This window comes from Streptomyces sp. SCPE 10, assembly GCF_051980735.1.
Taxonomy (GTDB): Bacteria; Actinomycetota; Actinomycetes; order Streptomycetales; family Streptomycetaceae; genus Streptomyces; species Streptomyces misionensis.
In genome coordinates this window covers 5,397,120-5,509,031 of sequence record NZ_CP197069.1, presented here as the reverse complement: position 1 = coordinate 5,509,031, position 111,912 = coordinate 5,397,120, and the positions used below count along the sequence as shown (strand labels likewise).

Genomic DNA, 111,912 nt, shown 5'->3' with positions numbered 1-111,912 from the left:
GCTGGCTCAACTACCGCTTCTCCCTGGTGGACCGGGACCTGGTCGCCCGCGTCCACCGGGACGGGCAGCTCGTCTCCGTCTGGACCCCGGACACCCGGCGCGCCCTCTCCCGGCTGCTGGACCAGGGCGTGGACTCGATCACCACCAACCGCATCGACGTCCTGCACGGCCTGCGTTCCGCCCCCCGCGAACTCCCGCGGCAGACCCGGCGGTAGATCCCCCGGGAGCCCCGGCGGCGGCTCCCCGGTGCGTGGGTCCGGCGGTCGGGCGACGCACCAGGACGTCTTCGCGGCCCTCACCCGGCCGTACCGGCGCGCGGCGGACCCGTCCCCGCCGGGGCGGCCACCCGCCGTGCCGGAGGCGGGCGGGGACGCCCCCATCACCGGTAGCTGTATCCGCCGAACGCGGGCAGACGGAAGGGGTACGGCCGGTCGCCGAAGGAGGAGACAGTGGAAGACGGGTCCTCGTTGAAGGCTGTGGGATGGGCACGCACCCTGCCCGTGAGCAGCGGGGTGAAAGCGGCCAGGGACTGGACACGGGCGCATCTGGAGACGCTCGGCTGGACGCGGACGGCGCCGGAGCTGGTGGATTCGGTACTGCTGACCGTCTCCGAACTCGTCACCAACGCCCATGTGCACGCGCGCAGCACGGCGCAGCTGATCCTCACCTGGGACGATGGCTGCCTCCATGTGACCGTGCACGACGCCGACTCCAGGCTGCCCGAGCAACGGCGTCCCGACTCCGGCGCCCCGGGAGGACGCGGGCTGCTGCTGGTCGACGCCCTCGCCCACGAGTGGGAGGTCCACCGCTGCCCCCGCGGCAAGGACATCGTCGCCTGCTTCCGGCCGCCCGCGGCCGCCCTCGACGCGTGACGGGCCACCGAGCCCCAGCGACCCCGGCCAGGAGGAATCCCGCGTGACCATCCCCATACGCCCAGGGCGGCGCGGCCGCGACGACCGGCGCTTCGACCTGCGCGCGACCGCCCTGTTCTTCCTGCTGCTGGCGGTCGCCCTGTGCGTGCTCGGCTTCGTCGTGCGCACCGCGGCGGCGGCCGCGCGGCACCGTCCGTCGTGGGTGGTCGCGTTGGTGATGCTGGGGGTCGCGGTCGCGCTGCTGTCCCGGTCCAGGTGGCGCCGCTGGTCCGCCGCGCGAGGCGCGCGCCGGGCCGCGCGGGCGCTGGAGGAGGCGGCGGAGGAGGCCGCCGACAGCCTGGGCGGCGGGCCGGCGGTCTTCGAGGGCGGCCGGCCCGCGGGGCCGTCCGCGGGCAACGTCCACCCGGAGGTGGCGGCGACCGTGCCCGTCGCCGCCGCTCCCCCGGACGAGGAGATCACCGAACCCCTCGTCGTTCCCGGCCCGTTGGCCGACTACGCCGAGCTGGACCCCGACGGTTTCGAGCAAGCGGTGGCCGAGCTGTGCGTCCGCGACGACTGCCGGTCCGTGGAAGTGGTCGGCGGCGCGGGCGACTTGGGGGCGGACGTCATCGCGCACACGGCGGACGGTCTGCGCGTGGTCATCCAGTGCAAGCTGTACGGCGAGGCCCACAAGGTCGGTTCGCAGGACATGCAGCGGTTCGGCGGGACCTGCTTCACCATCCACGAGGCCGATGTCGCGGCGCTCGTCACCACGAGCGACTTCACCGCGCCCGCCCTCGAGTACGCGGCCGAGTGCGGCATCGTCTGCGTGGACGGCCGGGACCTGGAGGCGTGGCGTCAGGGCACGGGACCGAGTCCGTGGCAGCTCGCGCGGGCGGAGCCCTGAGCGCGGTCCCGCGGCGCCGGGTCAGGTGCGAGCGGGCGCGAGGGCGGCGGCCTCGGTGCCGGTCAGCGCCGCCAGCCGCTTGATCTTCCGGCGTACGACGTACAGCGGGACGACCCCGAGGACGCCGAACGACATGTCGATCAGGGACCACCAGAACGGGATGCCCCGGACCGGACCGCAGACGAGGGCGAGCGGGATGATGCCGGCGCAGGCGATCATCCCGAACTCGATCACCCAGATGTTGCGCACCGGGTCGCGGTACGGGCCGTAGAAGGCGACTGCGATGACGAGATGGGCGAACGCCAGCCAGTCGGTGCCGTAGAGCACGAACGGGTACTTCTCGTCCACCGCGTCGAGCCCGCCGCGCACCCGTCCGATCCACTCCATCAGCCCCGGCAGCCGGTCCGGCACCGCCAGCGCCCGCAACCCGCTTTCGGTCCAGCGCAGTTCGTGCACCAGCGGAAAGGCCGTGGCCCCGCTCAGCACCAGGCACACCACGAAGAAGACCAGCCAGCCACGAATGCCCCTCAGCAGGGCGGCTCTGTCGCTCATGCACAGAGCGTACGCGAAATTGAACGCGTTCAAAAGCCTCGTCAATAGCGAGTCCCCGACGTACATCCCTGTACATTTCGGACCACCGTTTCGAGAGGTGACCGGCAGACGGGGCGAGGGATGAGCGCGGACGGGCGTGGCGCGGTACGGACCGGGAGCGCACGGCTGTGCGCGTCGCCCGGCCTCGCCGGGGGCGGACGGCTGGGTCTGGTGACCAATCAGACGGGGGTCCTGCCGGATCTGCGGCCCCTCGCGCCCGCACTGCTGGAGGCCGGCGCACGGCTGGTGGCGCTGTTCGGACCGGAGCACGGGCTGGACGGAAGCGGGCAGGCCGGCGAGGGCGGAACCGCCCGGACGGACGCCGTCACCGGACTGCCGGTGCACGACACCTACCGGTGCGAGGGCGAGCGCCTCGACAAGCTGCTGGCCGGCAGCGTTGTGGACGCGCTGGTGTACGACCTCCAGGACGTCGGGGCCCGGTTCTACACCTACGTCTGGACCATGTTCGACCTGATGGTCTCGGCGGCCCGCACCGGCGTGCGGTTCGTGGTCGCCGACCGGCCCAACCCGCTCGGCGGGCTCGTCGGCGAGGGACCGCTGCTCGATGCCCGCTGGGCGAGCTTCGTGGGACGCGCGCCCGTCCCCGTCCGGCACGGGCTCACCAGCGGTGAACTCGCCCGGTGGTTCAACGCCCGGGCCGTGCCCGAACTCGCCGGCCGACCCGCCGCGTTGACCGTGATCGAGGCGGTCGGCTGGACGCGCGACCAGGACGCCGGGGGCACCGGGCTGCCCTGGGTCGCGCCCTCGCCGAACATGCCGACGCCCGCGACCGCCGCCGTCTACCCCGGCACCTGTCTGTTCGAGGGCACGAACCTCTCCGAGGGCCGGGGCACCACCCAGCCCTTCGAGATCGTCGGGGCGCCCTACCTCGACGGCCGGTTCGCGCCCGCGCTCGCCGAACTCGCCCTGCCCGGGGTCCGCTTCCGGGAGCTGCGCTTCGTCCCGGCCTTCCACAAACACGCCGGGCAGCCGCTGCGCGGGGTCCAGCTGCACATCACCGACCGCGCGGCGTTCCGGCCCGTGCGCACCGCCGTCGCGATGCTCGGCACCCTGCGGCGGCTGTACCCGGCCGACTTCGCCTGGCACACCACGGAAGACCCCGCCGGGCACCGGTACTTCATCGACCTGCTGTGGGGCTCCGACCGGTTGCGGCACACCCTCGACGCGGGCGAGGACCCGCTGCCGCTGTGCGATCCGCCCGCGCACCCGCGCGCGTGGGCGGGCGACGACGTACTGCTGTACCGCTGAGAGCCGGGGAGGACGACCCGCCGATGACGACAACTCCGTTCGGTGACACGGTGGTTCGAGGGTTCCGGGTCGGTGACGGACCACCGCTGGCCGAGGCCTGGAACCGGAGTGCGCCGGCCGACCCGATCAGCCCGGAACGCCTGCGTTCGCTCGTGCTGCTGGACGCCAACTTCGACCCTGAGGGCCTGCGGGTCGCGGTGGCCGGGGACGGGAGCGTCGCCGGCGCGGCCTACGCGGTGCGCCGGCTGACCCCGCTGTACGGCACCGACGTGGAGCCACGGCAGGGCTGGGTCCCGTTCTTCTTCGTCGATCCGGCCGCGCGCGGGCGGGGCCTCGGCCGCCTGCTGCTGACCGAGGCCCTCGACTGGCTGCGCGCGCACGGCCGCACCAGGGTGGACTTCTCCTCCTACACCCCGAACTACCTCCTGCCCGGCCTGGACGCCGAGACCTACCCGGAGGCGGCGAAGCTCCTGGACTCGCTGGGCTTCCGAACGCTGTACGAGGCGGCGGCGATGGACCGCTCCCTGGTCGGCTACCGGCTGCCCGCGGCCGTCGCCCGGCGCCACGACGAACTGGTCGCGCGGGGTTACCGGTTCGGGACGCCGGCCGACGACGACCTGGTGGAGCTGATCGCGCTGGCGCGCGACCACTTCACCCCCGACTGGGCGCGCGCGATCCGGGAGTGCCTGGTCTCGGGCACGCCGCCGGAGCGGATCGTCGTCGCCCGGGAGCCCGCGGGGCGTCTCGTCGGCTGGGCGATGCACGGCGCGTACGCGTCGGCGCCGGAGCGGTTCGGGCCGTTCGGGGTGCTGGCGCCGGCGCGCGGCACCGGGCTGGGCAAGGTGCTGCTGCACATGGTCCTCGGCCGTATGCGGGCGCACGGGGCGCACGGCGCGTGGTTCCTGTGGACCGGCGAACGGTCCCCGGCGGGCCATCTGTACCGTGCGGCCGGCTTCACCACGACCCGGGTGTTCCGGGTGCTGCGCCGGGAGACGGACCGGTGACGGGGTCCCGGCGCGGTCCGAGCCGGCGGCACTTCGCGCTCGCGCTGCCCTCCGCCCTGCTCGCCGCGGGCTGCGCCGGCCGGCACCAGGGCACCGGCCGCCCCGGGGACCCGATCGTCCTCACCCTGCTCTCCCACTACTCCAGCGGGGTGCTCCGCAAGGCCCTCCAGGAGCCGGTCGACGAGTGGAACGCCACCCACGACCGGGTCAAGGTGCGCACGGAGGCGGTGGAGTTCACCGATCTGCTGACCACCTTCATGGTCCGGCAGGCGGCCGGTCAGGGCGCCGACATCGTCCAGCCGTACTGCCTGTGGACCGGCCAGCTGGTGCGGGCCGGTGTCCTGCGGCCCGCCCCGCCCGAGCACGCCGAGGAGATCAGACGCGACTACAGCGCGGCGGCGGTCGGCGGCGCCTCGGTGGCGGGCGGCGTCTACGGCTACCCCACCGAGGTGCAGACGTACGCCCTCTACTACAACGCCCGGCTGCTGCGCGCCGCCGGCCTCGGGCAACCCCCGCGCAGCTGGCCCGAGTTGGAGGAGGCGGCGGCCCGCACCATGCGACGGGACCGGTACGGCAACACCCTGGTCCAGGGGTTCGGGTTGTCGGTGTACGACGACTCCACCACCGTCGGCCAGACCCTCGCCCTGCTGAACGCGGCCGGGGGCGGCTTCGTCACGCCGGACGGCGGCCGCACCGCCCTCGACTCGCCGGCCGGACGCGCGGTGTTCGAGCTGGAGCACCGGCTGGTCACCAGGGGTGCGAGCGCCCCCGGCGTCAACGTCTACCAGGCGTTCCCGTCCGGGCAGGTGGCCATGGTGATCAGCGCGGGCTGGTGGACGGGCAGCCTTAAGCTGCTGATGGGCGCGGACTACCGCGACGTCGGTGTCGCGCCCGTGCCGGTCCCCGCGGCGGGCGACCGGCACGCCACCCTCTCCACCGGCTTCCTCCTCGGGGTCAACACCGCCTGCCGGCACCCGGACGCGGCCTGGGAGTTCCTGCGCTGGCTCAACGCCGGCAGGACCCGGGTGCGGGGCGGTGCGTCGGTGACCCGGATGAGCGCCCTGCAGGCGGCGGTCGGCTCGCTCACCGGCCGCGCCGACGACATGCGGGCCCTGCTGGGCAGCGGCGGCGACCCGAACATGCGCCCGTTCCTGGACGCGCTGGCCTACGCGGTGCCGGAGCCGAACGGGCCGGGCGCGCAGCAGGCCAAGACGCTGCTGCGCACGAACATCGAGGCGCTGTGGACCGGCCAGCAGTCGGTCGACCGGGCACTGCGCACCATCCGCCGCCAGGTCGACCGGGAGGTGGCGCGCTCATGGTGAACACCCTGGCGCCGCAAACGGCCGGACCGGCCACGCACCGGCCGCCGCTCACCGGGGCCGGCCGGGACCGGGCGCGGCGCCGCCAGACCGCCGTCGCCTACCTCTTCCTGGCCCCGGTGCTGCTGTTCTTCGCGGTCTTCCTGGTGCTGCCGCTCGGCTTCGCGCTGCTGCTGTCGACGTCCCGCTGGGCCGGGTTCGACCTGTCGGACATCCGTCCGGCCGGACCGGCCAACTTCACCGGTCTGTTCGCGGACGGCTCGACGTTCCTCGTGCCGGTCCTCACCAACACCCTGCTGTTCGCCCTGGGCACGGTGGCGCTCGCGCTCGCCGGGTCGGTGCTCGTCGCCACCTGCGTCGACAGGCTGCGGCTCCAGGGGCTGTGGCGCACCCTGTACTTCCTGCCGATGGTCACCACCGTCGTCGCCGTCGGCAATGTGTGGAAGTACATGTACGAGCCGGGCGGCCTGGTCAACGGCGTCCTCAACGCGCTCGGCCTGGGCTCGGTCGCGTTCCTCCAGGACCCGCGCACCGCGCTGCCCTCGGTGGTGGTCGTCCAGGCGTGGGCGTCGGCCGGTTCGGCGGTCCTCGTGCTGACGGCGGGGCTGAAGTCCATCCCGGTGACGTACTACGAGGCGGCCGCGCTGGACGGCGCCGGAGCCGTCACCGTCTTCTGGCGGATCACCCTGCCGCTGCTGCGGCCGTCGCTGCTGTTCGTCTGCGTCACCCAGTTCCTCACCGGGCTCCAGTCGTTCGCGCTGATCACGGTGATGACCAAGGGCGGCCCCGGGGACGCGACCGCGGTGGCCGCGCTGGAGATGTACCGGCAGGCGTTCTCGTACGGCGACTGGGGCACGGCGAGTGCGGCGGCGTTCGTGCTGTTCGTCGTGGTCCTGCTGATCACCCTGGTGCAGCTGTGGCTGTTCCGGCGCAGGGGGGAGGACGCGTGAGCCGGCGCCGCCGCTTCCCGCTGCTGTCGTATCTGCTGGTGGTGTCCGGTGCCGCGCTGATGGTGGTGCCGTTCCTCGACATGGTGATGACGTCGTTCAAGGGGCCGGGCGAGTCCGGCAGGCTGCCGTACCGTTTCCTGCCCGAGGCGTTCGGCCTCGCCAACTACCGGGCGGCGCTGACCCAGTTGAACCTGCCACTGCTGTTCCGCAACAGCGTCGTCGTGACGGCGCTGATCACCGCCTCGGTGCTGCTCACGTCCTCGCTGGCCGGCTACGCGCTCGCCAAGCTGCGCTTCCCGGGCCGGGACCTGGTCTTCCGGCTGGTCCTCACGACGATGATGTTCCCGCCGTTCCTCTTCTTCATCCCGCACTTCCTGATCCTGGCGCACTGGCCGCTGGCGGGCGGCAACGACCTGTTCGGGCGCGGCGGCGCGGGGCTGACCGTCAGCGTCGTGGCGCTCGCGATGCCGTTCCTCGTCAACGGCTTCGGGATCTTCCTGACCCGCCAGTTCGTGAGCGCGATCCCGGACGAGGTCCTGGAGGCCGCGCGGCTCGACGGGGCGGGCGAGTTCACCCTGTGGTGGCGGATCGTCCTCCCCCAGACCAAGCCGGTCCTGGTCACGCTCGCCCTGCTGACCTTCGTGGACGCCTGGAACGAGTACATCTGGGCCCTGCTGATCTCCACCGCCGACCCGGACGTGATGACCCTGCCGGTGGGCATCCAGCTCCTCCAGGACCACGTCGACCCCACCCGCACCATGCCGGTCGTCATGGCCGGACTGGTCCTCAGCATCCTCCCGGTCCTCGTCCTCTTCCTGCTGCTCCAGAAGCACTACGTCCGGGGCGTGATGCTCAGCGGCCTCAAGTGAGGGCGGGGGCGCACCAGACCGCTTCCAGGTCGTCGCAGCGGACGGTGATCGACGCGTCGGTGAGCGCGATCTCGTGCGTGCAACCGCCATCCCCGTCCGGGAGGATCTCGTCGAGCAGTACGGTGTCGACCCGCATCCAGTCGATGGCGCGGTGGTGGTCGACGGAGAAGTGCCGCACACCCGAGTAGCTGATGCGCAGGCCCTCGTCGTGCTTCCACCGGTTGGGCGCGAACTCCAGCACCAGCACGCCGCTCTTGTCAGTGGTCGGCCGGATCCCGGCCAGCTCCAGGTCCTTCACGCAGCGGGTGGCGGCCGGGATGTCGTAATGGCCGGGCGCGCAGGCGAAAGCGCGGGCGCCCGGCGGCAACCGGGCGCTGAAGCGCGGGAGTTCGTCCAGGTAGGCGCGCGGATCCAGGAAGAAGCCGTGGTCCTGCCAGACGGCCGTGACGTACTTCATCGGCAACCTTCCGGGGGTGCGAGGCGGTCGTTCCCGATTGTCCCCGGTGACGCCCTCGGCGATCCGCCGCCCCCGGACGCTCAGTCCGTCGTGCGGTCGGCGAGGAAGACGGCGGCGATCAGGGCCGCGGTGAGGACCAGGGCCGTGTTGGCGGCGACGGCGGTACGGATGCCGGGGAGGACGCCGGAGGCCCCCGTGGCGATCGCGCTCATGATCGGGGTGCCCATGGTGATGCCGATCTGCTGGCTCATGGTGGCCAGTCCGGTGGCCATGCCCTGTTCCCGGTCGGGCAGACCGCTCGTGGCGGTGACCATGAAGCCGACGATGAGCGCCATGTTGCCGACGCCGCCGACGAACGTCGCGGGCAGCAGCAGGGCGAGGCTCTGCGTGCCGGTGCCGAGGGCGAGCAGGGCGGCGGTCGCGGCGGCCTGCACGAGGGCGCCGGTGATCAGGGTCGTACGTGTGCCGGCGCGGGCGATGACACGGGGCGCGACGGTGCCGCCCAGGACGGTGCCCAGCCCCAGCACACCGAAGGACAGGCCCGCGGCCAGCGGCGGGAAACCGAGGACCCGCTGGAGGTAGAGGGTGAGCAGGAAGACCAGGGAGGTCTCGGTGACGAAGGCGAGGACACCGGCGATGTTGCCCCAGGCGACGGTGGGCCGGCGCAGCACCCGGACCGGGACGAGGGGCGCGGTCGCCCTCCGTTCGACGAGGTGGAAGGCGATCAGCAGCGCGATGCCGACGGCCAGGACGAGCAGCGCCGCAGGGTCGCTCCAGCCGTGTTCGCCGGCCCGGGTGAAGCCGAGCACGACGGCGAGCAGGCCGAGGGTGACCGTCAGCGCGCCGGGCAGGTCCAGCCGGGGCCGGACCTCGGGCCGGGACTCGGCCAGGACCATGGGGGCGATCACCAGGACGGCAGCGGCGACGGGCACGTTGATGAAGAACGACCACCGCCAGGACAGCAGATCGGTCAGCACCCCGCCGAGGACGGCGCCGGTGGTGAAACCGGCCGACATCAGCGCCCCGTTCAGCCCGAGCGCCTTCTGCCGCAGCGGCCCCTCGGGAAAGGACGTGGTCAGCAGGGACAGCCCGGCCGGGGTGACGGCCGCGGTGGCCAGGCCCTGGAACACCCGGGCCACGACGAGGACTTCGGGACCGGTCGCCAGTCCGCCGGCCAGCGAGGCCAGCCCCAGCACGGCCAGGCCGCCCAGGAACAGCCGGCGCCGCCCGAACAGGTCCGCGACCCGCCCGAAGAACAGGGTGAACCCGGCCGCGGGCAGCGCGAACGCGGTCGCGACCCACTGGAGGCCGGCCAGCGAGAAGCCCAGCCCCCGCCCGATCACCGGAAGGGCCACGTTCAGGATCGAGAAGTCCACCGCCAGCATGAACTGCGCGACCAGCAGCACCACCAGCGTCAGCCGCATCCTCGACGTGAGCCGCCCCGGCCCCGCTTCTTGCGGACCGTCCGGCAGCACCGACCGCTCCACCACACCATCGACGACAGACATGGGATTCCTTCCGACAGGCCACGACGGCTTCGACGGAAGGAATCCTGCGACCGTGCGCGCCCCCCTACCCAGACCCCGAAGACGGCTCGTCACGCGCTGGGTGGTCACGACATGACCACCCGGCGCGGGAAGCACCCGGCCACCGCTGCCGTTGCACGCAGGGCACGCCACCCGTCACCGGACTCACTGGAAGGCACCGCATGCCTGACTTCTCCGAGTTGAGCGACTTCCTGCGCAGCCGCCGCGCCGCCCTGACCCCCGAGGAGATCGGACTGCCGCGGCTGGCGGAGCGCCGCCGGGTCCCCGGGCTGCGCCGCGAGGAGGTGGCGCTGGCGGCCGGCCTGAGCGTCACCCACTACACCCGGCTCGAACAGGGCCGCGCCCAGCAGGTCTCCGACTCCGTCCTCGACGCGATCGCCCGCACCCTGCGTCTGACCCCGGACGAGTACGGCCACCTGATGGACCTCGCCCGCCCGGAACCGGCCGCCTCCCGCCGCCCGCCGGCGCCCCGGGCCGCCCGCGCCGACGAGGGCGTCCGCCTGCTCATCGACAGCTTCACGGACACCCCCGCCCTCGTCCTGGACCGGCGCAACGACGTCCTCGCCTGGAACGCCATGGGCCGTCTCCTGCTGGCGTCGCACCTGGACCCCGACGCCCCGGACCACCCCGCGCGGCGCCCCAACCTCACCCGGATGCTGTTCCTGGACGACCGCACCCGGGCGCTGTACCCGCGCTGGCAGGAGGAGGCCCAACTCGCCGTGGCCTCACTGCGGCTGGTCGCCGGCCGCCACCCCCAGGACAAGCGGCTCGCCGAGCTGGTCGGTGAACTGACCGTCCGCAGCGAGGAGTTCGCCCGGCGCTGGGCCAAGCACCCGGTGCGCACCTGCGTCGCCGGCACCAAGGAACTCGACCATCCCCTCGTGGGCTTTCTGGAGTTGTCCTTCCAGAGCCTGCTGGTGCCCGGCCCGTCCGACCAGCGCGTGATCGCCTACACGGCCCGCGTGGGCTCCGGTTCGGAGGCGGGCCTGCGGCTCCTCGCCGCCGCCCGGCTCACAGACCCACGATCTTGTTCCACCGGCGAGCGAAGTCCACGCGTTCCGCAGAGGTGATGTCGCGGGCGATGGCGAGGCGGGAGCGCATGGTCTCGTCGGGGAAGATCAGGGGGTTGTCGGCGAGGGCGGCGGTGTCCTTGTCCGGGTCGGCGGCGAGGACCTCCCTGGCGGCCGGCACCGGGCAGACGTAGTTGACCCAGGCGGCCAGCTCCGCGGCGACCTCGGGCCGGTAGTAGTAGTCGATCAGCCGCTCGGCGTTGGCCTTGTGCCGGGCCCGGTTGGGGATCATCAGGGAGTCCGACCACAGCTCGGCGCCCTCCTCGGGGACGACGAAGCGGATGTCGGGGTTGTCCGCCTGGAGCTGGATGACATCGCCCGAGTACGCCTGGCAGGCCAGGACGTCGCCGCTGACCAGGTCCTTGGTGTAGTCGTTGCCGGTGAAGCGGCGTATCTGGCCGCGGCCGACCTGCCGTTGCACCTCGTCGCAGACATCGTGGAAGTCGTCCGCGGTCCACCGGGTGATGTCCACGCCGTTGCCCTGCATCAGCAGCGCGAAGGACTCGTCCAGGCCGGAGAGGAGGGTGACCCGGCCCTTGAGGTCGCTCGCCCAGAGGTCCTTGACGGCGCGGATCTCACGGCCGAGCTTCCTGTGGTTGTAGGCGATGCCGGTGATGCCCGACTGCCACGGCACGGTGAACCTGCGGCCCTCGTCGAAGGCGGGCGAGCGCAGCAGCGGGTCGAGGTGCTTCGCCACGTTGGGCTGGTGGGCCCGGTCCATCTCCTGCACCCAGCCCAGCCGGACGAACCGCGCGCACATCCAGTCGCTGATGACGATCAGATCGCGGCCGGTCGGCTGGTGGTTCATCAGCGCGGGGCTGATCTTGCCGAAGAACTCGTCGTTGTCGTTGATCTCCTCGACGTACTCCACCCGGATCCCGGCGCGCTTCTCGAAGGCCTCCAGGGTGGGCCTGCGGTTCGGGTTCTTGTCGTCGGTGTCGATGTACAGCGGCCAGTTCGCCCAGGTCAGCCGGTGGTCGGTGGCCGACGCGTCGGTCACCGCGCGGTCGCCGGGGCGGACGTAGGCGGCGGGCACCCCGCAGCCCGCCAGGGCGCCGAGCGCGGCGGTGCCGCCGAGCGCGCGCAGCAGGGAACGGCGGGAGGGGGAGGTACGGGAGGAAGTCTGGGGCACCCCGGAAGGATGCCGTCCCCGTTCCCGAGCGCACAATCGACGCTGCGTCGAGCCGGACCGGCCCTGCCCGACACGTTGTCGATCACCCGGGAAGCGGCGCGGCCCCCGCGGACAGGCTCATCGCCTGCCCGCGGGGGCCGCATCGTTCAACGCCCTGAGGAACCGGGGGACTTGGCGCGCGGCCGACCGCCGCGCACCCGAGGACCCGCCGGGCCCCGGCGGGACGTCACGCGTCCAGCGACGTCATCACGTGCTTGATCCGGGTGTAGTCCTCGAAGCCGTACGCCGACAGGTCCTTGCCGTAGCCGGACTTCTTGAACCCGCCGTGCGGCATCTCCGCGACCAGCGGGATGTGCGTGTTGATCCACACGCAGCCGAAGTCCAGCTTCTTCGACATGCGCATCGCGCGCCCGTGGTCCTTGGTCCACACCGAGGACGCCAGGGCGTACTCGACGCCGTTGGCGTACTCGACGGCCTGGTCCTCGTCGGTGAAGGACTGGACGGTGATGACCGGTCCGAAGACCTCCTTCTGGATGATCTCGTCGTCCTGCTTGAGGCCGGAGACCACGGTCGGCGCGAAGAAGTAGCCCTTGTCGCCGACCCGCTTGCCGCCGGCCTGGACGCGGGCGTGGGCGGGCAGCCGCTCGATGAAGCCCTCGACCTGCTTGAGCTGGTTGGCGTTGTTCAGCGGGCCGTAGAGCACGTCCTCGTCGTCGGGCTGGCCGGTCTTGGTGTCCTCGGCCGCCTTGGCGAGCGCGGTCACGAACTCGTCGTGGATCGACTCGTGGACGAGGACGCGGCAGGCCGCCGTACAGTCCTGGCCGGCGTTGAAGAAGCCCGCCACCGAGATGTCCTCGACGGCCTTGGCGATGTCGGTGTCCTCGAAGACGACGACCGGAGCCTTGCCGCCCAGCTCCAGGTGGACCCGCTTGAGGTCCTTGGAGGCGGACTCGGCGACGGACATGCCGGCGCGCACGGAACCGGTGATGGAGGCCATCGCCGGGGTGTCGTGCTCGACCATCATGCGGCCGGTGTCGCGGTCGCCGCAGATGACGTTGAAGACGCCCTTGGGCAGCACCGAGCCGATGATCTCGGCGATCAGCACCGTGGAGGCGGGGGTGGTGTCCGAGGGCTTGAGGACGACCGTGTTGCCCGCGGCGAGCGCCGGGGCGAACTTCCACACGGCCATCATCATCGGGTAGTTCCACGGCGCGACCTGGGCGCAGACGCCGATCGGCTCGCGGCGGATGATCGAGGTCATCCCGTCCATGTACTCGCCGGCCGAACGGCCCTCCAGCATCCGCGCCGCACCGGCGAAGAAGCGGATCTGGTCGACCATCGGCGGGATCTCCTCGGAGCGGGTGAGCCCGATGGGCTTGCCCGTGTTCTCCACCTCGGCCGCGATGAGCTCCTCGGCGCGCTCCTCGAAGGCGTCCGCGATCTTCAGCAGGGCCTTCTGACGCTCGGAGGGCGTGAGGTCGCGCCAGGCCGGGAAGGCGCGGGCGGCGGCCGCCATGGCCGCGTCCACGTCCGCCTGTCCGGACAGCGGCGCGGTCGCGTACGCCTCGCCCGTCGCGGGGTTGACCACCTCGGTGGTCCGTCCGTCGGCGGCGTCCCGGAACTCACCGTCGATGTAGTTGCGCAGACGACGCAGCTCGGTGCTCACTGCCGGCCTCCTGATCTGGTTCGAGGGTTCGAGCTGACCAGCCCGGACAACCGCGAGGCTGTCCAAACGCTGAGACACCCCACCCTAGTCGGCGCCCCCACGTTTTCAACACCCCCAACGCATCCACTTCTGCGAAATCCGCAAGCTTCCATCTCTCAAACAACGGATTTCATCGATCGGGGCTTGCGAAACTGACGAGACCTCGTGCAGAGTGACCACGTGGCCAGTCGAAGCGCAGACCAGAGGGACTCGTCCCGCGAGTCCAGGAACGGCACCCCCCAGCTGGACGCCGTCTCCCTCGCCATCATTCAGCAGCTCCAGGAGGACGGCCGCCGGCCGTACGCCGCGATCGGCAAGGCCGTCGGTCTGTCGGAGGCGGCCGTGCGCCAGCGCGTCCAGAAGCTGCTGGACCAGGGCGTGATGCAGATCGTCGCCGTCACGGACCCGCTCACCGTGGGCTTCCGCCGGCAGGCCATGGTCGGCATCCACGTCGAGGGCGATGTCGAGTCGATCGCCGACACGCTGACTGACATGTCGGAAGTCGAGTACGTGGTGATGACCGCGGGCTCGTTCGACATCCTCGCGGAGATCGTCTGCGAGGACGACGACCACCTGCTGGACGTCATCAACAAACGCATCCGGGCGCTGCCCGGCGTGCGCTCCACCGAAAGCTTCGTGTACATGAAGCTGAAGAAGCAGACCTACATGTGGGGAACCCGATAACCGTGACCCAGAAGGACCTCAGCCGCACCGCGTACGACCACCTGTGGATGCACTTCACCCGCATGTCCTCGTACGAGAACTCGCCCGTCCCGACCATCGTCCGGGGCGAGGGCACCTACGTCTACGACGACAAGGGCAAGCGCTACCTCGACGGTCTCGCGGGCCTGTTCGTGGTCCAGGCCGGGCACGGCCGCACGGAACTCGCCGAGACCGCGTTCAAGCAGGCCCAGGAGCTGGCCTTCTTCCCGGTGTGGTCGTACGCCCACCCGAAGGCCGTCGAGCTCGCCGAGCGCCTGGCGGACTACGCCCCGGGCGACCTGAACAAGGTCTTCTTCACCACCGGCGGCGGCGAGGCGGTCGAGACCGCCTGGAAGCTGGCCAAGCAGTACTTCAAGCTGACCGGCAAGCCCACCAAGCACAAGGTCATCTCCCGCGCGGTCGCCTACCACGGCACCCCGCAGGGCGCCCTGTCCATCACCGGCCTGCCGGCCCTGAAGGCCCCCTTCGAGCCGCTGGTGCCGGGCGCGCACAAGGTGCCGAACACCAACATCTACCGCGCGCCGATCTTCGGTGACGACCCGGAGGCCTTCGGCCGCTGGGCCGCCGACCAGATCGAGCAGCAGATCCTCTTCGAGGGCCCGGACACCGTCGCCGCGGTCTTCCTGGAGCCCGTGCAGAACGCCGGCGGCTGCTTCCCGCCGCCGCCCGGCTACTTCCAGCGCGTGCGCGAGATCTGCGACCAGTACGACGTGCTGCTCGTCTCGGACGAGGTCATCTGCGCCTTCGGCCGCCTGGGCACGATGTTCGCGTGCGACAAGTTCGGCTACGTCCCGGACATGATCACCTGCGCCAAGGGCATGACCTCGGGCTACTCCCCGATCGGCGCCTGCATCGTCTCCGACCGCCTGGCCGAGCCGTTCTACAAGGGCGACAACACCTTCCTGCACGGCTACACCTTCGGCGGCCACCCGGTCTCCGCGGCCGTCGGCCTCGCCAACCTCGACCTGTTCGAGCGCGAGGGCCTCAACCAGCACGTGCTGGACAACGAGGGCAACTTCCTCCAGACGCTGCAGAAGCTGCACGACCTGCCGATCGTCGGCGACGTCCGCGGCAACGGCTTCTTCTACGGCATCGAGCTGGTGAAGGACAAGGCCACCAAGGAGTCCTTCAACGACGAGGAGACCGAGCGCGTCCTGTACGGCTTCCTCTCCAAGGCGCTGTTCGACAACGGCCTGTACTGCCGTGCCGACGACCGTGGCGACCCGGTCATCCAGCTCGCCCCGCCGCTGATCTCCAACCAGGAGACCTTCGACGAGATCGAGCAGATCCTGCGCGCGACCCTCACCGAGGCGTGGACCAAGCTGTAATCAGCTGACGGTGTGACCGCGACCGGCCCCGGAGCCGTCCGTTCGAGTGAGAACGGCGGCCCGGGGCCGTGTGCTGTCCGGCCACCGTGCGGCGGCTGCCTAGCGTTCCAGTGACCGATCGGCCCTGCCTTCGTTCCCCCGTACGGGGGAACAGGCACGGGAAAACGGATCAGAACCGAGGTGTACGCCCATGGAGGCTCCGCCGGACAACGACGTGCTGTGGGCACGCTCCCTGCACTTCACGCACCCCGACGGCTCCCCCGGACTCGCCGGGGTCTCGCTCGCCGTACGGGAGGGCGAGATCCTCGCCGTCAACGGCCCCCGCGGCAGCGGCAAGACGACCCTGCTGCGCTGTCTGTCCGGGCTGGTGCCGGTCCGCGAGGGCGAGGTGTGGTTCAACAGCGCCCCCCTGCACACCCTCGGCCCCGCGGCCCGCGAGCGGCTGCGCCGGGACCGCTTCTGCTGGATCGGCCCCGAACCGGGCCTGGTGCCCGAGCTGAACGCCTGGGAGAACGCCGCGCTGCCGCTGATGCTGCGCGGCACCAGCCGCCGCCGGGCCAAGGCCACCGCGCTGGAGTGGCTGGAGCGGCTGGACGTCGGCGAGATCGCCCGCAAGCGCCCGCACCGGCTGCGGCAGGCCGAACGCCAGCGGGTGTCGATCGCCCGCGCGCTGGCCCCCGCGCCCACGGTGCTGTTCGCCGACGAGCCGACCGCCCCGCTGCACCGCGCCGACCGGGGCCATGTGCTGCGCACCCTGACCAGCGCCGCCCGCTCGCACGGCATCACCGTGGTCCTCGCCACCCACGACCCCGAGACGGCCGCGCTCGCCGACCGCACGGTGAACCTGCTGGACGGGCGGCCGGTGCGGACCGTACATCTGCCGGAGGTCCCGGACGCGGAAGGCCGGGCCGCGTGCTCGATCTCCGTCTGACCCGAGCGGCCCGGCCCGCCGTCCAGCTGCGCCGCCTGCTGGTGGCGGCGGCCTCGGCGGGCACCGGGTTCCTGCTGCTGTCCTGCCTCGGCTACGCCCTGCACCACCCCGGCACGGCGGGCGCGGGGGCGCAGCGGCTGGCCTGGTGCGCGGTGCCGGTCGCCGCCACGGTGTACCTCGCGCTGGCGGTCGCCCGCACCGACCCCGGCACCCGGCCGCGCCCCGGCCTGTCCGCCCTCGGTCTCGGCCCGGCCCGGCTGATGGCGATCTCCTGTCTGGCCACGGCCCTCGCCACCGCCCTCGGCTCCGCGGCGGCCCTCCTGCTCTTCCTCCGTCTGCGCGGCGATCTGCCGGGCACGCGGCCGGCCGGTGCGGGGGCCGCGTTCGTGGCGGCCGGCGAGCCCCTGCCGCTGCCCGCCGTGCTGACCCTGCTGGCGGTCGTACCGGTGGTGGCCACGGCGGCGGTCGCGGTGGTCCTGCGGCCCAGGGACCCGCAGCCGGTGCGCCGGCCGCAGCGCAGGTACCTGCCGTTCGGCCGGTCCGCGCCGCCGGCAGGCACCGGCGGCGCCACCGTGCCGGCGCCGGGCCCCGCGGAGGGCGCCTCCCCGGCACCGGCCGACCCGGCCGGCCCCGAAGCCCCCGCGCCTGCCCCCACCCTGGCCGACAAGGCCGTGCTGCCCGGCCTGCCCTGGGCCGTCGCCCTGCTCGCCGCCGGCCTCACCGCCCAGGCGTACGCCGGCCGCACCGCCCCCGCGCACGCCCCCACCCTCGCCACGCTCCCCGGCGAGGCCGTAACGGTCCTGCTCGGCTGGGTCCTCACCGCCGTGGGCCTCGTCCTCGCCGCCCCCGGCCTCACCCACCTGTGCGGCCGCCTCCTCCAGTGCGCCCGCCCCGGCGCCCTCCGGCTGCTCGCGGGACGCGTCCTGATGGCGGAGGCCACCAGGATCGGCCGTCCGCTCGGCGTGGTGTGCGCGGTGGCCGCCGCCGGTTACGCGACGACCACCCTGTACGACGCCCCCGCCCGGGCCTTCGGCCCGCTGAGCGCCCTCGGCGCGCTGGTCGTCGCCGGCTGCGCCGTCGCCACCCTGCTGACCTCGGCGGTGGAGGCGCGCCAGGGCCGCGCCGAGACGACGGACGCCCTGCTGCGCCTCGGCGCGCCCACCACGGTGCTGCGCGGCGCCGCCGCCCTGCGCGCGTTCGCCCTGCTGGTCCTGTTCACCCCGCTCACCCTGGCGATCGCCGTGCTGGCGGCCTTCCCGCTGACCCACTGAGAAACCGCGGCAGAAAATCTCCCGAGCACCGATGAGTTCCGTCGCGGCCGGGTGTCTACCCCTGCGAATCGAACAACGTGCGACCCGGGAGACTCCATGTCCCAGCAGATGATCTTCGTGAACCTGCCCGTGAACGACCTCGACGCCTCGAAGAAGTTCTTCACCGAGCTGGGCTACACGATCAACGCGCAGTTCAGCAACGAGAACGCCGCCTCGGTCGTGATCAGCGACACCATCGTCGCGATGCTGCTCACCCGGCCGTTCTACGCCACCTTCACCAAGAAGGAGATCGCCGACGCCACGACCACCAGCGAGGTGCTGATCTGTCTGAGCGCGGACAGCCGCGAGAAGGTCGACGAGCTGGTCGGCAAGGCGCTCGCGGCGGGCGGCACGGAGAGCGGCCCCACCCAGGACCAGGGCTTCATGTACGGCCGCGCCTTCGACGACCTCGACGGCCACACCTGGGAGATCATGTGGATGGACCCGGCCGCGATCGAAGGCTGACCCGCTCCCTAGCATGGGCGGGTGCACCCGACACCCGCCCCGCCGCCCCGCGCCGCCCGCGGCCGTGAGATCGCCTCGCTCGCCGCGTTCGACCGGGTGGCCGCCGAGCGCGGCTCGCTCGCCGGATACCGCGTCCAGGCCGTGGACCTGACGGACCGTACGAGCGCGCTGCTGCGCCTCGACACCGCGGACGCCGTCTTCCTGGGCTGCCCGATGGCGCCGGAGGCCGCCGCCCGGGTCCGGGCGGCCGGCGCCCTGGTGTTCCCGCCCGTACCCGGCCTGCCCTTCGACCCGTACCGGGGCCGCCCGTACACGCCGGAGGAGCTGTTCGCGTCGCTGGAAGAGGGGTACGAGGCGACACCGGACGCGCGGGCCCACGCCTGGTTCCGGCGGACGACGGGGGACGGTGACGTCTTCGCCTCGATGCTCCGCGCGATCCACGACGACGCGGTCTCCGACGCGCTGGACGAGATCCTCGACGGCTGCCGGGTGGTCGGCGTGATGGGCGGCCACGCGACGGAGCGCGGCTCGGTCGAGTACGCCGGTGCCGCCCGCCTGGGCCGGTCGCTGGCCCGCGCCGGGTTCACGGTCGCCACCGGCGGCGGCCCCGGCGCGATGGAGGCGGCGAACCTGGGCGCCTACGCGGCCCCGTTCGCGGACTCCATGCTGGAGGAGGCGCTGGTGCTGCTCGCCAAGGCGCCCTCGTTCCGGCCGTCGGTGACCGAGTGGGCGCGGGCGGGCTTCGAGGTCCGCTCCCGCCGGCCCGGCGGCGGCATCTCGGTGGGCATTCCGACCTGGTTCTACGGCCACGAGCCGCCGAACCCGTTCGCCGCGCACATCGCCAAGTACTTCGCCAACGCCACCCGGGAGGACGGCCTGCTGGCCCGCTCCACCGCCGGTGTGGTCTTCCTGCCGGGCGCCGCCGGGACGGTGCAGGAGATCTTCGACAACGCGACGCCGAACTACTACGAGTCGCGCGGCGAGCCGAGGCCGATGGTGCTGGTGGACCGGGACCACTGGACGCGGGAGCTGCCGGCCTGGCCGCTGCTGCGCTCCCTCGCCGCGGGGCGGGCGCTGGAGTCCCGGATCGCCCTCGTGGACAGCATCGACGAGGCGCCCGACGCGCTCCTGCGACTGGGGGGATGACGGCCGGTCCCGCCTTGGGAGGACCGGAGGCGGGCCCGCCGTCGTACGCCGGCTCAGCCGAAGCTGGCGTGCTCCAGCCAGAGGTCCAGCACCTCGCGCTCGCCCACGACCTCCAAGCCGGGCGTGTCCAGCGGCAGCCTGCGGTAGAAGGCGAGCAGCACGGACGTCAGCGGGCCGCGCAGGGCGACCGTCGCCTTCTCGTGGCCGCGCCGCCAGGACACGCCCTCGTCGCCGACCTCGACCAGCCACTCGGCGTGCAGCGCCGGGTCGGCGTCGGTGGCGTGCAGATGGATGCTGCGGGCCGGCCCGCGCAGCTCCGCGGCCCACTCGCGCGCCCCGGTGCGCCGTACCCACTCCACCAGTTCCAGCCACTCGTCCAGCGCGTCGGCGGCGATGTCGGGCGCCACCTCGTAGGGCGCCTCGACGGTGAGCGCGGCGTCCGCGCGGTGGACGGTGATCTCATGGGCCATCCGGCGGGCCCAGAATCCGCTGGTGTGCACGCCGGTCCAGGTCCACACCTTGGTCTCGGGGCCCGCCTCGCGCAGCGCGCCGACGACCAGCTCCCCGGTCTCGGCCAGCCAGGCGTCCAGCGCCGCCGGGTCGCCCTGCGCCTCGGGACCGCCGCCGAGCGGGACCTGGTCGGTCGGGATCATCTCCTGGGCCTGCGCCCGCACCATCGTGCCCGCCCAGCGCAGGGCGCCGCCCATGTGCCGCACCAGCTGTTCCAGCGACCAGTCCGGACAGGTCGGCACGCGGGCCGCGAGATCGGCGCCGGAGGTGGCCAGCTCCCTCAACTGGCTTACCTGGTGGGCGATTTCGGCACAGTAACGTTCGTGAGCGAGATACGTCATGGGCTCACCCTAGGGGGCGGACCCGCACCCCAGCACGACGATTTCGGCCGCGTCGAACTCCGCGCCCACCACGTCACCGGCCGCCGGCGCGTCCCGCAGCGCGCAGGCCGCCTCCAGGCGCGGGCCGCCGCCTTCGGGCTGGAGGCGCACGGCCACATGGGTGCCCTTGAAGGTGCGGGCGGTCACCGTGCAGGGCAGTCCGGCGTCGGCCGCGGTCAGCCGTACCCCGGCGGGCCGCACCAGCAGCGACCGGCTGCCCTGCGGCGCGCCCTCGGGCACCGGCAGCTTGCCCCAGGGACTGTCGGCGACGGTTCCGGCGACGGTCGCCTCCGTCACGTTCTCGAAGCCGAGGAAGCGGGCCACGAACGCGTCGGCGGGCCGCTGCCAGACCTCCAGGGGCGTACCGGACTGCGCGACGCGCCCGTCGCGCATCACCACCACCCGGTCGGCCAGCGCGAACGCCTCGCCCTGGTCGTGGGTGACGGCCAGCACGGTCGTACCCAACCGGCCGAAGAGTTCCCGCAGTTCGACGACCAGCCGTTCCCGCAGCGAGCGGTCGAGCTGGCCGAGGGGTTCGTCCAGCATCAGCAGCCGGGGCCGGGGGGCGAGCGCGCGGGCGAGGGCGACGCGCTGCTGTTCGCCGCCGGACAGCCCGGCCACCGCCCGCCGGGCCGCCCCGGGCAGCCCGACCAGTTCCAGCAACTCCCCGACCCGGCTGTCCCGTTCGCCCTTCGCCGCGCCCTGCATGCGCAGCCCGAAGGCCACGTTGGCGCCGACGTCCCGCTGCGGGAAGAGCTGATGGTCCTGGAACATCAGGCCCACGCCCCGCCGGTGTGCCGGCACCCCGCCCTGGTCGTGGCCGGCGAGCGACACCCGCCCGGCGTCCAGGGGCTGGAGCCCGGCCACCACCCGCAGCAGGGTGGACTTGCCGCTGCCGCTCGGCCCGAGCACGCACACCACCTCGTGCTCGGCGACCTCCAGGTCCACCGCGTCCAGCACGGCCCGGCCGCCGAAGCGCACCGTCGCGCCCTGGAGACTCAGCATCAGAACTCCCCCGTCCGGTCGGTGCGCAGCCGCTCCAGGACGAGCAGGGCGGCGGCGCACACCACCATCAGAATGGTCGAAAGGGCCATCGCCTGGCCGTAGTTGAGGTCGCCCGGGCGGCTGAGCAGCCGGGCCACGGCGACCGGCAGGGTCGGGTTGTCGGGCCGGGCGATGAACACGGTCGCCCCGAACTCACCGAGCGAGACGGCGAACGCGAACCCGGCCGCGACCAGCAACGCCCGCCGCACCAGCGGCAGATCGACCTCCCGCCACACCTGCCAGGGCGAGGCGCCGAGCACGGCCGCGGCCTCCCGCAGGCGCACGTCCACCGCGCGCAGCACCGGCAGCATGGTGCGCACGACGAAGGGGGCGCCGACCAGGGCCTGGGCGAGCGGCACCAGGATCCAGGACTGGCGCAGGTCCAGCGGCGGCTTGTCGAGGGCGATCAGGAAGCCGAAGCCGACGGTCACGGCGGAGACGCCGAGCGGCAGCATCAGCAGCGCGTCGAAGCCCCGCACCAGCCGGCCGGCGTCCCGGCGGGCCAGCGCCGCGGCGGCGAGGGCGCCGACGACCACGGCGATGGCCGTGGCGGCGACGGCGTACTGGAGCGAGGTCCACACCGCGTGCACCGGCGCCACCAGGAACGTACCGCCGTCGGTGCGGGTCAGCGCCCGGTAGTAGCCGAAGCCGGGGGCGTCCAGGGAGCGCCGGACCAGCACGGCGAGCGGCAGCACCAGGAGCAGCGCGATGGTGAGGAGGACACCGGCGAGCAGCGCCCGTTGTCCGGCGCCGCGCGGCCGACGGGCGGTCACCTTCGGGTCGACCAGGCGCAGGGCGGTCTCGCGGCGCCGCACCGTCCAGGCGTGCACGGCGAGGATCGCGCCGACCGCGGCGAACTGGACGAGGGTGAGGACGGCGGCCGTGGACAGGTCGAACACCTCGGAGGTCTGCCGGTAGATCTCCACTTCGAGGGTGGAGAAGGCGGGACCGCCGAGGATCTGGACCACGCCGAAGGAGGTGAAGGTGAACAGGAAGACCATCAGCGCGGCGGCGGCCACCGCGGGCGCGAGGGCGGGCAGCGTCACCTGGCGCCACGCCCGCAGGGGTGAGGCGCCGAGCATCCGAGCGGCCTCCTCCTGCCGGAGGTCGAGCTGCGCCCAGAGCCCGCCCACGGTCCGTACGACCACCGCGTAGTTGAAGAAGACGTGCGCGAGCAGGATCGCCCACACCGTGGTGTCCAGCCGTACGCCCCACAGCTGGTCGAGCAGCCCGCCGTGGCCGACCAGCGCCAGGAAGGCGCTGCCGGCGACCACGGTGGGCAGCACGAACGGGACGGTGACGACGGCCCGCAGCACCTGCTTGCCGGGGAAGTCGAGGCGGGCGAAGACGAACGCGGCGGGCAGCGCGAGCAGCAGGGTGAGCGCGGTGGAGGCGAGCGCCTGCCAGCAGGTGAACCAGAGCACGTGCCGGATGTCCGGCTGGGCGACCACGTCCGCGATCCGCCCGAACCGCCAGCCGCCGTCGGTCCTCAGCCCGCGCGCGACGATCGCGGCGACGGGCCAGGCGAAGAACACGGCGAAGAACGCGACGGGCAGGGCCAGCAGCCCCAGCCGCGCCGCGCTCCCGCGCGAGCCCCGCCCGCGGGTGGTCACTTCAGTACGAGCGACGTCCACGCCTTGACCCACTGATCACGGTTGGCGGCGATCTTGTCGGGCGCCATGGTCTCGGGGTGCCGGGCGGCCGGACCGTACTCGGTGAAGTCGGCGGGCACCTTGGCGCCGGCCACGACCGGGTAGACGAACATGTTCAGCGGCATGTCCTCCTGGAACTCCCTGGAGACCAGGAAGTCGAGGAACGCCTTGGCACCCTTGGGGTTCTTGGCGTTGGCGAGCAGCCCGGCGAACTCGATCTGCCGGAAGCAGGTGCCGCTCACCACGCCGGTCGGTGCGGTGGCGGGCCGCTTCTTGGCGTAGATCACCTCGGCGGGCGGCGAGGAGGCGTACGACACGACGAGCGGCCGGTCGCCGCCGGCCTTCCTGCCCTCGGCGGACCCGGAGAACTCCTGGTAGTAGGCCTGCTCCCAGCCGTCCACCACCTTCACGCCGTTGGCCTTGAGCTTCTTCCAGTAGCCCGGCCACCCCTGGTCCCCGAACTGCGCGGCGCTGCCGAGCAGGAAGCCGAGGCCGGGCGAGGAGGTGGCCGCGTTCTCGGTGACGAGGAGGTTCTTGTACCGGGGCTCGGCGAGGTCGGCGAAGGACCGCGGCGGCGTCAGGTGGTGCCGGTCGAAGTAGGCCTTGTCGTAGTTGACGCAGATGTCGCCGTAGTCGACGGGGGTGACCCGGTGCCTGCCCTGGTCGAGCTGGAACTGTGCCCCCACCTTGTCCAGGCCCTTGGCGGTGTACGGCTGGAACAGGCCGTTGTCGAGGGCGCGGGACAGCAGAGTGTTGTCGACGCCGAAGAGGACGTCGCCCTGGGGGTTGTCCTTCGTCAGGATGGCCTTGTTGACGGCCTGTCCGGCGTCGCCGTCCTTGAGGACGCGGACCTTGTACCCGGACCGCTTCTCGAAGTCCTTGAGCACGCTCTTGGACACGGCCCACGAGTCGTGGCTGACGAGCGTGACGGTCTTGGAGTCCGCGGCGCTCTGCCCGGTCGAGCCGCACGCGGACAGCGTGACCAGGCCGAGCCCGACCGCCGCGGCCACGAAGGTCTTCTTGTGCACTTGATGGTCCTCCTGGGGTTGGCCAGGAAGAACGCGGCCCTGTCCGGAATGTCCGGACAGGGCGCAACAGCTTGAGTAGTGACCGAACTTCCTACCCAGAATGACCTGGGCGAGGTTCAGAGGGTCTGCGGCCTGGTGCCGCACTCTCAGCGCTGTGGCGCTCCCCTGTCGGAATATGAAGATGTGATGGAACGGGCCCAGATTACCGCTCGGTGGCCGCGAGCTGACCACACGCCCCGTCGATCTCCTGTCCGCGGGTGTCCCGGATGGTGACGGGCACACCGTGCGCGGCGATCGCCTCGACGAAGGCCTTCTCGTCCTCCGGCCGGGAGGCGGTCCACTTCGAGCCCGGAGTGGGGTTCAGCGGAATGAGGTTCACATGCACGGGCCGGCCCCTGAGCAGCCTGCCGAGCCGGTCGCCGCGCCAGGCCTGGTCGTTGATGTCGCGGATGAGCGCGTACTCGATCGACAGCCGGCGCCCGCTCTTCTCGGCGTACTCGAACCCGGCGTCCAGCACCTCGCGCACCTTCCACCGCGTGTTCACGGGGACCAGGGTGTCGCGCAGCTCGTCGTCGGGGGCGTGCAGCGAGATGGCCAGCCGGCACTTGAAGCCCTCGTCGGCGAACCGGTGGATGGCCGGCACCAGCCCGACGGTGGAGACGGTGATCCCGCGCTGCGACAGCCCGAGCCCGTCCGGCGCCGGATCGGTGAGCGCGCGGATGGCTCCGACGACCCGCTTGTAGTTGGCGAGCGGCTCCCCCATCCCCATGAAGACGATGTTGGACAGCCGCGCGGGCCCGCCGGGCACCTCCCCGTCGCGCAGCGCGCGCATCCCGTCCACGATCTGGTGGACGATCTCCGCGGTGGACAGGTTCCGGTCCAGCCCCGCCTGCCCGGTCGCGCAGAACGGGCAGTTCATCCCGCACCCCGCCTGCGAGCTGATGCACATGGTCACCCGGTCCGGGTACCGCATCAGCACGGACTCCACGAGGGTGCCGTCGAACAGCTTCCACAGCGTCTTGCGGGTGGTGCCCTCGTCGGTCGACAGATGCCGGACGACGGTCATCAGCTCCGGGAACAGCGCCTCGCGCAGCTTCTCCCGCGAGCCGGCCGGAATGTCCGTCCACTGCTCCGGGTCGTGCGCGTACCGCGCGAAGTAGTGCTGCGACAGCTGCTTGGCACGGAACGGCTTCTCACCGGTCTGGGCCACCGCTTCCTTGCGCTCGGCAGGCGTGAGATCGGCAAGGTGCCGCGGCGGCTTCTTGGCTCCGCGCGGCGCGACAAAGGTGAGTTCTCCGGGCTTGGGCATGGTGGTACCAGTGTCGCAGATCCATCGGGGTGGCCCGGGGCCGCCGGTCGCCGGGGCCGCCGCGGGCGGGGTGCCGCGGCTTTTTGACTTCGAGTACTTGAAGTTCCTACGGTCGATGAAGTGAGTGCACCAACCGCCCAGCGCACATACACGATCAAGGAAGTGGCCGTCCTGACCGGGCTTCCGGCCAGCACGCTGCGCTACTACGAGTCGATCGGGGTGATCGCCCCGATCAGTCGCGGTGCGAGCAGCAAGCACCGGATCTACGACGAGGACGACCTGGACCAGCTGATGTGGGTCGCCTGCCTGGCCGCCACCGGCATGTCGGTGAGCGACATGCGGCAGTACGTGGCGAACGGGCGGCTGGGGCCCGCCGCCGCGGGCGAGCAGATCGAGCTGCTCGCGCAGCAGGAGCGGCGGCTGGCCCGCGAGGCCGAGTACATCGCCCTGCGTCAGCGGTACGTCCGCCTGAAGATCGACTACTGGGGAGCCGTCCGGTCGGGCGACGACGCCCGCGCCCGGACGCTGTCGGAGCAGGCGCGCACGCTCGCCGACGAACTCAAGCGGGCCAGGAAGCAGTAGCCCTGTCGCGCGCCGCCCACCGGCCGCCCGGATCCGCCCCGGCTGCTCGCCCGACGCGGGTCGCCGCCGCGTGAGCACTCACACACCCCCACGACACCGAAGACGAAGGAACCCTTCTTCATGCGCGTCAACGCCTACGCCGCACCCGCCGCCGGCCGGCCCCTGGCCCTCACCACCATCGAGCGCCGCGACGTCGGACCCAACGACGTACTGATCGAGATCGAGTACGCCGGCATCTGCCACTCCGACATCCACACCGTCAACGGCGACTGGGGGCCGCAGCCCTTCCCGGTCGTGCCCGGCCACGAGATCGTCGGCATCGTCACCGAGGCCGGATCCGCCGTCACCAGGCACCGCGTGGGCGACCGCGTCGGCGTCGGCTGCATGGTCAACTCCTGCGGCGAGTGCGCCAACTGCCTGGCCGGCGACGAGCAGTACTGCGTCAAGGGCATGGTCTCCACGTACGCCGGCACCGACCGCGACGGCACCACCACCCAGGGCGGCTACTCCACCCACGTCGTCGTCGACGCCGACTACGTCCTGTCGGTCCCCGAGAGCCTCGACGCGGCCGCCGCCGCGCCGCTGCTCTGCGCCGGCATCACCACCTACGCCCCGCTGCGCCGCTGGGGCGCCGGCCCCGGCAAGAAGGTCGCCGTCGTCGGGCTCGGCGGGCTCGGCCACATGGCCGTCAAGATCGCCCACGCCCTCGGCGCCGAGGTGACCGTGCTGTCGCAGTCGCTGAAGAAGCGGGAGGACGGGCTCCGCCTCGGTGCCGACCACTACCACGCCACCTCGGACCCCGACACCTTCGAGCAGCTCGCCGGCCGCTTCGACCTCATCGTCAACACCGTCAGCGCCGCCATCGACCTCAACGCCTACCTCGGCCTCCTCGCCGTCGACGGCACGCTGGTCAACGTCGGTGCGCCGGCCGAGCCGCTCAGCGTGCACGTCATGTCGCTGATCGGCGGCCGCCGCTCCTTCGCCGGATCGCTGATAGGCGGCATCGCCCTGACCCAGGAGATGCTCGACTTCTGCGCCGAGCACAACATCGGCGCCGAGGTCGAGGTGATCCCCGCCGACAAGATCAACGAGGCGTACGAGCGGGTGCTGGCCTCCGACGTGCGCTACCGCTTCGTCATCGACGTCAAGACCCTCGCCTGACCGGCCGGCGCGCAGCGCCCTGCGGCCCCGCTCGAGCCGCGGGGCCGCAGGCGCGTCACCGCGGGGCCGGCCTGATCATGGCGAAGGGGGCGCCGTGCGGGTCGGCGACCACGGTCATCCGGCCGGCCGTCATGTCGAACGGCGGGGCGAGGACCGTGCCGCCGCGCTTGACGAGCGCGTCCACCGTGGAGTCCACGTCGTCGACCGCGAAGTACGTCAGCCAGTGGGGCGGGGTGCCCGGCGGGTCCTCGGCCAGCCGGGTGGCGCCGCCGACCGTGCGGCCGCCGACCCGCAGCTCCCAGTAGGAGTCCGTGCCCTCCATCGGCATGATCTCGATGCCGAACGCCTCGCCGTAGAAGCCGGTGGCGGCGGGCACGTCGCTGGTGTGCAGCTCGTTCCAGATCAGCGCGCCGGGCTCGTTGACCACCCCGGCGCCGAAGAACTCGCCGGGCTGCCAGACGCCGAAGACCGCGCCCTGCGGATCGGCGGCGATCAGCATCCGGCCGAGCCCGCCGACGTCCGTCACCGGGACGAGCAGCGTGCCGCCCGCGGAGACGATCGCGTCCTGGGTGGCCTGAGCGTCCGTCGTGGCCAGGTAGCACGTCCACACGGTGGGCGGCTGCGGCGCCCCCTCGGGCGCGTGCTGCGGGGCGATGCCGGCGACGGGCCTGCCGTGCAGCTCGCACACCGCGTAACCGCCGTACTCGGCCGGGCCCACCTGGCCCTGCCAGCCCAGCAGGTCGCGGTAGAAGTCCAGCGCGGCCTGCTGGTCGGGCGTCATCAGATCGACCCAGCACGGGGTGCCGGTCGGGTACGGCTCGGTGACTTCGGGCATCTCTCGCACTCCCTCGCTGGGGCCGCCGGGCCAGGGGCCACTCTGCTCACCATCGTGTCGCCGAACCCGGTCCCCCGCCTCTCGTGGGCGGGAGGACGACGACGGGCCCCCGTCCGATTCGAGGACGGGGGCCCGTTCGGGTGTGGCGTGGCGGTCAGGAGCCGACGAAGAGGACCAGCAGCAGCCAGACCACCGGGGCCGTGGGCAGCAGGGAGTCCAGCCGGTCCATGATGCCGCCGTGACCGGGCAGCAGCGTGCCCATGTCCTTGATGCCCAGATCGCGCTTGATCATGGACTCGCCGAGGTCGCCCAGGGTGGCGCTGGCCGCGACCGCGAGACCCAGCAGCAGACCCTGCCACCAGCTGCCGCCGTCGATCAGGAACTGCATGCACAGCGCGCCCGCGACCATCGAGAACAGCACCGCGCCGAACAGACCCTCCCGGGTCTTGCCGGGGCTGATCCGCGGGGCGAGCTTGTGTTTGCCGAAGCGCCAGCCGACGGCATACGCGCCGGTGTCGCTGACCACGGTGAGGATCAGGAAGGTCAGGACCCGCCAGGGGCCGTCGTCGGCGGTCAGCAGCAGCGCGACGAACGTGGCCAGGAACGGCACGTAGAACGCCGCGAAGACACCGGCCGTGACGTCCTTGAGGTAGCCCTCGGGTGGCTCCGTCATCCGCCAGACCAGGACCGCGAGCGCGGTGAGCGCCATGGCGACCCAGGCGCCCTCGGCGCCGCGCACATAGCCGGCGACCACCATCGCCGCGCCGCCGACCGCGAGCGGCACGAGCGGCGCCTTGATCTCCTTGCGCTCCTGGAGCCTGCTGGTCAGCTCCCACAGGCCGACGACGACCGCGACCGCGATCACGCCGACGAAGACGGCCTTGACGATGAACAGCGACGCGATGATCACCACGCCGAGCCCGACGCCGACCCCTATGGCCGCGCTCAGGTCCCGGCCCGCGCTCTTCTTCTGCGGCGCCGGCGGCTGCTGCTGCGGGGCGTCGGGCATGGGCTCCGGATTCTGGATCGGGCTCGGGGCCGGGGGCGGCTGGGGCGTCCCGTACGGGGGCTGACGCGTGCCGTAGGGGGCCCCGGGGTCGCCGTGCGGCTGCTGCCGCGGCTCGTACGCCGGCTGCGCTCCCGGCGGGGACTGCGTCCCGTGGGGGTCGTACGGCTGCGGCGGTGCCGACGGGTGCGGGGTGCCGTACCCGGGCTGCTGCTCGTACGGCGGCTGCGTCCCGTAGGGGGGCTCCGCGCCGTACTGCGGTGGTGTTCCGTACTGCGGCTGCGGTTCGTCCCGGAACAAGGGACCGCTCAGCCGAGCGGCCCCCCGGTCGTCGTCCTGGTCTCCGCCATACGCGGGTACGTCGGGCACGATGGGCATGGGGCGCGTCTGCTGCGCCTCGGGCGCATCGTACGCGGGACCCGCCGGGGCGGCCCCGCCCTGGACGGGCCCACCGTCGGTGGGCCCCCAGTAGTCGGCCTGCCCCGCCGTCGGCGGCGCCCCCCAGGAAGAGTCGCTCATCAGACTTCGAGCAGCTCCGCTTCCTTGTGCTTGAGGAGCTCGTCCACCTGGGCGACGTACTTCGCCGTCAGGTCGTCGAGCTCCTTCTCCGCACGGCGGACCTCGTCCTCGCCGGTCTCCTTGTCCTTGACCATCTTGTCGAGAGCGTCCTTGGCCTTGCGGCGCACGGAGCGGATCGAGACCTTCGCGTCCTCGCCCTTGGTCTTGGCGACCTTGATGTACTCGCGGCGGCGCTCCTCGGTCAGCTCGGGGAACACCACTCGGATGATGTTGCCGTCGTTGCTGGGGTTGACGCCCAGGTCGGAGTCGCGGATCGCCTGCTCGATGTTGCGCAGCGCGCTCTTGTCGAACGGCGTGACGACCGCCATCCGCGGCTCCGGCACGGAGAACGAGGCCAGCTGGTTGATCGGCGTCAGGGCACCGTAGTAGTCGGCCACGATCTTGTTGAACATCGCCGGGTGCGCACGGCCGGTGCGGATCGCGGCGAAGTCCTCCTTGGCGACCACGACGGCCTTCTCCATCTTCTCCTCGGCCTCGAGGAGGGTCTCTTCGATCACCACTTGCTCCTGCGTGTCTTGAGTAAGGCCCGGCTGCGGTTCCTCGGTGGTTCGGCGGCCGGCTGCGTCGCGTCTTCTTCCTGCACGGTTCCCGACCGGCAGGACATTGTCCATCCCCCGGCCAAGGTGCGTCCCGTCCGTCCCTCGGACAGGTGCCGTACCCGGGCGACGGGGGGCGTGCCGGTCAGTCCCGGCTGCCCTGGTCACCCACCAGCGTGCCGATCTTCTCACCCTTGACGGCACGGGCGATATTGCCCTCCGCGAGAAGCTCGAAGACGAGGATCGGGAGCCTGTTGTCGCGGCACAGCGTGATGGCGGTGGCGTCGGCGACCTTCAGGTCCCGGGTGATGACCTCGCCGTAGCCGAGGGCGTCGAACTTGACGGCGTCGGGGTTGGTCTTGGGGTCGGAGTCGTAGACCCCGTCCACACCGTTCTTGCCCATGAGCAGCGCCTCGGCGTCGATCTCCAGGGCGCGCTGGGCGGCGGTGGTGTCGGTGGAGAAGTAGGGCATGCCCATACCGGCGCCGAAGATGACCACGCGGCCCTTCTCCAGGTGGCGCACGGCGCGCAGCGGGATGTACGGCTCGGCGACCTGGCCCATGGTGATGGCGGTCTGGACCCGGGACTGGATGCCCTCCTTCTCCAGGAAGTCCTGGAGGGCGAGGCAGTTCATCACGGTGCCGAGCATGCCCATGTAGTCGGAGCGGGCGCGGTCCATGCCGCGCTGCTGGAGTTCGGCGCCGCGGAAGAAGTTGCCGCCGCCGATGACGACCGCGATCTGCGCGCCGTCCCGCACCACGGCCGCGATCTCGCGGGCGATCTTGTGCACCACGTCCGGGTCGACGCCCAGGCCGCCACCGCCGGAGAAGGCCTCTCCGGACAGCTTCAGCAGAAACCGGCCGCGTACTTTGCCGTCGTCGCTCTTCTGGGCCTTGTCGGTCATGGGAGATCCCGCCTCTTTCACGTGTTGCACATACGAAGAAGGCCATTGCCGGTGGGGTCGCTTTTCGCTCCCATACGCGGCAATGGCCTCCTCGTCAGATCTGCTGCCGTCCGCCTCGCACCCGGGTGTGGCGGTGTGCGCGGGCGGCTGCTGTCGACCCTATCGGGATTTCTCCGCGGGTCGCGCGCCGATCGCGGTACGGACTCAGATGCCGACCTTGATGCGCGTGAAGCGCTTCAGGGTGACACCGGCCTCTTCCAGCACCTTCTGGACCGACTTCTTGTTGTCCAGCGCGTACGGCTGGCCGAGCAGCGTGGCGTCCTTGAAGAAGCCGTTGAGGCGACCCTCGACGATCTTCGGCAGGGCGGCCTCGGGCTTGCCCTCGGCGCGGGTCGTCTCCTCGGCGATGCGACGCTCGGACTCGACGACCTCGGCCGGGACGTCCTCCTTGGAGAGGTACTTCGGGGCGAACGCGGCGATGTGCTGCGCGACACCCTTGGCGATCTCGGCGTTCGGCTTGTCCAGCTCGACCAGGACACCGATCTGCGGGGGCAGGTCGGGCATGGTGCGGTGCATGTAGGCGGTGACGTAGCCGTCGGAGAACTGCGCGAAGCGGTCCAGGACGATCTTCTCGCCGAGGTTGGCGTTGGCCTCGTCCACGAACGCCTGGACGGTCTTGCCGGCCTCGATCTCGGAGGCGAGCAGGGCCTCCAGGTCGGCCGGGGAGGTCTTGGCGACGTGCTCGGCGATGGCCTTGGCCACGGCCTGGAACTTCTCGCCCTTGGCGACGAAGTCCGTCTCGCACTTCAGCTCGACCAGGACACCGGAGGAGTTGTCGTCGGCGATGATGGAGACCACGGCGCCGTTCTCGGCGGAGCGGCCCTCGCGCTTGGCGACGCCCTTCTGGCCCTTGATGCGAAGCGCCTCGACGGCCTTGTCGACGTTGCCCTCGGCCTCGTCCAGCGCCTTCTTGCAGTCCATCATGCCGGCGCCGGTGAGCTCACGGAGCTTCTTGACGTCGGCGGCGGTGTAGTTCGCCATGAGTCTGTGAGTCTTTCTCGAAGTCTGGGAGATCTTCAGGTCGGTACGGTGTGCGTTCCGCATGTGGACGCGGACCGCGTACGTCCTGCCGACCTACGGGTGAACAGCGGGGGCGGACTTGATGGCACCGCCCCCACTGTCGAACGCTGACGCGGCAGGTCAGGCCTGCTCGGCCTCGGCGGCCTTCTCGTCCTCGGCCGGGGCGGCCTCGGCGGCCGGCGCCTCGGCGGCGGGGGCCTCGGCAGCGGGGGCCTCGGCGGCGGGGGCCTCGTCCTTCTTCTCACCCTCGAGCAGGTCGCGCTCCCACTCGGCGAGCGGCTCGCCCGCGGCCTTCTCGCCCTTGTCACCGGCGGCCACGCCGGAACGGGCGATGAGGCCCTCGGCGACGGCGTCGGCGATCACACGGGTGAGCAGGGTGACGGAGCGGATCGCGTCGTCGTTGCCCGGGATCTTGTAGTCGACCTCGTCGGGGTCGCAGTTGGTGTCGAGGATCGCGACGACCGGGATGTTCAGCTTCCGGGCCTCGCCGACGGCGATGTGCTCCTTCTTGGTGTCCACGATCCAGACGGCGCTCGGCACCTTCTGCATCTCGCGGATACCGCCGAGGGTCTTCTCCAGCTTCGCCTTCTCGCGGGAGAGGACCAGCAGCTCCTTCTTGGTCAGACCGGAGGCCGCGACGTCCTCGAAGTCGATCTGCTCCAGCTCCTTGAGGCGCTGCAGACGCTTGTAGACGGTCGAGAAGTTGGTGAGCATGCCGCCCAGCCAGCGCTGGTTGACGTAGGGCATGCCGACGCGGGTGGCCTGCTCGGCGATGGCCTCCTGCGCCTGCTTCTTCGTGCCGACGAACATGACCGTGCCGCCGTGGGCGACGGTCTCCTTGACGAACTCGTAGGCGCGGTCGATGTACGACAGCGACTGGAGCAGGTCGATGATGTAGATGCCGTTGCGCTCGGTGAAGATGAAGCGCTTCATCTTCGGGTTCCAACGACGGGTCTGGTGACCGAAGTGGACGCCGCTCTCCAGCAGCTCCCGCATCGTGACGACGGCCATGGCCGTATCTCCTTGAGTTTCTCGGTTGTGCCGCGTCCGCCGGACGGCGGTCGCGCCTGACGCCCGTGCGCGCCGTGCCGCGAAGGACCGAGAGGCGCTTGGTACGAACCGTTTCCGGATGCCGTACCGGGGCGTGCGAAGTCGACCCGGTGACCCGGATCGCCAGAAGAAGTGTACGGGACCGCCGGACCACCGGGTGACGCCACTGTCCACAACCCGCGAGTAGCACACAGGCGACGGGTCCGGGCGGCGGGGGTGCGCCACGGTGGGGGCATGCGACGAGTTCTGGCCCGCGTGGCGCTGTGCCCCGCCCTGCTCATGGTGTCCGTCCTGCTCGCCCCGGGTCCTTCGGCCCGGGCGCAGCCCCCGGCCGCCCCGGACCCGCCGGCGGACGTGCCTGCGATCGCGCGCCTGTGGCCGGTGGGATCGCGGCCTCCGGTCCTGCGCGGCTGGCAGCCTCCGGCGACGCCGTACGGCCCCGGCCACCGGGGCGTCGACCTCGCGGCCGGCGCCGGTTCCCCGGTGCGCGCGGTGGCACCCGGCCGGGTGTCCTTCGCGGGGCGGGTGGCCGGACGGGGCGTGGTGGCGGTGGAGCTGGCCGGCACGGACCTGCGCACGACGTACGAGCCGGTGGGGGCGTCGGTGCGCGAGGGGGACGAGGTGGCGGCGGGCGAGGTGATCGGGACGGTGGAGGCGACGGGGTCGCACTGCGGCGCGTCGGCCTGCGTCCACTGGGGACTGCTCAGGGACGGGACCTATCTGAACCCCTTGTCGCTGCTCCCGCCGTGGCTGCTGGGGCGGGGGCCGTCGAGGCTGCTGCCGGTCCTCACCGCCTGAGCCGGGGCCTTCACCGCCCGACCCAAGCCGTTCCACCGCCTGATCGCGCCGCCTTCGGCCGTCTTCAGCCGCGTACGCCCCGCAGCACCATCGCCACCGCCGCGTCCGTGACCGCCGCCGGGTCCTCGGCCGCGCCCAGCTCGATGCGCCGTACCGCCGCGTCCACGACGCCCTGCACCAGCATCGCCGCCAGCCTCGGCTGCGCGTGGCCCAGCTCCCCCAGCGCCTCGACGATCATCGCGACGAGTTCCCCGTGCGCCGCCCGGATCTTCTCCCGCGCCCCGGCGTCCAGCTCGCTCGCGGAGATCGCCACGACCGCCCGGTGCCGCCGGTCCCCGACCAGGGCCAGCTGCCGGCGGACGTACGCCTCGACCTTGGCCTCGGGCGTCCCGGCCAGCTCCATGGCCGCGGCCACCTCCGCCGCCCACAGCGGGAAGTCGACCTCGCACAGCTCCTCGACCACGGCGGCCCGGGACCGGAAGTACTCGTACACCGAGGAACGCGCGAGCCCCGTCCGCTCGGCCAGCGCGGGGAAGGTCAGCGCCTCCGTCCCGCCCTCGGACAACAGGGAACGAGCCGCGTCCAGCAGGGCGGCTCGCTGCATCGACCGGTGCTCGGCCACGGAGGCCGCTCGAATCCTTGGCACGTCAACCACTTTAGGACGCCCCGCCCGAACGGGGGCCCGGTCAGCGCCCGAAGCTCGCCAGCTTGGCCCGCAACTGGAGCACCGACTTGGTGTGGATCTGGCTGACCCGGCTCTCGGTGACCCCGAGCACATTGCCGATCTCGGCGAGGGTGAGGCCCTCGTAGTAGTAGAGCGTGACGACGGTCTTCTCCCGCTCCGGCAGCGTGTTGATGGCGCGCGCGAGGAACCGTCGCAGCTCCCGGTCCTCGGCCACCTCCACGGGATTGTCCGCGGCGGTGTCCTCCAGCGTGTCCATGAGGCTCAGCCGGTCCCCGCCCTCGGCGCCGACGTGCAGCAGCTCCTCCAGGGCGACGACGTTGGCGAGCGACAACTGGCTGAAGACGGCGTGCAGTTCGTCGATCTCCATGCCCAGTTCGGCGGCCACCTCGCTCTCGGTGGGGGTGCGCCGCAGCCGGGCCTCCAGGGTGGCGTAGGCGCGCTCCACGTTGCGCGCCTTCTGCCGCACCGAGCGCGGGATCCAGTCCAGCGCCCGCAGCTCGTCGATCATGGCGCCGCGGATCCGGGTGATCGCGTACGTCTCGAACTTGATCTCCCGGTCGATGTCGAACTTCTCGATCGCGTCGATCAGCCCGAACACCCCGGAGGAGACGAAGTCCGCCTGCTCGACGTTGGGCGGCAGGCCGACGCTCACCCGGCCCGCCACGTATTTCACGAGCGGCGAGTAGTGCAGGATCAGCTGCTCCCGCAGCCGGTCGTCCCCCGTCGCCTTGTACGACCGCCACAGCTCGTCGAGCGTCGAGGGAGCGGGCGGCCGCACGCTGCCACCGTCGCGGGCGGCTGGGGGGATCGCCGCCCGGTCGGACCCGGAGGTGTGCTGGGGCATTCGTCGCCTTGTGCCGTTCTGCCGTGAAGTGCCGAGAAGTGCCGTGACTGTGCGTGGGTGCGGGGTCGTGGCCCGGAGGGGCCGGCTGGGTGAGCTGTCGGTCTGATGTCGAGTTGATGCGGTCTGTGGAGGCGTTTTCGTGAGCGTAGCGTGACTGGGGAGTCGCGGTGTGCGAACGGCGAGGCACCACCCCTGCGCGCGGTCCCGGCGACCACCTCGCCGCCACGCTCCGCAGCTCGCTCTGTGTGATGGCCGAGGGGCATCAACTCCGGGAAACCCCAAGGGTGTCGGGCGTTCCCCCGGACGGCCGAACACGCTCGGTCAGCATGGGGGACGACCCGCGCGGGCCGAGATCATCGCCTGGCGTGTCAACTTCCAGCCGTCGCCATGTCGTTCGACGTATCCAAGTGCTCGGAGTTCGTACAGTCTGGCGATCGCCTCGTCCGGCGTGGTGCCGGCGCCCAGGGCGATCTCCCCGGCGGGGGCCGTGCGGTCCCCGGGCAGGGCGGCGAGAACGGTCCGGGCGGCCGGGGCCAGCAGGTCCCGGGGCAGCACCGGGCCGGTGCGCGGGGGGGCCAGCTCACCCATGTCGCCCACCAGCTCGGCCACCTCGGCGGCATCGGTGACCAGGGCGGCCTCGCCGCGCAGCAGTTCGTGCACCCCGGCGGAGAGTGCGCTGGTGACCGGGCCCGGGACGCCCATGGTGTGGCGGCCCAGACGCTGGGCGGCGCGCGCGGTGGCCAGGGAGCCGCTGCGGCAGGCGGCCTCCACCACGACGGTGCCCCTGGTCAGGGCGGCGATCACCCGGTTGCGCAGGATGAACCGGCTGGGTGTCGGATGGTCGCCCGGGGGCAGCTCGCCGACGACCAGGCCCTGCGCCGCGATCCGCTCGATCAGGGCGGTGTGGCCGCGGGGGTAGGGCCGGTCGACGCCGCTGGCCAGGACGGCGACGGTGGCGCCGCCTGCGGCGAGGGCGCCGCGGTGGGCGGCGGCGTCGATGCCGTAGGCACCGCCGGAGACGACGACCCAGCCGCGTTCGGCGAGGCCGGCGGCGAGGGTGGCGGCGACATGCGTGCCGTACGCGGTGCAGGCCCGTGCGCCGACCACGGCGACCGATCTCAGCGCCCATATCCGCAGGCTGGGCCGGCCGCGGACCCAGAGCCCGAGGGGCCGGGCGTCGGCGAGGTCGTCCAGCTGCCCGGGCCACTCCGGGTCTCCCGGCACCACGAAGCGCGCGCCCGCCGCCCGGGCCGCCGCGAGATCGCGCTCCAGCTCGGCCCGGCCGGCCCGCGCCACCAGCCCGGCCCACCGCACCGCGCCGACGCCCGGGAGCGCCGCGCCGCCTTCCCTGAGCCGCCGCACCACCTCTCCCACCCCCAGCTCGCGCACCCACCGCCCGCCGGCCTCGTCCCCCGGCTCGATCACCCGCGTGAGGAACATCCGCCCGAGCGTCTCCTCGTCCGGCTCCCTGCCCGGGGCCCGGTCGGCCCCGCTCATGCCGGCGCGCCGATGGCCATCGGGACCCCTCGGGGGACGCCGGTGCGCAGATGCAGGGCGAGGGCCACGTCGGACGCGTCCGGGCGGTCGTGTCCCACGAGGTCGGCCACCGTCCAGGCGACGCGCAGCACCCGGTCGATGCCGCGGGCCGTGAGCAGGCCGCGCTCCAGGCTGCGCTCCGCCTCGTCCATCGCGCCGGCGACGGCCTGGAAGCGGCCGCGCAGCTCCCTGCCGGGCACCTCGCCGTTGGTCCGCCAGGGCGTGCCGGCGAGACGGGCGGCCGCCCGCTCCCGGGCCTGCCGCACCCGGTCGGCGACGGCCGCCGTGGACTCGCCGCGGGCGCCCGGCGCGGTCAGCTGGGCCCTGGTGACCGGATCGACCTCGACGCGCAGGTCCACCCGGTCGAGCAGCGGACCGGAGAGCCGGGCCTGGTAGCGGCGGATCGCCGAGGGAGGGCACTCGCACAGGGCGTCGCGCTGGGAGAAACGGCCGCAGGGGCAGGGGTTGGCGGCCAGCACCATCAGGAAACGCGCCGGGAAGCGGACCACGCCCGCGCTGCGCGCGATCACCACGTGCCCGGACTCCAGCGGCTGCCGCAGCGCGTCCAGGGTCTGGCCGTGGAACTCGGGTGCCTCGTCCAGGAAGAGCACGCCGCGATGGGCGAGGGAGACCGCACCCGGGCGGGCGACGCCGGGGCCGCCGCCCACGAGGGACTGCATCGTGGCCGAGTGGTGCGGGGCGCAGTAGGGGGCGACGTCGATGAGCGGTTTGCCCGGTGGCAGCAGTCCGGCCACCGAGTGCACCGCCGTGACCTCCAGGGACTCCTCCCGGGTGAGCCGCGGCAGGACGGCGGGCAGCCGTTCGGCGAGCATCGTCTTGCCCGCGCCCGGCGGTCCCTCCAGGAACAGGTGGTGCCCGCCCGCGGCGGCCACCTCCACGGCCGTACGGGCGGAGGTCTGGCCGATCACGTCGGCCAGGTCGTGCTCGCCTTCGTGCTGGGCGGCGCCGAGGCTGTGCATGCCGGTGGCGGCGCCGGTGCCCGGTACCCGCAGTCCGGCCAGCAGCGGGTCGGGACGGCCCGGCTCGTCGGGCTCCTCCTCGGGGACCGGCTCCTCGGCGAGCACCGCGATGAGCCGGCGCAGGCTGCGGACGCCGAGCACCGACACCCCGGGGACCAGCGCGGCCTCCGCGGCGGCGCACTCCGGCACGACCACCTGCTCGTACCCCGCGTCGGCGGCGGCCAGCACGGCGGGCAGGATGCCGCGCACCGGGCGCACCCGGCCGTCCAGGCCCAGCTCGCCGATCATGACGATGTCGGCGAGGACCCGGGGGTCGATCCGTTCGGCGGCCCCGAGCACCGCGCAGGCCACGGCCAGGTCGAACCCGGAGCCGGCCTTCGGCACCGAGGCGGGGCTGAGGCCGACGGTGAGTTTCTTCTGCGGCCACTCGGCACCCGAGTTCACCACCGCCGCCCTGACCCGGTCGCGGCTCTCGGACAGGCTCTTGTCGGGCAGGCCGACCAGGGTGAACGCGGCCACGCCCGGTTCGAGGTCGGCCTGGACTTCCACGACCACGCCCTCGACGCCGACGAGGGCGACGGAGCAGGTGCGGGCGAACGCCATTCAGGCCACCCCCCGGGCGTGCTCGACCAGGGGCGCGCCGCGGCCGGGGACGAGGACGCCGACCAGGTCGATGCGGACGCCGCCCGGTGGGGCTCCGCCGTGGGCGTGGATCCAGCGTTCGGCCAGGTCGCGCAGTCGGGCGGCCTTCTCGGGGGTCACCGCGGCCATGGGATGTTCGTAGCGGCCGCCCGCGCGGGTCTTGACCTCGCAGACGACCAGGACCTCGCCGTCCCGTGCCACGATGTCGATCTCGCCCCTGCGGCCGGCGCGCCAGTTGCGCGCCAGGACCGTCATCCCGGCCTCGGTCAGCCGGCGGGCGGCCAGGTTCTCTCCGTACCTGCCGATCGCTTCGCGTGCGTTCATGTCGGCACCACCTCCGGCGCCAACGGTCACGCATCCCGGCCCGGCGAGTGGATCTTGGTGGACTACCGGGCGGTTGTGGAAAACCCCGTCACCCCGACGGGTGACGGGACGAGAAGCCGCAGGTCATCAGCCGCCCGGCAGCTCCAGGTCGCTCTTGTTCAGCTCCTCGATGTTCACGTCCTTGAACGTGAGCACGCGCACCTGCTTGACGAAGCGGGCCGGCCGGTACATGTCCCAGACCCAGGCGTCCGCCATCGACACCTCGAAGAACACCTCGCCCTGGACCGAGTGCACCTGCATCTCGTAGTCGTTGGTGAGGTAGAAACGCCGTTCCGTCTCGATCACGAATTTGAAGAGACCGACGACGTCTCGGTACTCCCGGTAGAGCTTCAGCTCCATCTCGGTCTCGTACTTCTCGAGGTCCTCGGCGCTCATGGCATGTTCCCCTTCAGCCGTGCGATCCCCCCATTGTGCGCCAGTTCCACCGGCCCTCAGACGATTTCGGTGTCAAGGGTCACGGGGCCGGCCGGGGGACCCTCGTCGAGCAGCGTGCGCAGCAGCTCGGCGAGTCTGGTCGGATACACCGTCTCATGTGCCCGGGTCAGTTCCTGGCACGTCCACCAACGCGCTCCGACGACGCTGCGCCGTTCCAGTTCGGTCAGGCCCGTCGCCGCGGTCGCGGTCTGGGTGGTACGGGCCAGGTAGTACCACTCGTCCTGGTCCCAGCGGCGGCCCGCGAACGGGAAGGAGCAGCGGCGCCGCCACAGCACCGGGCCGAGGTCGACCTCGGTGATGCCGGTTTCCTCGGCGAGTTCCCGCAGCGCCGCCTCGGCGCGGGTCTCGGCTCCCTCCACGCCGCCGCCGGGGGTGAACCACCAGTCGTCGGCGGGGTCGTCGGGCTCGTGGCCGTGCAGCAGGAGGATGCGGTCGTGGGGGTCGAGGAGGACCACGCGGGCGACCTTGCGCAGGCCGCCCTCGCGGGGCTGTTCGGGTGCGGTCTCAGCGGACACCGGCCGCCTCCGTGCCGGTGGCGCGGGCCCGGGAGCGGCCCGCGCGCTTGGCGATCGGGCCGTAGGCGCCGCCGCCGAGGACCAGGACGGCGCCGGCGACGATCAGCAGCCCGATGGTGCTCAGCGGGCCCGGCTGGGAGAGCGGGCCGAGCGCCTCGAAGCCGGTGGGGCGGCCCAGCATGCCCTTCCAGGGCCAGACGACGGCGTCCACCCGGGCCTTCACCGCGTCGGCGGCGACGGTGCCCTTGGCGGCGTCCGTGAGGTGGGCGGTGGAGTCCAGGGAGCCCTGGCGTTCGTCGCCGAGCAGGAAGAGGCGGCCGCGGGGGACGGTCACGGTCGGGAAGTTCTGGTTCTCGGCCAGAGTGCCCTTGGGCAGGTACGGCTCCTGGATCTGCTTGCCGTTGACGGTCAGCTTGCCGTCCGTGCAGCAGGAGACGGTGTCGCCGCCGACCGCCACCACGCGCTTGACCACGAGGGAGCCGGTGACCCAGCTGTTGTCGCGGAAGACGACCACGTCACCGCGGCGCACCTCGCCGCCGTCCACGCGCTCGGCGAGCACGCGGTCACCGGCGTCGATGGTGGGGGTCATGGAGCTGGTGGGCACGGTGTACGGCCGGTAGGCGACGGCCGCCCAGCCGAAGCCGCCGAGGAACAGCACCAGGCCCAGGGCCACGGCCACCCCGGACAGCCGCTGCCCGAGCCGGCTGCCGCCGGCCGGTGCCGTCCCGGTGCCGCCGCTGTGCGGGGCCGTACGCGTCGTGCTCTCGCCACCCATGGACCCGCACCCTACCTGCCGGTACCGAGCGAGGTCAGCCCCTCCTTCACCAGCCGGGGCAGAGCTTTCCCGGAGCTTCACACGGGGGCCGGGTCCAGGGCGGCGACGGGGTCAGCGCCGTCCGCTCGTCGCCTTGGACAGGGCGTCGGACCGCAGCCGGTCGGCACGCCGGCGCCGCCAGATCACGACCGGTGCGACGGCCGCGACGGCGATGCCCTCGGGGGCGACCGTCAGGGAGGCGGCCGAGGAGGACTGCTGGTTGTTCAGGCCGGGCTGGTCGAAGGTGTCCGGGACGGGCAGGGTGCCCCAGCGGTTGATGGGCCAGGCCTTGACGATGGCGCGGCCGACGACCTTGTTCACGGGCACGAAGCCGTGGTTCTTGTCGTTCTGGTTGTAGCGCGAGTCGCGGGAGTTCTGGCGGTGGTCGCCCATCACCCAGATGAAGCCCTTGGGGACCTTCACCTTGAACTGGCCGCCCTGGTCGTCCATGCTGCACGGCGTGTTGCCGGGGTAGACGTACGGCTCGTTCAGCGCCTTGCCGTTGACCAGCAGCGGGCCCGAGTTCTTGCACTCGATGGTGTCGCCGCCGACGCCGATCACCCGCTTGATCAGGTCCTTCTCATTGGCCGACGGCATCAGCCCGATCCAGCTGAGGACCTTCTGCACCGCGTTGGGGTTCGGCGCGGGCTCGCCCTCCAGCCAGTTGTCGGGGTCGTGGAAGACGACGACCTCGCCGCGCTCGGGCTTGGAGCCGAACCACGGCGTCAGCTTGTCGACCAGCACCCGGTCGCCCACCTGGAGGGTGTTCTCCATGGAGGCCGAGGGGATCGAGAACGCCTGCACCAGGAACGTCTTGATCAGCAGCGCAAGGACCAGCGCGATGACGATCAGGATCGGCAGCTCCTTCCAGAAGGAGCGCGGCTTGGGCGGCGGCGCGGACTCGCCCGCGCCGCCGCCCCGTTCGTCACGCGGCATGCCGTCGTCTCCCGCCGTCGCGTCGTTCCCGGTGGTCATGGCGCCGTCCGGGTCCGAGCCGTTCGCCGCCGCGGGGTCTCCGCGGTGCTCCTCGCCGTCGTGTCCCGACCGTGCGCCAACCGCCACATCCCCCACGCCAACTCCTTACTCCGTGCCGCCGCCCGCGCCACAGACGGCGCAGGCCCACCACTCCCATAACGAGCGGGAGTTCCGCAGGGGTCGGGAGCCGGGTCATTCCGTTCGGATTCTCGTGGTCAACCCTATGCGACGGGGGCCGGGCCGCAGCGGTCCCCGTCCCGGCCCGGCCAACGCTTGCAAAGGTTTTAGGTTCCTCCAGGCGCGTCCAGTGGCCGACCGGCCAGCCGATCCACATGGCCCGGCCGACCACCGAGTCCACCGAGACCGTTCCGCCGAACGGGGAGTCCCGGTGGAAGCGGGAGTCGGCGGAGTAGGCGCGGTGGTCGCCCATCACCCACAGCCGGCCCTTGGGGACGGTGACGTCGAAGGGCGTGGCGGAGGGCGCGTTGCCCGGGTAGAGGTAGTCCTTCTCGTCGAGCGGGACGCCGTTGACGGTGATGCGGCCCTTGGCGTCGCAGCACTTCACATGGTCGCCGCCGACCCCGATGACCCGTTTGATCAGGTCTTTCTCGTTGTCGGACGGGAGCAGCCCGATGAAGCTCAGGCCTTCCTTGAGCTGTTTGAGGACGACCGGGTCGGACGTGGCCTTGGTCTGTTCGCCGTCCAGCCAGCCGCCCGGGTCGCGGAAGACCACGACGTCCCCGCGGTGCGGCTCGGCGCCGAACCAGGGGGTGAGCTTGTCGACCAGGACGCGGTCGCCGATCCGGATCGTCTGCTCCATGGAGCCGGACGGGATCACGAACGCCTGGACCAGGAAGGTCTTCAGGACCAGGGCGATGAGGACCGCGACCCCCACCAGGAGGGGGATCTCCCGCACGGCCGAGCGCCTGCGCTTGCGTTTGACCTTGCGCTGGAGCTTGCGCCGTTCGGCGCGGCTGCGGCCGCCGGGCGCCGAGGTGCGGCGGGTCCCGCCGGACGCGGACGCACGGCCCTTGGCGGGCCGCCGGCGGCCCGCGGGGGCGCCGGAACCGGCACGCGGTCTGGCCCGGCTACCCATGGGCGCCACCCGCCGCGGCGGGCACGCGCGCGTAGGCGGACGGCCGGGTCAGATGGGTCCAGTGGCGGTACGGCCAGATGATCCAGTCGGCCCGGCCGATGACGTCGCCGACGGGGATCATGCCGCCGCCGGGCGAGCCGAGGTGGTCGCGGGAGTCACTGGAGTCGCTGCGGTGGTCACCGAGGACGAAGAGGGTGCCGGGCGGCACCACGATGTCGAAGGGCACGCTGGAGGCGCTGTCCCCGGGGTAGAGGAACGCAGACTCGTCGACCGCGCGGCCGTTCACCTCGATCCTCCCCTGCCTGGTGCAGCAGACCACGTGGTCCCCGCCCACCCCGACGACGCGTTTGATGTAGTCGCCGTCCCCGAAATACCCGGTTCCGTCGAACACAATCACGTCCCCGCGACCGGGCCCGGCACCGAATCGGTAGACGAGCTTGTTGACAAGGACGCGGTCGCCGATCCGCAGCCCCTGCTCCATGGATCCGCTGGGGATCTGGAAGGGCTGCACCACGAAGGTGCTCAGCAGGAGCAGGAACGCCAGGCAGGCGAAGAGGGTGAGGGTGACACGGCCGCCGGGCAGCCACTCGACGATCCGCGTCGGCAACGAGGAACGCGACCGCTCCTCCGGACCCGGGGATTCCGGGAGGGAGGGGCGGTCGCGTTCCGTCGGCTGTGCTTCGGTGTCCATCGGGGCGAGATGTTATCCGTCCCCGCTGTGACTCCGGGGAAGCGCTCAGCTCTCGCGCTTCTCCTTGATCTTCGCGGCCTTGCCGCGCAGCTCACGGAGGTAGTACAGCTTGGCGCGGCGCACGTCACCACGGGTGACCAGCTCGATCTTCTCGACGATCGGGGTGTGCACCGGGAAGGTGCGCTCGACGCCGACGGAGAACGAGACCTTGCGGACCGTGAAGGTCTCGCGGACACCGGAGCCCTGGCGACGGATCACCACGCCCTTGAACTGCTGCACACGGGAGCGGTTGCCCTCGATGACGCGGACGTGCACGTTGACGGTGTCACCCGGGCGGAAGGCCGGGATGTCGCTGCGCAGCGACGCGGCGTCGACGGTGTCGAGCAGGTGAGACATTTCGTCTGCTTTCTTCGCTGATGCCACAGGTCATCAACGGGAGGTAGATGTACAGGAGGTCGTCGTGCGGGTCGGTACGCGCGTCGTGTCCCCCTGTGGCAGGGGCGCACGCCGGACGGGCGCACAACAGCGGCCTATTCTTCCATGCCGCCGGCCCGGCGCCAAAATCGGCCGTACGGGTGGCCGTCCGGGTCCGGTTCCCAGCCCAGGATGGACAGCATCTCGCGGTCCTTCTTGTCGAACGCCTTGGGATCGCAGCGTTCGATCAGGTCGGGCCGGTTGAGGGTGGTGCGCCGCAGGGCCTCGTCGCGGCGCCAGCGGGCGATCTTCCCATGGTGGCCGCTGAGCAGCACCTCCGGGATGTCCCGGTCGCGCCAGACGGGCGGCTTGGTGTAGACGGGGCCTTCCAGCAGGTTGGCCATGGCGCCGGGGGCGAAGGAGTCGTCGCGGTGGGACTCGGCGTTGCCGAGGACACCGGGCAGCAGCCGGGCGACGGCCTCGGTGACGACGAGGACGGCCGCCTCGCCGCCGGCCAGGACGTAGTCCCCGATGGAGACCTCGTACACGGGCATCCGGGTGGCGTACTCGTCGAAGACCCGGCGGTCGATGCCCTCGTAGCGGGCCGGGGTGAAGATCAGCCAGGGCCGCTCGGAGAGTTCCACGGCCAGTTCCTGGGTGAAGGGGCGGCCGCTGGGGGTGGGCACGATCAGCGCGGGCGCGTGGGCGCCGCTCTCGTAGCCGTCGGCGAGGACGGTGTCCAGGGCCTCGCCCCAGGGCTCGGTCTTCATGACCATGCCGGGGCCGCCGCCGTACGGCGTGTCGTCGACCGTGTTGTGCCGGTCGTACGTCCATCCCCGCAGGTCGTGGACGTGCACCGCGAGCTGTCCGCGGTGCCGGGCCTTGCCGACGAGGGAGACGTTCAGGGGGTCCAGGTACTCGGGGAAGATCGTGACGACGTCGAGGCGCATCACGACTCGTCCCCCGGCGCGCCGGACTCGTCCGCCGGCTCGCGGCTCGACGCGATCTCGGCGCGGTCGTCGATCAGACCGGGCGGGGGCGTGATGACGGCCCGCTGCTCCTCCAGGTCGATCTCGGTGACGATCTCCTCCACGAAGGGGATCATGACCTCGGTGCCGTCCGGGCGCTCGACGATGAACAGGTCCTGCGAGGGCAGGTGCGAGATCTCGGTGATCCGGCCGACCTCCGTGCCGTCCTCGGTGACCACGTCGAGGTCCATGAGCTGGTGGTCGTAGTACTCGTCCTCGCCCTCGGGCAGCTCCTCGGGGTCCACCTCGGCGATCAGCAGGGTGTTGCGCAGGGCCTCGGCGCCGTTGCGGTCGGTGACGCCCTCGAAGCGCAGGAGCAGACGGCCGCTGTGCACGCGGCCCGTCTCGATGGTCAGCGGCCCCGCGGAGGCGGGATCCGTGGCGAGTACGGCGCCGGGGGCGAGTCTGAGCTCCGGCTCGTCGGTACGTACCTCGACGGTGACCTCGCCCTTGATGCCATGGGCACGGCCGACCCGTGCGACTACCAGCTGCACCTGTCCAATTCTCCTGTCGTCTCCTGCGTGTGTCCTGCTCATACGACTCGGGCCGGGGACGGCCGAGTGGCCCTCCCCGGCCCGAGCCGGTTGCTTTGAAGCGTCAGCGGACGTTGTCCACGTCGACCAGGTCGACGCGGACACCGCGACCGCCGATGGCGCCCACGACGGTACGCAGAGCGCGCGCGGTACGGCCGTTGCGGCCGATCACCTTGCCGAGGTCGTCCGGGTGGACCCGGACCTCCAGCACGCGCCCGCGGCGCAGGTTGCGCGAGGCGACCTGCACATCGTCAGGGTTGTCGACGATGCCCTTCACGAGGTGCTCAAGCGCCTCTTCGAGCATGCTGCTCAGGCCTCGGTCGACTCGGACTCAGCCGCGGCCTCGTCCTTCTTCTCAGCCTTCTTCTTCTGGGTGATGGCCTCACCCTTGGCCTCGTCGTCACCGCCGAGGGCCTCGAACGACGGACGGGCCGGCTTGGGCTCGGCGACGAGCAGCGGCGCGGGAGCCGGCTCGCCCTTGAACTTCTGCCAGTCGCCGGTCTTCTTCAGGATGGCGAGGACGGGCTCGGTCGGCTGGGCGCCGACGCCGAGCCAGTACGCCACACGCTCGGCGTCCACCTCGATGACCGACGGGTTGTAGGTCGGGTGGTACTTGCCGATCTCCTCGATGGCCCGGCCGTCACGGCGGGTACGGGAGTCGGCGACGACGATGCGGTAGTGAGGCGAACGGATCTTGCCCAGACGCTTCAGCTTGATCTTGACTGCCACGGGAGTGGGTTCTCCTGGATTTGACGTGGTAGGGCACGGCGAGCTGCCGCGTGGGGTTGCGGTACCCGAGTGCCCGATGGACGCGTCAGCCGGAGGAGAGAGGGGTCCTGTGCGGCTGTCGAGTACAGCTAGCCATTGTGCCATACCCGGCGGGTCGCTCCCGGCCGCGGGGGTGGGCCGCGGCCGGGCAGGCGCGCAGGGCCCCGCGCCCCGCCGGCCTGGGGCCGCCGACGGGACGCGGGTGGGGGTCGTGGTGTGGGGTCCGGCACCCACGAGATGCCGGGGACGACGGGGTCAGGCCGCGCCGGCGATCTCGGGGATGCGGAACGGTTTGCCGCAGCCGCCGCAGACGATGGGGGCCTGGGCGAGAACCGAGGGGACCACGCGGACGTTGCGGCCGCAGTCGCAGACGGCCTTGACGCGGACGCCTCCGCCGGAGGAGCCGTGCCGGGCGGCCGGGCCCCGGAAGGTACGGGAGGTGTCCTCCGTGGTCGCCGCCGAGTGCGCCTTCAGGGCGCGCTGGAGGCGTTCGATGGTCGGGCGGTAGCGCCGCTTCGCCTCGGGGTTGAGCGTGACCAGGGAGAAGCCGCTGCTGGGATGCGGCTCCTCCGGGTGGTCGAGGCCCAACTCCTCGGCGATCGCGAGGAACCGGCGGTTGTGGTAGCGGCCGGCCCGGGAGGTGTCGCGGACCCCGCGCGCGGCGGCGATGCCGTGGACTGCCTCATGGAGCAGCCGTTCGAAGGAGAGTTCGTGCCCGCACGCGGACGACGACTCCCCGATCAGGGACTCTGGCGCGGCAAGGTCCGGCAGCTCGGGGTGGTACCGCTGAATGTCGGCCCACGCCTGTGCCAGCTCTGCGGCGAGAACAGGTGGTGTCTGTGTCGTGCTCACGTAATGACAACGAGCGGAGGGCACGCTGTGTTCCTATTCCGGGGCATCCCAAATAATTTGCACGTACCCGTCAGTTGCCGCTGATGCGTCCTGACGAGGGCGGGTGCGCTGATCTGCGGAGAAGCCTCACAGCTCCTCCCAAGCCGGTGCGTAGACGGCACTACGATCCGACCAGTACGCCCTGTCGCGGCGATGGTCGGCGGATGCGCAAGGGGCGATTCGGCCGCTCTTGACGCCACGTCGCACCTCGGTCAGCGCTCGTGACGGTCGCGACGTTACCGTGCGCGACCGCACCCCCCGGCACCGGCCCGTCCTCCGGCGTGCACACCGTAGGGCCGCCCGGGTTGCCGGGATGTGAATTCTCGCCACACCCGTGCCGTGCGCCCAAGCGATCCCCACGCCCCCTGGACGGGGCCGCGTGCCCGCAGTTACCTGGCATGTGGAAAGTGCGCACGCACGGACACGGGGACCACACGCGATCCGGCACAGCGGCGAACCGTCGACGGATGGGAGCGCTTGTCCATGACAGCTTCGCTCGTGCGGCACCGTCCGCCGCACGCGGACACCGAGAACCGGCAGAGCGCCCGCGCGCGGGACTGGGCCGAGATCCAGGAGCGGATGCTCGTACCGCTCCACGAGGCCGTCCACGAACGGCTCGACGTCGGCCCGGCCAGCCGCCTGCTGGGCCTGCGCTGCGGCTCCGGGCTCGCCCTGCTGCCGGCCGTGGCGCGCGGCGCCGCGGTCACCGGCGTCGACTCCTGCCCCGAACTGCTCGCCCTGGCCCGCGAACGGCTGCTGCCCGCCGACCGGGACGGCGGGGGCGCACGGGCGCAGCTCTGGGCGCGTCTCCCGCGCGCGACGGAGCGCGCCCCGTTCACCCTCGTGACCCTCTTCGAGCCCCTGCGCCGGCCCGCGGACGGCTCCGAGGAGCCCGGCCGGCTGCTGGCCGGCGCGCTGCCGCTCGCCGCCCGGGGGGCCGCCGTGGTACTGGTCGGCTGGGGTCCGCCGGAACGCTGTGCCACCTCCTCGGTGCTGCGGGTGGCGGCGAAACTGGCCGATCCTTTGCGCAGGGCGGACGGCTGGCGCCCGGCCGGCCGGGACGACCTGGAGGAGACCGCCCGGCGGGCGGGGCTGCGGCCCGACGGCTCCGGTCGGGTCTCCTGCCCCTTCGGGTACGCCGACCCGGACAGCGCGGTCCGCGGACTGCTCGCCACGGGACTGTTCGACGCGGCGGCCCGGGCGACCGGCGCCGAACAGGTCGACAAGGAGCTGGCCGAGGCCCTGCACACCTACCGCCGCCCGGACGGCACCGTCCGGATGCCCAACGTCTTCCGCTATCTGATCGCCCGCGTGCCCTGAGGCCCCCGATCACCGGGGTTCTTCGGCTTCCTTGGTCAGCCGGGTGACGCCGGCGATCCGGTACGCGTCCGCCTCCTCCAGCGTCTCGTGCTCCAGCAGCGCCCCCGCCAGCGCGTCCAACTGCCCGCGGTGGTCGCGGAGTTTGCGGCGCGCCTCGTCGTAGCACTCGTCCACGATCCGCCGCATCTCGGCGTCGATGACGTCCAGGGTCTGCGGGGCGGCGGCCAGCCCGTAGGCCTGCTGGGCGTCGCTCGGCAGGGCCGACAGCCGGCCGACGCGCTCGCTCATGCCCCAGCGGGCCACCATCCCGCGCGCGATGTTGGTGACCTGCTCCAGGTCGCTCTCCGCGCCCGTGGTGACCACGCCGTAGACGACCTCCTCGGCGGCCATGCCGCCCAGCGCGCCGATGATCCGGCCGCGCAGGTACTCCTCGGAGTGCGCGTACCGCTCCACCTCCGGCGTGGACATCGTCACCCCGAGCGCCCGGCCGCGCGGCACGATGGTGATCTTGCGGACCGGGTCCGCGCCCGGTTGCAGCATGCCGAGCAGCGCGTGGCCGCTCTCGTGGTACGCCGTACGGCGCCGGTCCTCCTCCGGCATCACCAGCGTGCGCTCGGCGCCCAGCTGGACCTTCTCCAGCGCCTCGGACAGGTCGGCGGCGGTCACCCGGTCCTGCTTGCGCTTGACCGCGAGCAGCGCGGCCTCGTTGGCGAGGTTCGCCAGGTCCGCGCCGGTCATCCCGGGGGTGGCCCGCGCCAGCCGGGCCAGGTCGACGTCCGGGGCGAGCGGCACGTCCCGGGTGTGGATGCGCAGGATCGCCTCCCGGCCCGAACGGTCCGGCGGGGCCACGCTGACCACCCGGTCGAAGCGGCCCGGACGGGTCAGTGCCGGGTCCAGGATGTCCGCGCGGTTGGTCGCCGCGATGACGATCACGCCCTCGGAGCCGGAGAAGCCGTCCATCTCGGTGAGGATCTGGTTGAGCGTCTGCTCCCGCTCGTCGTGGCCGCTCATCGCCGTGCTGCCGCTGCGCGCCCGGCCGATGGTGTCGATCTCGTCGATGAAGATGATGGACGGCGCCACCTTGCGGGCCTCGGCGAACAGTTCCCGCACCCGGGACGCGCCCACGCCGACGATCATCTCGATGAACTCCGACGCCGACGCCGAGAAGAACGGCACCCCGGCCTCCCCCGCCACCGCCCGTGCGAGCAGGGTCTTCCCGGTGCCGGGCGGGCCCGCGAGCAGCACCCCGCGCGGCAGCTTGGCACCCATCCGGCGGTAGGCGTCCGGGTGTTCGAGGAAGTCGACGACGTCGTCCAGCTCGCCCTTGACCTCGTCGATGCCGGCCACGTCGGCGAAGGTGGTGCGCTCGGTGCCCGGTGCCGGGCCGACCGGCCGGGGCGGCGCCCGGCGGCCGAACAGACCGCCCGCGCCCCCGGACAGCGCCCCGCCGAGCCGCCGGGCGAAGAAGACCCACACGGCGACCAGGATCAGGATCGGGATCAAGGAGAGCAGCAGGTTGGACAGGAAACTGCGCTCCTGTACCACCGGCCGCGCGGTCACCGTGACGCCGTGACTGCTGAGGTTCTGCCACAGCCGGTCGTCCGCGAACGCCGGGCGCTGGGTCTTGAAGCGGGTGTACCGGCCGCCGCCCTCGGGGTTGTTCCGGGCGCTCTTCAGCTGCCCCTGGATCGCGTCGCCCTTGGAGTAGATCGTGGCGACGTTGCCCTCGGAGACCTGTCGGCTGAACTCGGTGTAGGAGATCGTCGGCTGGTTGCCCTGGCCGAGGTAGTTCAGGCCGACCCAGGCCAGCAGGAAGACGATCAGCGCGGTGACCAGCAGCCCCCACCACTTGCCGCCCCGGAGTCCGGGGCCGCCGGGGCGCCGGGGCCCCTCGGGGGTGCCCTCGGCGCGCCACGGCTGCTCCGGGTCCTTGCGCGGGGGCGCCGCATTGCTCATACAGGGACGTTACGGCAGATAGCCGGGCGGCACATGCCGAAGGGCGCCCCCTCGTGCGAGGGGGCGCCCTTCGGGGCCGTACGGCCGTCAGCCCATGAACTTCTTGAACTCGTCCGGCAGCTCGAACTCCTGGCCGCCCTGCTGGGGCAGCCCGAACGCGTTCCCGCCCTGCGCGGCGGCTTCGCGGCGCTGGGCCTCCTCCAGCTCCTGCTGCTTGCGCTTCATCGGGTTGCCGGAGCGCTGCTTGCCCTTGGCCTTCTTCTGCTGCTTCTTCTGCCGGCCGGGGCCGCCGCCCATGCCCGGGATGCCCGGCATGCCCGGCATGCCGCCGCCCTGGGCCATCCGGGACATCATCTTGCGGGCCTCGAAGAACCGCTCGACCAGGTTCTTCACGGCGCTGACCTCGACACCGGAGCCCTTGGCGATACGGGCGCGGCGGGAGCCGTTGATGATCGTCGGGTCCTGGCGCTCGCCCGGGGTCATCGACTTGATGATCGCCGCGGTGCGGTCGACGTCGCGCTCGTCGATGTTCTGGATCTGCTCCTTGATCTGGCCCATGCCCGGGAGCATGCCGAGCAGCTTGGAGATGGAGCCCATCTTGCGGACCTGCTCCATCTGGGCCAGGAAGTCGTCCAGGGTGAAGTCCTGGCCCTTCTTGGACGCCAGCTTCGAGGCCATCTTGGCGGCCTCTTCCTGGCTGAAGGTCTTCTCCGCCTGCTCGATCAGGGTGAGCAGGTCACCCATGTCGAGGATGCGGGAGGCCATCCGGTCCGGGTGGAACGCGTCGAAGTCGTCCAGCTTCTCGCCGTTCGACGCGAACATGATCGGCTTGCCGGTGATCTGCCGGATCGACAGGGCGGCACCGCCGCGGGCGTCGCCGTCGAGCTTGGACAGCACCACGCCGTCGAAACCGACGCCGTCGCGGAAGGCCTCGGCGGTGTTGACCGCGTCCTGACCGATCATCGCATCGACGACGAAGAGGATCTCGTCCGGGGAGACGGCGTCGCGGATGTCCGCGGCCTGCTGCATCATCTCCTGGTCGATGCCGAGACGGCCGGCGGTGTCCACGATCACGATGTCGTGGACCTTGGACTTCGCGAACTCGATGGAGTCCTTGGCGACCTTCACCGGGTCGCCGACGCCGTTGCCCGGCTCCGGGGCGTAGACGGCCACGCCCGCGCGCTCGGCGACGACGCTGAGCTGGTTGACCGCGTTGGGCCGCTGGAGGTCACAGGCGACCAGCAGCGGGGAGTGGCCCTGCTCCTTGAGCCAGCGGCCGAGCTTGCCCGCGAGGGTGGTCTTACCGGCACCCTGGAGACCCGCGAGCATGATCACGGTGGGCGGCTGCTTGGCGAAGCGCAGGCGGCGGGTCTCGCCGCCGAGGATGGTCACGAGCTCGTCGTTGACGATCTTCAGGACCTGCTGGGCGGGGTTCAGCGCCTTGGAGACCTCGGCGCCGAGCGCGCGCTCCTTGACGTTCTTGATGAACGTGCGCACGACAGGAAGGGCCACGTCCGCTTCGAGGAGCGCGATGCGGATCTCGCGTGCCGTGGCGTCGATGTCCGCCTCGGACAACCTGCCCTTGCCGCGGAGGTTTTTGAAAGTCGCGCTGAGGCGGTCGGAGAGGGTATCGAACACGGTGGCGTCGGTCCTCGGGGTCGGAGTGGTCTGGGCTGCCCTCCAGGGTATCCGGCCCGGCAGGGCATCAGTCCCCGCCCGCCGCATTCGGCGTGCGTCACCCCGGGCGCAGGGCCTCCTCCAGCCCCCGCGCGACCGTCCCCGCGTCCGCCGCCGGCAGCGGCTCGCCCGTGCCGGTCGTGACGTAGAAGGCGTCGACCGCGTTGGCGCCCAGCGTGCTCACGTGCATGCTGCGCACGCGGACGCCCGCCTTCTCCAGGGCGGTGCCGATGCGGTGCAGCAGGCCGGGCGCGTCCTGGGCGCGGACCTCGATCACGGTGGCGTGGTGGGAGGCGGCGGGCGCCACGCCGACCCGGGGCGGCGGGGCCGCGGGACCGCGGCGCCTCGGATAGGCGGCGTCCCGTTCGGCGAGGCGGCCGGCGATGTCCAGGGAGCCGTCGAGGGCGCGGACCAGGTCGGCGCGCAGGCGGGTCGCCTCGGGCAGCGAGCCGTACTCGGCGGCCACCCGCCAGTCGAGCAGCAGCACCGCGCCGTCGTCGTCGCCGTCTTTGGCCCATTCGGGCAGTCGCAGGGTGCGCAGTTCGGCGGTGCGCACGGTGAGCCGGTGCATGGCGAGCACCCCGGCGACCGCGGGCAGCACCGCGGCCTGGTCGGGTACGGCGATGAGCAGCTCGACACCGAGCGGTTCGGGCGCGCCGGGCGGTTCCTCGGCGGGGAGCGGCTCGGTGCGGGCGCGCAGGGCGAGGACCGGGCCGCCGGTGCGGAATGCCTCGACGGCCAGCCGTTCCTGTTCGGCGGTGGGGGCGGCGGGCGCGGGCTCGTCCGGTACGTCGCCGGCGAGCAGGGCGGCGACGCGGCGGACCAGGTCGGCGACCAGGGAGCCGCGCCAGGAGGACCAGGCGGCCGGTCCGGTGGCGAGGGCGTCCGCCTCGGTGAGGGCGGCCAGCAGTTCCAGGGTGGCCTGGCTGCCGACCGCCTCGGCGACCGAGCGGACGGTGGCGGGATCGTCCAGGTCACGGCGGGTGGCGGTGTCGACCAGCAGGAGATGGTGGCGGACCAGTGTGGCCAGTACGGCGGTGTCGGCGGGGTCGAAGCCGATCCGGGCGGCCACGTCCTTGGCGATGATCTCGCCGGCCACCGAGTGGTCGCCGGGCCAGCCCTTGCCCATGTCGTGCAGCAGGGCGGCGACCAGGAGCAGGTCGGGGCGGCCGACGTGCCGGGTGAGCGCGGCGGCGCGGACAGCGGTCTCGATCAGGTGCCGGTCGACGGTCCAGACGTGGACGGCGTTGCGCTGGGGGCGGCAGCGGACCCGTTCCCAGTCCGGCAGCAGCCTGCTGATCAGGCCCTCCGCCTCCAGGGCCTCCCAGACGTCGACGGTGGGGCGGCCGGAGCCGAGCAGGGTGACCAGCAGCTCGCGGGCCTCGGCGGGCCAGGGCGTGGGCAGCGGGCGGGCGGTGGCCAGGCGGCGTACGGCATGCGGGGAGAGCGGGAGGCCGGCCTGTGCGGCGGCGGCCGCGGCGCGCAGCGGGAGCACGGGGTCGCGCTCGGGGCGCGCGGCACGGGCGAGCACCACCTCGCCGTCCTGTTCGACCACGCCCTCGGCCAGCGGGGAGCGCTCGGCGGCCGGCTTCCCGCCCAGCATGGCGCGCAGGCGCGGACGGACGGAGCGTGAACGCAGCACGCGCCCCACTTCGCGCCAAGTGACGTCACCGGCGTACGAGACGACCCGCGCGGCCTCGTAGACCTGCCGCAGCAGGGTGTCCGCGTCGAGCAGGCCCAGCCCGGCGGCGACCTCGTCCTGTTCCTGGAGCGCGAGCCGGTCGGTGGCGCGGCCGGTGGCCAGGTGGAGCGCGTCGCGCACGTCGAGCAGGCTCCGGCGGGCCTCGGCCAGGCCCTCGCGCGGGGCGTCGGCGAGCCAGGAGGCGGCGACGGCGCGCAGCGCGGTGGCGTCGCGCAGCCCGCCCCTGGCCTCCTTGAGGTCGGGTTCGAGGAGGTACCTCAACTCGCCGTGCCGCTCGGCCCGTTCGTCGCACAGCTCCCGGAGTTCGGGCAGCCGCCGTGGGGCCTGGTCGCGCCAGTCGGCGAGGACGGCGGTGCGCAGCCCGGCGGTCAGGGCGTCGTCGCCGGCGAGGTGGCGGGCGTCCAGCAGGCCGAGCTGGACCTTCAGGTCCTCGCCGGCCGTCCTGCGGGCCTCGGCGAGGGTGCGCACGGAGTGGTCGAGGGCGAGGCCGAGGTCCCAGACCGGGTACCAGAGGTGGTCGGCGAGGGCCGCGACCGCGGCCGCGTCGGAGCCGTCGTGCAGCAGCAGGAGGTCGAGGTCGCTGCGCGGGGACAGCTCGCCGCGGCCGTAGCCGCCGACGGCGACGAGGCTGACGCCCCGGGCCTGGCCGGCCCCGCCGGTGAAGAGGGCGGCGAGCCAGTCGTCGGTCAGTCCGGCGAGGGCGGCGCGGCGCGCGGGCCCGGGGTGCGCCCCCTCGGTGAGGAGGCGCAGCCGTGCCGCCGCGTAACCGCCGGGTCCGGTGCCCTCGGCCCGTGTCCGCATCCCGTCACCCGTCACAGCGCCTCCCGTTTCCCGTGGCCAGCTGCCGTCTCAGAGCGCGTCCGGGCCGCGCTCGCCGGTGCGCACCCGTACGGCCGTCTCGACCGGGACCGACCAGACCTTGCCGTCGCCGATCTTGCCGGTCCGGGCCGCCTTGACGAGGGTCTCGATCAGCTGTTCGGCGTCGTCGTCCTCGGTCAGCACCTCGATGCGGATCTTGGGCACCAGGTCGACGGTGTACTCCGCCCCGCGGTAGACCTCGGTGTGGCCCCGCTGCCGCCCGTAGCCGCTGGCCTCGGTGATCGTCAGTCCGTGGACGCCGAAGGCCTGGAGGGCCTCCTTGATCTCGTCGAGCCGGTAGGGCTTGACGACGGCCGTGATGAGCTTCATGCGTCCACCTTCCTGGTCTGCTTGCCGGTCTGCTGCCCGGTCGGGTTGTCGGTCTGCTTCCCGCTGCCCGCGCCGGCCGGGACGGCGGAGCCGAGGACGCCGCCGCCGGCACCGCTGAAGTCGTAGGCGGTCTCGGCGTGCTGGGCGCGGTCGATGCCGGAGACCTCCTCGTCCTGGGTGACCCGCATGCCGAGGGTCTTGTCGAGGAGGAAGGCGAGGACGGCGGAGACGATCAGAGAGTAGGCGAGCACCCCGCCGACTCCGGCGCACTGCTTCCACAGCTGGGTGAAGGAGTGGTCGCCGTAGAAGACGCCGGTGGCGGTGGACTGGCCCTTGCCGCTGGCGAAGAAGCCGATCAGCAGGGAGCCGATGATGCCGCCGACCATGTGGACGCCGACGACGTCCAGGGAGTCGTCGTAGCCGAAGCGGAACTTCAGACCGACGGCCGAGGCGCAGGCGACACCGGCGATGGCGCCGACGGCGATCGCGCCGAGCGGGGTGACCGCGCCGCCGGAGGGGGTGATGGCGACAAGGCCCGCGACCGCGCCGGAGGCCGCGCCGAGGGAGGTGCAGGCGCCGTGCCGGATCTTCTCGTAGCCGAGCCAGGCGAGCATGGCGGCGGCGGTGGCGATCTGGGTGTTGACGAACATCAGCGGGCCGACGCCGTCGTCGTTGCCGAGCCAGGACCCGGCGTTGAAGCCGAACCAGCCGAACCACAGCAGGCCGGCGCCGAGCATGACCAGCGGCAGGCTGTGCGGGCGCATCGGGTCCTTCTTGAAGCCGACGCGCTTGCCGATGACGAGGATGACGCCGAGGGCCGCGGCACCGGCGTTGATGTGCACCGCCGTACCGCCGGCGAAGTCGATCACGCCGAGCTTGAAGGCCCAGCCGCCGGTGCCCCAGACCCAGTGGGCCACCGGGAAGTAGACGAGGGTGACCCACAGCACCAGGAAGATCGTCCAGGCGCTGAACCGCACCCGGTCGGCGAGGGCGCCGCTGATCAGGGCCGGTGTGATGATCGCGAACATCATCTGGAACACGGCGAAGACGAAGACCGGGATGGTGTAGCCCGGCCACAGGTCGGTCTTTCCTATGCCGGTCCAGCCGACGAAGTCGGAGGACCAGCCGATCAGGGAGCCGTGGTCCGTGCCGAAGCTCATCGAGAAGCCGTAGAGCACCCACAGGATGGTGACGACACCCATGCTGATGAAGCTCATCATCAGCATGTTCAGGGTGCTCTTGACGCGGACCATGCCGCCGTAGAAGAAGGCGAGGCCCGGGGTCATGAGCAGGACCAGGGCTGATGCGATGAGCATGAAGCCGGTGTTGGCGGCCGACAGCTTGGGGGCGTCCGCCGCGAGCATGATGGCTGGGGCCATCGGCGTCTCCTCGTCGTGTGGGTCGGCCCGCGCGGGTGGTGTCGCCGCGCTCCGGTCGGGCGAGGGGTGGGCCGGTTATGCGCCAGAGACTGACGCAGCGCGGTTTCGACGGGAGCGCCTCGGTGTTTCACGGGGGTGACGAAGGCGTCCTGTGTGTTACGCGTGGGTGAAGGGCGGGTCCGGGTCACCGGGCGTGGTCGCGGCGGCGCCGGGCGTCGACGGGCCGGTGGCGGGCGGGCGCGCGGCGGCCCCGGCGCTCACAGGCCGGCCGCGGCGCGGACCTCTCGATGACCTGGCGTTGGGGGAGCCGAGTCGGGCGGTTCGGGAGGTCCGGCCGCGGCCGGGGTTCGGGGGGCGCCGGGGTCAGACGGCCTCGGCGTCCGGGAGGTCGACGGCGAGCTGTTCGGTCAGGTCGACCACGGCGGCGAGGTCGCCGTGGTCGCGCACGGCCGTGTCGACCGTCTTTCGGATACGGTTGTTCACCCGTTCGGAGCGGACCTTCTTGGCCACGGTCATGGCCCGCGAGGCGTACTCCGTGCCGGCCTCGGGCTCGCCCCGGAGCAGGTGCACGGTGGCCATGCCGATCAGGTTGAGCGCGTACGACCGCTGGTGCTCGCCGTCCTTGGCGAACAGTTCCACCGCCCGCCGCATCAGCGGCTCGGCGAGGGAGGCGTAGGTGGGGCTGCGCCCGGCGACATAGGCGAGGTCGCGGAAGGAGTGCGAGTTCTCCGCGTACAGCTCGGCCTCGGAGAAGAAGCGGATCCAGTCGGGGTCCGGCTCATCCCACTCCTCGGCCTCGGCGAAGGTGTCCTCGGCCATCCGGACCGCGCGCTTGGTCCGGCCGGGCTGGCCCATGTTGGCGTAGGCGCGGGCCTCCATCGCATACAGCATCGCCTGGGTGCGCGGGCTCGCGCAGTCGCGGCTGCCGTACTGGGCGAGGTGGATCAGTTCCAGGGCGTCGTCGGGCCGGCCCAGGTGGATCATCTGGCGGCTCATGCTGGAGAGGATGTACGAGCCGAGCGGCCGGTCGCCCGCCTCCTTGGCGGCGTGCAGGGCGAGGACGAAGTACTTCTGCGCGGTGGGCTGGAGGCCGACGTCGTACGACATCCAGCCGGCCAGTTCGGCGAGTTCGGCGGCGACCTTGAAGAGCTTGCGGGTGGTGGCTCCGGGCTGGGGCTCCTGGAGCAGGTCGGTGACCTCGTGCAGCTGGCCGACGACGGCCTTGCGGCGCAGGCCGCCACCGCACTGGGCGTCCCACTGGCGGAACATCCGGGTGGTCGACTCCAGCAGCTCCAGCTCCGGCTTGGACAGGCGGCCGGGCCTGCGGGAGTCGAGCGGGGAGTCGGGCTCGGGCACGGCGGGGGTGCCGGGGGTGGGCACCAGCCAGCGCTGCATGGGCTCGATCAGGGAGGGGCCCGCGGACAGGGCCAGGGAGCTGCCGAGGAAGCCGCGCCGGGCGAGCATCAGGTCGCTGCGGGAGAACTCGCCGAGCAGGGCGACGGTCTGCGGGCCGGTCCAGGGCAGGTCGACGCTGGACGTGGAGGGCGAGGGCCGGGCGGCGCGCAGGCCCAGGTCCTCGATGGAGACCACGCACCCGAAGCGCTCGGAGAACAGCTCGGAGAGGATGCGCGGGATCGGTTCGCGCGGGTTCTCGCCGTCCAGCCAGCGGCGCACGCGGGAGGTGTCGGTGGAGATGTGGTTGGCGCCCAACTGGCGGGCCCTGCGGTTCACTTGGCGGGCCAGCTCGCCCTTGGACCAGCCACTGCGCACGAACCACGAGCCGAGCAGCTCATTGGGGCGCTTGTCAGCGTTCGCCCCACTACCGCCGTTGCCGCCCAATGGAACGCCCCCATTCCCGAGACCTCTTGCCGCTGAGTGCGCCAAGCCTTATCAGAATGCCGGTGAATACGGTCCGCCGTCTCGCGGTTCTCACCCTTCGAACGGGCCGCCGAAATGCCTCCGGCATACCCACGGACGCATGTGCCCGAGGCTTCTGCGTACTCACAGTAATCCCACGATCACCGGCTGGGCCACGGGGATCACAGAAACGCCACCATTCGCCACCCCTTCAAGTGAACTCACGGCCCGCCACACACGATTCACTTGACATAGGACGAACGGAAGTAGGCGGAGTGGCGCACGCAGGGGCGCATGCATTCCGGTGCACCACCCGACGCGCTTCAAGGCGCCACCTTGGCCCCCTGACCCGGAGGGAAGGCGGAGCCGTAGCGTTACGTTCCGCTTCCGTCTCGTTCCGTGTCGTAACCACCGGCGCGCCGGACCCGTTGGAGGGGGCATGGGCTTCACGATCGGCGGCATTCGCGAGATCCGCTCCGGCGCGCGTCGGCGTGGCCGGGCCGCGGAGTGCACCACCGTCGCCGAGTTCACCGGTCTGTGGGGCTGGGACGTGGTGCCGGGGGCGAGGGCCGCGGCGGGCGTCTGCTCCTGCGGGCACCCCGGATGTCCCGAACCGGGCGCGCACCCGCTGGAGTTCGCGCCCGAGGTGCCGGCCGGCGCCACCCTGGACGAGGTGACCAAGGCCTGGGCTGAGTTCCCGGGCGCCTCCATCCTGCTGCCGGTGGGCCGCGCCTTCGACGTCGTGGAGGTGTGCGAGCAGGCCGGGCGCCGGGCGCTGGTCCGGCTGGAGCGGATGGGCCTGCCGCTCGGTCCGGTGGCCGTCACCCCCGAGGGCCGCGCCCACTTCTTCGTGGCGGCCGGCGCCGCCGCCGAGCTGCCCCGGCTGCTCTACCGCATGGGCTGGGACGACCCGCGCGCCCTGGACCTGCGCGGCCTCGGCCCCGGTACGTTCATCACCGCCCCGCCCTCCGACCGGGGCGGCCTGGGCCCGGTGCGCTGGCTGCGCCCGCCCGCGCTGGACTGCGCGACCCGCCCCCCGGCGGCCCGGCTGCTGCTGGGCACGCTGGCGTACGTGGCACACCGTTCGCGGGCGCGGGACTGAGCGCCCCGGCGGCGCCGGAAAAGCGAAGTGCCCGTCCTCAACTGCACCTTGAGGGCGGGCACTTCTTCTCGGGGGATGGTAACGCGGCTACGGTCAGTCTCCGATCAGCGCGTCCACGAACGCCTCCGGCTCGAACGGCGCCAGATCGTCCGCGCCCTCGCCGAGCCCGATCAGCTTGACCGGGACGCCCAGCTCGCGCTGGACCGCCACCACGATGCCGCCCTTGGCGGTGCCGTCCAGCTTGGTCAGCACGATGCCGGTGATGTCCACGACCTCGGCGAACACCCGGGCCTGCACCAGACCGTTCTGGCCGGTGGTGGCGTCCAGGACCAGCAGCACCTCGTCCAGCGGCGCGTGCTTCTCGACCACGCGCTTGACCTTGCCCAGCTCGTCCATCAGGCCGGTCTTGGTGTGCAGCCGTCCGGCGGTGTCGATGAGGACGACGTCTACCCCCATCTCCTTGCCTTCCTTGACCGCGTCGAAGGCCACGGAGGCGGGGTCGCCGCCCTCCGGACCGCGCACGGTGTAGGCGCCGACCCGCTCGCCCCAGGTCTGGAGCTGGTCGGCGGCGGCGGCACGGAAGGTGTCGGCGGCGCCGAGCACCACGCTGCGGCCGTCGGCGACCAGGACACGGGCGAGCTTGCCGGTGGTGGTGGTCTTGCCGGTGCCGTTGACCCCGACGACCATCACGATGCCGGGCTTGCGGTCGGCGGGCTCGGTCCTCACGGTGCGGTCGGCATCGGTGCCGACCAGCTTGAGCAGCTCCTCGCGGAGCAGGCCGCGCAGCTCCGCGGGGGTGCGGGTGCCGAGCACCTTGACGCGCTGGCGCAGGCTCTCGACCAGTTCCTGGGTGGGCTGCACACCGACGTCGGCGGTGAGCAGGGTGTCCTCGATCTCCTCCCAGGTGTCCTCGTCCAGGTGCTCGCGCGACAGCAGCGTGAGCAGTCCCTTGCCGAGGGCGTTCTGGGAGCGGGACAGGCGGGTGCGGAGCCGGACCAGCCGGCCCGCGGTGGGCTCCGGGATCTCGATCTCGGGAGCCTCGACGGGGGCGGGAGGCTCTTCTACGACGACCGGGGGGCCGCCTGGGAGATCCACCTCCTCGATCGTCCGGCGCGGTTCGTCGCGCGGCGTCTCGGCCTCTTCGCCGACGTGCGGCTCGGCCGGGGGCGCGGTGATGTCGGGCGCCTTCGGGGGCGGCGGGGGCAGCGACTTCCGGCGTCGGGTGCCCACGATCAGCCCGCCGAGCGCGCCGAGCACGACCACGGCGATGACTACAGCAAGGATGACGGTTTCCATAACGCGTCCAGTATCGGCCATGGGGTACTCCGTCACCGGGCTTGTGACTTCCTCCGAGAGACAAACGCCACGTAAAGCGAGGAGTCGGAGCAAAGTACGATGGTCCCGGCTCCGTTGACGCGCGTAGAGTCCGACCGTCCCACTTCCCTCCACTTGTGTAGGCCCTCCCCCATGAGCAAAACCGTCGAGACCGAAGGCGCTCTCGAGACCCGTGGCATCGAGCAGGTCCCCGATCACGAGCGGACCGGCCGGACCCGTGAGCTGTTCCCCACCTGGGTCGGCGCCAACATCAGCGTGCTGCTGCTGACGATGGGCGCGAGCCTCGTCGTGGCGTACCACCTGAACATCTGGCAGGCGCTGGTCGTCGCGGTGGCGGCGCCCGTCGTGTCGTACGGCCTCGTCGGTCTGATCGGCATCGCGGGCAAGCGGGGCGGGGCGCCGGGCATGGCGCTGTCGCGCGCGGTGTTCGGGCAGCGGGGCAATCTGCTGCCGGGGTCGCTGATCTGGGTGGCGCGCTGGGGCTGGGAGACGATCAACGCGGTGACCGGCGCCTACGCCATGCTCACCATCCTGGACATCCTGTTCGGCATCAAGGCGAACAGCGTGCTGGACATGGTGACCCTGCTGGCGTTCGTCGTGGCGACGTTCGCGATCTCGGGGCTCGGCATCAACGCCGTGCAGAAGTGCAACAAGTACGCGACGTATTTCTTCGGCGTCTTCTCGGTGCTGGTGCTGGTGTACCTGGCGGTGAAGACGGACTGGGCGCGGGTCGCGCACCACAGCGCCGGTTCGACGGCCTCGGTGATCACCGGCATCGGCATGATCGCGGCCGGTGGCGTCAGCTGGATCCCGACGGCCCCGGACTTCACCCGCTACCTGCCGCGCACGGCCTCCTCGAAGGCGATCGTGGGCACGGCGGTCGGCGGCGCCGGTGTGGTCGTGCTGCCGATGGTGCTGATGGGCGCGGTGATGGCGGTGTCCACGCCGGACCTGGCCTCGGCCGCCGACCCGGTGTCCTTCCTCGGCAAGATCCTGCCGACGTGGATCGCGGTGCCGTACCTGTTCATCGCGCTGGTGGGCATGCTGCTGATCAACTCGATGTCGATGTACTCGGCGGGCTTCACCGCGCAGACCCTCGGGTTCAAGGTGCCGCGGCACTGGGCGGTGTCGGTCAACGCGGTGATCTCACTGGTGTTCGGCGGGGTGCTGATGCTGGTGGCGACGAGCTTCATGGGCTCCTTCATCGCCTTCCTGTCGCTGTTGGCGGTCGCGTTCTCGGCATGGGTCGGCGTGTTCGGCGCGGACATGCTGCGCCGTACGGAGTACGACGGCGGGGCCATGGCCGACACGACCCGCGCCAGCGCCTACTGGTACAGGGGCGGCTTCTCCCCCGCCGCCGTGGCCTCCTGGGCGATCGGCCTGGTCGCGGGCCTGCTGTTCACCACCTCGGACTGGTTCACCGGCCCGCTGGCGAAGAACAACGTCATCGGCGAGTACGGCCTGGGCTGGGTGGCCACGATCGTGATCTCGGCCGCGCTGTACCTGGCCCTGCCCAAGCCCCCGGTGGCCACGCGGTCCCACCTCCCCTCCGACCGGCCCGAACCGGCCCCGACGGCGGTCTGACGACGGTCCGGACCCGGGACGCCCACGGCACCCGGGGTCCGCGCCGCCCGAGCCGGCGCGGGTGTTCACCCGGCCGGGACACGGCTCCGTCCCGCCGTGGCGACCCGACGAGGCGTCACACTCCGTCCCCCTCCCCACGCCGTACGGAGGGGGACTTCGTCATGCCCGGCACGGGTACGCGGGCGCGCACCGCGGCGGCATCGTGCAGACCGAGGAGCACCACGGAGCGGCGGGCGACCGGCCGCTCGGGTGCCGGCCTCAGGAGTACGCCTTCGCGCGCGGGGCCGGCTCCAGGACGAACTGCCGCGGACGCTGCCGACGGCGCGGGCCGGCGAGGAGTTCGTCGGTCAGGGCCGCCGGGTACGGCTCATCCCGCACCCTTGCACCAAGCCGCACTCCCCATGTCCTGCACACCTGGCCGCACTCCCCTTTGCACGAGGCCCGCGCCCACGCCTTCCCGCCGGCGTCCGGCATCCACTCGGCGGTGCGGCACGGACGCCCTGGCCCCGGTGGGCCGTGCCGGGAAACGCCTCCGCCCCCGGACGGCGTGGCCGTACCGGGGGCGGAGGGAGATGCGAGGAGAGGGGCAGCGGGGTCTTGGGCCCTTCTCCTCGGGTCCGAGGGGGCCGTTCTCAGCCCATCTCCTCCAGGGACTTGCCCTTCGTCTCCTTGACGAACTTCAGGACGAACGGGATGGAGAGGGCCGCGAACACCGTGTAGATGACGTACGTGACGGACAGGTTCCAGTCGGCCAGCGACGGGAAGCTCGCGGTGATCGCCCAGTTGGCGATCCACTGCGCGGCGGCGGCCACGCCCAGGGCGGCGGCACGGATCTTGTTCGGGAACATCTCGCCGAGCATGACCCAGACGACCACACCCCAGGACAGGGCGAAGAAGAGGACGAAGACGTGCGCCGCGATCAGGGCGACCCAGCCCTGGGTGGCGGGCAGCTTGCCGTCGACCAGGTGGTAGGAGAACGCCCAGGCCTCCAGGGCCAGGCCGACCGCCATACCGGCGGAGCCGATGAGCGCGAGCGGCTTGCGGCCGATGCGGTCCACGAAGATCATCGCGATCACGGTGCCGACGATGTTGATGATGGACGTGGTGAAGGAGTAGAAGAACGACTGCGTCGGGTCGACGCCCACCGACTGCCACAGCGTCGAGGAGTAGTAGAACGCGACGTTGATGCCGACGAACTGCTGGAAGACCGACAGCCCGATGCCGACCCAGACGATCGGCTTGAAGAAGAAGCCGCCGCCGAGCAGGTCCTTGAAGGTGGAGCGGTGCTCGCTCTTCATCGCGTGCTCGATCTCGGCGACGCGCTTGTCCAGGTCGGTGTTCTTGCCCTCGACCTCGGCCAGGATCTCCTTGGCGCGCTCACGCTTGCCGACGGACAGCAGGAAGCGCGGGGACTCCGGGATGGCGAGCGACAGCATGCCGTAGAGGATCGCCGGGATCACCATGACGCCCAGCATGACCTGCCAGGCCTCCAGGCCCATGAGGTGGCCGCGCTGGTTGCCGCCGGCCGCGTTGAGCAGGCCCCAGTTGACCAGCTGGGAGATGGCGATGCCGACCACGATCGCGGCCTGCTGGAAGGAGCCGAGCCGGCCGCGGTAGGCGGGCGGGGCGACCTCGGCGATGTAGGCGGGGCCGATGACGGAGGCCATGCCGATGGCGAAGCCGCCGATGATGCGCCAGAAGGCGAGGTCCCACAGCGCGAAGGGCAGCGCGGAACCGACGGCGCTGATCGTGAACAGCACGGCCGCGATCTGCATGCAGCGGATACGGCCGATCCGGTCGGCTATCCGGCCCGCGGTGGCGGCGCCGATGGCACAGCCGATCAGGGCGATGGCGATGACCTGGGCGAGCGCGGCGGGGCCGATGTCGTAACGGTCACGGATGGCCTCGACGGCGCCGTTGATGACGGAGCTGTCGTAGCCGAAGAGGAAGCCGCCCATGGCGGCGGCGGCCGCGATGAAGATGACATGCCCGAGATGTTCGGGATGAGCCGTCCCGGCTCCTGACTGAGGTGCCTGCGCTGTGCTGGTCACGTGAAACTCCTCGGGCCACGGCAACGCTGCCGGGGTGGGGTGAGCCCTTCCAGGTCTCCAGTGGCGCACACGTTGGCGTCACTTACACCTGAAGGAAAAAAGCAACGTTGCAGAGACTATGTCTTCAACTTTCGAAGTCAATAGGGGAACGGCTGTGAGTTTGTAGATAGATCACCTCACTCCGTGTTCAATAAGTGAACGAGGAGTGGGGTGGCCCCAGCTCTGCTACCGAATGGATCTTGAACCGGGGTCAGCGAAGGCGCTGCGAGATGACCTTCGACACACCGTCGCCCTGCATCGAGACGCCGTACAGCGCGTCCGCCACCTCCATGGTGCGCTTCTGGTGCGTGATCACGATGAGCTGCGAGGCCTCCTGCAACTCCTGCATGATCCGGATCAGCCGCTGGAGGTTGGTGTCGTCCAGGGCCGCCTCGACCTCGTCCATGACGTAGAAGGGGCTCGGCCGGGCCTTGAAGATCGACACCAGCAGCGCGACAGCGGTCAGCGACCGCTCGCCGCCGGAGAGCAGGGACAGCCGCTTGACCTTCTTGCCCGGCGGGCGCGCCTCCACGTCGACGCCCGTGGTGAGCATGTCGTCCGGGTCCGTGAGCACGAGCCGGCCCTCGCCGCCGGGGAACAGACGGGCGAAGACCCCCTCGAACTCGCGGGCGGTGTCCCGGTAGGCCTCGGTGAAGACCTGCTCGACCCGTTCGTCGACCTCCTTCACCACCTGGAGCAGATCGGCGCGGGTCTTCTTCAGGTCCTCCAGCTGCTCGCTGAGGAACTTGTGCCGCTCCTCCAGTGCCGCGAACTCCTCCAACGCCAGCGGATTGACCTTGCCGAGCTGCTGGTACGCCCGCTCGGCCGCCTTGAGCCGCTTCTCCTGCTCGGCCCGTACGAAGGGGCGCGGCCGGTTGCGCGGGTCGTCCGGGTCCTCCGGCAGCCGCTCGCCGTCGGCGGGGGGCGAGGGCGGCACGGGCCGGCTCGGCCCGTACTCCGCCTCAAGCCCCGCCGGCTCGACACCCAGTTCCTCCAGCGCCTTGGTCTCCAGCTGCTCGATCCGCAGCCGTTTCTCGGCGCCGAGTACCTCGCCGCGGTGTACTGAATCCGTCAACTTGTCGAGTTCCGCCTTCAGTTCGCGTCCGGCGGTGCGGGCGGCGGCCAGTTCCTGCTCGCGCCGCGCCTTGGCGGCCTCGGCGGCGGTGCGCTCCCGGTCGGCGCGGGCGAGGGAGACCTCGACGTGCGCGAGCAGGGTGCGGGCGCCGTCGGCGACCGCCTGGGCGACGGCCGCCTCGTGCCGCAGCCGAGCCCTGCGCTGCTCGGCCCGTGCCCGTGCCTCGCGTTCCGTGCGGGCGGCCCGGTCGAGCGAGTCGGCCCGCCCGGCGAGCCCCTTGACCCGCTCCTCGTGGGTACGGACCTGGAGGCGGGCCTCCATCTCGGTCTGGCGGGCGTTGGCGCCGTCGATGGCGAGCCGGTCGCGCGCGGAGGTGTCGGGCTCCTCCTCGACTGGCATCTCCTCGGCGACCGCCAGCCGCTCCGCCAGTTCCTCGGCCTCCTGTACGGCCTGGTCCAGCGCCTCCTGCGCCCGCGCGGCAGCGGCGGCGGAACGCTCGGCCTCCCCGGCCGCGGCGCGTGCCTGACCGGCGAGCCGGCCGAGCTGCTGGGCGGTGGAGGACTTCTGCCGGTCGGCGGCCCGGCGGCGTTCGCTCAGCTCTTCGGCGAGGGCCGCGGCCTCGGTACGGCGCTCGGCCGCCGCGTGCTGTTCCCCGGCCAGTTCCGCGCAGCGGACCTCCAGCTCCGCCAGTTCCGCCACGGCCTCGTCCACGGACGCCTGGACCTCCAGCAGGCTGGGGGCGCCGGCCGAGCCGCCCTGCGCGAAGTGGGCGCCCAGCAGGTCGCCTTCGGTGGTGACGGCGGTGAGGTGGGGGTGGGCGCGGACCAGGTCCTCGGCGGCTTCGAGGGTGTCGACCACGACGATGCCGTTCAGGAGCCGGTGGACGGCCGGCATCAGGTCGTCGGGGGCGCGGACCAGTGTTCCGGCGGGGATCGCCCGTGCGCCGGGCGCGGATTCGTCGTCGCCGGGCCCGCCCGCGCCGCGGCGGCTGCATGCCGGGCACGGCTCCGCGTCGGTGCGGGGCGCCTGCGGCGGGCCGGCGAGGAGCAGGGCCGCCCGGCCCCCGTCCTGCTTGCGCAGGAGGCGGATGGCGTCCGCCGCGGAGGCCGGGTCGGTCACGGCGACGGCGTCGGCCGCGGCCCCGAAGGCCGCCGCCAGCGGGATCTCGTAGCCGGGGGTGACGGTCAGCAGTTCGGCGGCCGGGCCCAGGACGCCGGTGAGCCGGGCGTCCAGCAGGGTGCCGGTGCCGTCCTTGCGGCGCAGCCCGAGGGCCAGCGCCTCGTGGCGGGCCTGGGTGGCGGCACGACGGCGTTCGGCGGCGGTGGCCGACTCGCGGGCCGTGGTCAGGGCGGCCTCGGCGGCGGCCAGCTGCCGTTTGGCGGCCTCGTGCCGTTCGGCCAGTTCGGTGTCGTCGGCGTCAAGTCCGTCGACCTCGGCCTGGAGCGCCTCGTACTCCTGCTGCGCCCGCACGGCGCGCTCCCGGGCCTCGTCGCGGGCCGTGGCGAGCCGGTCGATCTCGGCCTGGGCGGAGGCGGCGCGCGAGCGGGCCGCGTTGACCTGTCCGTGCAGCCGGGCCAGACCCTCGCGGCGGTCGGCGATGGCGCGGGCCACGTCCTTGAGCCGGCGCTCCTCGACGGCCAGTTCCCGCTCCAGTTCGGCGCGGTGGGCGACCGTGTCGTCCAGGGCGTGCCGGGCCGCTTCCAGGGCGGCCTCCAGTTCGGCCTCCTGCTCGCGGACGCGGGCGGCCTCGCGTTCCAGGTCCTCGGGATCGCGGCCGCGGCGCTCCTCGGGCGGCGCGGAGGTGGCGCTCTTGACCCGGGCCTCGGCCAGCGAGATCGTGCCGCGCACCCGCTCGGCCAGCTGGGACAGCTCGTACCAGGTCTGCTGGGCGCGCTGGAGGCGCGGGGCGAGCCGCCGCACCTCGTCCTCCAGGAGGGACTCGCGGTGCAGGGCCTTCTTCAGCTCCTGCTCGGCGCTCTCCTTGCGTTCCTTGAGGGCGGCCTCGTCGGCGATCTCGGCGTTGAGCGCGGCGCGCAGTCGTACGAGGTCGTCGGCGAGCAGCCGCAGCCGGGCGTCGCGCAGCTCGGCCTGGATGACGGCGGCCCGCCGGGCCACCGCCGCCTGCCGGCCGAGCGGCTTGAGCTGGCGGCGCAGTTCGTCGGTGAGGTCCTGGACGCGGGCGAGGTTGGCCTGCATCGCGTCCAGCTTCCGCAGCGCCTTCTCCTTGCGCTTGCGGTGCTTGAGGACGCCGGCCGCCTCCTCGATGAAGGCGCGGCGGCCCATGGGGTCGGCGTGCAGCACGGAGTCGAGCTGGCCCTGGCCGACGATGACGTGCATCTCGCGGCCGATGCCGGAGTCGGAGAGGAGTTCCTGGATGTCCAGGAGGCGGCAGGTGTCGCCGTTGATCTGGTACTCGCTGCCGCCGTTGCGGAACATGATCCGCGTGATGGTGACCTCGGCGTACTCGATGGGCAGCGCCCCGTCGGAGTTGTCGATGGTCAGCGACACCTCGGCACGGCCCAGCGGGGGGCGGCCGGTGGTGCCGGCGAAGATGACGTCCTCCATCTTTCCGCCGCGCAGCGACTTGGCGCCCTGCTCGCCCATGACCCAGCTCAGTGCGTCCACCACGTTGGACTTGCCCGAGCCGTTGGGCCCGACGACGCACGTGATCCCGGGTTCGAAGCGGAGCGTGGTCGCGGAGGCGAACGACTTGAAGCCGCGCAGGGTCAGGGCCTTGAGGTGCACGCCGCTGGACTCTACCGGCCGCCGCTATCTCACTCCATGAACCCTCGCAAGCCCGCGGTTTCACCGGTGTACATGCAGGGCACACCAGTTGTTGAAGAAGGTGAAAGGATGCGCGGGGGTAAGAAAGAAGGGACGCCGAAGCGTCCCTTGCGATTCTGAGGGGACGGCCTTGGTGCCTGCCGTCCGATCGGCTGAGCGGTTGTTACGGGCACCCTGGCCGCTGCGACTGCTGTTGTGGAGCTGATGCAGCGATCAGGTGAGCGCAGGCTCCGCCTGGTGTGCGTCGATGCTCTCCATGATCCTGTCCTGAGAGGCGGCAGCCGTCAGCGCTTCGTTCTCCGCCTGGATCCTGACCAGCTCGGACTCCAGGTCCTGGACGCGCTGCTGCAGCCGTCGCATCTCGGCGAGGAGTCGAGGGTCGGAGCCGCCGACGTAACCGAGAAGCGCCTTTGCCATGATGGATGGTCCTCCACACTGAGTGACCGACCGATGCGGTGTGGGTCGTGAGGGATTTCGCACCCGCGGTGCTTGGCACATCCGTGTTGCTCTGCTGTTGCTCGATGCCAAACAGCTAAGGTGCGCGGGGCTTTCAGAGTCTCACCAAAAAGTTTGACGGTCAACACGATCACACCCCGTATTGGGGGCGAACCGGGGCGCGCGGCCGGGAAATGCGGCGGCGCTGCGAGTCACCCGGGCCCTCGGGGCTCAGCGATCAGCTGTACCCCGGGAGCCTGCCACGCCGCGCCCTTCTTGGCAACCACCAGGCCGTTTCCGCTCCCGGCGGGCACCGCCCGGGGTGGTCGCGCCGCGGCCGCGCGGCTCCGGCTCAGCGGACCGCGAAGCCGTCGTAGCCGCCGCGAGGTGTGTCCCAGATCTCGGTGACACCGTCGACGCGGCCGGGCGTGTCGTCGCCCTGGAGCCAGTCGAGCAGTCCCTCGCAGCCCTCGCGCGCGCCCTCGGCGACGACCTGGACCCGGCCGTCCGCCAGATTGAGAGCAAAACCACTCAGGCCGCCGATCTCCAGCGCCTTGGCACGCGTGAACCAGCGAAATCCCACGCCCTGCACGTGTCCTCGCACCCAGGCCACCAGTCGAACATCCTCGCTCATGGGGGCAACCTAACCGGCCGGTGTCGTCCGGCACACATCGCCTCCGGGTGGCATGGGGTACCGTCCGCTTTTGGCTCATCTCATACGAAACTCACTCGATCGAGTGGATTGGGATGCCCGTAAGGACGTACGAGGAAGAGGACCAGGACATGGGACGCCACCGACGCTCGGACGCCGGCCGCGCCGGGGAGGGCGACGCCACGCAGGGCTCCGCCGCCGGGGGCGGGTTCCCGTCCCCCTCCTCGCACCCGGTCCCGCCCGCGTCCTCTCCCTCGTCCCCGTCCTCGGACACGGTGCCGATCCCGATGGGTGCCCATCCGGACCCGGAGGCCTACGCGGAGGCGAAGGCCAAGGCCGAGGCGTATCTCTTCGCGGCGGAGGGCTCGGCGACGGCGGACGCGGGACCGGAGGCGTCCGGAACCGGTACCGACGCGCCCCGGGACGCGTCGCGCCGAAAGGGCGCCGGCCGTTCGGTGAGCGTGGCCCTGCTCGGGCTGTCCGTGGCCGTCGCCCTGGGCGCCGGTGCCGTGGCCGCGGGCGTGGTCCCGGGCTTCGACGGCTACCGGGCCGGGGACAGCGTCCACACCACCGGGGGCCGGACCGCGGTCGCGAACTCCCCCGGCAACACGGCCGCCGCACAGGGCGGTACGTCCGGCGGCGCGCGCACCGGCATCGGCGGCGCGACGTCCGGCGGGGGCGCCGTACGGCCGCAGTCCCCCGCCGCCCCCGAGCCGTCCTCGTCCCCGGCACCGGCGAAGTCCGCCCCGGCCTCCCCGTCGAGGCCCGCGCCCGCGACGAAGCCGGTCGTCCCGCCGCCCGAGTCGAAACCGGCGGCGTCGGCGTCACCGTCCGGGCAGCCCGGCACGAAGACCACCGCTCCGAAGACCACCGCTCCGAAGCCCACCGCTCCAAAGCCCCGCGCGTCGAAGAGCGACGCCCCGGAGACCACCGCCCCGGACACCACGGCGCCGAGGACCGGCCCCGCGGCCACCCCGTCGCCCTCCTCCTCGTCCGCGAAGCCCCGCCCGTCCCGTCGTACGACGAGGACCAAGGCCCCCGCGCCGGCCGCTCCCGTGATCACGGTGTCGGCACGGGCCGCCGCCGAGGCCGAGGTGCTGAAGCTGGTCAACGACGAGCGGGCGAAGGCGGGCCTGGGCGCGCTGTCCGCGAACTCCTCGCTGACGAGGCTGGCCGAGGCGTTCAGCGACGACATGGCGACGCGGGGCTTCTTCGGCCACACCGACCCCGGCGGCAGGTCGCCCTGGGACCGGGCGGCGGCGGCCGGCGTCACCGGCCTCGTCGGTGAGAACATCGCCCGCGGCCCGGCGGACCCGAAGGCCGTGGTGAAGGCGTGGATGGCCGACCCCGGCAACCGCGCCGCCATCCTGAACCGCGACGTCAAGACCCTCGGCGTCGGTGTGCACTACGGCCCGGGCGGACCGTGGTGGACCGAGGAGTTCGGCTCCTGAGCCCCCGGGGCGACCGGGGCCCGCGAACCTCGGTGACCCCCGAAGGGCGGACCCCGGCGGCCCCCCAAGGCCGGTGAGGCCCCCAGGCCGCCGAGGTCCCCGTTCACGCGGCGGCGCGACCCCGCGCGAACGTCAGCGCCGTCCGCGTCACCCGGCGCCCGAGGTGCTCGGCCGTGGCTATGTCCGCCTTGTGCACGCCCTCCGGGCCCTGGTCCGTGTTGGTCTGGGCGCCGGCGCCGGCGAAGATGCCGAGGCGGTTGAGGTCGTTCTCGGAGGCGGTGCTGGAGTTCCAGCCCGGGAGCAGGCCCAGGTTCACCCAGTGCATGCCGTGCTGGGCGGCGAGGATCTGGAAGAACTGCAGGGTGTGCAGCTTGTCGCCGCTCTTGGAGCCGGAGTTGGTGAAGCCCGCGGCCAGCTTGTCCTGCCAGTCCTGCCCGGCCCAGCGCGAGGAGGTCGCTTCGGCGAAGCCGTGGAAGGCGCCGGAGGCGGTGCCCATGTAGGTGGGCGAGCCGAAGACGATCGCGTCGGAGCGGTCCAGCGTCCCCCAGTCCTCCTCGGTGATCTCGTCCACCTTGATCAGGTGCACCTCCGCACCGGCCTCCGCGGCACCGGCGCGGACGGCCTCGGCGAGGACGGCGGTGTGGCCGTAACCGGAGTGGTAGGCGATGGAAACGACAGGGGCGGTCATGACTCTCCTCGGGAGGGCAGCTCAGTAACGGTGTGGAAATGAAAGCACTAACCGGAAGTTAGTGCAACCCAGCGGTGAGCGCTGCGGACGCGTACCCTTGGGGTATGACCGCCTGTTCCGAGGAGCACGAAGAGCTCGCCTACAACGTCTTCGCCAAGGCCTGCCCGTCCCGGGGCACGCTGGAGCACGTCACCGGCCGCTGGGGCGCGCTGACGCTCGGCGCGCTGCACGAGGGCTCACTGCGCTTCAACGAGCTGCGCCGCCGCGTCGACGGGGTGAGCGAGAAGATGCTGTCCCAGACCCTGCACGCGCTGGAGCGGGACGGACTGGTGCACCGCGAGGCCCAGCCGACCAACCCGCCCCGCGTGGACTACGAGCTGACTCCGCTGGGCCGCGAGATCGCCGGCCGGCTCCTCGCGCTCATCGAGTCCGTGGAGGGCTCCATGGACGAGGTGCTGGCGGCCCGCGGGCGTTACGACGAGGCGCGCGGCGCCCGCTGACACTTCGGGCAGAAGTAGCTGGAGCGGTTCATCCAGGGGCGGCGCCGGATGGGGGTGCCGCAGCGGTTGCAGGGCTCGCCCTCGCGGCCGTAGGCGTCCAGGGAACGGTCGAAGTAGCCCGACTCGCCGTTGACGTTCACGTACAGGCTGTCGAAGCTGGTGCCGCCGACGGCGAGGGCCGCGTTCATCACGTCCCGGACGTGGCCGAGGAGTTCGGCGGTGACCGGGCGGGTGAAGTTGGCGGTCGGGCGCTCGTAGTGGATGCGGGCGCGCCAAAGCGCCTCGTCCGCGTAGATGTTGCCGACGCCGCTGATCAACGACTGGTCCAGCAGGGCCCGTTTGACGGTGGTCCGCTTGCGGCGCAGGGCCTGGTGGAAGGCCTCGTCGTCGAACAGCGGGTCGAGGGGGTCGCGGGCGATGTGCGCGATGACGTCGGGCAGGCCCTCGGGGGTGTTGTCGTGCAACGACAGCCCGCCGAAGGTGCGTTGGTCCACGAAGCGCAGTTCGGTGCCGAGCGAGTCGGCGAACCGGACGCGGATGCGCAGATGCTTCTCGTCCGGCGCCTCGTGCGGCTGCACCAGCAGCTGCCCGCTCATGCCGAGGTGCGCGAGCACCGACTGGTTGGTCTCCTCCAACGGCAGCCACAGGTACTTGCCGCGCCGGCTGGGCTCGCCGATGTGGTGCCCCTTGAGCCGCTGCGCGAAGTCCTCGCCGCCGGCCACGTGCCGGCGCACGGCACGCGGGTGCAGCACCTCGGTCTCGGCGACGGTGCGGTGGGCGACCCACCGCGCCAGCCCACGCCGGACGACCTCGACCTCGGGCAACTCGGGCATCGCAACCCCCGTGGAAAGCGCTGGATGAACCGAGCGCCCGCCCCTCGCGAAACGGTGGGGGCGGGCGCTCGGGTGTGGTGCTCGTCAGGCGGTGGCGGACGACGTGTCGTCGTCCTTGACGGCTTCCGCGACGGCCTCCTGGGCCTGCTTCGCCGCCGTGGCCCGCTCGTCCGCCGCGGCCTTGATGGCCCGCCAGGCGGACTCGGCGGCCTGCTGCTCCGCCTCCTTCTTGCTGCGGCCGGTGCCGGTGCCGTACGAGACGCCTCCGACGCGGGCGGCAGCAGTGAAGGTCTTCTCGTGGTCGGGGCCGGTCTCCGTGACCAGGTACTCGGGCACGCCGAGTCCCTCGATCGCGGTCAGCTCCTGGAGGGACGTCTTCCAGTCCAGGCCGGCGCCCAGGTTGGAGGACTTCTCGATCAGCGGGTCGAAGAGCCGGTGCACCAGCTCGGACGCCGCGTCGAGGCCCTGGTCGAGATAGACCGCGCCGATCACCGCTTCGAGGGTGTCGGCGAGGATGGACGCCTTGTCCCGGCCGCCCGTGCCCTCTTCACCCCGGCCGAGCCGGATGAAGGCGCCGAGGTCGAGGCCGCGCCCCACCTCCGCCAGCGCACGCGAGTTGACCACCGCGGCCCGCAGCTTGGCCAGCTGGCCCTCGGGCAGGTCGGGGTGGGTGCGGTACAGCGTGTCCGTGACGACGAGGCCGAGCACGGAGTCCCCGAGGAACTCCAGCCGCTCGTTCGTCGGCAGACCGCCGTTCTCGTACGCGTAGGAACGGTGGGTCAGCGCACGCACCAGAAGGGCGGACTCGAGCTGATACCCGAGCCGCCCTTCCAGAAGCGTGTGGGACGAGGCCTGGTTGTCCGTGCCTCCACCGGCGCGGGGAGTGTTCTTCTTCGGACTGGACACAGTGCCTCTCACCAGCCCGCTCAGACTTCGAGGACCTGGCGCTTGTTGTAGGTGCCGCAAGACGGGCACGCGATGTGCTGCAGCTTGGGCTCGTGGCAGCGCTCGCACGCAACCAGGGTGGGGACCGCAGCCTTCCACTGCGACCGGCGGTGGCGCGTGTTGCTGCGCGACATCTTCCGCTTCGGAACAGCCACGGCTACTTCTCCTGCTTCTCGTCGACGCCCGCTTCGGCGCCGCTCATCTCGTCCTTCTCGCCGTCCGTCATGGTGTCGGCGAGTCCCTGCAAAGCCGCCCAACGGATGTCGACGGCGTCATGGTGGTGGTCCGGGTCGTCCGCGAGCCGCGCCCCACACTCGGAGCACAGGCCCGGGCAGTCTTCCTGGCACACCGGCTGCATCGGCAGTGCGAGCACCACCGCATCGCGCAGCAGAGGTTCGAGGTCGATCAGGCCGTCCTCGATGAAGAGCCTGTCCTCGTCGTCCTCGGCGTCGTCGCCCGGTTCCGCGATCACGCGGCCCCGGTCGTCGGCGTCAGGGTACGAGAACATCTCCTGGAAGTCCGCTTCGAGCTCCAGCTCGACCGGCTCCAGACACCTTACGCACTCCCCCTTGGCCGTTGCACGGGCGGTGCCTGTGACAAGCACCCCTTCCATGACCGACTCCAGGCGGAGGTCGAGTTCCACCGGGGTGCCTTCCGGCACTCCGACGACTCCCGGGATACCGAGATCCACGGGGGCGTCGATCTCACGGGTCAGGCGCTGCAGCGCACCAGGACGCCGACCCAGCTCGTGCGTGTCGATCACGAGGGGGTTGCGGTGGTCGAGGCGGGCGTTGGAAGCCATTCCTGCTTTCGATCTACGTACTCGAAGGGACACCGCCCGTAGGTGTTTCCGGGCAGCGGCGGTCGCGGACGACTCCGCACTCGGCATGAGGGCACGCGCGACCGAAGAGCCAGGATACTGGACCTTGGCCCCAGGACCCAATCCGGTCGGTCAGCCCAGCCCGCGGCCCTGCTCGTACGCCCGCAACTGCTCGGCGCTGATCATGCTGGTGTCGAAGAGGCTGGTCTCGTCCAGAGCGTAGTCCTGCTGCCCCTGTGCCTGCGGGGCCTGGTGTTGCTGCTGGGGGTCGTAGGGGGCCTGCTGGGGATATCCCTGGTAGGCGTAGGGGTCCGGCTGCTGGTAGCCGTACGGGTCCTGCTGCTGGGTCCCCTGGTCGTAGGGGGCCTGCTGCGGGAAGCCGGTGTAGCCGCCCTGCTGCTGGTGCTGCTGGTCGTACGCCCCGTACGCGGGCTGCGGCTCGTACGACGGCTGCTCCGGCACGGGGTCGTAGCCGTGCTGGTCCGCCGCCGGCTCGTACGCGGGCCGCTCCGGCCGGGACTGGGCCGCCGGGCGCTCGGCCGGGGTGTCGGCGAGGGCGGCCAGGTCGGCCAGGTAGTCGGCGTCGCTGGAGTGCTGGAAGGTCGTGGTGTCGTCGGCGAGGGCACCGAGGTCGTCGGTGGCGATCCGGCCGTGCAGCTTCTGCCGGCCGCGGCCGACCGCCTCCAGGGTCTTGGCGAGCACCGCCTCGAAGGCGCCCAGCTTGGCGTCCACGTACGCGTCGGCGTTGTGCCGCAGGGTCTCGGGGTCCTGGCTGCGCTCGGGGGCGTCCTCGTCCTCGTAGCCGTGCTCGTCCAGGCCGGGGCCGGTGCCGAGCAGCTTCTCCCGGCCGCGGCCGACCGAGCCGAGGGTCTTGGTCAGGACGACCTCGAAGTTGGCGAGCTTGGAGTCCACGTAGTCGTCGGCCTCGGCGCGCACCTCCTCGGCTTCCCGGCGGGCCTCGGCGAGGATCCGGTCCGCCTCCGCCTGGGAGCGGCGGGCGATCTCGGTGCCGGAGATCAGCGAGCCGCGCTCGGCGTGCGCGCTCTCGATGATCCGCTCGGCCTCCTGCCGGGCCTGCTCGACCATCTGCTCACGGTCGCCGATCAGTTCCTGCGCCTGCGCGAGGGAGCCGGGCAGCGCCTGGCGCACCTCTTCCAGCATCGCGAGCAGATCGGCGCGGTTGATCACGCAGGACGCCGACATGGGCATGGCCCGGGCGCCGGCGACCGCGGAGACGATCTCGTCGAGCTTCTTCTGCACGTCCACCTGTGCTCGCCACTCTCTACAGCCGGTTGGAGACGGACGGGACGACTGTAGCCCCCGCGCCCATCAGTCCTTGCGCAGACGCCTGTTGAGGGCGGTGACGACCTCCGGCGGCACCAGGTGGGAGACGTCGCCGCCCCAGGCCGCGACCTCCTTGACGAGCGAGGAGGACAGGAAGCTGTAGGTGGGGTTGGTCGGCACGAACAGCGTCTCGACGCCGGTGAGGCCGTTGTTCATCTGGGCCATCTGCAGCTCGTAGTCGAAGTCGCTGACGGCGCGCAGGCCCTTGACGATCGCGGGGATGTCGCGCTCTTTGCAGAAGTCCACGAGCAGCCCGTGGTGGGACTCGACGCGCACGTTGGCGTAGTCGGTGGTCACCTCGCGGATGAGCGCGATCCGCTCCTCGATGTCGAACAGGCCCTTCTTGGACTGGTTGATCATCACCGCGACGTAGACCTCGTCGTACAGCTTGGAGGCTCGGGCGATGATGTCGAGATGTCCATTGGTGATCGGGTCGAACGACCCGGGACAGACGGCGCGGCGCACTTGAGATCCCTCGCTCTCCGGTCCGGTCATCGTGCGTCTTCGCACGTAGAGGCGGCGCGACCGTACCAAAACGTTCCCTCGCCGTAACGACGGGAGCGGATCGCCTCGAAGCCGTCCGGCCAGTGGAATTCGCCGCCTCTGGTGCTGCGCTCCACGGTGACGAGGGCGTTCTTCGCGAGCCAGCCCTCCGAGTGGAGTGTGAGGAGAATCTCGCGAAGATCGTCGTCTGTGACGGCATATGGGGGGTCGAGGAAGACCAGGTCGTACGGCTGGGCGGGGGGCGCGGTCCGTACGACCTGTTCCGCTTTGCCCGCCCTGACCTCCGCGCCGGGCAGGCCCAGGTTCCGCACGTTCTCCCGGACGGTTCGCGCGGCGCGGGCGTCGGCCTCCACGAGGAGGGCGTGGCCCGCGCCCCGGGAGAGGGCTTCCAGGCCCACGGCGCCGGAGCCGGCGTAGAGGTCGAGGACGCGTTCGCCCTCCAGGGGGCCGCCGAGGAGGGACTGCCAGGTGGAGAAGAGACCTTCGCGTGCGCGGTCGGAGGTCGGCCGGGTGCCGGTCCCCGGCGGGACGGCCAGGCGGCGTCCGCCGGCTGCGCCGGCGATCACGCGGGTCATGTGTGGTCCTTCGTGGTGGGCGGCTTCGACGTTCCATTGTGGCGGGTGACGCGACCCCCCGCGCCCCTGGTCAGGATCGCTTCACCCCTTCTCCAGGTACTGCTCCCGCTCGTCGTCCAGCAGCGCGTCCAGGGCGGTGCGCAGGCCCGGCAGGTGCGCCAGCTCGGGGTCCGCCTCGACGACCTTCGTCGCCTCCTCGCGGGCCTGCGCGATGACCTCCTCGTCCTCGATGACGGCGAGGACGCGCAGGCTGGAGCGGGCGCCGGACTGGGCCCGGCCGAGGACGTCGCCCTCGCGGCGCTGTTCCAGGTCGATCCGGGAGAGTTCGAAGCCGTCGAGGGTTGAGGCGACCGCGTTCAGGCGCTGGCGGGCGGCGCTCGCCTCGGGCATCTCGGTGACCAGGAGGCACAGGCCCGCGGCCGAGCCGCGGCCGACCCGGCCGCGCAGCTGGTGGAGCTGAGAGACGCCGAAGCGGTCGGCGTCCATGATCACCATGGCGGTGGCGTTGGGCACGTTCACGCCGACCTCGATGACCGTGGTGGCGACCAGGACGTCGGTCTCGCCCGCGGCGAAGCGGCGCATCACCGCGTCCTTGTCGTCGGGGTGCATACGGCCGTGCAGGACCTCGACCCGCAGGCCCTGCAGGGGACCCTTGGCCAGGTGGTCGGCCACGTCGAGGACCGCGAGCGGGGGGCGCTTCTCGGCCTCGTCCTCGGGGGACTTCTTCCGGGCCGCCTTCTTCGGGTCGTCCTCCTCGTCGCCGATGCGGGGGCAGACGACGTAGGCCTGGTGGCCGCCGGCCACCTCCTCGCGGACCCGCTCCCAGGCGCGGGCCAGGAAGTGCGGCTTGTCGGCGGCCGGGACGACGTGGCTGGCGATCGGGGAGCGGCCGGCCGGCAGCTGGTCGAGGACGGAGGTCTCCAGGTCGCCGAAGACGGTCATGGCGACCGTGCGCGGGATCGGGGTGGCGGTCATCACGAGGAGGTGCGGGGGCTGTTTGCCCTTGCCGCGCAGGGCGTCGCGCTGCTCGACGCCGAAGCGGTGCTGTTCGTCCACGACGACCAGGCCGAGGTCGTGGAAGCGGACCTTGTCCTCGATCAGGGCGTGGGTGCCGATGACGATGCCGGCCTCGCCGGTGGCCAGGTCGAGCAGGGCGCGCCGGCGGGCCGCGGCGCCCATCGAGCCGGTGAGCAGCACCACCTTGGTGGCGTGCTCGGTACCGCCCAGCATGCCGCCCTCGGCCAGCTCGCCCATCATCTCGGTGATCGAGCGGTGGTGCTGCTGGGCCAGCACCTCGGTGGGCGCGAGCATCGCGGCCTGCCCGCCGGCGTCGACCACGGCGAGCATGGCGCGCAGGGCCACCATGGTCTTGCCCGAGCCGACCTCGCCCTGGAGCAGCCGGTGCATGGGGTGTTCGGTGGCCAGGTCGTCGAAGATCTCCTGGGAGACCTTGCGCTGGCCCTCGGTGAGGGTGAAGGGGAGGCGGGCGTCGAAGGCGGTCAGCAGACCGTCGGGGGCGGGGGTGCGGGCGACCGCGGGGAGCTGGGCGTCGGCGTGCCGGCGGCGGGCCAGGGCGACCTGGAGGACGAAGGCCTCGTCCCACTTCAGGCGGGCGCGGGCGTCCGCGATGTCGGCCTTGGTGTGCGGGCGGTGGACCTTGAGCAGGGCCTCGGGGAGGGGCAGCAGGCCGCGGCCCTCGCGCAGGGCGCCGGGCAGCGGGTCGACGGCGTCCTGGGCGGTGGGCAGGACCGTCTGGACCGCCTTGCCGATCTTCCAGGACTCCAGTTTGGCGGTGGCCGGGTACAGGGGGATGAGGGCGCCGGCCCAGTTCTCGACGGTCTCCTCGCCGTCGCCGCGCAGCAACTCGTAGGCGGGGTGGGCGAGCTGGAGGCGGTGGTTGAAGACGGAGACCTTGCCGGCGAACATCGCGCGGGTGCCCGGCAGCAGCTCCTTGTGCGGCTTGTGCACGCCGTTGCCGAAGAAGACCAGCTGGAGACGGCCGCTGCCGTCGGTGATCGTGACCTCCAGGCGCTGCCCCTTGCCGCGGGGCGCCCGGGCGGAGGCGAAGCTGTGCAGCCGGGCGTCGGCGACCTGGGCGACCACGGTGACGTGTTCGTCCATGGGCAGGTCGGCGAGGTGGGTGAGCTGGCCGCGCTCCTCGTACCGGCGCGGGTAGTGGTGCAGGAGGTCGCCTACGGTGTGCAGGCCGAGGTGCTCGGCCATCACCTTGGCGGTGGCGGGGCCGAGCACTGACTTCAGCGGCTGTTTCAGTGGTTCTTCCAGTGCGGGCACGAGACCCATTGCACACCACGGCACCGACAATCGGGCAGCACGCCCGCCCCGACGGGGGGCTACTCCACGCCGATGAGCAGCAGGCTGCCCTGGCCGCCGCCCCGGTACACCACCGTGTCCACGGCCAGGTAGGACTCCCGTACCCGGGTCTCCAGGTGTCCCGCGACGGCCTCGGGCGCCTCGTCGCCGACGACGAGGGTGACCAGCTCGCCGCCGGCCTGGAGCATGCGGTCCAGGACGGTCTCGGCGGTGGCGGTGACGTCCGCGCCGATCACCGCCACGTCCCCGTCGATCAGGCCGAGCACGTCCCCGGCCTGGCAGATGCCGGCCGTGGTCCAGGAGCGGTGCTCGGCGACGACGACCTCGGCGTACCGGGTGGCGCCCGCCGCCGAGGTCATCTGCACGACGTCCTCGTCGAAGCGGCGTCCCGGCTCGTGCACCGCGAGCGCGGCGATGCCCTGGACCGCGGAGCGGGTCGGGATCAGCGCCACCCGGACGCCCTCGGCGCGGGCCTGCTCGGCCGCCGCGGCCGCGGTGTCGCGCAGCTCGGCGTCGTTGGGCAGCAGGACGACCTCGCGCGCGTGGGCCCGGCGTACCGCCGCCACCAGTTCCCCGCTGGCCGGCGGCTCCCCGGGGCGCGCGAGGACGGCGGTCGCGCCGGCCTCGGTGTACAGCCCGGCCAGGCCCCGGCCCGGCACGACGGCGACGACGGCCCGCTGGGCCCGCTCGGGCGCCGGTCCCGGGCCGCCGGTGTGCACGTCGCCGGCCCCGAAGTGGGTGATCCGGATCCGGTACGGCCGCCCGGCCTCCACGCCCGCCTCCACGGCGGCGCCCGCGTCGTCCACGTGGACATGGACGTTCCACAGCCCGTCGCCGCCCACCACGACCAGGGAGTCCCCGAGGGCGTCGAGCCGGTCCCGGAGCCGGGCGACGGCGGCGTCGTCGGCCTCCAGGAGGTAGATCACCTCGAACGCGGGGCCGCCGGGCCCCTCGCCGCACCCCTCGGCCCCGGTGTCCGGGGCCCCGGTGCCGCACCCCTCGGCCCCGCTGTCCGGGATCCCGGTGCCCTCCAGGGCCCCGGCCGTCTCCCGCACCGCCTCCCCCGTGCACGTCTCCACCAGCGCCCCGAGGACCGCCACCAGCCCCCGGCCGCCCGCGTCGACCACCCCGGCCCGGGCTAGGACCGCCAGCTGGCCGGGGGTCGCCGCCAGGGCGGCGCGGGCGCCCTCGTAGGCGGCCAGGGCCACCGCCGCGCAGTCGCCCTCCGCCCCCTCGGCGGCGTCGGCGGCGGCCGAGGCGACGGTGAGCACGGTGCCCTCGACGGGGTGGGCCACGGCCCGGCGGGCGGAGTCGGCGGCCCGGCGCAGGGCGAGCCGCAGGCCGGGGCCGTCGCAGTGGGCCCCCGCGCCGTCCGCGGCGAGGACCTGGGCCATGCCGCGCAGCAGCTGGGCGAGGATGGTGCCGGAGTTGCCCCGGGCGCCGATCAGCGCCCCGTGGGCCATCGCGCGCACCGCGTCCGCGAGCCGGGGCCCGGCGGGGTCCGTCTCGTACCCGGCGAACACGGCCTCCACGGCCGTCGCGGCCGACTCCAGGGTGAGGTAGAGGTTGGTGCCGGTGTCGCCGTCCGCCACCGGATAGACGTTGATGGCGTCGATGTCCTCGCGCGCGCGGCCCACCGCGCGCAGCGCCAGACCGCACCAGGTGCGTACCGCGAGAGCATCGAGGAATGTCTGCGGCACCTGCGCCACCTGCGCCTCCCTGAGCTGGCTGGACGTGGTCGCAGCGTAGACCCCGGGGCGGTGCCCGCCGGAAGTGGGCCGGGGGCGGGACCCCGCTCCGTCATGGTAGTTTCGCTTCCCGGACGCAGCCTTGGTATGCTGCTCCGGTTGCCCGATCCGATCGGGCTTTTCCCCCTGGCACCGCCACTCAGATCTCAGGTCGTACGATCTCGATCCCGGCATGCCGGGATTATCCGTAAGTGCATCTGAAGTCTTTGGAGTGACCCGTGGCTGCCAACTGCGACGTCTGCGGCAAGGGGCCGGGCTTCGGCAACAACATCTCGCACTCGCACCGCCGTACGTCCCGCCGCTGGAACCCGAACATCCAGCGTGTGCGTACCGTGGTGGGCGGGACGCCGAAGCGCGTGAACGCTTGCACCTCGTGCATCAAGGCGGGCAAGGTCTCGCGCTGACGCTACAGCAGCGCGCGGCCACCGCTTGGTTCGCTGCACTGAGCCGGTCCACCTCAGGGTGGGCCGGCTTTTTGCCGTACCCGAAAGGGACCCCGGCGACCCCGTCCCGGATCAGCCCCGCAGTCGCCACCCATGGTCCACCGGCCCGATCCCGGCCCCCAGCGAGAACCCCGCCGCGATCGCCCCGGTGACGTACTCCTTGGCCGCGCCGACCGCCTCCGGCACGGCGAGGCCCTTGGCCAGGTGCGAGGCGATCGCGGAGGCCAGGGTGCAGCCCGTGCCGTGGGTGTGCCGGTTGTCGTGCCGGGGCGCCCGCAGCCAATGCTCCTCGGCGCCGTCGGTCAGCAGGTCCACCGCGTCGCCCGCCAGATGGCCGCCCTTGATCAGCACCCAGCGCGGGCCGAACGCCAGCACCGCCGCCGCGGCCCGGCGCAGATCGCCCTCGGACTCGACCGCCACCCCCGTGAGTTGGGTCACTTCGTCCAGGTTCGGGGTGGCCACGGTCGCCGCCGGGAGCAGCCTGGTGCGCACGGAGTCCAGGGCGGAGGCGGCGAGCAGCGCGTCGCCGTGCTTGGAGACGCCCACCGGGTCGACCACGGCCGGCGCGTCCGTGCCGGAGATCAACTCGGCGACCGTCTCGACCAGTTCCGCCGACCCCAGCATGCCGGTCTTCACGGCCTGGACGCCGATGTCGTCCACGACGCTGCGGTACTGGGCCCGGACCGCCGCCGCGGGCAGTTCCCAGGCGCCCTGCACGCCCAGGGAGTTCTGCGCGGTCACCGCGGTGATCACGCTCATCCCGTGGACGCCGAGCGCCAGCATGGTCTTCAGGTCGGCCTGGACACCCGCGCCGCCGCCCGAGTCGGAGCCGGCCACGGTGAGCACCCTGGGCGGGCTCATGACTCGATGTCCCCGAAGTGGTCCCAGCCGCCCGCGCTGGTCCAGGGCGCGCCGTCGACGGTCACCTGGGGCAGCGCGGAGGGGTTCAGCACCTCCCCGATGACCTTCCAGCGGGCCGGGAGCTTGGTCTCCGGCGGGAAGGTCGCCACGATGGCGTGGTCCTCTCCCCCGGTCAGCACCCACTGCATCGGGTCCACGCCGACCGCCTGCCCGATGTCGTTCATCTGCGTGGGCACGTCGATCGCGCCGGAGCGGATGTCGATGCGGACCTTGCTGGCCTCGGCGATGTGCCCGAGATCGGCGATCAGACCGTCGCTGACGTCGCACATCGCGGTCGCGCCGAGCGAGGCGGCGGCCGGGCCCGCGTGGTACGGCGGCTCGGGGCGGCGGTGGGCCTCCACGAAGGCCCGCGGTGAGCGGAAACCGCGCGAGAGCACCGCGTAGCCGGCCGCGGACCAGCCCAGCCAGCCCGTGACGGCCACCAGGTCGCCGGGCTGGGCGCCGGCCCGGGTCACCGGCTCCTGGTTGCGCAGATCGCCGAGCGCGGTGATCGACACGGTGATGCCGTCGCCGCGCACCACGTCCCCGCCGACCACGGCGGCGCCCGCCACCTGGCACTCGTCGCGCAGCCCGTCCATCAGCTCGGTCGGCCAGCTGACCGGGAGTTCGGCCGGGACGACCAGGCCGAGCAGCAGCGCGGTCGGCACTGCGCCCATGGCGGCGATGTCCGCGAGGTTCTGCGCGGCCGCCTTGCGCCCGACGTCGTAGGCCGTGGACCAGTCGCGGCGGAAGTGCCGCCCCTCGACCAGGACGTCGGTGCTCGCCACCACCCGCCGGTCGGGCGCGGCCACCACGGCGGCGTCGTCGCCCGGACCGATCCGCACCGCCGGGGTCGTGGTGAGACGGGAGGTGAGCTCCCTGATGAGCCCGAATTCCCCGAGCTCACCAACCGTGCCCTTCATGTCCCTGACTCCCCTTCTCTGCCTGTGCCTGACCGTGCGAACTCGCGCGTCATCAGTGTCCCCGATACCGTCGAGATGACCCCGACGCGGTCCGCGGGACCGCCGCCCGGCCCCGGGCGACCGTCAACTTCCGTCGTGCCTGCACCCTGGCGCGCAAGCCCGGTTCCCGCAGGTCTCCCCGCGGGGAGCGGCGACGCGATACCGTGGCGTTCCTTTTCCCCACATGATCCTCGTGGCCGCCCTGGAGGTTCCGTGGTACAGGCGTACATCCTGATCCAGACGGAGGTCGGCAAGGCGTCGACCGTCGCCGAGACGATCAGCAAGATCCCTGGAGTGATCCAGGCCGAGGACGTGACGGGTCCATACGACGTCATCGTGCGCGCCCAGTCCGAGACCGTCGACGAACTGGGTCGCATGGTGGTCGCCAAGGTCCAGCAAGTGGACGGCATCACACGCACCCTGACCTGTCCGGTCGTGCATCTGTAGCCCCCGTCTACGCTTGGCCGGTGAACTTCTTCCGTCACCGGCCCCTCGCCCTCGCCGTCCCGCTCGTGCCGGCCCTGCTGCTCGCGGTCGCGGGCTGCTCCGGGGACGGCGGCACCACGGTGGCGGCTCCCCGTCCCGACGCGAAGACCGCCCCGCTGTGCCGGGCTCTGCACAAGGTGCTGCCCGCCGAGGTGGACGGGCGGCACCGGGCCGACCCCGAACCCCGGTCCGCCTACACGGCGGGCTGGGGAAACCCGGCGATCATACTGCGCTGCGGGATCGTCCGGCCGCCGAAGATGGTCGACCCGAAGGTGGCACAGGGGCAGGACCCCGACGCGATCGCGGGCGGGGTCAACGGCGTGGACTGGCTGATGGAGAAGGAGTCCGACGGCACCTGGCGGTTCACCACGTCGGGCCGCCGCGCCTACGTCCAGGTGACCCTGCCGAAGAGCCTGTCCGGGCCGGACCACAGCACCCAGGTCCTGGAGGACCTGGGCCCGGCCGTGAAGAAGGCGATCCCCGAGGGGATCGCCTCCATGCGCGGTTGAGCGGTTCGTCCGGTCAGCGAAGACCGGTGGAGCGCCGCAGCGCCGCCTGCACCAGCCGGTCGATCAGCTCGGGGTAGCCGACGCCGGTCGCCTGCCACATCTGCGGGTACATCGAGATCGGCGTGAACCCGGGCAGGGTGTTGATCTCGTTGATGACGAACTCCCCGTCCTCGGTGAGGAAGAAGTCCGCGCGGACCAGTCCCTCGCAGGACGCCGCCTCGAACGCCTCCACCGCGAGCCGCCGCACCTCGGCGGTCTCCTCCTCGGTGAGCGGCGCCGGCACGATGCCGGGCGTGGAGTCGATGTACTTGGCCTCGAAGTCGTAGTACGCGTGCGTGTCCGGCGGCGGGATCTCGGCCGGCACGGAGGCGCGCGGGCCGTCCTCGAACTCCAGGACGCCGCACTCGATCTCGCGGCCGACCAGGGCGGCCTCGACGATGATCTTCGGGTCGTGGGCCTGCGCCTCGGCGATCGCCTCGTCCAGGCCGGACAGGTCGTCGACCTTGGTGATGCCGATGGACGAGCCGGCGCGGGCGGGCTTCACGAACAGCGGCCAGCCGTGCTCGCCGGCGAAGTCGACGATCTTCTTGCGGGCGGCGGCCTCGTCCCGCTGCCACTCGCGGGGCCGGATCACCACGTACGGGCCGACCTTGAGCCCGAAGGAGGTGAAGACCCGCTTCATGTACTCCTTGTCCTGGCCGACGGCCGAGGCGAGCACGCCCGCGCCCACGTACGGCACCCCGGACAGCTCCAGGAGGCCCTGGAGGGTGCCGTCCTCGCCGTAGGGGCCGTGCAGCACCGGGAAGACGACGTCGACCTCGCCGAGCGCCTTGGGCACGGAGCCGGGCTCGCTGTAGACGACCTCGCGGTTTGCGGGGGCGACGGGGAGCACCACGTCGCCCTCGTGCGACTCCGCCAGTTCCTCGACGGCGGGCAGGGAGCGGTCGGTGATGGCCATCCGCTCCGGCTCGTCCGCCGTCAGCGCCCAACGGCCGTCCCGGGTGATGCCGATCGGCAGGACGTCGTACTTCGTCCGGTCGATGGCCTTGAGGACGGCGCCGGCGGTGACCACGGAGATCCCGTGTTCGGAGCTGCGGCCACCGAACACGACGGCCACGCGCGGCTTGCGCTGCGGCTGCTCAGGGCTCTGGGGAAGGTTCTCGGTGCTCATATCGCGTCGAGAGTACCCGTTGGTAGAGCCCGGATACAGCGTCGACTCCGCCCGGGAACGCACGAAAACGGGTGTATTTCGTTCAGCGTCCGCGCGGATTCGCTCAGCGTCGTTCGGGCTTCGCGCTGCGCGACATCAGTTCCTTGAGCGCGACGACCGGCGGCTTGCCCTCGTGCACGATGCCGGCGACCGTCTCCGTGATCGGCATGTCGACACCGTGCCGGCGGGCCAGATCCAGCACGGACTCACAGGACTTGACGCCCTCGGCGGTCTGCTTGGTGACCGCGATGGTCTCCTCCAGGGTCATGCCCTTGCCGAGGTTGGTGCCGAAGGTGTGGTTGCGGGACAGCGGGGAGGAGCAGGTGGCCACCAGGTCGCCGAGACCGGCGAGTCCGGAGAAGGTCAGCGGGTCGGCGCCGAGCACCGTGCCGAGCCGCGCGGTCTCCGCGAGGCCCCGGGTGATCAGCGAGCCCTTGGCGTTGTCGCCGAGCCCCATGCCGTCCGCGATACCGACGGCGAGCCCGATGACGTTCTTCACGGCACCGCCCAGCTCGCAGCCCACCACGTCGGTCTCGGTGTACGGCCGGAAGTAGGGCGTGTGGCAGGCGGCCTGGAGGCGCCGGGCGACGGCCTCGTCGGCGCAGGCCACGACCGCGGCGGCGGGCATCCGGGCGGCGACCTCGCGGGCCAGGTTGGGCCCGGTGACCACGGCGATGCGGTCCGCGCCGACCTTGGCGACGTCCTCGATGACCTCGCTCATCCGCATGGCGGAGCCGAGTTCGACGCCCTTCATCAGGGAGACGAGGACGGTGCCCGGGGCGAGCAGCGAAAGCCACTCGGCGAGGTTCTGGCGCAGGGTCTGGGAGGGGATGGCGAGGACGGTGAACTCCGCGTCGCGCAGCGCCTCGGCGGCGTCCGCGGTGGCGCGCAGGTTCTCCGGGAGTTCCACACCGGGCAGGTAGTCGGGGTTGGTCCGGGTGGAGTTGACCGCCTCGGCCAGCTGCGGCCGGCGGGCCCACAGGGTCACCTCGCAACCGGCGTCGGCGAGCACCACGCCGAAGGCGGTGCCCCAGGAGCCGGTGCCCATGACGGCCACCCGCACAGGCGTGCTCACTTGCTCTGCTCCTCTTCCTGCCGGCCCTTGTTCTGCCGCTGGGTGCGGCGGCGCTGCTCGATCCGCTCGCGGCGCGGGTCGTACGGCGTCTCGGGCGCCTTCTCGCCGCGGATCTCCTCCAGGAGACGGGTGATGGCCGCCATGATGACCTCGGTGGCCTCCTTGAGGAGGTCCGGGGTCATGTCCCTGCCGTAGAAACGCGACAGGTCCACCGGCGGGCCCGCCAGCACATGGTGGGTCTTGCGCGGGAAGAGGTTCGGCTTCTTGGCGTACGGCGGCAGCAGTTCGTTGGCGCCCCACTGGGCGACCGGGATCACCGGGCACTTGGTCTGCAGGGCGACGCGGGCGGCACCGGTCTTGCCGGTCATGGGCCAGCCGGCCGGGTCGCGGGTGAGGGTGCCCTCGGGGTAGAAGGCGACGCACTCGCCGCGTTCCACGGCGTCGATCGCGGCGCGGAAGGCGCTCAGCGCGTCCGTGGACTCGCGGTAGACCGGAATCTGTCCCGTGCCGCGCATGGCGGCGCCGACGATTCCCTTCTTGAAAAGCCCGCTCTTCGCCAGGAATCGCGGAACCCGTCCGGTGTTGTACTGATAGTGCGCGTATGCGAAGGGGTCCACGTGGGAATTGTGGTTCACCACCGTTATAAATCCGCCCTCGGCCGGAATGTGCTCCATTCCACGCCAGTCCCGCTTGATCAGAACCACCAGCGGCGGTTTGCAGATCACCGCGGCGAAGCGGTACCAGAAGCCGATTCTGCGGCGGGGCACAAGGACACCTTCCTCTAGGGCAGCCACCCCGGCGGGGGCCGCACAAGTGTCGCCCCGGAGCGCCGGTCTGTCGAGAACACCGTACGCCCGCCCGTCACCGGCCCCCGTCCTTGCACGGGGCTTCGCGCGCCCGCCCGTACACCCGTGGCGGACGGCGGCGGGTGACAATGATCGCGACGAGAGAGGGACGGTACGCCGGTGCAGTGGACGTTGGTCATCCCCCTGAAGCCCCTGTCCCGGGCCAAGAGCAGGCTCGCGGACACCGCGGCGGACGGGGTCCGCCCGGGGCTGGTCCTCGCGTTCGCCCAGGACACGGTGGCCGCGGCCCTGGCGTGCGAGGCGGTCTCGGATGTGGTGGTCGTCACGGACGATCAACGGGCCGGGCGCGCGCTGGCGGAGCTGGGCGCGGGCGTCGTGCCGGACACCCCGGCGCGCGGTCTGAACGCGGCGCTCGCGCACGGGGCGGGCACCGTGCGCCGGGTGCGGCCGGGTGCGGCCGTGGCAGCCCTGAACGCCGATCTGCCGGCGCTGCGGGCGGCGGAACTCCAGCGGGTGCTTTCCGCCGCCGCGGAATTCCCCCGGGCATTTCTCGCGGACGCGGCGGGGGTCGGTACGACGTTGCTGGCGGCCGGGGCGGGCGAGGAATTGCGGCCGGGGTTCGGGACGGGATCGCGGGCGCGGCACCGGGCGTCGGGCGCGCGGGAACTCCTGCTGGCGGACGTGGATTCGGTGCGCCAGGACGTGGACACCGGGGACGATCTGCGGGCGGCGCTGGCCCTGGGGGTCGGGCCGCGCACGGCGGCCGTGTGCGCCGAATTGCCGGTGCCCGGCGCCTGACCGGCGCGGGCCGGCTCACTCGCCCCCCGCACCACGGTGGCCCGCGGTCCGGACGGCTACGCTGAACCCCATGCAGGCGACCGCGTACACCTACGACACCGAGACCCGGAGCGGACAGGTGCTGCTCGACGACGGCACCCCGGTGCCCTTCGACGCGGCGGCGTTCGACCGCGGCGGTCTGCGGCTGCTGCGGCCCGGGCAGCGTGTGCGCATCGAGACGGAGGGGGCCGGCGAGGGGCTGCGGATCACGCTCGTCACCCTCCAGACGCTGTAACCGCCCTTGCACACGCCGCGGGCCGGACTCCCCGAGGAGTCCGGCCCGGCGCGTGAGTGCCCAGGTCGGTGACGCCGCGCCTAGCGGGCGGTGGCCTTCTTGGCGGTGGTCTTGCGGGCCGTCGACTTCCTGGCCGGCGCCTTCTTCGCGGTGACCTTCTTCGCCGGGGCCTTCTTCGCCGTCGCCTTCTTGGCGGTGGTCTTCTTCGCCGCGGTGGTCTTGGCGGTCGCCGTGGTCTTGGCGGGCGCCTTCTTCGCGGTGGTCTTCTTCGCCGTGGCGGTGGTCTTCTTGGCCGCCGTCTTCTTGGCCGTGGTCTTCTTCGCGGCCGCCTTGGTGGTCTTCTTCGCGGCGGCCTTCTTCACCGTCGCGGCGGCGCCGCCGGTCAGGCTGCCCTTGGGCGCCTTCTTCACGGAGACCTCACCGCCCCGCGGCAGCTTCTTGGAGCCGCTCACCAGGTCCTTGAAGCCCTGTCCGGCGCGGAACCGCGGCACGGAGGTCTTCTTGACCCGAACCCGCTCGCCCGTCTGGGGGTTGCGGGCGTAGCGGGCGGGGCGGTCTACCTTCTCGAAGGACCCGAAGCCGGTGACCGAGACCCGCTCGCCCGCGACGACCGCGCGGACGATGGCGTCCAGGACATGATCGACGGCATCGGCGGCCTGCTGGCGGCCGCCCACCTTGTCGGCAATCGCTTCTACGAGCTGCGCCTTGTTCACGTCTTCCCCTTCGGAGACATCGCCAGAACGAATGTGTTCAAGCTTTTTCGCACGTTAGGCAGATATATACCGCAAATCAAACACGAAACGGGCTTATCACCCTTGTGCCGCAACAGACTCGGCGTTCTCGGGCTGTTCAGCGGTCCTCGCCGGGGATCCGACCCTCGTCGAGGTCCGCGTTGAACCGCTCAAGCCGCCTTGCCGCACCGGCGAGATCGTGCTTGGCCGCGGCCGTAATGACCAGCAGCTTCCGGGTCAGCGCCATCCGTACGCCCTCCGGGACTTGCAGTGCGCGCACTCGCGAGTGCGCTTCCTTGAGTTGGTTCGCGACCGCCGTATAGAGCTGGAGTTGGCCGTCGTGTTCCATGCACAGATTGTGCCATCTGGGGCGAGTTGTCGCCTGCCCAGGGGGCAACTCCCGCCACAAATGGCCTTCCGTGCTCTTGCGGAAGGCGTGATCCTCTGCCTCATCTACCCTGCCAACGCCCTTCATAACACGGGAAGTTGAGAGCGTCCCCAGAGGTGGGCACGGCCGGCGGGGCCCCGACATGCCTGTACCCCCGATCGGGGCGATCGGGGGTACAGGTGGGTTGGTTGCAGTGGCCGAAACCCGACCCTCTGGGGGGTCCGGGACAGGCTACCCGGTCAGCTCTGGAGCGTCCGCGGCTTGTAGGCGGGGCGCTTCGCCTCGTAGGCGGCGATGTCGTCCTCGTTCCGGAGCGTGATGGAGATGTCGTCCAGGCCGTTCAGCAGGCGCCAGCGGGAGTTCTCGTCCAGCTCGAAGGAGGCGGTGACGCCCTCGGCGCGCACCTCGCGCGCCTGGAGGTCCACGGTGATCTCGGCCGTCGGGTCGGCCTCGGTCAGCTCCCACAGCGCCTCCACGACCTTCTGGTCCAGGACGACGGTGAGCAGGCCGTTCTTCAGCGAGTTGCCGCGGAAGATGTCCGCGAAGCGGGCGGAGATCACGGTCTTGAAGCCGTAGTTCTGCAGCGCCCAGACGGCGTGCTCACGGGAGGAGCCGGTGCCGAAGTCGGGGCCGGCCACCAGGACGGTGGCGCCCTGCCGCTCGGGACGGTTGAGGACGAACTCGGGGTCCTTGCGCCAGGCCTCGAACAGCCCGTCCTCGAACCCGTCCCGGGTGACCTTCTTGAGCCAGTGGGCGGGGATGATCTGGTCGGTGTCGACGTTGCTGCGGCGCAGCGGCACGGCCCGGCCGGTGTGGGTGGTGAAGGCTTCCATCGTTCTCAGACTCCAGCGGGCGTACGGTCGTCGGTCAGGTCGGCCGGGGCGGCGAGGTGGCCCAGGACGGCGGTGGCGGCCGCGACCTGCGGCGACACCAGGTGGGTACGTCCGCCCTTGCCCTGCCGGCCCTCGAAGTTGCGGTTGGAGGTGGAGGCGGAGCGCTCGCCCGGGGCCAGCTGGTCGGGGTTCATGCCCAGGCACATCGAGCAGCCCGCGTAGCGCCATTCGGCGCCGGCCTCCTTGAAGACCACGTCCAGGCCCTCGGCGGCCGCCTGGAGGCCGACCCGCGCGGAGCCCGGCACGACCAGCATCCGTACGCCGTCGGCGACTTTGCGGTCCTTCAGGATCTCGGCGACGGCGCGCAGGTCCTCGATCCGGCCGTTGGTGCACGAGCCTACGAAGACGGTGTCCACCTTGATGGAGCGCAGCGGCGCTCCGGCCTCCAACCCCATGTATTCCAGGGCCTTTTCGGCGGCCAGGCGCTCCGATGCGTCTTCGTACGAAGCCGGGTCGGGGACGGACGCCGAAAGCGGCGCGCCCTGGCCGGGGTTGGTGCCCCAGGTGACGAACGGGGACAGCTCGGCGGCGTCGATGACGACCTCGGCGTCGAAGACCGCGTCCTCGTCGGTGCGCAGGGTCTTCCAGTACGCGACGGCCGCGTCCCAGTCGGCGCCCTCGGGGGCGTGCGGACGGCCCTTGAGGTACTCGAAGGTGGTCTCGTCGGGGGCGATCATGCCCGCGCGGGCGCCGGCCTCGATCGACATGTTGCAGATGGTCATCCGGGCCTCCATCGAGAGCTTCTCGATGGCGGAGCCGCGGTACTCCAGGACGTAGCCCTGGCCGCCGCCGGTGCCGATCCTCGCGATGATCGCCAGGATCAGGTCCTTGGCGGTGACGCCCTCGGGCAGCTCGCCCTCGACGGTGATCGCCATGGTCTTGGGGCGCACCATCGGCAGCGTCTGGGTGGCCAGCACGTGCTCGACCTGGGAGGTGCCGATGCCGAACGCCAGCGCGCCGAAGGCGCCGTGCGTGGAGGTGTGGGAGTCACCGCAGACCACGGTGGTGCCCGGCTGGGTCAGGCCCAGCTGGGGGCCGACCACGTGCACCACGCCCTGCTCGACGTCGCCCAGCGGGTGCAGCCGCACGCCGAACTCGGCGCAGTTCTTGCGCAGGGTCTCCAGCTGGGCGCGGGAGACCGGGTCGGCGATCGGCTTGTCGATGTCGAGGGTCGGGGTGTTGTGATCCTCGGTCGCGATGGTGAGGTCGAGGCGGCGCACCGCGCGGCCGTTCTTGCGCAGCCCGTCGAAGGCCTGCGGGCTGGTCACCTCGTGCAGCAGGTGCAGATCGATGTAGAGGAGGTCGGGCTCGCCCTCGGCGCGCCGGACGACGTGGTCGTCCCAGACCTTCTCCGCGAGTGTCCTACCCATCGCTTTCCCTCCGGCCGGCATGCGTGCACCGGCGCATCTAGAGATCTTGAGGACGGCGCCCGCACCCCCTGGTTCCGGGCGCCCGTCGCCGGGCCCGTCGATGGACGGGCCGCCGTGTCCAACCAGAGTGGCGCGTTCCGCAGAAAATTGAACTTGCGTTTCACAGAGTGAGACGCGAGTATCGTTGCATGGACAACAGTAGCGGCGTCGGCGTTCTGGACAAGGCGGCCCTCGTCCTGAGCGCCCTGGAGTCCGGTCCGGCCACCCTCGCGGGTCTGGTCGGGGCCACCGGACTGGCACGACCCACGGCCCACCGCCTGGCCGTGGCCCTGGAACACCACCGCATGGTGGCACGCGACATGCAGGGCCGGTTCATCCTCGGCCCCCGGCTGTCGGAACTCGCGGCGGCGGCGGGCGAGGACCGCCTGCTGGCGACGGCGGGCCCGGTCCTCACCCACCTGCGCGACGTCACCGGCGAGAGCGCCCAGCTCTACCGGCGCCAGGGTGACATGCGGATCTGCGTGGCCGCGGCGGAGCGCCTGTCCGGTCTGCGGGACACCGTCCCGGTCGGCTCCACGCTCACGATGAAGGCCGGCTCCTCGGCGCAGATCCTGCTCGCCTGGGAGGAGCCCGAGCGCCTGCACCGGGGTCTGCAGGGCGCCCGCTTCACCGCGACGGCCCTGTCGGGCGTACGGCGCCGCGGCTGGGCCCAGTCCATCGGGGAGCGCGAGCCGGGCGTCGCGTCCGTCTCCGCGCCCGTGCGCGGCCCCTCCAACCGCGTGGTGGCCGCCGTCTCCGTCTCGGGCCCCATCGAGCGCCTCACCCGGCACCCGGGCCGTATGCACGCGCAGGCCGTCATCGACGCCGCCGGCCGCCTCTCCGAGGCCCTGCGCCGCTCCGGCTGACCTCCACCGCGCCGGAAACACCGGGGAGGGCCCGCCTCAACGCCGCGGCGGCCCTCCCCGTTTCCCGCTCCCCCGCTTCCCCGGATCCCGGCCCAGTCGGCTCAGTCGGCCTTCTCGCGCACCGGCTCGCGCCGCGGCCTCGCCGCGCGGTAGGCGAACCGGTCCGCGGCGTACCGCCCCCGCCGCTCCAGCGGCACCTGCCCGTACGCCTCCGCCAGCCCGAACGCCGGCATGTCCGCGTAGACCGCCTCGTACGACCCCTCCGGCACCACGTACGCCTCGTGCCAGATGCCGACCTGCCCGCGCAGCCTGCCCGCCCGCTCCGCGCGGTTGATCCGGGCCCACACCTCGTGGTGGAAGGCGTCGGGCGCGGCGGCGTAGGCGTACAGCTTCTCCTTGGACTCCCAGTACTGCACGACGTAGTACGTGCGCGGCGACGCCGTCAGCAGCACCTTCGCACGCAGCCCCCGGGAGGGGTCCCGGGCCAGTTCCCGCAGCATCCGCAGCATCGCGAGCATCGTCGGCACCCACAGATGGACCGCCCGGAAACGGTTGATGCGCATGCCGATCAGCAGGACGACGACCTCGCCCTCCGCGCCGGCGGTCGTACGGGACACCATCGCTTCCCCCTTCGTTGGTGAGCGGCACTATCCAAGGGCCGATGCTTGGATAGTGCTCCTGTCCAAGAGGAGATGCAAGAGATGCGGCTCGCCGAACTGAGCAGACGCAGCGGGGTGTCCACCGCGACGATCAAGTACTACCTGCGCGAAGGGCTGTTGCCGCCGGGCCGCAGGCACAACGCGACGACGGCCGAGTACGACGAGGAGCACCTGCGCCGGCTGCGGCTGGTGCGGGCGATGATCCAGGTCGGCCAGGTGCCGGTGGCGAAGGTGCGCGAGGTGCTCGGGCACGTGGACGACGACTCCCTGGGCCGCTCGATCCGCCTGGGCGCGGCGCTGTGGGCGCTCCCTCAGGTGCCGGAGCCGGACGCGGACGACGAGTACGTCCGGGCGGCGCACGAGGAGGTCACCGCGCTCCTGGACCGGCTGGGCTGGGAGAACGCCAGGCGGCTGACGACCATCTCCCCCGCGTACCGCTCGCTGGTGGTGGCGGTCGCCGCGTTCCGCCGGCTCGGCTACGGCTGGGGCGCCGAACAGCTCGCGCCGTACGCCGAGTTGATGCACCGGACCGCGGTGCTCGACCTGGACAACATGGAGACGCATCCGTCGGAGGCGGAGCGGATCGAGTTCGCGGTGCTGGGGGCGATCCTCAACGAGCCGGCGCTCCAGGCGCTGCACCGGCTGGCCCAGGAGGAGGAGGCGGCCCGGCGGTACGGCTTCGAGTGAGCGGGACCGGTGCCGGGTACAGCGAAGGCCCCCCACCGAGGTGGAGGGCCTTCCCGAGGTGTACCCCCGACCGGATTCGAACCGGCGCTACCGCCTTGAGAGGGCGGCGTGCTAGGCCGCTACACAACGGGGGCGTGGACGCTGCGTTTCCGCAGGTCCGAGCTGGTCTACCTGGACTCGAACCAAGACTAACTGAACCAGAATCAGTCGTGCTGCCAATTACACCATAGACCAATGATGGTTTAGACCAGTCAGTACCCCCGACCGGATTCGAACCGGCGCTACCGCCTTGAGAGGGCGGCGTGCTAGGCCGCTACACAACGGGGGCCCTAGCGATCCCGACAAGATCAGGATCAGTACCCCCGACCGGATTCGAACCGGCGCTACTGCCTTGAGAGGGCAGCGTGCTAGGCCGCTACACAACGGGGGCTTTGCAGATAAGCTCTGCGAGCTGGCCTACCTGGACTCGAACCAAGACTAACTGAACCAGAATCAGTCGTGCTGCCAATTACACCATAGGCCACTGGAACTCAAGCCCCTGCGGGGTTCTCGTTCTAGCTTGCTCCTCGGGGCTCCGGCCTTTCGGCCCGTTCCCCTCGGCGCAGGAAGAACATTACCCGAAGGTGGACGGGGCTCCAAAACGAGTATCCGAGCGCAGCAGCGCGGGGAGTTCGGCGAGGCTGGTGATCCGGTGCACGCCCGGCTGAGCGGCGGCCCGCGCGGACGCCGCTGCCCGGTCGATCCACACGGACACCAGGCCGGCCTCGGCGGCGCCCCGCCCGTCGATCTCCGGGTGATCGCCGACGTACGCCACCCGGTGCGGGGGCAGGCCCAGCGCCTCGCAGGCGGCGCGGAAGGCGCCGGGGCTCGGCTTGGAGACGCCCAGCTCGGCGGCGCACAGCACGGCCTCGAAGCGGTCCAGCAGACCGAGGACGCGCAGCTTGCGCTCCTGCACGAGGATGCTGGAGTTGGACAGCACCGCGTGCCGGTGCGTGGCCGCGAGCGCCTCCAGCGCGGGCAGGACGTCCGGGAACAGGCCCCAGGCGACCTCGTAGTGCCCCACGTACCGCTGGAACCAGGCGTCCGCCTCGGCGTCTTCCAGCTCCGCGCCGAGGAATGCCCGTACGCGGTCGCGCCGCTGCTCCTGCCAGCCGCACTCCCCCGCCGCGTGCCGCGCCCAGTGCAGGTCGGTGATCCGCCGCCAGTGGGCGAGCGCGTCCTCCACGGTGCCGTACCGCCCGAGCAGGCCCTCGACGGCCAGGTGCGTCCGCATCCCGTGCCGGTCGGCGGCGGTGTAGTCGAAGAGGGTGTCGTCCACGTCCCAGACCACGGCGTCGATGCTCACGTCTCGACCGTAACGCCGGGTGCCGGGGCGCGTCCGGGGAACGGGCGCGCGGCACCGGCCGGTGAGCGACCTCACACCGCGGGTGCCCGGATGCGCCGAGGGGCGGCACCCGGGGTTCCGGGTGCCGCCCCTGTCGTGCGGCGGGCGGGCGCGGTTACGCGGCCAGCCTGGTCAGGGCCGCGTCGATGCGCTCCAGGGTCTTCTCCTTGCCCAGGACCTCGAGCGACTCGAAGAGCGGCAGGCCGACGGTGCGGCCGGTGACGGCGACGCGGACCGGGGCCTGGGCCTTGCCGAGCTTGAGGCCGTGGGCCTCGCCGGCGGCCAGGACGGCCTCCTTCAGGGACTCGGCCGAGGTCCAGTCCGCGGACTCCAGCTTCTCGCGGGCCGTGCGCAGCAGGGCGTCGGAGCCCTCCTTCATCGCCTTGGTCCAGGACGCCTCGTCGAAGACCGGCTCCGGCAGGAACAGGAAGTCGACGTTCTCGGTGATCTCCGACAGCACCTTCAGCCGGGTCTGCGCGTGCGGGGCGATGGCCTGCCACTTCGCCTCGTCGAAGGCCTCCGGGGCCCAGGGGGCGAAGGGCGCCTTCAGCCAGGTGCGGCAGCGCTCGGTGAACTCCTTCACATCCAGCATGCGGATGTGGTCGGCGTTGATCGCCTCGCACTTCTTCAGATCGAAGCGCGCCGGGTTGGGGTTCACATTGGAGATCTCGAAGGCCTCGACCATCTCCTCGATGGTGAAGATGTCCTTGTCGGCCGAGAGCGACCAGCCCAGCAGGGACAGGTAGTTGAGCAGGCCCTCGGGCAGGAAGCCGCGCTCGCGGTAGAGGTTCAGCGAGGACTGCGGGTCGCGCTTGGAGAGCTTCTTGTTGCCCTCGCCCATCACGTAGGGCAGGTGGCCGAAGGCCGGGATCTGCTTGGCGATGCCCAGCTCCATCAGCGCCTTGTACAGCGCGATCTGGCGCGGGGTGGAGGAGAGCAGGTCCTCGCCGCGGAGCACGTGCGTGATCTCCATCAGCGCGTCGTCCACGGGGTTGACCAGCGTGTACAGCGGGGCGCCGTTGGCGCGGACGATGCCGTAGTCCGGCACGTTCTCCGCGGTGAAGGTCAGCTCGCCGCGCACCAGGTCGTCGAAGGTGATCGTCTCGTCGGGCATCCGGAAGCGGACGATCGGGGCGCGGCCCTCGGCCTGGTACCGCTCGACCTGCTCGGCGGACAGGTCGCGGCAGTGGCCGTCGTAGCCGGAGGGCTTGCCGGCGGCGCGGGCGGCCTCGCGGCGGGCGTCCAGCTCCTCCTGGGAGCAGTAGCAGTGGTAGGCGTAGCCGCCGTCGAGGAGCTTGCGCGCGACGTCGGCGTAGATGTCCATGCGCTGCGACTGGCGGTACGGCGCGTGCGGGCCGCCGACCTCGGGGCCCTCGTCCCAGTCGAAGCCGAGCCAGCGCATCGCGTCGAGCAGCTGGTTGTAGGACTCCTCGGAGTCGCGGGCCGCGTCGGTGTCCTCGATGCGGAACACCAGGGTGCCCTGGTGGTGCCGGGCGAACGCCCAGTTGAACAGGGCGGTGCGGACCAGGCCCACGTGGGGGTTGCCGGTGGGCGAGGGACAGAAACGGACGCGGATGGGAGACGGGGACGGGGTTACCCCCTGCTCGAGCGAAGCCGAGGGCTTGGGGGAGGGTGCGCTAGCCACGCTTGACAACCTTGTTGGTGAGAGTGCCGATGCCTTCGATGGTGACGGCGACGTCGTCGCCGACGTTGAGGGGGCCGACCCCTGCCGGGGTGCCGGTGAGGATGACGTCGCCGGGCAGCAGCGTCATGGCCTCCGTGATGTTGACGATCAGGTCCTCGATGGGGTGGATCATCTCGCTGGTGCGGCCCAGCTGGCGCTGCTCGCCGTTGACGGTGAGCTGCACGGTGAGGTCGTTGGCCCGGGCGAGGTCCAGGTCGGTCTCCACCCAGGGGCCGAGCGGGCAGGAGCTGTCGAAGCCCTTGGCCCGGGCCCACTGCTTCTCGCGGCGCTGGATGTCACGGGCGGTGACGTCGTTGGCACAGGTGTAGCCGAAGATCACGTCCTTGACGCGCTCGCGGGGCACCTCTCGGCACATACGGCCGATGACGACGGCCAGCTCGGCCTCGTGGTGCAGCTCCTGCGAGAACGACGGGTACTGGATCTCGTCACCGGGGCCGATGACCGAGGTGGACGGCTTGAAGAAGGCGAACGGGGCCTCGGGCGCCTCGTTGCCCAGCTCCCGGGCGTGTTCCGCGTAGTTGCGGCCGAACGCCACGACCTTGTTGGGGAGGACCGGGGGGAGCAGCCTGACCTTGCTCAGCGGCACCTTCGTCCCGGACAGCTCGTGGTCGGCGAAGGGGATGCCCTTGATGATGTCGAGGACGAGTTCGTCCTGCTTGTCGCCCTCGACCGCGCCGAAGGCTACGTTCCCGTCGATGGAGAACCTGGCGATGCGCACGGGTGCTTGCGCCCCTCACTGAGAACCGGCGTACTGACGCCCAAGGTTAACCGGTCGGGCGGCCCGGCGTTCGGCCGGGAGTGCATGGCGAGGTGTTTTTCCGGCGCCGTAAAGCGCTTAACGGGAATTCCCGTTTCCGGCGTTTTCGGGGGCGCGGCGGTCGCCTCGCGGGACGGCCCGTGGCCGCGTGACCTGCGGCGATGACATCCCGATCGGCCTGGCGGCCGAGGCCGGGAAGGGCGCGGCGGCCCGTGTCGGCACCGCGGATAAACCCGGCGGCGCGAATGCGCCGGAAAAGAGTGCGACGGCCCGTCCGCCGATCCGTCCACCGAAAAGACGAGCGCGGCCCGGAAGATCATCATCAGTGGTTGATGATCTTCCGGGCCGCGCCGGGTACCTCCGCGGGGTGTCCGCCGGTCACTCGCCGGCCGGGGCCGCCGCGGGCTCGGGGACGTCGACCAGGATGGTGCGACGGGGGTTGGCCGTCTGGGCGGGGAGTTCGACGGACTGCTCCGGCAGCGCGGGCGTCTGCAGTTCGCCGGCGTCCTTGAGGTGCGCCAGGGTCGTGCGTCGCGGGTTGGCTATCTTGTGGAACATCATCGTCGTCTTCACGGTTGTACGAGTCCTAGTCCTGTGTCGGCGGATGCCAGAGCGGCGTGACAGATACGTCCCTCATGTAAAGCGTCAGGCTAAACATCCGATTCCCCGACGAACTCGCCAACCGGCCTCGATCTTCGTGTGATTTTGCTCACCAGCTCGCGGGCAAACCGGTCAATTCCGGCCGACAACCCGCCCTAGCGAAACGGACATTGGGGTCTGGAACCCACCATTCCGCTGCCGATCATGGCGACTCAGACACGTGCCACCGGGCGACGACTCGCAGGGATACGCCCGTTATGGGAGAGATCGACTTCCACGACTGGTGACCGGACACTCACCCCTTGTCACAGTTGTCACAGCTCGCCACTCGGCCCTTGTTGGAGATCCGGCACTGTGCTGGAATTCCACGGACCGCCGCGGGATCGAGCCGGCGCGCAGGGGGCGCAACGCAGCGCCGAGTGGCGGCGAGACAAGGGGGAACCAGCGCCGGTCACTCAAGACCACCGGGGGGCGTTTTCAGGGCGCCCGCCACGACGCCGACACCGTGTTCCTCCGTTCACGCGGAGGGGCGCCTGGTCCAGAGGTTGCGACGCTAGTGCAGGGACGTTTCAAGAGGGATGGCAGCGCTTCGGCGGAGCCGGAGGCGCACGACGGGACTGGCCCCGGCAAGGGCAGCGCCTCTCCCCAGCACGCCCAGAACCCGGGCCCGGCCCCGTCCGCGGACGGCGGTGAGCGCAGCCGCCCCGGCGCTTCGGCCCCCTCCGCCGCCCAGGGCGCCGCGAAGTCCGGTGGCCCCGCGCCGGCCGTGAAGCCCGCGTCGGCCCCCTCCGGCACCGGCTCGCGCATGGCCCTGCGCAACTGGCGCATCTCCACCCGTCTGGTCTCGCTGCTCGCCCTCCCCGTGGTGGCGGCGACCTCGCTGGGCGCCCTGCGCATCAACGAGAACCTGAACGACATCCAGCAGCTCGACAACATGAAGCTGCTGACGGACATGACCAAGCAGGCCACCGAGCTGGCCGCCGCGCTCCAGGAGGAGCGCGACCAGTCGGCCGGTCCCCTGTCGCACGGGCTCAGCGCCAGCGACTACACGGTCAAGGGCTACCAGCAGAAGACCGACCGGGCCCGCGCCAACTTCCTCGACGCGTCCGAGCAGATCGACGAGGCCAGCAAGAACGGCCAGTTGCAGGGCGTGCGCGACGCGCTGGTGGGCCTCGCCAACCAGCTGGACGACCTGGCGAAGATCCGCCGGTCCGCCTATGAGTCCAAGGCGAACTCGTCCCAGACGATCGAGTCCTACCACCGGCTCATCACCCAGCTGATCGACCTGTCCCAGGACATGGCCGAGGCGTCCAGCAACCCGGAGATGATCTCCCGCACCCGCGCCCTGGCGGCCTTCTCCACCGCCAAGGAGTACGCGTCCGTGCAGCGCGCCACCATCGCCGCGGCGCTGCCCTCGACCACCTCCAGCAAGGCGAACCTCTCGGAGAACGACCGCCTCTACGGCGAGTCGGCGTACGAGAGCGAGAACTCCGAACTCGCCATCTTCCGCAAGATCTACGCGAGCCAGAACGCCGAGGAACTGCTCAAGCCGATCGACGAGGGCAACCCGACGATCGAGTCCGCGGACACCTACGCCAAGCGCGCCTTCGAGCAGCGCGGCGGTCTCGCCGACCTGCCCCCGCGGTCGTACCGCGACTGGGTGGACGACAGCTCGACCAAGATCGAGCAGATGAAGAAGATCGAGCACACGCTGCTCGAGGACATGGAGCAGAAGGCGCGCGAGCTCAAGAGCGCCACCCAGCGCGACGCCATCATCTCCGGTGCGCTGATCCTGCTGGTGCTCGGTGTCTCGCTGGTCGGCGCGTTCGTCGTGGCCCGCTCCATGATCCGCTCGCTGCGCCGGCTCCAGGAGACCGCCACCAAGGTCGCCCAGGAACGCCTGCCCGAGCTGGTCAAGCACCTGTCGGAGTCCGACCCGCAGGACGTGGACACCTCCGTGGAGTCGGTCGGTGTGCACTCCCGGGACGAGATCGGCCAGGTGGCCGCGGCCTTCGACGACGTGCACCGCGAGGCGGTCCGCCTCGCCGCCGAGCAGGCCCTGCTGCGGGGCAACGTCAACGCGATGTTCACCAACCTCTCGCGCCGCTCGCAGGGCCTGATCCAGCGTCAGCTGTCGCTCATCTCCGAACTGGAGTCCCGCGAGGCCGACCCGGACCAGCTGTCCTCGCTGTTCAAGCTGGACCACCTCGCCACCCGTATGCGCCGTAACGGCGAGAACCTCCTCGTCCTCGCGGGCGAGGAGCCCGGCCGCCGCTGGACCCGTCCGGTCCCGCTGGTCGACGTGCTCCGCGCCGCCGCGTCCGAGGTGGAGCAGTACGAGCGCATCGAGCTGGCCTCCGTGCCGACGACCGAGGTCGCCGGCCGGGTCGTCAACGACCTCGTGCACCTGCTCGCCGAGCTGCTGGAGAACGCCACCTCGTTCTCCTCCCCGCAGACCAAGGTCAAGGTCACCGGTCACGCGCTGCCCGACGGCCGGGTGCTGATCGAGATCCACGACACCGGCATCGGTCTGTCCCCGGAGGACCTGGCCGCGATCAACGAGCGGCTGGCCTCGCCGCCCACCGTGGACGTCTCCGTCTCCCGCCGCATGGGTCTGTTCGTGGTCGGCCGGCTGTCCCAGCGGCACGGCATCCGCATCCAGCTGCGCCCGTCCGACTCCGGTGGCACGACCGCGCTGGTCATGCTGCCGGTGGACGTCGCCCAGGGCGGCAAGAAGCCGGCTCCGGGCAAGCCCGGCGGGCCCGGCGCGAGCGGCGGTCCGGCCGCCGCGCAGGCGGCCGCGGGTGCCGCGGCGGCCCGGCGCGGTGGCGCGGGCGGCGGCCAGGGCGGTGGGCTGCTCGGTTCCGGCCCCGGCTCGCGCGGCCAGGTCGGCGCCGGCCAGGGTCCCCGGGCCGCGCTGCCCGGCACCGGCCAGGGCGGCGGCCGGCCGAACGGCCCCGGCGGCCCGCGCGGTCCGCAGCGCGGCGGCCCTGGCTCCCCGGCCGGCTTCGGCGCGCAGGCGCCGGGCGGTCCGCAGGGTCTCCAGGCCGCCGATCCGGCCGGCCCGCAGCAGGACCTCTTCTCCGGCCGCGGCCCGCAGCGCGGCTCCGGCGACTCCGGCGAGCAGGGCCGCCAGCCCCAGCTGCCGGCGCGCGGCGGCCCGCGCGCCGAGCTGCCCGGCGGCGACGCCCGGCGCACCCAGGACTGGAACGACGGCCGGGCCTCGCTGGACACCCCGCGCGGCCACGACGAGCAGGACCCCTCGGGCACCGCGCCCATGCCGCGGATCGACGACCGGCAGGGTCCGGGCTCGACCGCGGAGATGCCCCGGGTCGACGCCCAGAGTCCCGGCGCCACGGGCGAGTTCGCTCGCCCGGAGCTGCCCGGCACCCCCGGCTCCCAGGGCACCGGTCAGTTCGAACTCCCGCAGCACACCGGGCAGTTCCCGCACCCCGACGCCGGCCGGCAGCAGTACGGCCGTCCCGAGGCGGCGCAGGACACCGGCCAGTACCAGCGCCCGGACGCCCCGCACGACACCGGGCAGTACCAGCGCCCCGACGCCGGGTACGACACGGGCCGGTACCAGCGCCCCGAGGAGACGGGCCAGTACCAGCGCCCCGACGCCCCGCACGACACCGGGCAGTACCAGCGCCCCGACGCCGGGTACGACACGGGCCGGTACCAGCGCCCCGAGGAGACGGGCCAGTACCAGCGCCCGGACGCCGGTCAGCACACCGGCCAGTTCCCGCAGGCCGAACCCCCGCGGCAGACCGGGCAGTTCCCGCGTCCGGACGGCGCTCAGGCGCCGGGCCGGTTCGGCGGTGCGAACGGCGGGCAGGGCGACGGATCGTTCGTGCGCTCCGACATCTTCGGCACGCCCGCGCGGCAGGAGGAACCGGCCCAGGACACCGGCCGGTTCGCGGCCCCGCAGAGTTACGACGGCGGTTTCGGCGACAACGGCACCGGTCGGCACGCGCTGCCCGGCCGCCAGGACCCCGCGCAGACGGGCCGGTTCGAGCGCCCGCAGCCGCCGGCCCGCGACGACTTCGGCGCCCCGCGCCCGCCGGCCCCGCAGCCGGCCCCGGCCCGCCAGGAGCCGGAGGCGCTGCCGCCGGCCAGCGGTCCCGGGGACGGTCGCACCCCGCTGTTCGACACGCTGGAGACCAACTGGTTCCACGGCGGTGGCGGCCAGCAGCAGAACCCGCCGGCTCAGCAGCAGCCGCAGAACCCGCAGCGCCCCGCCGACACCACCGGCTCCTGGCGCACCTCGCCGAACGACGAACTCGTGCGACAGGCCGAGCGGGTACGCCAGCCCGCCTCGGGCGGTGTCACCACTTCCGGCCTGCCACGCCGGGTGCCCAAGGCCAACCTGGTCCCGGGCACGGCTCAGCAGCAACAGCACCAGGCTGGTCCGCAGGTGTCGCGTGCGCCCGACGACGTACGCGGCCGGCTGACCAATCTCCGTCGGGGCATCGCCCAGGGCCGTCAGGCCGGCAGCGGCCAGACCGGCAGCTACCCGAGCCCCACTCACCAGCAGGAGCGTTAGTTGAGTCCGATGAGCCAGGCGGCACAGAACCTGAACTGGTTGATCACCAACTTCGTGGACAACACCCCCGGGGTGTCCCACACGGTGGTGGTCTCCGCCGACGGCCTGCTGCTGGCGATGTCCGAGGGCTTCCCACGGGACCGCGCGGACCAGCTGGCGGCCGTCGCCTCCGGGCTGACCTCGCTGACCGCCGGGGCGTCCCGGATCTTCGAGGGCGGCACCGTCTCCCAGACGGTCGTGGAGATGGAGCGGGGGTTCCTCTTCCTGATGTCCATCTCGGACGGCTCGTCCCTCGCGGTACTGGCTCACCCGGAGTGCGACATCGGCCTCGTCGGCTACGAGATGGCACTGCTCGTCGACCGCGCGGGAGCGGTACTCACTCCCGACCTGCGCGCCGAACTACAGGGCAGTCTGCTCCACTGACCGGCCCCGGCACCACCCACCTCACCAAAACACCGTCCGGCCGCCACAAACCCCCCACCGGCCCCGTCAGACGGCTTGACTGACCGACTTGCTGTCCCGCCCGGAGGATCCATGACCCCGCCCACCGCCCATCACGATCCGTACGCGGAACCGTACGGCGACGAGGGCGACCAGCCGCTGGTGCGGCCGTACGCCATGACCGGCGGCCGGACCCGGCCGCGGTACCAGCTCGCCATCGAGGCGCTGATCAGCACGACGGCCGACCCGGCGGCGCTCATGGGGCTGCTCCCCGAGCACCAGCGCATCTGCCACCTGTGCCGTGAGGTCAAGTCGGTGGCGGAGGTCTCCGCACTGCTGAACATGCCGCTCGGCGTGGCCCGGATCCTGGTCGCCGACCTCGCCGAGGCCGGCCTGGTCGCCGTGCACCAGCCGGGCGGCGACGAGAACAACGGCGGCGCACCGGACGTGACGCTGCTCGAAAGGGTGCTCAGTGGACTTCGCAAGCTCTGACGCGGGCCGGGCCACCACCTCGGCGAAGATCGTGGTGGCGGGCGGCTTCGGCGTGGGCAAGACCACGTTCGTCGGCGCCGTCTCGGAGATCAACCCGCTGCGCACAGAGGCCGTCATGACCTCGGCGTCGGCGGGCATCGACGACCTGACCCACACCGGAGACAAGACCACCACCACGGTGGCCATGGACTTCGGCCGCATCACCCTGGACCAGGACCTCATCCTGTACCTCTTCGGCACCCCGGGGCAGGACCGCTTCTGGTTCATGTGGGACGACCTGGTCCGCGGCGCCATCGGCGCGGTGGTCCTCGTCGACACCCGCCGGCTCGCCGACTGCTTCCCGGCCGTCGACTACTTCGAGAACAGCGGGCTTCCGTTCGTCATCGCGCTCAACGGCTTCGACGGCCATCAGCCGTACTCCCCGGACGAGGTGCGCGAGGCACTGCAGATCGGGCCCGACACCCCGATCATCACCACCGACGCCCGCCACCGTGCCGACGCCAAGAGCGCGTTGATCACGCTGGTGGAGCACGCGCTGATGGCGCGGCTGAGGTAACACTCAAGTACAACGCCCCGTACGGCAGTTGTCGTAGGAGTGCGGGAGCCGACTGTGGCCTTTGACACGGTCGGCTCCGGTGTTCATAACAGTTCGGCAGAGGAATCGCCGAAGTTCACCACGCGACGCGGTCGAACGATGCCGCTGCGCGCACAATTGCCCCGCCTTTTGGCGGGGCTCGCTCTTTATGACCGTTTTATCTCTCACTTACAACGGGGCGGTCACACGGTCTCCACTGTTTGGAACTGCGCTGGTCCACGTGCTGGAATGCCTGAACTGCCCCATGGTCAAAGACGTAGCGAGCGATCGATGACGAACCGGGCTCTGAGAGACTGCGGCACGAGGTAGGTGCCGACCGCCGAGAGGTTGTTGGTCGAGTGAGGCGAAGCAAGAACGGTCCCGAGCCGTCGGCACGGGGCAACTTCACCCCGCCGCCGCGCGCCGCGGCGCCCACCCCGGCGCCCGCGGAGCCGACGGCCGCGCCCGCGCCCCGCGGCGGCCGTCTCTCCCCGCGCAACTGGCGGGTGCCCACCCGTCTGAACGCGATCCTCCTCATACCCGCCGCCGTCGGCCTCGTCATGGGCGGCTTCCAGGTCAACAACTCGATCGACACCTGGCAGCAGGCCCGCGACGCCGAGAACACCGCCCGCCTGGTGCGCGCGGCCCTCACCTATGCCGACGCCGTCGAGAACGAGCGCGACATCACGGCCGAGCCGCTGCTGCTGAACAAGAAGGACGCCAAGAGCAAGGCCGCGATCGCGAACGCGCGCAAGGCGACCGACGAGGCCGCCGCCGGCTTCGACGCGGCGACGAAGAGCATGCCGCACACGGCGGGCCTGGAGCGCCGCCTCAAGCTCTTCCGCAAGGCCGAGCCCGAGATCAAGGAGCTGCGCAAGACCGCGTACACCTCCAAGCTCACCGGTGTGCAGACGGAGGAGCGCTACGTCGACGTCGCGCACCCCCTGATGGAGTTCGCCAACGAGCTGGGGCTGGGCACCGGCAACATCACCTCGTACGGCCGTACCGTCTACGCCATGTCGCTGACCAAGGCGGCGCTGTCGCTGGAACGCTCCATCGGCATGCATCTGCTGGTCAAGCCGGGTCCGGACGCGCCGAACCTGGCCACCCAGCGGGTCTCCCTGTCCTCGTACGCCTACCTCGAGCGCATCGCGATCGAGGAGTACAAGGGCGGTGGCACCGAGGCCGACTCGCAGGTGCTGGCCGACGCGGAGAAGAAGGTCACGGCGGACGCGGCGGCACAGGCCGCGCAGGCCAGGCAGAGCGACCCGAACTACGTGCCGCCGCCGTCCAACCCGACCAGCATGGTCTCGGCGCTGGCCACGCTGAAGGACACCAGCCCGGCCGCCCGGGACGCGCTCGCCGCGAACGGGGTCACCGCCGAGAACTGGTGGGCGGTGAACACGCTGAAGTACCAGGCGTACCGCACCATCGAGTCGGACATGGCCGACAAGGCGGTGACCGAGGCGTCCGGCATCGCCGACGACGCCAAGACCTCGGCGCTGATCACCGGTACCGTCGTGGTGCTCGCCCTGCTGCTGGCGTTCTTCCTGGCCGGTGCCGTCGCCCGGCAGATGAGCCGCTCGATGCGCCAGCTGCGCAACGCCGCCTTCGGCATCGCCGAACAGCGTCTGCCGATGCTGGTCGACCAGCTCTCGCGCACCGATCCCGGCCGGGTGGACACCCGGGTCGCCCCGATCCCGATCCACACCAAGGACGAGATCGGCGAGGTCGCCCGCGCCTTCGACCAGGTCCACCGCGAGGCCATCCGGCTCGCCTCCGAGCAGGCCCTGCTGCGGGGCAACATCAACGCGATCTTCACCAACCTCTCGCGCCGCAACCAGTCGCTGATCGAGGGCCAGCTGACCCTGATCACCGACCTGGAGAACAACGAGGCCGACCCGGACCAGCTGGAGAACCTCTTCCGGCTGGACCACCTGGCCACCCGTATGCGCCGCAACGGCGAGAACCTCCTCGTCCTCGCGGGCGAGGAGCCCGGCCGCCGCTGGGACCAGCCGGTCCCGCTGATCGACGTGCTGCGCGCCGCCTCCTCCGAGGTGGAGCAGTACGAGCGCATCGAGCTGTCCGGTGTTCCGGAGGCCGAGATCCACGGCCGCGCGGTCACCGACCTCGTGCACCTGCTGGCCGAGCTGCTGGAGAACGCCACCACGTTCTCCTCGCCGCAGACCAAGGTGCGCGTCACCGCGACCCGGCTGCCCGACGGCCGGATCATGATCGAGATCCACGACAAGGGCATCGGCCTGACCGCCGAGGACTTCGCGGACATCAACCACAAGCTGGCGAACCCGCCGACCGTGGACGCCGCGATCTCCCAGCGCATGGGCCTGTTCGTGGTCGGGCGGCTGTCCGACCGGCACGGCATCCGGGTCCAGCTGCGCCCCTCCGGCGAGCAGGCCGGCACCACCTCCCTGGTCATGCTGCCGGACGCGATCACGCACGGCGGTGGCGGCGAAGCCCCGCTGGAGCGCGACGAGTTCACGGTCTCGCAGATCCTCCCGGAGCAGCAGTTCCGGTCCGAGGCCCCGCAGCCGCAGCAGCCGCTGCGCACCGCCGCCGAACTCGGCTTCGACGACAGCCGGTACGGGGAGGTCCCCGACGACCCGCGCGAGCTGGACCCGGTCGGCCGCTCCCTGCTGCGCGAGGGCCGCCGTGCCGCGCTGGAGGCCCAGGCCCAGGAACAGCAGCCGGCCGAGCAGCAGCACGACACCGCGAAGACGTACGCGGACCCGCTGTTCGACGGGCAGAGCACCGGCTACCACGAGCAGCCGCAGCAGCCTCAGCAGCCGTACGCGGAGACTCCGTACCAGGAGGCTCAGTACCAGGAGACTCCGTACCAGGAGGCCGCGTACCAGGAGCCGTACACCGAGACGCACTCGGCCTCGTACGAGCGGCCGTACGACGAGCAGTTCTACGCGCCGAACGGTCAACCGGCGGGCGCCGACGGCTACTCCGCGAACGGCGGTTACCCCCAGAACGGGTATGCGGAGCCGGTGCAGAACCCCGCCTACCAGGGCGAGTGGCAGCAGCAGGACGGCTACCAGAACGGCTACCCGGCCCCCTACGCTCCGGAAGCGGAATCCTCGCAGGCCGCTGACGCGGGTGAGCAGAACCGCGTAGGCTTCGACAGTCCGGGAACGGCTTCTCCCGCCGCACACGAGCTGACCGACGCCGGGCTGCCCCGCCGGGGCTCCGCCGCGAGCGGTGCCGACGGCGCGAACGGCGCGGGACGTGTGCAGCAGGAAGCGCCGGCTCCCGTGGCGCAGACGGCGGAGACCGCGCCGGGGAACAGCGGTGAGGGCGACTGGCGTTCGGCCAATGACGAGCGCTGGCAGCAGGCCTCCCAGCTGCGCAAGCCCAAGGCAGGCGGGGTCACCGCCTCCGGGCTGCCGCGGCGGGTGCCCAAGGCCAACCTGGTCGAGGGCAGCGCCGAATCGACCCCCCAGGGAGGCCCCCAGGTCTCCCGCGCCCCGGAGGACGTCCGGGGCAGGCTGAGCAACCTGCGCCGGGGCGTCCAGCGCGGACGCAACGCAGGAACTGATACGAACGGCCAGGGCTTCGGTCCTGACAGCACCTACAACCAGGAGCGTTAGTGTGAGCCCGATGAGCCAGGCGGCACAGAACCTGAACTGGTTGATCACCAACTTCGTGGACAACACCCCGGGGGTGTCCCACACGGTGGTGGTCTCCGCCGACGGACTCCTTCTGGCGATGTCCGAAGGCTTCCCCCGCGACCGCGCCGACCAGCTGGCGGCCGTCGCCTCCGGTCTGACGTCGCTGACCGCCGGTGCCTCGCGCATCTTCGAGGGCGGCAGCGTGAACCAGACGGTTGTGGAGATGGAGCGGGGATTCCTCTTCATCATGTCCATCTCGGACGGATCGTCCCTCGCGGTTCTGGCCCACCCGGAAGCGGACATCGGCCTCATCGGGTACGAGATGGCCCTGCTGGTGGACCGCGCGGGCACGGTCCTCACCCCGGATCTCCGCGCGGAGCTCCAGGGCAGCCTTCTCAACTAGTAATCGGACGGTGCGTATTCGCGTCCCGGGGCCGTAAGGTTTCGGGACGCGGCTCCACACGGATGGGTGCCCGACGCAGTCGGAGGAGGAGAAAGTGGCAACACCCCCCGGAGGTTCGCCCTCGGGCAATTGGTCGTACGGCCCCGTGCAGGGACACGGCGACGGCTCGGCGAACCCGTACAACTTCCCCTCCACTCCCCAGCACCGGCAGCCGTACGTCCCGCAGGGCCCCGGACCCTCGCCGTACGACCAGCCGCCGGCCCCGCGCATCCAGCCGGTCCAGCCGCAGCGCCGCCCCGAGCCGGCGCCCGCGAGCGCATCGAACAACCCCTTGGTGCGTCCGTACGCCATGACCGGCGGCCGGACCCGCCCGCGCTACCAGCTCGCCATCGAGGCGCTGGTGCACACCACCGCTGCTCCGCACCAGATGCAGGGCCAACTGCCCGAGCATCAGCGGATCTGCAACCTCTGCCGGGAGATCAAGTCGGTGGCCGAGATCTCGGCCCTGCTGACGATCCCCCTCGGCGTGGCCAGGATCCTCGTCGCCGACTTGGCGGAGGCGGGCCTGGTCGCCATCCATCAGCCCGGCGGCGACGAGAACGCCGGTGGCCAGCCAGACGTGACACTGCTCGAAAGGGTGCTCAGTGGACTTCGCAAGCTCTAGCGGAGGGCCGGTTTCTCAGAGTCGCTCCACCACCTCCGCGAAGATCGTGGTGGCGGGCGGCTTCGGCGTGGGCAAGACCACGTTCGTCGGCGCCGTCTCGGAGATCAACCCGCTGCGCACAGAGGCCGTCATGACGTCCGCTTCGGCCGGCATCGACGACCTCACCCACACCGGAGACAAGACCACCACCACGGTGGCCATGGACTTCGGCCGCATCACCCTGGACCAGGACCTCATCCTGTACCTCTTCGGCACCCCGGGGCAGGACCGCTTCTGGTTCATGTGGGACGACCTGGTCCGCGGCGCCATCGGCGCGGTGGTCCTCGTCGACACCCGCCGGCTCGCCGACTGCTTCCCGGCCGTCGACTACTTCGAGAACAGCGGCCTGCCCTTCGTCATCGCGCTCAACGGCTTCGACGGCAACCAGCCGTACTCCCCGGACGAGGTGCGCGAGGCACTCCAGATCGGCCCCGACACCCCGATCATCACCACCGACGCCCGCCACCGTGCCGACGCCAAGTCGACGCTCATCACGCTGGTGGAGCACGCGCTGATGGCGCGGCTGCGGTAGGCACGCACGGCCACCGGACCGCCCGTGACGGCTGCACGCCGTTCCCGGGCGGTCCGCGCTCTCCCGGCCCGCGCCCGCGGCGCCGTACGGACAGGACACGAAAGCGGGGCCCCTCCGAAGAGGGGCCCCGCTTTCGTGTCCTGTCGGCTCAGTGCCAGCTGTGCGGCGCCCGGAAGCCGGGCTCGCGCTCCAGGCGGCGCCAGGCGGCCTTGGGCCGGGGACGGTGGTGGGTGGGCTCGGGGCGGGCGGCCGCGCGGGCCAGGAGGACGGCCGTGATGGCGGCGACCTCCTCGGGCTCGGCGTGGCCCTTCTCGACGCGGATGTCGGCAGTGCTCATGGGTGTCAGTCTCCGTGAGAGGGATGTCCGCTCGGTTACTGCGGGGGGTTGCCGTGCTTGCGGGACGGGAGGTCGGCGTGCTTGGTCTGCAGCATCGCCAGCGACTTCACCAGCACCTCGCGCGTCTCGGCCGGGTCGATGACGTCGTCGACCAGACCGCGCTCGGCGGCGTAGTACGGGTGCATCAGCTCGGACTTGTACTCCTTGACCATCCGCGCGCGCATGGCCTCGGGGTCCTCCGCCTCGCCGATCTGGCGGCGGAAGATGACGTTGGCCGCGCCCTCCGCACCCATCACCGCGATCTCGTTCGTGGGCCAGGCGTAGGTGAGGTCGGCGCCGATCGACTGGGAGTCCATCACGATGTAGGCACCTCCGTACGCCTTGCGCAGGATGAGCGAAATCCTCGGCACGGTGGCGTTGCAGTAGGCGTAGAGCAGCTTCGCGCCGTGCCGGATGATTCCGCCGTGCTCCTGGTCGACGCCGGGCAGGAACCCGGGCACGTCCAGGAAGGTCACGATCGGGACATTGAAAGCGTCACACATCTGGACAAAGCGCGCAGCTTTTTCACTCGCCTCGATGTCCAGGACACCCGCGAGGACCTGCGGCTGGTTGGCGATGATGCCGACCACCTGGCCGTCGAGGCGGGCCAGCGCGCAGATGATGTTGCGGGCCCAGCGCTCGTGGACCTCCAGGTACTCGCCGTCGTCGACGATCTCCTCGATGACCTTGGCCATGTCGTACGGCCGGTTGCCGTCGGCCGGGACCATGTCGAGCAGGACGTCCGAGCGGCGGTCGACCGGGTCGGTGCACTCCACCCGCGGCGGGTTCTCACGGTTGTTCTGCGGCAGCAGCGACAGGAGGTAGCGCACCTCCGCGATGCAGGTCTCCTCGTCGTCGTAGGCGAAGTGGCAGACACCGCTGGTCTCCGCGTGGACGTCCGCGCCGCCCAGACCGTTCTGGGTGATCTCCTCGCCGGTCACGGCCTTGACCACGTCCGGACCGGTGATGAACATCTGGGACGTCTCGCGGACCATGAAGACGAAGTCCGTCAGGGCGGGGCTGTACGCCGCGCCGCCCGCGCACGGGCCGAGCATCACGCTGATCTGCGGGATGACGCCCGACGCCTTGGTGTTGCGCTGGAAGATGCCGCCGTAGCCGGCGAGGGCGCTGACGCCCTCCTGGATCCGGGCGCCGGCGCCGTCGTTGAGGGAGACCAGCGGCGCGCCGGCCGCGATGGCCATGTCCATGATCTTGTGGATCTTGGTGGCGTGGGCCTCGCCCAGCGCACCGCCGAAGATCCGGAAGTCGTGCGCGTAGACGAAGACCGTACGGCCCTCGACCGTGCCCCAGCCGGTGACGACACCGTCGGTGTACGGCTTCTTCGCCTCCAGGCCGAACCCGGTCGCCCGGTGCCGGCGCAGCTGCTCGACCTCCTGGAAGGAACCCGGGTCCAGAAGCAGCTCGATCCGCTCCCGTGCCGTCAGCTTGCCCTTGGCGTGCTGCGCCGCGGTCGCCTTCTCACTGGGACCGGCCACGGCCCGCGCACGGATGTCGTGCAGTTCGGCGACCCGTCCGC

Annotated in this window: 108 protein-coding genes and 5 tRNA genes (2 of these 113 running past the window's edge); 38 read left to right on the top strand and 75 right to left on the bottom strand. The window is 71.9% G+C overall.

What is annotated here, in order from left to right:
* The 3 genes from ACSP97_RS25635 to ACSP97_RS25625 form a co-directional block, all read left to right on the top strand.
* A protein-coding gene (locus tag ACSP97_RS25635) for a glycerophosphodiester phosphodiesterase (RefSeq protein ID WP_355152355.1) crosses the window boundary here: on the top strand, positions 1-215 show its end. It extends 499 nt beyond the left edge of the window; only the last 215 of its 714 coding nucleotides appear in the window; its start codon lies off the left edge, out of view; the stop codon is at positions 213-215.
* A gap of 234 nt (positions 216-449) precedes the next feature.
* Positions 450-872 carry an ATP-binding protein gene (locus ACSP97_RS25630; protein ID WP_355325248.1) on the top strand — a complete coding sequence of 141 codons (423 nt, stop codon included), beginning with the start codon at positions 450-452 and terminating at the stop codon, positions 870-872.
* A 43-nt stretch (positions 873-915) separates the two neighbouring features.
* Entirely contained in the window at positions 916-1,758 is an 843-nt protein-coding gene (locus ACSP97_RS25625; protein WP_355152353.1) for a restriction endonuclease, read from the top strand.
* Between the two features lie 21 nt (positions 1,759-1,779).
* Here the strand turns inward: ACSP97_RS25625 and ACSP97_RS25620 are convergent, their stop codons facing one another.
* Positions 1,780-2,310 carry a hypothetical protein gene (locus ACSP97_RS25620; protein WP_440554425.1) on the bottom strand — a complete coding sequence of 177 codons (531 nt, stop codon included), beginning with the start codon at positions 2,308-2,310 and terminating at the stop codon, positions 1,780-1,782.
* Positions 2,311-2,520: 210 nt separating this feature from the next.
* On the opposite strand from ACSP97_RS25620, the gene ACSP97_RS25615 reads away from it, so the two are divergent.
* The 5 genes from ACSP97_RS25615 to ACSP97_RS25595 are packed head-to-tail and all read left to right on the top strand — an operon-like array spanning position 2,521 to position 7,760.
* Entirely contained in the window at positions 2,521-3,618 is a 1,098-nt protein-coding gene (locus ACSP97_RS25615) for an exo-beta-N-acetylmuramidase NamZ family protein (RefSeq protein ID WP_440554423.1), read from the top strand.
* Positions 3,619-3,641: 23 nt separating this feature from the next.
* Positions 3,642-4,622 (top strand): GNAT family N-acetyltransferase, encoded by a 981-nt coding sequence (locus tag ACSP97_RS25610; RefSeq protein ID WP_440554422.1) that lies wholly within the window; start codon positions 3,642-3,644, stop codon positions 4,620-4,622.
* Complete coding sequence (locus ACSP97_RS25605) at positions 4,619-5,944, top strand: ABC transporter substrate-binding protein (protein WP_440554420.1); 1,326 nt, start codon at positions 4,619-4,621, stop codon at positions 5,942-5,944. The genes ACSP97_RS25610 and ACSP97_RS25605 overlap by 4 nt, the downstream gene beginning before the upstream one ends.
* Positions 5,938-6,891 (top strand): carbohydrate ABC transporter permease, encoded by a 954-nt coding sequence (locus tag ACSP97_RS25600; protein ID WP_440554418.1) that lies wholly within the window; start codon positions 5,938-5,940, stop codon positions 6,889-6,891. The genes ACSP97_RS25605 and ACSP97_RS25600 overlap by 7 nt, the downstream gene beginning before the upstream one ends.
* Positions 6,888-7,760, top strand: coding sequence for a carbohydrate ABC transporter permease (locus ACSP97_RS25595; protein WP_355325266.1), 873 nt, complete (start codon positions 6,888-6,890; stop codon positions 7,758-7,760). Before ACSP97_RS25600 ends, ACSP97_RS25595 begins: the two co-directional genes overlap by 4 nt.
* Here the strand turns inward: ACSP97_RS25595 and ACSP97_RS25590 are convergent.
* Together ACSP97_RS25590 and ACSP97_RS25585 are read right to left on the bottom strand one after the other, a co-directional pair.
* Positions 7,753-8,217, bottom strand: a complete 465-nt coding sequence (locus ACSP97_RS25590) for a hypothetical protein (RefSeq protein WP_355152346.1) — start codon at positions 8,215-8,217, stop codon at positions 7,753-7,755. The two genes, ACSP97_RS25595 and ACSP97_RS25590, sit on opposite strands and share 8 nt — an antisense overlap.
* A gap of 80 nt (positions 8,218-8,297) precedes the next feature.
* On the bottom strand, positions 8,298-9,725 hold the full coding sequence (locus tag ACSP97_RS25585) for an MFS transporter (protein WP_440554416.1): 1,428 nt from the start codon (positions 9,723-9,725) through the stop codon (positions 8,298-8,300).
* Between the two features lie 200 nt (positions 9,726-9,925).
* Here ACSP97_RS25585 and ACSP97_RS25580 point away from each other — a divergent pair, with 200 nt between their 5' ends.
* Positions 9,926-10,834, top strand: a complete 909-nt coding sequence (locus ACSP97_RS25580) for a helix-turn-helix domain-containing protein (RefSeq protein WP_440554414.1) — start codon at positions 9,926-9,928, stop codon at positions 10,832-10,834.
* Here the strand turns inward: ACSP97_RS25580 and ACSP97_RS25575 are convergent.
* Entirely contained in the window at positions 10,776-11,966 is a 1,191-nt protein-coding gene (locus ACSP97_RS25575) for a polyamine ABC transporter substrate-binding protein (protein WP_440554412.1), read from the bottom strand. The genes ACSP97_RS25580 and ACSP97_RS25575 overlap by 59 nt on opposite strands.
* Positions 11,967-12,192: 226 nt before the next feature.
* A complete protein-coding gene (locus ACSP97_RS25570) occupies positions 12,193-13,632 on the bottom strand; it encodes a gamma-aminobutyraldehyde dehydrogenase (protein ID WP_355152343.1) in 1,440 nt (479 codons plus the stop codon).
* A gap of 204 nt (positions 13,633-13,836) precedes the next feature.
* Here ACSP97_RS25570 and ACSP97_RS25565 point away from each other — a divergent pair, with 204 nt between their 5' ends.
* The 6 genes from ACSP97_RS25565 (at position 13,837) to ACSP97_RS25540 (ending at position 19,574) form a co-directional block, all read left to right on the top strand.
* Positions 13,837-14,355 (top strand): Lrp/AsnC family transcriptional regulator, encoded by a 519-nt coding sequence (locus tag ACSP97_RS25565; RefSeq protein WP_070022263.1) that lies wholly within the window; start codon positions 13,837-13,839, stop codon positions 14,353-14,355.
* A complete protein-coding gene (locus tag ACSP97_RS25560; RefSeq protein ID WP_355152342.1) occupies positions 14,340-15,722 on the top strand; it encodes an aspartate aminotransferase family protein in 1,383 nt (460 codons plus the stop codon). Before ACSP97_RS25565 ends, ACSP97_RS25560 begins: the two co-directional genes overlap by 16 nt.
* Before the next feature lie 190 nt (positions 15,723-15,912).
* A complete protein-coding gene (locus tag ACSP97_RS25555) occupies positions 15,913-16,653 on the top strand; it encodes an ABC transporter ATP-binding protein (protein WP_355152341.1) in 741 nt (246 codons plus the stop codon).
* Positions 16,635-17,924 (top strand): hypothetical protein, encoded by a 1,290-nt coding sequence (locus ACSP97_RS25550; RefSeq protein ID WP_358677941.1) that lies wholly within the window; start codon positions 16,635-16,637, stop codon positions 17,922-17,924. Before ACSP97_RS25555 ends, ACSP97_RS25550 begins: the two co-directional genes overlap by 19 nt.
* A gap of 96 nt (positions 17,925-18,020) precedes the next feature.
* Positions 18,021-18,428, top strand: a complete 408-nt coding sequence (locus ACSP97_RS25545) for a VOC family protein (RefSeq protein WP_355152339.1) — start codon at positions 18,021-18,023, stop codon at positions 18,426-18,428.
* Between the two features lie 21 nt (positions 18,429-18,449).
* The gene (locus ACSP97_RS25540) at positions 18,450-19,574 is read left to right on the top strand and encodes an LOG family protein (RefSeq protein ID WP_440554408.1); all 1,125 of its coding nucleotides are present in this window, start codon (positions 18,450-18,452) and stop codon (positions 19,572-19,574) included.
* Between the two features lie 53 nt (positions 19,575-19,627).
* Here ACSP97_RS25540 and ACSP97_RS25535 read toward each other — a convergent pair whose 3' ends face one another.
* The 5 genes from ACSP97_RS25535 to rlmN all read right to left on the bottom strand — a co-directional run bounded on the left by ACSP97_RS25535 (position 19,628) and on the right by rlmN (position 25,497).
* A complete protein-coding gene (locus tag ACSP97_RS25535; protein WP_355152337.1) occupies positions 19,628-20,425 on the bottom strand; it encodes a maleylpyruvate isomerase family mycothiol-dependent enzyme in 798 nt (265 codons plus the stop codon).
* Positions 20,426-20,434: 9 nt separating this feature from the next.
* A complete protein-coding gene (locus tag ACSP97_RS25530) occupies positions 20,435-21,469 on the bottom strand; it encodes an ABC transporter ATP-binding protein (RefSeq protein ID WP_440554406.1) in 1,035 nt (344 codons plus the stop codon).
* A complete protein-coding gene (locus ACSP97_RS25525; RefSeq protein WP_355325496.1) occupies positions 21,469-23,070 on the bottom strand; it encodes an ABC transporter permease in 1,602 nt (533 codons plus the stop codon). The genes ACSP97_RS25530 and ACSP97_RS25525 overlap by 1 nt, the downstream gene beginning before the upstream one ends.
* 47 nt (positions 23,071-23,117) lie before the next feature.
* On the bottom strand, positions 23,118-24,188 hold the full coding sequence (locus tag ACSP97_RS25520) for a thiamine ABC transporter substrate-binding protein (RefSeq protein ID WP_440554404.1): 1,071 nt from the start codon (positions 24,186-24,188) through the stop codon (positions 23,118-23,120).
* A 202-nt stretch (positions 24,189-24,390) separates the two neighbouring features.
* Positions 24,391-25,497 carry a 23S rRNA (adenine(2503)-C(2))-methyltransferase RlmN gene (gene rlmN / locus ACSP97_RS25515; protein ID WP_355152335.1) on the bottom strand — a complete coding sequence of 369 codons (1,107 nt, stop codon included), beginning with the start codon at positions 25,495-25,497 and terminating at the stop codon, positions 24,391-24,393.
* 120 nt (positions 25,498-25,617) lie between these two features.
* On the opposite strand from rlmN, the gene ACSP97_RS25510 reads away from it, so the two are divergent.
* Complete coding sequence (locus ACSP97_RS25510; RefSeq protein WP_358273584.1) at positions 25,618-26,079, top strand: MerR family transcriptional regulator; 462 nt, start codon at positions 25,618-25,620, stop codon at positions 26,077-26,079.
* A gap of 120 nt (positions 26,080-26,199) precedes the next feature.
* A complete protein-coding gene (locus tag ACSP97_RS25505; RefSeq protein ID WP_355152333.1) occupies positions 26,200-27,240 on the top strand; it encodes an NAD(P)-dependent alcohol dehydrogenase in 1,041 nt (346 codons plus the stop codon).
* A 55-nt stretch (positions 27,241-27,295) separates the two neighbouring features.
* On the opposite strand, the gene ACSP97_RS25500 is transcribed toward ACSP97_RS25505, so the two are convergent.
* The 6 genes from ACSP97_RS25500 to rpsB form a co-directional block, all read right to left on the bottom strand.
* The gene (locus tag ACSP97_RS25500) at positions 27,296-28,075 is read right to left on the bottom strand and encodes a VOC family protein (protein ID WP_440554401.1); all 780 of its coding nucleotides are present in this window, start codon (positions 28,073-28,075) and stop codon (positions 27,296-27,298) included.
* Between the two features lie 154 nt (positions 28,076-28,229).
* Complete coding sequence (locus ACSP97_RS25495; protein ID WP_355152472.1) at positions 28,230-29,459, bottom strand: phosphatidate cytidylyltransferase; 1,230 nt, start codon at positions 29,457-29,459, stop codon at positions 28,230-28,232.
* A gap of 140 nt (positions 29,460-29,599) precedes the next feature.
* The gene (gene frr, locus ACSP97_RS25490) at positions 29,600-30,157 is read right to left on the bottom strand and encodes a ribosome recycling factor (protein ID WP_070022353.1); all 558 of its coding nucleotides are present in this window, start codon (positions 30,155-30,157) and stop codon (positions 29,600-29,602) included.
* A 184-nt stretch (positions 30,158-30,341) separates the two neighbouring features.
* Positions 30,342-31,100 (bottom strand): UMP kinase, encoded by a 759-nt coding sequence (pyrH, locus tag ACSP97_RS25485; protein ID WP_070022275.1) that lies wholly within the window; start codon positions 31,098-31,100, stop codon positions 30,342-30,344.
* Positions 31,101-31,304: 204 nt separating this feature from the next.
* Positions 31,305-32,141 carry a translation elongation factor Ts gene (gene tsf / locus ACSP97_RS25480; RefSeq protein WP_070022276.1) on the bottom strand — a complete coding sequence of 279 codons (837 nt, stop codon included), beginning with the start codon at positions 32,139-32,141 and terminating at the stop codon, positions 31,305-31,307.
* Positions 32,142-32,300: 159 nt separating this feature from the next.
* Positions 32,301-33,191 (bottom strand): 30S ribosomal protein S2, encoded by an 891-nt coding sequence (rpsB, locus tag ACSP97_RS25475; protein WP_440554398.1) that lies wholly within the window; start codon positions 33,189-33,191, stop codon positions 32,301-32,303.
* 273 nt (positions 33,192-33,464) lie between these two features.
* Between rpsB and ACSP97_RS25470 the strand changes: the two genes are divergently transcribed.
* Positions 33,465-34,028, top strand: a complete 564-nt coding sequence (locus tag ACSP97_RS25470) for a murein hydrolase activator EnvC family protein (protein WP_382075452.1) — start codon at positions 33,465-33,467, stop codon at positions 34,026-34,028.
* A 64-nt stretch (positions 34,029-34,092) separates the two neighbouring features.
* Here the strand turns inward: ACSP97_RS25470 and ACSP97_RS25465 are convergent, their stop codons facing one another.
* The 17 genes from ACSP97_RS25465 to ACSP97_RS25385 form a co-directional block, all read right to left on the bottom strand.
* A complete protein-coding gene (locus ACSP97_RS25465) occupies positions 34,093-34,650 on the bottom strand; it encodes a TetR/AcrR family transcriptional regulator (protein ID WP_355325502.1) in 558 nt (185 codons plus the stop codon).
* A gap of 64 nt (positions 34,651-34,714) precedes the next feature.
* Positions 34,715-35,557, bottom strand: a complete 843-nt coding sequence (gene whiG, locus ACSP97_RS25460; protein ID WP_355152331.1) for an RNA polymerase sigma factor WhiG — start codon at positions 35,555-35,557, stop codon at positions 34,715-34,717.
* A 321-nt stretch (positions 35,558-35,878) separates the two neighbouring features.
* Positions 35,879-37,054: a DNA-processing protein DprA gene (gene dprA / locus ACSP97_RS25455; protein WP_440554395.1), complete on the bottom strand. Its 1,176-nt coding sequence runs from the start codon at positions 37,052-37,054 to the stop codon at positions 35,879-35,881.
* Entirely contained in the window at positions 37,051-38,676 is a 1,626-nt protein-coding gene (locus ACSP97_RS25450) for a YifB family Mg chelatase-like AAA ATPase (RefSeq protein ID WP_355152329.1), read from the bottom strand. Before ACSP97_RS25450 ends, dprA begins: the two co-directional genes overlap by 4 nt.
* Positions 38,677-39,039: a YraN family protein gene (locus ACSP97_RS25445; protein ID WP_070022283.1), complete on the bottom strand. Its 363-nt coding sequence runs from the start codon at positions 39,037-39,039 to the stop codon at positions 38,677-38,679.
* Positions 39,040-39,165: 126 nt separating this feature from the next.
* Complete coding sequence (locus ACSP97_RS25440) at positions 39,166-39,474, bottom strand: DUF2469 domain-containing protein (RefSeq protein WP_043444228.1); 309 nt, start codon at positions 39,472-39,474, stop codon at positions 39,166-39,168.
* Between the two features lie 56 nt (positions 39,475-39,530).
* Positions 39,531-40,049 carry an NUDIX hydrolase gene (locus tag ACSP97_RS25435; protein ID WP_355152328.1) on the bottom strand — a complete coding sequence of 173 codons (519 nt, stop codon included), beginning with the start codon at positions 40,047-40,049 and terminating at the stop codon, positions 39,531-39,533.
* A complete protein-coding gene (gene lepB, locus ACSP97_RS25430) occupies positions 40,039-40,824 on the bottom strand; it encodes a signal peptidase I (protein ID WP_355528876.1) in 786 nt (261 codons plus the stop codon). The genes ACSP97_RS25435 and lepB (ACSP97_RS25430) overlap by 11 nt, the downstream gene beginning before the upstream one ends.
* Positions 40,825-40,935: 111 nt before the next feature.
* Positions 40,936-41,799, bottom strand: coding sequence for a signal peptidase I (gene lepB, locus ACSP97_RS25425; RefSeq protein WP_355528873.1), 864 nt, complete (start codon positions 41,797-41,799; stop codon positions 40,936-40,938).
* On the bottom strand, positions 41,789-42,934 hold the full coding sequence (gene lepB / locus ACSP97_RS25420) for a signal peptidase I (RefSeq protein ID WP_440554391.1): 1,146 nt from the start codon (positions 42,932-42,934) through the stop codon (positions 41,789-41,791). The genes lepB (ACSP97_RS25425) and lepB (ACSP97_RS25420) overlap by 11 nt, the downstream gene beginning before the upstream one ends.
* Positions 42,927-43,625, bottom strand: coding sequence for a signal peptidase I (gene lepB / locus ACSP97_RS25415; protein WP_382014423.1), 699 nt, complete (start codon positions 43,623-43,625; stop codon positions 42,927-42,929). The genes lepB (ACSP97_RS25420) and lepB (ACSP97_RS25415) overlap by 8 nt, the downstream gene beginning before the upstream one ends.
* A gap of 45 nt (positions 43,626-43,670) precedes the next feature.
* Entirely contained in the window at positions 43,671-44,021 is a 351-nt protein-coding gene (gene rplS, locus ACSP97_RS25410) for a 50S ribosomal protein L19 (RefSeq protein ID WP_070022289.1), read from the bottom strand.
* Positions 44,022-44,155: 134 nt separating this feature from the next.
* On the bottom strand, positions 44,156-44,989 hold the full coding sequence (gene trmD / locus ACSP97_RS25405) for a tRNA (guanosine(37)-N1)-methyltransferase TrmD (RefSeq protein WP_358273667.1): 834 nt from the start codon (positions 44,987-44,989) through the stop codon (positions 44,156-44,158).
* A complete protein-coding gene (gene rimM, locus ACSP97_RS25400) occupies positions 44,989-45,561 on the bottom strand; it encodes a ribosome maturation factor RimM (protein WP_355151542.1) in 573 nt (190 codons plus the stop codon). The genes trmD and rimM overlap by 1 nt, the downstream gene beginning before the upstream one ends.
* 103 nt (positions 45,562-45,664) lie before the next feature.
* Entirely contained in the window at positions 45,665-45,904 is a 240-nt protein-coding gene (locus tag ACSP97_RS25395; protein WP_029385578.1) for an RNA-binding protein, read from the bottom strand.
* A gap of 5 nt (positions 45,905-45,909) precedes the next feature.
* Positions 45,910-46,329 (bottom strand): 30S ribosomal protein S16, encoded by a 420-nt coding sequence (gene rpsP / locus ACSP97_RS25390; RefSeq protein WP_070022292.1) that lies wholly within the window; start codon positions 46,327-46,329, stop codon positions 45,910-45,912.
* Between the two features lie 294 nt (positions 46,330-46,623).
* Positions 46,624-47,220, bottom strand: a complete 597-nt coding sequence (locus ACSP97_RS25385; RefSeq protein ID WP_070022293.1) for a hypothetical protein — start codon at positions 47,218-47,220, stop codon at positions 46,624-46,626.
* A 522-nt stretch (positions 47,221-47,742) separates the two neighbouring features.
* Here ACSP97_RS25385 and ACSP97_RS25380 point away from each other — a divergent pair.
* Positions 47,743-48,579 (top strand): SAM-dependent methyltransferase, encoded by an 837-nt coding sequence (locus tag ACSP97_RS25380; RefSeq protein WP_440554387.1) that lies wholly within the window; start codon positions 47,743-47,745, stop codon positions 48,577-48,579.
* Between the two features lie 9 nt (positions 48,580-48,588).
* On the opposite strand, the gene ftsH is transcribed toward ACSP97_RS25380, so the two are convergent.
* From ftsH to nsdA, 6 genes are all read right to left on the bottom strand, one after another.
* A complete protein-coding gene (gene ftsH / locus ACSP97_RS25375; protein ID WP_355151545.1) occupies positions 48,589-50,535 on the bottom strand; it encodes an ATP-dependent zinc metalloprotease FtsH in 1,947 nt (648 codons plus the stop codon).
* 87 nt (positions 50,536-50,622) lie between these two features.
* A complete protein-coding gene (gene ffh, locus ACSP97_RS25370; RefSeq protein ID WP_070022295.1) occupies positions 50,623-52,173 on the bottom strand; it encodes a signal recognition particle protein in 1,551 nt (516 codons plus the stop codon).
* A gap of 97 nt (positions 52,174-52,270) precedes the next feature.
* Complete coding sequence (locus tag ACSP97_RS25365; RefSeq protein ID WP_382008925.1) at positions 52,271-54,715, bottom strand: [protein-PII] uridylyltransferase; 2,445 nt, start codon at positions 54,713-54,715, stop codon at positions 52,271-52,273.
* 48 nt (positions 54,716-54,763) lie between these two features.
* Entirely contained in the window at positions 54,764-55,102 is a 339-nt protein-coding gene (locus ACSP97_RS25360) for a P-II family nitrogen regulator (protein ID WP_180329229.1), read from the bottom strand.
* Positions 55,099-56,481 (bottom strand): ammonium transporter, encoded by a 1,383-nt coding sequence (locus tag ACSP97_RS25355; protein ID WP_355151550.1) that lies wholly within the window; start codon positions 56,479-56,481, stop codon positions 55,099-55,101. Before ACSP97_RS25355 ends, ACSP97_RS25360 begins: the two co-directional genes overlap by 4 nt.
* Before the next feature lie 363 nt (positions 56,482-56,844).
* Positions 56,845-58,320 (bottom strand): transcriptional repressor NsdA, encoded by a 1,476-nt coding sequence (nsdA, locus tag ACSP97_RS25350; protein ID WP_355151552.1) that lies wholly within the window; start codon positions 58,318-58,320, stop codon positions 56,845-56,847.
* Between the two features lie 457 nt (positions 58,321-58,777).
* Between nsdA and ACSP97_RS25345 the strand changes: the two genes are divergently transcribed.
* Positions 58,778-59,440 carry a bifunctional DNA primase/polymerase gene (locus tag ACSP97_RS25345; RefSeq protein ID WP_358296553.1) on the top strand — a complete coding sequence of 221 codons (663 nt, stop codon included), beginning with the start codon at positions 58,778-58,780 and terminating at the stop codon, positions 59,438-59,440.
* Between the two features lie 93 nt (positions 59,441-59,533).
* On the opposite strand, the gene ftsY is transcribed toward ACSP97_RS25345, so the two are convergent.
* Positions 59,534-60,736, bottom strand: coding sequence for a signal recognition particle-docking protein FtsY (ftsY, locus tag ACSP97_RS25340; protein ID WP_355151556.1), 1,203 nt, complete (start codon positions 60,734-60,736; stop codon positions 59,534-59,536).
* A gap of 171 nt (positions 60,737-60,907) precedes the next feature.
* Between ftsY and ACSP97_RS25335 the strand changes: the two genes are divergently transcribed.
* Positions 60,908-62,359 carry a cytosine permease gene (locus tag ACSP97_RS25335; RefSeq protein WP_355528864.1) on the top strand — a complete coding sequence of 484 codons (1,452 nt, stop codon included), beginning with the start codon at positions 60,908-60,910 and terminating at the stop codon, positions 62,357-62,359.
* Positions 62,360-62,991: 632 nt separating this feature from the next.
* Here the strand turns inward: ACSP97_RS25335 and ACSP97_RS25330 are convergent.
* The 4 genes from ACSP97_RS25330 to ACSP97_RS25315 all read right to left on the bottom strand — a co-directional run bounded on the left by ACSP97_RS25330 (position 62,992) and on the right by ACSP97_RS25315 (position 69,377).
* The gene (locus ACSP97_RS25330) at positions 62,992-64,410 is read right to left on the bottom strand and encodes a sugar porter family MFS transporter (RefSeq protein ID WP_355151562.1); all 1,419 of its coding nucleotides are present in this window, start codon (positions 64,408-64,410) and stop codon (positions 62,992-62,994) included.
* 250 nt (positions 64,411-64,660) lie between these two features.
* Complete coding sequence (gene smc / locus ACSP97_RS25325; protein ID WP_440554382.1) at positions 64,661-68,269, bottom strand: chromosome segregation protein SMC; 3,609 nt, start codon at positions 68,267-68,269, stop codon at positions 64,661-64,663.
* 252 nt (positions 68,270-68,521) lie between these two features.
* Complete coding sequence (locus ACSP97_RS25320; RefSeq protein ID WP_014675251.1) at positions 68,522-68,725, bottom strand: hypothetical protein; 204 nt, start codon at positions 68,723-68,725, stop codon at positions 68,522-68,524.
* Between the two features lie 370 nt (positions 68,726-69,095).
* Positions 69,096-69,377, bottom strand: coding sequence for an acylphosphatase (locus ACSP97_RS25315; protein WP_070022305.1), 282 nt, complete (start codon positions 69,375-69,377; stop codon positions 69,096-69,098).
* A 149-nt stretch (positions 69,378-69,526) separates the two neighbouring features.
* Here ACSP97_RS25315 and ACSP97_RS25310 point away from each other — a divergent pair, with 149 nt between their 5' ends.
* Complete coding sequence (locus ACSP97_RS25310; protein WP_440554379.1) at positions 69,527-70,846, top strand: CAP domain-containing protein; 1,320 nt, start codon at positions 69,527-69,529, stop codon at positions 70,844-70,846.
* Between the two features lie 103 nt (positions 70,847-70,949).
* Here the strand turns inward: ACSP97_RS25310 and ACSP97_RS25305 are convergent, their stop codons facing one another.
* The gene (locus tag ACSP97_RS25305) at positions 70,950-71,534 is read right to left on the bottom strand and encodes a flavodoxin family protein (RefSeq protein WP_355151570.1); all 585 of its coding nucleotides are present in this window, start codon (positions 71,532-71,534) and stop codon (positions 70,950-70,952) included.
* A gap of 104 nt (positions 71,535-71,638) precedes the next feature.
* Between ACSP97_RS25305 and ACSP97_RS25300 the strand changes: the two genes are divergently transcribed.
* Positions 71,639-72,034, top strand: a complete 396-nt coding sequence (locus ACSP97_RS25300; RefSeq protein WP_355151572.1) for a winged helix-turn-helix transcriptional regulator — start codon at positions 71,639-71,641, stop codon at positions 72,032-72,034.
* Here the strand turns inward: ACSP97_RS25300 and mutM are convergent.
* The 9 genes from mutM to ACSP97_RS25255 all read right to left on the bottom strand — a co-directional run bounded on the left by mutM (position 72,007) and on the right by ACSP97_RS25255 (position 81,095).
* The gene (gene mutM, locus ACSP97_RS25295) at positions 72,007-72,867 is read right to left on the bottom strand and encodes a bifunctional DNA-formamidopyrimidine glycosylase/DNA-(apurinic or apyrimidinic site) lyase (protein WP_355151574.1); all 861 of its coding nucleotides are present in this window, start codon (positions 72,865-72,867) and stop codon (positions 72,007-72,009) included. The two genes, ACSP97_RS25300 and mutM, sit on opposite strands and share 28 nt — an antisense overlap.
* Before the next feature lie 84 nt (positions 72,868-72,951).
* On the bottom strand, positions 72,952-73,785 hold the full coding sequence (rnc, locus tag ACSP97_RS25290; RefSeq protein WP_382008940.1) for a ribonuclease III: 834 nt from the start codon (positions 73,783-73,785) through the stop codon (positions 72,952-72,954).
* An 8-nt stretch (positions 73,786-73,793) separates the two neighbouring features.
* On the bottom strand, positions 73,794-73,967 hold the full coding sequence (gene rpmF / locus ACSP97_RS25285) for a 50S ribosomal protein L32 (RefSeq protein WP_007493396.1): 174 nt from the start codon (positions 73,965-73,967) through the stop codon (positions 73,794-73,796).
* A gap of 2 nt (positions 73,968-73,969) precedes the next feature.
* A complete protein-coding gene (locus ACSP97_RS25280) occupies positions 73,970-74,614 on the bottom strand; it encodes a YceD family protein (protein WP_355151579.1) in 645 nt (214 codons plus the stop codon).
* Positions 74,615-74,764: 150 nt separating this feature from the next.
* Positions 74,765-75,898 (bottom strand): ATP synthase F0 subunit B, encoded by a 1,134-nt coding sequence (locus ACSP97_RS25275; protein WP_355151581.1) that lies wholly within the window; start codon positions 75,896-75,898, stop codon positions 74,765-74,767.
* 63 nt (positions 75,899-75,961) lie between these two features.
* Positions 75,962-76,441: a pantetheine-phosphate adenylyltransferase gene (gene coaD, locus ACSP97_RS25270; RefSeq protein WP_355151746.1), complete on the bottom strand. Its 480-nt coding sequence runs from the start codon at positions 76,439-76,441 to the stop codon at positions 75,962-75,964.
* 26 nt (positions 76,442-76,467) lie between these two features.
* On the bottom strand, positions 76,468-77,055 hold the full coding sequence (gene rsmD, locus ACSP97_RS25265) for a 16S rRNA (guanine(966)-N(2))-methyltransferase RsmD (protein WP_355151583.1): 588 nt from the start codon (positions 77,053-77,055) through the stop codon (positions 76,468-76,470).
* An 81-nt stretch (positions 77,056-77,136) separates the two neighbouring features.
* Positions 77,137-79,356 carry an ATP-dependent DNA helicase RecG gene (gene recG, locus ACSP97_RS25260; RefSeq protein ID WP_440554373.1) on the bottom strand — a complete coding sequence of 740 codons (2,220 nt, stop codon included), beginning with the start codon at positions 79,354-79,356 and terminating at the stop codon, positions 77,137-77,139.
* Positions 79,357-79,406: 50 nt separating this feature from the next.
* Positions 79,407-81,095 (bottom strand): DAK2 domain-containing protein, encoded by a 1,689-nt coding sequence (locus ACSP97_RS25255; RefSeq protein WP_440554371.1) that lies wholly within the window; start codon positions 81,093-81,095, stop codon positions 79,407-79,409.
* Positions 81,096-81,352: 257 nt separating this feature from the next.
* Between ACSP97_RS25255 and rpmB the strand changes: the two genes are divergently transcribed.
* Complete coding sequence (gene rpmB / locus ACSP97_RS25250; RefSeq protein WP_003993230.1) at positions 81,353-81,538, top strand: 50S ribosomal protein L28; 186 nt, start codon at positions 81,353-81,355, stop codon at positions 81,536-81,538.
* 111 nt (positions 81,539-81,649) lie between these two features.
* On the opposite strand, the gene thiD is transcribed toward rpmB, so the two are convergent.
* The gene (gene thiD / locus ACSP97_RS25245; RefSeq protein ID WP_355325328.1) at positions 81,650-82,438 is read right to left on the bottom strand and encodes a bifunctional hydroxymethylpyrimidine kinase/phosphomethylpyrimidine kinase; all 789 of its coding nucleotides are present in this window, start codon (positions 82,436-82,438) and stop codon (positions 81,650-81,652) included.
* Positions 82,435-83,400: a thiamine-phosphate kinase gene (locus ACSP97_RS25240; protein ID WP_355151591.1), complete on the bottom strand. Its 966-nt coding sequence runs from the start codon at positions 83,398-83,400 to the stop codon at positions 82,435-82,437. Before ACSP97_RS25240 ends, thiD begins: the two co-directional genes overlap by 4 nt.
* A gap of 252 nt (positions 83,401-83,652) precedes the next feature.
* On the opposite strand from ACSP97_RS25240, the gene ACSP97_RS25235 reads away from it, so the two are divergent.
* Both ACSP97_RS25235 and ACSP97_RS25230 read left to right on the top strand, forming a co-directional pair.
* Positions 83,653-83,886, top strand: a complete 234-nt coding sequence (locus ACSP97_RS25235; RefSeq protein WP_037654619.1) for an Lrp/AsnC family transcriptional regulator — start codon at positions 83,653-83,655, stop codon at positions 83,884-83,886.
* A gap of 20 nt (positions 83,887-83,906) precedes the next feature.
* On the top strand, positions 83,907-84,434 hold the full coding sequence (locus tag ACSP97_RS25230; RefSeq protein WP_355151593.1) for a DUF3515 domain-containing protein: 528 nt from the start codon (positions 83,907-83,909) through the stop codon (positions 84,432-84,434).
* A 13-nt stretch (positions 84,435-84,447) separates the two neighbouring features.
* Here ACSP97_RS25230 and ACSP97_RS25225 read toward each other — a convergent pair whose 3' ends face one another.
* From ACSP97_RS25225 to ACSP97_RS25215, 3 genes are all read right to left on the bottom strand, one after another.
* Positions 84,448-85,605, bottom strand: coding sequence for a D-alanine--D-alanine ligase family protein (locus tag ACSP97_RS25225; RefSeq protein ID WP_070022320.1), 1,158 nt, complete (start codon positions 85,603-85,605; stop codon positions 84,448-84,450).
* Between the two features lie 103 nt (positions 85,606-85,708).
* A complete protein-coding gene (locus ACSP97_RS25220) occupies positions 85,709-86,719 on the bottom strand; it encodes an NAD(P)H-dependent glycerol-3-phosphate dehydrogenase (RefSeq protein ID WP_440554367.1) in 1,011 nt (336 codons plus the stop codon).
* On the bottom strand, positions 86,716-87,486 hold the full coding sequence (locus ACSP97_RS25215) for a lysophospholipid acyltransferase family protein (protein ID WP_070022322.1): 771 nt from the start codon (positions 87,484-87,486) through the stop codon (positions 86,716-86,718). The genes ACSP97_RS25220 and ACSP97_RS25215 overlap by 4 nt, the downstream gene beginning before the upstream one ends.
* Positions 87,487-87,684: 198 nt before the next feature.
* Between ACSP97_RS25215 and cofC the strand changes: the two genes are divergently transcribed.
* Together cofC and ACSP97_RS25205 are read left to right on the top strand one after the other, a co-directional pair.
* Positions 87,685-88,323, top strand: coding sequence for a 2-phospho-L-lactate guanylyltransferase (gene cofC / locus ACSP97_RS25210; protein ID WP_355151598.1), 639 nt, complete (start codon positions 87,685-87,687; stop codon positions 88,321-88,323).
* 70 nt (positions 88,324-88,393) lie between these two features.
* On the top strand, positions 88,394-88,597 hold the full coding sequence (locus ACSP97_RS25205; RefSeq protein ID WP_070022324.1) for a hypothetical protein: 204 nt from the start codon (positions 88,394-88,396) through the stop codon (positions 88,595-88,597).
* Positions 88,598-88,677: 80 nt separating this feature from the next.
* Here ACSP97_RS25205 and ACSP97_RS25200 read toward each other — a convergent pair whose 3' ends face one another.
* From ACSP97_RS25200 to leuC, 4 genes are all read right to left on the bottom strand, one after another.
* Entirely contained in the window at positions 88,678-89,310 is a 633-nt protein-coding gene (locus ACSP97_RS25200; RefSeq protein ID WP_355151600.1) for an HU family DNA-binding protein, read from the bottom strand.
* Between the two features lie 136 nt (positions 89,311-89,446).
* On the bottom strand, positions 89,447-89,677 hold the full coding sequence (locus tag ACSP97_RS25195; protein ID WP_070022326.1) for a hypothetical protein: 231 nt from the start codon (positions 89,675-89,677) through the stop codon (positions 89,447-89,449).
* Between the two features lie 278 nt (positions 89,678-89,955).
* Positions 89,956-90,549 (bottom strand): 3-isopropylmalate dehydratase small subunit, encoded by a 594-nt coding sequence (gene leuD, locus ACSP97_RS25190; RefSeq protein WP_074993467.1) that lies wholly within the window; start codon positions 90,547-90,549, stop codon positions 89,956-89,958.
* A 5-nt stretch (positions 90,550-90,554) separates the two neighbouring features.
* Positions 90,555-91,979, bottom strand: coding sequence for a 3-isopropylmalate dehydratase large subunit (leuC, locus tag ACSP97_RS25185; protein ID WP_355151603.1), 1,425 nt, complete (start codon positions 91,977-91,979; stop codon positions 90,555-90,557).
* A 188-nt stretch (positions 91,980-92,167) separates the two neighbouring features.
* On the opposite strand from leuC, the gene ndgR reads away from it, so the two are divergent.
* Positions 92,168-92,884, top strand: a complete 717-nt coding sequence (gene ndgR / locus ACSP97_RS25180; RefSeq protein ID WP_067301246.1) for an IclR family transcriptional regulator NdgR — start codon at positions 92,168-92,170, stop codon at positions 92,882-92,884.
* Between the two features lie 101 nt (positions 92,885-92,985).
* Here ndgR and ACSP97_RS25175 read toward each other — a convergent pair whose 3' ends face one another.
* Entirely contained in the window at positions 92,986-93,504 is a 519-nt protein-coding gene (locus tag ACSP97_RS25175) for a DUF4188 domain-containing protein (protein ID WP_355151605.1), read from the bottom strand.
* 81 nt (positions 93,505-93,585) lie between these two features.
* Between ACSP97_RS25175 and ACSP97_RS25170 the strand changes: the two genes are divergently transcribed.
* Positions 93,586-94,230, top strand: coding sequence for a MerR family transcriptional regulator (locus ACSP97_RS25170; protein ID WP_355528946.1), 645 nt, complete (start codon positions 93,586-93,588; stop codon positions 94,228-94,230).
* Between the two features lie 61 nt (positions 94,231-94,291).
* On the opposite strand, the gene ACSP97_RS25165 is transcribed toward ACSP97_RS25170, so the two are convergent.
* From ACSP97_RS25165 to ACSP97_RS25125, 9 genes are all read right to left on the bottom strand, one after another.
* A tRNA-Glu gene (locus ACSP97_RS25165) sits at positions 94,292-94,364 on the bottom strand.
* Positions 94,365-94,392: 28 nt separating this feature from the next.
* Positions 94,393-94,464, bottom strand: a tRNA-Gln gene (locus ACSP97_RS25160).
* Between the two features lie 21 nt (positions 94,465-94,485).
* Positions 94,486-94,558: transfer RNA gene (locus ACSP97_RS25155), tRNA-Glu, on the bottom strand.
* A gap of 29 nt (positions 94,559-94,587) precedes the next feature.
* Positions 94,588-94,660 (bottom strand) — tRNA-Glu (locus tag ACSP97_RS25150).
* A 21-nt stretch (positions 94,661-94,681) separates the two neighbouring features.
* A tRNA-Gln gene (locus ACSP97_RS25145) sits at positions 94,682-94,753 on the bottom strand.
* A 90-nt stretch (positions 94,754-94,843) separates the two neighbouring features.
* Complete coding sequence (locus ACSP97_RS25140; protein ID WP_440554362.1) at positions 94,844-95,575, bottom strand: HAD family hydrolase; 732 nt, start codon at positions 95,573-95,575, stop codon at positions 94,844-94,846.
* A gap of 154 nt (positions 95,576-95,729) precedes the next feature.
* Positions 95,730-97,259: a glutamate--tRNA ligase gene (gltX, locus tag ACSP97_RS25135; protein WP_440554360.1), complete on the bottom strand. Its 1,530-nt coding sequence runs from the start codon at positions 97,257-97,259 to the stop codon at positions 95,730-95,732.
* Positions 97,252-98,037 carry a fumarylacetoacetate hydrolase family protein gene (locus ACSP97_RS25130; RefSeq protein WP_355151611.1) on the bottom strand — a complete coding sequence of 262 codons (786 nt, stop codon included), beginning with the start codon at positions 98,035-98,037 and terminating at the stop codon, positions 97,252-97,254. The genes gltX and ACSP97_RS25130 overlap by 8 nt, the downstream gene beginning before the upstream one ends.
* 417 nt (positions 98,038-98,454) lie before the next feature.
* Positions 98,455-98,649, bottom strand: a complete 195-nt coding sequence (locus ACSP97_RS25125; RefSeq protein WP_180329259.1) for a hypothetical protein — start codon at positions 98,647-98,649, stop codon at positions 98,455-98,457.
* A gap of 583 nt (positions 98,650-99,232) precedes the next feature.
* Between ACSP97_RS25125 and ACSP97_RS25120 the strand changes: the two genes are divergently transcribed.
* From ACSP97_RS25120 to ACSP97_RS25085, 8 genes are all read left to right on the top strand, one after another.
* Complete coding sequence (locus ACSP97_RS25120; protein ID WP_440554357.1) at positions 99,233-103,222, top strand: nitrate- and nitrite sensing domain-containing protein; 3,990 nt, start codon at positions 99,233-99,235, stop codon at positions 103,220-103,222.
* Positions 103,223-103,231: 9 nt separating this feature from the next.
* A complete protein-coding gene (locus tag ACSP97_RS25115) occupies positions 103,232-103,645 on the top strand; it encodes a roadblock/LC7 domain-containing protein (RefSeq protein ID WP_355151748.1) in 414 nt (137 codons plus the stop codon).
* 111 nt (positions 103,646-103,756) lie between these two features.
* Positions 103,757-104,155, top strand: a complete 399-nt coding sequence (locus ACSP97_RS25110; protein ID WP_070022334.1) for a DUF742 domain-containing protein — start codon at positions 103,757-103,759, stop codon at positions 104,153-104,155.
* Entirely contained in the window at positions 104,136-104,711 is a 576-nt protein-coding gene (locus ACSP97_RS25105) for a GTP-binding protein (RefSeq protein ID WP_070022335.1), read from the top strand. The genes ACSP97_RS25110 and ACSP97_RS25105 overlap by 20 nt, the downstream gene beginning before the upstream one ends.
* Positions 104,712-105,088: 377 nt before the next feature.
* On the top strand, positions 105,089-108,340 hold the full coding sequence (locus tag ACSP97_RS25100) for a nitrate- and nitrite sensing domain-containing protein (RefSeq protein WP_440554354.1): 3,252 nt from the start codon (positions 105,089-105,091) through the stop codon (positions 108,338-108,340).
* Positions 108,341-108,350: 10 nt separating this feature from the next.
* Positions 108,351-108,764, top strand: coding sequence for a roadblock/LC7 domain-containing protein (locus ACSP97_RS25095; protein WP_004983065.1), 414 nt, complete (start codon positions 108,351-108,353; stop codon positions 108,762-108,764).
* Positions 108,765-108,858: 94 nt separating this feature from the next.
* Positions 108,859-109,428, top strand: a complete 570-nt coding sequence (locus tag ACSP97_RS25090) for a DUF742 domain-containing protein (protein ID WP_355528837.1) — start codon at positions 108,859-108,861, stop codon at positions 109,426-109,428.
* Positions 109,409-109,999, top strand: a complete 591-nt coding sequence (locus tag ACSP97_RS25085; RefSeq protein WP_070022337.1) for a GTP-binding protein — start codon at positions 109,409-109,411, stop codon at positions 109,997-109,999. The genes ACSP97_RS25090 and ACSP97_RS25085 overlap by 20 nt, the downstream gene beginning before the upstream one ends.
* A 148-nt stretch (positions 110,000-110,147) precedes the next feature.
* On the opposite strand, the gene ACSP97_RS25080 is transcribed toward ACSP97_RS25085, so the two are convergent.
* Positions 110,148-110,336, bottom strand: a complete 189-nt coding sequence (locus ACSP97_RS25080) for an acyl-CoA carboxylase subunit epsilon (protein WP_355151621.1) — start codon at positions 110,334-110,336, stop codon at positions 110,148-110,150.
* Between the two features lie 35 nt (positions 110,337-110,371).
* A protein-coding gene (locus ACSP97_RS25075; protein WP_355151623.1) for an acyl-CoA carboxylase subunit beta crosses the window boundary here: on the bottom strand, positions 110,372-111,912 show its 3' portion. The gene runs 55 nt beyond the window's last position; only the last 1,541 of its 1,596 coding nucleotides appear in the window; its start codon lies off the right edge, out of view; the stop codon is at positions 110,372-110,374.

What these genes read in the sequence shown, in the direction of transcription:
- ACSP97_RS25175 (WP_355151605.1), bottom strand. Translation starts at nt 93,504, where the DNA reads ATGGTGTCCCGTACGACCGCCGGCGCGGAGGGCGAGGTCGTCGTCCTG.
- ACSP97_RS25300 (WP_355151572.1), top strand. Translation starts at nt 71,639, where the DNA reads ATGACCGCCTGTTCCGAGGAGCACGAAGAGCTCGCCTACAACGTCTTC.
- thiD (WP_355325328.1), bottom strand. Translation starts at nt 82,438, where the DNA reads ATGAGCCCGCCCAGGGTGCTCACCGTGGCCGGCTCCGACTCGGGCGGC.
- ACSP97_RS25530 (WP_440554406.1), bottom strand. Translation starts at nt 21,469, where the DNA reads ATGCTGAGTCTCCAGGGCGCGACGGTGCGCTTCGGCGGCCGGGCCGTG.
- ACSP97_RS25170 (WP_355528946.1), top strand. Translation starts at nt 93,586, where the DNA reads ATGCGGCTCGCCGAACTGAGCAGACGCAGCGGGGTGTCCACCGCGACG.
- ndgR (WP_067301246.1), top strand. Translation starts at nt 92,168, where the DNA reads ATGGACAACAGTAGCGGCGTCGGCGTTCTGGACAAGGCGGCCCTCGTC.
- ftsY (WP_355151556.1), bottom strand. Translation starts at nt 60,736, where the DNA reads ATGGAAACCGTCATCCTTGCTGTAGTCATCGCCGTGGTCGTGCTCGGC.
- mutM (WP_355151574.1), bottom strand. Translation starts at nt 72,867, where the DNA reads ATGCCCGAGTTGCCCGAGGTCGAGGTCGTCCGGCGTGGGCTGGCGCGG.
- ACSP97_RS25450 (WP_355152329.1), bottom strand. Translation starts at nt 38,676, where the DNA reads ATGGCGTTCGCCCGCACCTGCTCCGTCGCCCTCGTCGGCGTCGAGGGC.
- ACSP97_RS25080 (WP_355151621.1), bottom strand. Translation starts at nt 110,336, where the DNA reads ATGAGCACTGCCGACATCCGCGTCGAGAAGGGCCACGCCGAGCCCGAG.
- ACSP97_RS25240 (WP_355151591.1), bottom strand. Translation starts at nt 83,400, where the DNA reads ATGAAGGGCACGGTTGGTGAGCTCGGGGAATTCGGGCTCATCAGGGAG.
- lepB (WP_440554391.1), bottom strand. Translation starts at nt 42,934, where the DNA reads ATGGGTAGCCGGGCCAGACCGCGTGCCGGTTCCGGCGCCCCCGCGGGC.
- trmD (WP_358273667.1), bottom strand. Translation starts at nt 44,989, where the DNA reads ATGCGCCTCGACGTCGTCACGATCTTCCCCGAGTACCTGGACCCCCTG.
- ACSP97_RS25355 (WP_355151550.1), bottom strand. Translation starts at nt 56,481, where the DNA reads ATGGCCCCAGCCATCATGCTCGCGGCGGACGCCCCCAAGCTGTCGGCC.
- ACSP97_RS25535 (WP_355152337.1), bottom strand. Translation starts at nt 20,425, where the DNA reads ATGACGTATCTCGCTCACGAACGTTACTGTGCCGAAATCGCCCACCAG.
- ACSP97_RS25225 (WP_070022320.1), bottom strand. Translation starts at nt 85,605, where the DNA reads ATGAGCACCGAGAACCTTCCCCAGAGCCCTGAGCAGCCGCAGCGCAAG.
- ACSP97_RS25305 (WP_355151570.1), bottom strand. Translation starts at nt 71,534, where the DNA reads ATGACCGCCCCTGTCGTTTCCATCGCCTACCACTCCGGTTACGGCCAC.
- ftsH (WP_355151545.1), bottom strand. Translation starts at nt 50,535, where the DNA reads ATGAGCAATGCGGCGCCCCCGCGCAAGGACCCGGAGCAGCCGTGGCGC.
- ACSP97_RS25445 (WP_070022283.1), bottom strand. Translation starts at nt 39,039, where the DNA reads ATGAACGCACGCGAAGCGATCGGCAGGTACGGAGAGAACCTGGCCGCC.
- ACSP97_RS25095 (WP_004983065.1), top strand. Translation starts at nt 108,351, where the DNA reads ATGAGCCAGGCGGCACAGAACCTGAACTGGTTGATCACCAACTTCGTG.
- leuC (WP_355151603.1), bottom strand. Translation starts at nt 91,979, where the DNA reads ATGGGTAGGACACTCGCGGAGAAGGTCTGGGACGACCACGTCGTCCGG.
- ACSP97_RS25470 (WP_382075452.1), top strand. Translation starts at nt 33,465, where the DNA reads ATGCGACGAGTTCTGGCCCGCGTGGCGCTGTGCCCCGCCCTGCTCATG.
- ACSP97_RS25315 (WP_070022305.1), bottom strand. Translation starts at nt 69,377, where the DNA reads ATGAGCGAGGATGTTCGACTGGTGGCCTGGGTGCGAGGACACGTGCAG.
- ACSP97_RS25365 (WP_382008925.1), bottom strand. Translation starts at nt 54,715, where the DNA reads ATGCGGACACGGGCCGAGGGCACCGGACCCGGCGGTTACGCGGCGGCA.
- ACSP97_RS25380 (WP_440554387.1), top strand. Translation starts at nt 47,743, where the DNA reads ATGACAGCTTCGCTCGTGCGGCACCGTCCGCCGCACGCGGACACCGAG.
- leuD (WP_074993467.1), bottom strand. Translation starts at nt 90,549, where the DNA reads ATGGAAGCCTTCACCACCCACACCGGCCGGGCCGTGCCGCTGCGCCGC.
- rpsB (WP_440554398.1), bottom strand. Translation starts at nt 33,191, where the DNA reads ATGGCCGTCGTCACGATGCGGGAGCTGCTGGAGAGCGGCGTCCACTTC.
- ACSP97_RS25310 (WP_440554379.1), top strand. Translation starts at nt 69,527, where the DNA reads ATGGGACGCCACCGACGCTCGGACGCCGGCCGCGCCGGGGAGGGCGAC.
- recG (WP_440554373.1), bottom strand. Translation starts at nt 79,356, where the DNA reads ATGGGTCTCGTGCCCGCACTGGAAGAACCACTGAAACAGCCGCTGAAG.
- ACSP97_RS25335 (WP_355528864.1), top strand. Translation starts at nt 60,908, where the DNA reads ATGAGCAAAACCGTCGAGACCGAAGGCGCTCTCGAGACCCGTGGCATC.
- lepB (WP_382014423.1), bottom strand. Translation starts at nt 43,625, where the DNA reads ATGGACACCGAAGCACAGCCGACGGAACGCGACCGCCCCTCCCTCCCG.
- pyrH (WP_070022275.1), bottom strand. Translation starts at nt 31,100, where the DNA reads ATGACCGACAAGGCCCAGAAGAGCGACGACGGCAAAGTACGCGGCCGG.
- rsmD (WP_355151583.1), bottom strand. Translation starts at nt 77,055, where the DNA reads ATGACCCGCGTGATCGCCGGCGCAGCCGGCGGACGCCGCCTGGCCGTC.
- lepB (WP_355528876.1), bottom strand. Translation starts at nt 40,824, where the DNA reads ATGGGTGGCGAGAGCACGACGCGTACGGCCCCGCACAGCGGCGGCACC.
- ACSP97_RS25620 (WP_440554425.1), bottom strand. Translation starts at nt 2,310, where the DNA reads ATGAGCGACAGAGCCGCCCTGCTGAGGGGCATTCGTGGCTGGCTGGTC.
- ACSP97_RS25345 (WP_358296553.1), top strand. Translation starts at nt 58,778, where the DNA reads ATGGGCTTCACGATCGGCGGCATTCGCGAGATCCGCTCCGGCGCGCGT.
- rplS (WP_070022289.1), bottom strand. Translation starts at nt 44,021, where the DNA reads ATGTCTCACCTGCTCGACACCGTCGACGCCGCGTCGCTGCGCAGCGAC.
- lepB (WP_355528873.1), bottom strand. Translation starts at nt 41,799, where the DNA reads ATGCCGCGTGACGAACGGGGCGGCGGCGCGGGCGAGTCCGCGCCGCCG.
- ACSP97_RS25115 (WP_355151748.1), top strand. Translation starts at nt 103,232, where the DNA reads ATGAGCCAGGCGGCACAGAACCTGAACTGGTTGATCACCAACTTCGTG.
- ACSP97_RS25555 (WP_355152341.1), top strand. Translation starts at nt 15,913, where the DNA reads ATGGAGGCTCCGCCGGACAACGACGTGCTGTGGGCACGCTCCCTGCAC.
- ACSP97_RS25585 (WP_440554416.1), bottom strand. Translation starts at nt 9,725, where the DNA reads ATGTCTGTCGTCGATGGTGTGGTGGAGCGGTCGGTGCTGCCGGACGGT.
- ACSP97_RS25590 (WP_355152346.1), bottom strand. Translation starts at nt 8,217, where the DNA reads ATGAAGTACGTCACGGCCGTCTGGCAGGACCACGGCTTCTTCCTGGAT.
- rlmN (WP_355152335.1), bottom strand. Translation starts at nt 25,497, where the DNA reads ATGCCCAAGCCCGGAGAACTCACCTTTGTCGCGCCGCGCGGAGCCAAG.
- ACSP97_RS25500 (WP_440554401.1), bottom strand. Translation starts at nt 28,075, where the DNA reads ATGCCCGAAGTCACCGAGCCGTACCCGACCGGCACCCCGTGCTGGGTC.
- ACSP97_RS25610 (WP_440554422.1), top strand. Translation starts at nt 3,642, where the DNA reads ATGACGACAACTCCGTTCGGTGACACGGTGGTTCGAGGGTTCCGGGTC.
- ACSP97_RS25545 (WP_355152339.1), top strand. Translation starts at nt 18,021, where the DNA reads ATGTCCCAGCAGATGATCTTCGTGAACCTGCCCGTGAACGACCTCGAC.
- ACSP97_RS25110 (WP_070022334.1), top strand. Translation starts at nt 103,757, where the DNA reads ATGACCCCGCCCACCGCCCATCACGATCCGTACGCGGAACCGTACGGC.
- dprA (WP_440554395.1), bottom strand. Translation starts at nt 37,054, where the DNA reads ATGAGCGGGGCCGACCGGGCCCCGGGCAGGGAGCCGGACGAGGAGACG.
- ACSP97_RS25600 (WP_440554418.1), top strand. Translation starts at nt 5,938, where the DNA reads ATGGTGAACACCCTGGCGCCGCAAACGGCCGGACCGGCCACGCACCGG.
- ACSP97_RS25505 (WP_355152333.1), top strand. Translation starts at nt 26,200, where the DNA reads ATGCGCGTCAACGCCTACGCCGCACCCGCCGCCGGCCGGCCCCTGGCC.
- ACSP97_RS25195 (WP_070022326.1), bottom strand. Translation starts at nt 89,677, where the DNA reads ATGGAACACGACGGCCAACTCCAGCTCTATACGGCGGTCGCGAACCAA.
- ACSP97_RS25395 (WP_029385578.1), bottom strand. Translation starts at nt 45,904, where the DNA reads ATGCTCGAAGAGGCGCTTGAGCACCTCGTGAAGGGCATCGTCGACAAC.
- ACSP97_RS25580 (WP_440554414.1), top strand. Translation starts at nt 9,926, where the DNA reads ATGCCTGACTTCTCCGAGTTGAGCGACTTCCTGCGCAGCCGCCGCGCC.
- ACSP97_RS25440 (WP_043444228.1), bottom strand. Translation starts at nt 39,474, where the DNA reads ATGAGCGCCGAGGACCTCGAGAAGTACGAGACCGAGATGGAGCTGAAG.
- ACSP97_RS25205 (WP_070022324.1), top strand. Translation starts at nt 88,394, where the DNA reads ATGCAGGCGACCGCGTACACCTACGACACCGAGACCCGGAGCGGACAG.
- ACSP97_RS25320 (WP_014675251.1), bottom strand. Translation starts at nt 68,725, where the DNA reads ATGGCAAAGGCGCTTCTCGGTTACGTCGGCGGCTCCGACCCTCGACTC.
- ACSP97_RS25280 (WP_355151579.1), bottom strand. Translation starts at nt 74,614, where the DNA reads ATGGCTTCCAACGCCCGCCTCGACCACCGCAACCCCCTCGTGATCGAC.
- ACSP97_RS25360 (WP_180329229.1), bottom strand. Translation starts at nt 55,102, where the DNA reads ATGAAGCTCATCACGGCCGTCGTCAAGCCCTACCGGCTCGACGAGATC.
- ACSP97_RS25495 (WP_355152472.1), bottom strand. Translation starts at nt 29,459, where the DNA reads ATGCCCATCGTGCCCGACGTACCCGCGTATGGCGGAGACCAGGACGAC.
- tsf (WP_070022276.1), bottom strand. Translation starts at nt 32,141, where the DNA reads ATGGCGAACTACACCGCCGCCGACGTCAAGAAGCTCCGTGAGCTCACC.
- whiG (WP_355152331.1), bottom strand. Translation starts at nt 35,557, where the DNA reads ATGCCCCAGCACACCTCCGGGTCCGACCGGGCGGCGATCCCCCCAGCC.